This window comes from Streptomyces sp. 7N604 (assembly GCF_052245475.1).
Lineage (GTDB): Bacteria > Actinomycetota > Actinomycetes > Streptomycetales > Streptomycetaceae > Streptomyces.
The window spans coordinates 112,571-211,987 of sequence record NZ_JBQQBX010000013.1 but is presented as its reverse complement, the minus strand read 5'-3'; the positions used below and the strand labels follow the sequence as shown (position 1 = coordinate 211,987).

Genomic DNA, 99,417 nt, shown 5'->3' with positions numbered 1-99,417 from the left:
AGGGCCGATGCCCGGTTTCGGCCCCCCACTGCACCCGGTGGGGTGCCGTTGCTGCCCTCGTCGCGCCGTTCGCCGTCGTCGGCCTCCGGCTCGGCCGGCCCGGCGGCCGATGCCCAGGGGAGACCCGCCGCGTTGGGCGGCCGCGGCGGGTCGCCCCGGTCACGGTCCAGGCCATCGAGCTCCGGCTCGACCAGCCCCGTGGCGGACGCTTCGCCCCCGAACCCCCCGGCAGCGTCCGGGATACGGTCCGCCAAGCCGCCCGTGTCGTCTGTCCCCTCGCCACCGAAACGCCCGCCGCCGACAGGCGCTCCGGGGTGATCCGCCGCGTCGCGCGGCCGCTTGACGCCACCCCCGTCCTGCTCGACGCCGTCGAGCTCCGGCTCGACAAGCCCCGTGGCGGACGCCTCACCACCGAAACCCCCGGCCAGGGCCGGCGCTCCCCGCCCGGCAGCGCCATCGGCACCATCCGCCCCGGCGGCAGCGGCCCCGCCGGCGAGGCGCCCGGCGGCGCCGGCCACGGCGCCCGCCGGATCGCGCTCGACATCCCCCAGCTCGTCCGGGTCCGTCAGCAGTCTGCGGTAGAGCGGACACCGCTTCTGGAGCTCCTCGTGCGTGCCCGCGTCGACGAGCCGTCCGCCGTCCAGGACGGCGATGCGGTCGGCGAGCGTGAGGGTGGAGCGCCGGTGGGCGGTCAGCAGGGTCGTACGGCCCGCCATCACACCCCGCAGCGCCTCGTGGATCTCGTGCTCCACGCGCGCGTCGACCGCCGAGGTGGCGTCGTCCAGGAGCAGCAGCCGCGGGTCGGTGAGGATCGCCCGGGCCAGGGCGATCCGCTGGCGCTGGCCACCGGAGAGCGTGAGGCCCTGCTCGCCGACCGTCGTGTCGTAGCCGTCGGGCAGCTCGGAGACGAAGCCGTCGGCCTGGGCGGCCCGCGCAGCGGCGCGGATCTGCTCGTCCGTGGCATCCGGCTGCCCGTACGCGATGTTGGCGCGGACCGTGTCCGAGAAGAGGAAGCTGTCCTCCGGTACGAGCCCGATGGCGGCGCGCAGCGAGTCGAGCGTGAGATCCCGCACGTCGTGGCCGCCGACGCGTACCGCGCCGCCCGTCACGTCGTAGAACCGCGGCAGCAGCAGCGAGACGGTGGACTTGCCGCTGCCGGAGGTGCCGACGACGGCGACGGTCTCGCCGGGCTCGATCCGCAGCGAGAAGTCCTCGAGGACCGGCCGCTCCGGGTCGTAGCCGAAGGTGACGGAGTCGAACTCGACGGTCGCTGCGGCATCCTCGGGCAGCTCGTGCGCGTCCGCACGCTCCTCGATCAGCGGCTCGGTGTCGATGAGTTCCAGGACCCGCTCGACGCCCGCCCGCGCCTGCTGCCCGACCGTGAGGACCATCGTCAGCAACCGGACCGGGCCGACGAGCTGGGCGAGGTAGGTCGAGAAAGCGACAAAGGTGCCGAGGCTGATCTGCCCGCGGGTGGCCATCCAGCCGCCGAGCGCGAGCATCGCGACCTGGCCGAGCGCGGGCACGGCCTGCAGGGCGGGGGTGTAGCGGGAGTTGAGGCGTACGGTCCGCAGCCGCCCCGCGAAGAGCCGCCTGCCGACCTCGCGCAGCTTGCCGGTCTCCTGCTCCTCCTGCCCGAAGCCCTTGACCACGCGTACGCCGGTGACGGCCCCGTCCACGACGCCCGCCACGGCCGCCGCCTGCCCCTGGGCGTACCAGGTGGCGGGGAACAGCCGCTTGCGGCTGCGCTGCGCGAGGAACCAGAGGGCGGGGGCGATGGCCAGCGCGACGACGGTGAGCAGCGGCGACAGCCAGACCATCACGGCGAGGGAGATGAGGAAGAGCAGCACGTTGCCGATGAGCATCGGCAGCATGAAGAGCAGGCCCTGGATGAGCTGGAGGTCGCTGGTGGCGCGGCCGACGACCTGTCCCGTGCTCAGCTCGTCCTGCCGCTTGCCGTCGAGCCGGGCGATCGACCCGTACATCTCGGTCCGCAGGTCGTGCTGGACGTCGAGGGCGAGCCGGCCGCCGTAGAAGCGGCGGATGTAGGTGAGGACGTAGACGACGGCGGCGGCGAGGACAAGCAGGGCCGCCCAGGGGGCGAGATCGCGGGTGCGGGCGATGACGACGTCGTCGATGATCAGCCGGGTGACCAGCGGGACGACGGCCATGATGGCCATGCCCGCGAGCGAGGCGCCGAGGGCGAGCAGGACGTGGCGGCGGTAGCGCCAGGCATACCCGGTCATCCGCCGCGCCCAGCCCGCCTGCCGCTCGCCGCCGTCGCCGCTGCTTCTGCCGCTCTCGCCTCTCGCACCCACCGGTTTCGCCCCTCCGCCGTCCATGCTCCCGCGGCGCCACGGGTACCGGGGCGCCACGATCGAGAACACCGGTAGTGGCCGGTTTTGTTTCAGCAGTGCGAACGGACGCGGCCCTGCTCAGGCCTTCGCCGCCGCGATCTGCCGCGACATGATCGTCGTCAGCTCGTACGCGGTGTGGGACGCGGCCACCGACGTGATCTCCGCGTGGTCGTACGCCGGGGCGACCTCGACGACGTCGGCCGAGACCAGGTTGCAGGAGGCCAGCCCGCGCAGGATCTCGAGCAGCTCGCGGGAGGTGAGGCCGCCCGCCTCCGGGGTGCCGGTGACGTCCTCGACCCGGCGCGTGCGCCGGGTCGAGGACGTCGATGTCGATCGAGACGTAGAGCGGCCGGTCGCCGATCCGCTGCCGGAGCTGGTCGGCCACCTCGTCGACGCCGCGCCGCATGACGTCGGCGGAGGTGACGATGCCGAAGCCCATCTTCTCGTCGTCGTCGAGGTCCTGCTTGCCGTAGAGCGGACCGCGGGTGCCGACGTGGGAGAGCGCGGAGGTGTCGAGGATGCCCTCCTCCACGGCCCGCCGGAAGGGCGTGCCGTGGGTGTACTCGGCGCCGAAGTAGGTGTCCCAGGTGTCCAGGTGCGCGTCGAAGTGGAGCAGCGCGACCGGCCCGTGCTTGCGGGCGATGGAGCGCAGCAGCGGCAGGGCGATGGTGTGGTCGCCGCCGAGGGTCATCAGCCGGGCGCCGGTGCCGAGCAGCTCGTCCGCGGCGCCCTCGATCGTCTCGACCGCCTCGTTGATGTTGAACGGGTTCGCCGCGATGTCACCGGCGTCGGCGACCTGCGCGAGCGCGAAGGGGGAGGCGTCCTGGGCCGGGTTGTACGGGCGCAGCAGGCGCGAGGCCTCGCGGATCGCGTTGCCGCCGAAGCGGGCGCCCGGACGGTAGGAGACCCCGGTGTCGAAGGGAACGCCGACGACGGCGACGTCCGCGGTGCCGACCTCGTCGAGCCGCGGCAGCCGCGCGAAGGTCGCGGGTCCCGCGTAGCGCGGGGTGCGGGACGAGTCGACGGGGCCACGGGGCTGGGTGCTCATGCGACTGCTGCCTCTCGGCGGTGCGGGGTCATCGGTACGGGTCCGAGGGTAGGAGGGGCGATGGATTCCGCACATGTACGTTCCCGACGGGCGGGCCCCGCTATTTGGACACAGCGTCCATCGCCTACCGGTACACGACACAATGAGTCCATGCCGATACCCAGTCCGGTCCCCAGTCGCACAGAACTGATCAAGCACCTCGTCCGTACGCGCATCGCGGGCGACGTCGCCACGCCCCGTGACAACAACCTCTCCCACTACCGCAAGCTCGCGAACGGCGACCGGCACTACTGGCTCGGCCTGGAGCTGGGCGACCGGTGGACGGACGAGCAGGACGTGCTCGCCGTGATGGCGGAGCGGTGCGGCGTGGTCGACGATCCGGAGCACCGCACGGGGCAGGACACGATCGACCCGGAGCTGACGGCCGACGCCCTGGACCGGATGGCGACGGTGCTGCGCAAGGCGGCCGAGGGCGGTCAGCGGGTGCTGTTCGCGACCGGGCACCCGGGCGGTCTGCTGGACGTCCACCGCTCCGTCGCGGCCGCGCTGCGGGCGGCTGGCTGCGAGATCATGGTGATCCCGCCGGGGCTGCGGGCGGACGAGGGCTACGTCTTCCAGTTCTGCGACGTCGCGGTGCTGGAGCGGGGCGCCACGCTGTGGCACACCCACTCCCCCGAGCCGATGGCCGCGATCCTGGACGGGCTCGAGCGCGAGGGGCGGCCGCGGCCGGACCTGGTGGTCGCCGACCACGGCTGGACGGGGTGCGCGGGGCAGCGCGGCATCGACGCGGTGGGCTTCGCGGACTGCAACGACCCGGCGCTGTTCATCGGCGAGGCCGAGGGCACGGTGGCCGTCACCGTCCCGCTGGACGACCACGTGGTCGACCCGCGCTTCTACGACCCGCTCACCGCGTACCTGATCGACGCGGCGGGCCTCACGGCCCAGCCCTGATACCCGGCTCACGCGCGCGTGCCTTACGGGCGTGCTCACGCACGCGTGCTGCCCCGCGCGTGCTCCCGCGGGCCTGCCCGCGGGGGCTTACGTCCGCGGGACCCGGATCACGCCCTCCTGGATGACGGTGATCGCAAGCCGCCCGTCGCTGGTGTAGATCCGCGCCTGCCCGAGCCCGCGGCCCCCGGAGGCGGAGGGGCTCTCCTGGTCGTAGAGCAGCCATTCATCGGCCCGGAACGGGCGGTGGAACCACATGGCGTGGTCCAGGCTCGCACCCACGACGTCGCCCACCGCCCAGCCGCCGCGCCCGTGGGCCAGCAGCACCGAGTCCAGCAGCGTCATGTCGGACACGTACGTGGCGAGGCAGACGTGCAGCAGCGGGTCGTCCGCGAGCTTGCCGTTGGTCCGGAACCACACCTGGGAGCGGGGCTCGCGCGGCCCCTGCGCGGCGGTGGCGTACGGCGGCTCCTCGACGTACCGCAGATCGACCGCGGCACGCGCCTCCAGCAGGCGCTCGACGACGCCTGGGTCACGGAAGAAGTGCGCGTGCCGCGGCAGCATCTCCGCGGCCGTCGGCAGCGTCTCGGGGTCGGGCGCGTACGGCATGGAGGCCTGGTGCTCGAGCCCCTCCTCGTACGTCTGGAAGGACGCGGAGAGGCCGAAGATCGGCTGACCGTGCTGCACGGCGACGACGCGGCGGGTGGTGAAGGACCGGCCGTCGCGGATCCGGTCGACCGTGTAGACGATCGGCGCGCCGGGGTCGCCGGGCCGCAGGAAGTAGGCGTGCAGGGAGTGCGCCGTACGGTCCTCGGGGACGGTGCGGCCCGCGGCGACCAGGGCCTGGGCGGCGACCTGGCCGCCGAAGACGCGGGGGACGACGGCGGCGCGGGAGTCGCCCCGGAATATGTTCTCCTCGATCCGCTCGAGGTCGAGCAGATCGAGGAGCGATTGCAGTGATTCGTTCATCGGTCAACAGTCTGGCAGGTCCGTGTTACGGGACCGTGGCCAGGTCGCTTTACAGCCCCATCGACTTGGCGATGATGGACCTCATGACCTCGCTGGTGCCGCCGTAGATGCGGTTGACGCGGTTGTCCGCGTACAGGCGGGCGATCGGGTACTCGTTCATGTAGCCGTAGCCGCCGTGCAGCTGGAGGCACCGGTCGATGACGCGGTGGGCGACCTCGGTGCAGAAGAGCTTCGCGGAGGCGGCCTCGGCGGCGGTCAGCTCGCCCGCGTCCAGGGCCTCCAGGGCGCGGTCGGCAACGGCTTCGGCAGCGTCCACCTCGGACTGGCAGGCGGCCAGCTCGAACTTGGTGTTCTGGAAGGACGCGACCGACTTGCCGAAGACCGTGCGCTCCTGCACGTACTCCTGGGCGAACCGGACGGCGGCCTTGGCCTGCGCGTACGCGCCGAACGCGATGCCCCAGCGCTCCGAGGGCAGGTTCTGTCCGAGGTAGTAGAAGCCCTTGTTCTCCTCGCCGAGCAGGTCCTCGAGCGGGACCTTGACGTCGACGAAGGCCAGCTCGGCGGTGTCGGAGGTGCGCAGGCCGAGCTTGTCCAGCTTGCGGCCGATGGAGTAGCCCTCCGACTTGGTGTCCACCGCGAACAGGGAGATGCCGAAGCGGCGGTCGTCCTCGCGGGGAGCCGACGTGCGGGCGCACACGATCACGCGGTCGGCGTGGACGCCGCCGGTGATGAAGGTCTTGGAGCCGTTGAGGACGTAGTGGGTGCCGTCCTCGGAGAGCTTGGCGGTGGTCTTCATGCCCGCGAGGTCCGAGCCGGTGCCGGGCTCGGTCATCGCCAGCGCCCACATCTCCTCGCCGGTGACGAACTTCGGCAGATAGCGCTTCTTCTGCTCGTCGGTGGCCAGCATCTTGATGTACGGCAGGGCGAGCAGCACGTGCACGCCGGAGCCGCCGAAGTTCACACCCGCACGCGAGGTCTCCTCGTAGAGCACGGCCTCGAACTTGTGCGTGTCCAGGCCCGCGCCGCCGAACTCCTCGGCGACGTTGATGCCGAATATGCCCAGCTCGCCGAGCTTGTAATAGAAGTCGCGCGGCGCCTGGCCCGCGGCGAACCACTCGTCGTACACCGGCACGACCTCGGCCTCGATGAAGGCGCGGACGGTCTCCCGGAACGCCTCGTGGTCCTCGTTGAACACCGTGCGCCGCATCCGCACGCCTCCTCGTACTCGCCGGGCTCGGCGAGCGGTGTCGTCGCCGAGCTGCTATCTAAGCGCTTGCTCAGCGAAAGTTACCGGGCGGTCAGCGAATCTGTCCAGCGTCGCCCGCGGCCGCGAAGGCGCCGCGGGCGAGGCGGTGGAGGAGGGAGGCGGTGGCCGCACGGCCGGGGAGGGCGCCGGGACGGCCCAGATGAGGGGTGGAGTTGAGCAGTCCGAAGACGGCGTGGACGGCGGCCCGCGCGTCGGTCTCGGACAGCTCCGGATAGAGCCGGCGCACGATGTCGACCCACAGCTCGACGTACTGCCGCTGGAGCTGGCGCACCAGCTTGCGGTCGCTCTCCCGGAGGCGGTCCAGCTCGCGATCGTGGAGAGTGATCAGTGGGCGGTCGTCGAGGGCGAAGTCGATGTGGCCCTCGATGAGCGAGTCGAGTACGTCCTCGGGCGGGCCGGGGATCTCGGCGACGCGCCGCTTGCCGCCCGCGAGCAGACGGCCGCTGATGCCGACGAGCAGCTCGGCGAGCATCGCGTCCTTGCCCGCGAAGTGCCGGTAGAGGCCGGGGCCGCTGATGCCGACGGCGGCACCTATCTCGTCGACGCCGACGCCGTGGAAGCCACGCTCGGCGAAGAGGCGGGCGGCCTCCCTGAGGATCTGGTCACGGCGGGTCGGGGCCGCGGTCCTGGCGGCAGCGTTCGTGCTCATGGGAATTCATTCTAGACAGCCGCGTTAGCGCTCGTTAACCTGGAGGCAACGCGTTAACGCTCATTAACACAGGGCGGCAGGGCACTTCTGTGGCAGGCACCTCCACCGGAGGCGGCCGCGGACGACACATCCACCGGGCAAGGGGGCTCGAGGAGATGCAGCAGGCACCAGTGCTGGAGAGCGCCGCGGACCCGGCGTCAGGCGCGTGGCGAGCCAACGAGGCGGCGCACCGCGAGCTCGCGGAACGGCTGCGCGAGAAGCTCACGGCGGCGCGGCTCGGCGGCGGCGAGAAGGCGCGGGCGCGGCACACCGCGCGCGGCAAACTGCTGCCCCGGGACCGGGTGGACGCCCTCCTCGACCCCGGTTCGCCGTTCCTGGAGCTGGCACCGCTGGCGGCCGAGGGGATGTACGGCGGGCAGGCCCCGGCGGCCGGCGTGATCGCTGGCATCGGCCGGGTCTCGGGCCGCGAGGTGGTGATCGTGGCCAACGACGCCACGGTCAAGGGCGGCACGTACTACCCGATGACGGTGAAGAAGCACCTCAGGGCCCAGGAGGTGGCGCTGGAGAACCGGCTGCCGTGCCTGTACCTGGTGGACTCCGGCGGCGCCTTCCTGCCCATGCAGGACGAGGTCTTCCCGGATCGCGAGCACTTCGGCCGGATCTTCTACAACCAGGCCCGGATGTCGGGCGCGGGCGTCCCGCAGATCGCGGCGGTCCTCGGCTCCTGCACGGCCGGCGGGGCTTACGTACCGGCGATGAGCGACGAGGCGGTGATCGTGCGCGAGCAGGGCACCATCTTCCTCGGCGGGCCGCCGCTGGTGAAGGCGGCGACGGGCGAGGTGGTGACCGCGGAGGAGCTGGGCGGCGGCGAGGTGCACGCGCGCACCTCAGGGGTCACCGACCACCTCGCGGAGGACGACGGGCACGCGCTGCGGATCGTGCGGACCATCGTGTCGACGCTTCCGGAGCGCGGTCCGCTGCCCTGGTCGGTGCAGCCCGCCGAGGAGCCGAAGCACGATCCTGCGGGGCTCTACGGCGCGGTGCCGGTGGACTCGCGGACGCCGTACGACGTGCGCGAGGTGATCGCGCGGATCGCGGACGGCTCGCGGTTCGCGGAGTTCAAGGCCGAGTTCGGCACGACCCTGGTCACGGGCTTCGCCCGGATTCACGGCCACCCGGTGGGGATCGTGGCCAACAACGGAATCCTGTTCTCCGAATCGGCCCAGAAGGGCGCCCACTTCATCGAGCTGTGCGACCAGCGGGGCATCCCGCTGCTGTTCCTGCAAAACATCTCGGGCTTCATGGTGGGGCGGCAGTACGAGGCGGGCGGCATCGCCAAGCACGGCGCGAAGATGGTCACGGCCGTGGCCTGCACGCGCGTGCCTAAGCTGACAGTGGTCGTCGGGGGTTCGTACGGCGCGGGCAACTACTCGATGTGCGGGCGGGCGTACTCGCCGCGCTTCCTGTGGATGTGGCCGAACGCCAAGATCTCGGTGATGGGCGGCGAGCAGGCCGCGGCGGTGCTGGCGACCGTCAAGCGGGACCAGCTGGAGGCCCGCGGCGAGGAGTGGAGCGCGGAGGACGAGGAGGCCTTCCGGGACCCGATCCGCGAGCAGTACGAGCGCCAGGGCAACGCGTACTACGCGACGGCGCGGCTGTGGGACGACGGGGTCATCGACCCGCTGGAGACCCGGACCGTGCTGGGGCTCGCGCTCACGGCGTGCGCGAACGCGCCGCTGCCGGTCAAGGACCCTGCGACGCCGGGCTACGGCGTCTTCCGGATGTGAGGGGGATGGCTTCGGTGGCTTCGATGACTTCGATGTTCGACGCAGTGCTGGTCGCCAACCGCGGCGAGATCGCGGTCCGGGTCATCCGCACGCTCCGGAGGATGGGCATCCGCTCGATCGCCGTCTTCAGCGACGCCGACGCCGACGCGCGGCATGTACGGGAGGCGGACACCGCGGTCCGGATCGGCCCGGCGTCCGCGGCGCAGAGTTATCTCTCGGCGGAGCGGCTGCTGGAGGCCGCTGCCCGTACCGGCGCCCAGGCGGTGCACCCGGGCTACGGCTTCCTCGCCGAGAACGCCGCGTTCGCGCGGGCCTGCGCGGATGCCGGGCTCACCTTCATCGGGCCGCCGGCCGCGGCGATCGAGCTCATGGGCGACAAGATCCGCGCCAAGGAGACCGTACAGGCGGCCGGGGTGCCGGTCGTGCCGGGCTCCTCGGGCAGCGGGCTGTCCGACGCCGAACTCGCGTCGGCCGCCCGGGAGATCGGGATGCCGGTGCTGCTCAAGCCGTCGGCGGGCGGCGGTGGCAAGGGCATGCGGCTCGTCCGGGCCGAGGCGCTGCTCGCCGACGAGATCGCGGCGGCGCGGCGCGAGGCGCGCGGCTCCTTCGGCGACGACACGCTGCTGGTGGAGCGGTGGGTCGACCGCCCGCGCCATATCGAAATCCAGGTGCTGGCCGACGGGTTCGGCCATGCGATCCACCTCGGCGAGCGCGAGTGCTCCCTCCAGCGCCGCCACCAGAAGATCATCGAGGAGGCGCCCTCACCGCTTCTCGACGAGGCGACGCGCAAGGCCATGGGTGAGGCCGCGGTCCAGGCGGCGCGCTCCTGCGGGTACGCGGGCGCGGGCACGGTGGAGTTCATCGTGCCCGGCAGCACTGTGCCCATCGGAGAGACACCCTCCGAACACCCCGTCTCCGCCTACTACTTCATGGAGATGAACACCCGCCTCCAGGTGGAGCACCCGGTCACCGAGCTCGTCACGGGCCTGGACCTGGTCGAGTGGCAGGTGCGGATCGCGGCGGGCGAGCGGCTGGCGCTCGCGCAGGAGGACATCCGGCTCACCGGCCATGCGGTGGAGGCCCGCATCTGCGCGGAGACCGCGCGCGTGTCCGGCGATCGTGTGGACTTCCTGCCGTCCGCGGGCACGGTCCGGGCGTTGCGCGAACCGGGGGGCGAGGGCGTGCGGGTGGACTCCGGCCTCTCCGCCGGAACCGAGGTCGGCACCTCGTACGACCCGATGCTCGCCAAGGTGATCGCCCACGGGCCCGACCGCGCCACGGCTCTGCGCCGCCTGAGCACGGCCCTGGGCGGCACGGCCGTCCTGGGCGTCGAGACGAACACCGGCTTCCTGCGTCGCCTGCTGGCCCACCCGGCAGTGCAGTCGGGCGACGTGGACACGGGCCTGGTCGACCGCGACGCGGGGACACTGGTACCGCTGGGCATTCCGGACGAGGTGTACGGGGCGGCGGCCCTGCTCCGCCAGGCGGGGCTCGAGCCGGGTGGCCTCCGGCCGGGGCCGGGCGGACTGCGCACGGCTGTGACCGGCGAGGCCGGAGTCGCCGCCGGTTCCGGGGGAACCGCCGGGAGGGCGGCCACCGGACCGGCCTCCACGTCGGTGCCAGGTACTCCAGCCCCTGCAGCCACAGGCCTGGCGCGGCCCGGTGCTGGGGATTTGGCCCCAGCTCGGCACGCGGCATCAGTTGCCGCAGGGTCCGGGAGTAGTCCCGCCGCCTGGGTCGACCCTTTCTCCGTCCCCAGCGGGTGGCGGCTCGGCGGCGAGGCCGCCTGGACCGTGCACCATCTGCGGGTGCCCGGGCAGGAGCCCGTGACCGTGCGGGTGCGCGGCGGTGTCGCGGGCGCCGAGGTGCGGGTGGGTGACGGCGAGCCCGTGGCCGCACGGCTCCTCGCGGCCACGGCGGCGCCGGGCCAGGGCGCAGCGAACGACTCCGTCGCCGCCCCCGCGCGCGTGCTGCTGGAGTGGGGCGGCGTCACCCACGCCTTCGTCGCACCGCCCGGCCCGGAGGGCACCTGGCTCGGCAGGGACGGCGACAGCTGGCACGTCCAGGACCACGACCCGGTCGAAGCGGCGCTGCGCGGCGCGGCAGGACCGCACGGCGTGGACGCGCTGACCGCGCCGATGCCCGGCACCGTCACCGTCGTGAAGGCCGCCGTCGGGGACGAGGTCACCGCCGGTCAGAGCCTGCTCGTCGTCGAGGCGATGAAGATGGAGCACGTCATCTCCGCCCCGCACGCCGGCACGGTCACGGAACTCGATGTGTCCCCCGGCACCACAGTCGCCATGGACCAGGTGCTCGCCGTGGTCGCGCCGTACGAAACCCAGCGCGAGCAGGACTCCCGGCAAGAGCAGGACTCCCAGCGCGAGCAGGAGGGCGAGTCATGACCGAGGGACTGGTCGGCGGACCGGCCGAGGGGCTGCCCATGGAGGTGCCGGCGCCGGGCCTTCCGGCCCGGGTCCGTATCCACGAAGTGGGCCCCAGGGACGGCCTGCAGAACGAGAGGATGGTCGTCCCGGCCGAGGTGAAGGCCGACTTCATCCGGCGGCTGGCCGACGCGGGCCTCTCCACCATCGAGGCGACCAGCTTCGTACGCCCCCAGTGGGTGCCCCAACTCGCCGACGCCGAGCAGCTGATGCCGATGCTCGAGGACGTACCGGCCCGGCTGCCGGTGCTGGTGCCGAACGAGCGCGGGCTGCGTCGTGCCCTCACCTTCGGCGTGCGCGAGATCGCGGTCTTCGCCAGCGCGACGGAGTCGTTCGCCAAGGCCAACCTCAACCGCACCGTGGACGAGTCACTCGCCATGTTCGCCCCGGTGGTCGCCGACGCACGCGGGTCGGGCGTGCGCGTGCGCGGCTATGTGTCGATGTGCTTCGGCGACCCCTGGGAGGGCGCCGTGCCGATCGCCCAGGTCGCACGGGTCTGCCGCAGCCTCATGGACATGGGCTGCGACGAGCTCAGCCTCGGCGACACCATCGGCGTGGCCACGCCCGGTCACGTCCTCGAACTGCTCTCCGTGCTGGGCGAGGCCGGCATCCACTCCGATCGCCTCGCCGTGCACTTCCACGACACCTACGGCCAGGCGCTCGCCAACACCCTCGCCGCCCTCCAGCACGGCGTCACCACCGTCGACGCCTCCGCGGGCGGCCTGGGCGGATGCCCGTACGCGAAGAGCGCCACCGGAAACCTCGCCACAGAAGACCTCGTATGGATGCTGCACGGCCTCGGCATCGAGACCGGGGTCGATCTCGGCCGTCTCACCGCCACCAGCGTGTGGATGGCCGCTCACCTGGGCCGACCCAGCCCGTCCCGCACCGTCCGTGCCCTCTCCGGCACCACCTCCCACCAGGAGCGCTGACCGCCATGTCGATCGACCACCGGCTCTCACCCGAGCATGAGGAACTCCGCCGCACGGTGGAGGAGTTCGCCCACGACGTCGTCGCCCCGAAGATCGGGGAGTTCTACGAGAACCACGAGTTCCCCTACGAGATCGTCCGCGAGATGGGCCGGATGGGCCTGTTCGGCCTGCCCTTCCCCGAGGAGTACGGCGGGATGGGCGGCGACTATCTCGCCCTCGGCCTGGCCCTGGAGGAGCTGGCCCGGGTGGACTCCTCGGTGGCCATCACCCTGGAGGCCGGTGTCTCGCTCGGCGCCATGCCCATCCACCGCTTCGGCACGGAGGAGCAGAAGCGTACGTGGCTGCCGCGGCTGTGCTCGGGCGAGATCCTGGGCGCGTTCGGGCTGACCGAGCCCGAGTGCGGCTCGGACGCGGGCGGCACCCGCACCACCGCGCGGCTCGACGAGTCCACCGGCGAGTGGGTGATCAACGGCACCAAGTCCTTCATCACCAACTCCGGCACGGACATCACCGGGCTGGTCACGGTCACCGCGGTCACCAGCCGGAAGGCCGATGGCAGCCCCGAAATCTCCTCGATCATCGTCCCGTCCGGCACGCCCGGCTTCGGGGTGGCGCCGCCGTACTCGAAGGTCGGCTGGAACGCCTCGGACACCCGCGAACTGTCCTTCTCCGACTGCCGGGTCCCGGCCGCCAACCTGCTCGGCGAGAAGGGCCGGGGCTACGCCCAGTTCCTGCGGATCCTCGACGAGGGCCGGATCGCGATCTCCGCGCTGGCCACGGGACTGGCCCAGGGCTGTGTCGACGAATCGGTGGCCTATGCGAAGACCCGTCAGGCCTTCGGGCGGCCGATCGGCGACAACCAGGCGATCCAGTTCAAGCTGGCCGACATGGAGATGCGCGCCCACACGGCCCGCATCGCATGGCGCGACGCCGCCTCCCGGCTGGTGCACGGCGAGCCGTTCAAGAAGGAGGCGGCGCTCGCCAAGCTCTACTCCTCCGAGATCGCGGTGACCAATGCCCGCGAGGCCACCCAGATCCACGGCGGCTACGGGTTCATGAACGAGTACCCGGTGGCCCGGATGTGGCGGGACTCGAAGATCCTCGAGATCGGCGAGGGCACGAGCGAGGTCCAGCGCATGCTGATCGCCCGCGAGTTGGGCCTGGGAGCCGCCTGACCCCGGGCTCGGCGTGAGGCCGGTACGAGGGCCTCCTGGACAGGTTATTAGGTTAGGTTAACCTAACTTCTGACCCCGCCCAGGAACCACTCGTACCAGGAAAGCGGAACCGTCATGCCTCACGCCCGAGCCCCCCAACTCTCCCGTCGCTCCCTCCTCACCGCGGGCGGTGCGCTTGGCCTCGGCGCCCTGCTCACCGCCTGCGGCAGCGGCGACTCCTCCGGCTCCGGCACCTCGTCCGGCACGTCCGGCCCGTGGACCTTCAAGGACGACCGCGGCACCACGGTCAGGACGGACAGCACCCCGAGGAACATCGTGGCCTTCACCGGCACGGCCGCCGCGCTCCACGACTACGGCATCGAGGTCAAGGGCGTCTTCGGCCCGACCAGGACCAAGGACGGCAAGCCCGACGTCCAGGCGGGCAGCCTCGACATCGGCAAACTCACGAGCCTCGGCAACACCTTCGGTAAGTTCAATGTCGAGAAGTACGCGGCCTTGAGTCCTGAGTTGCTCGTCAGCAGCATGTTCATCAAGGACGCCCTCTGGTACGTCCCGGAGGAGAGCAAGGACAAGATCCTCAAGCTCGCGCCGAGCGTCGGCCTGATGGTCGCCCACGCCTCCCTCCCTGAGCCGCTGCGCCGCCACGCCGAACTCGCCGAGTCCCTGGGCGCCGACCTCAGGGCCAAGAAGGTCACGGACGCCAGGGCCCGTTTCGAGAGGGCCGCGGCCGCGGTCCGCGAGGCCGCCGAATCCAATCCCGGGATCAAGGTCCTCGCGGGCTCCGGCAGCGCCGACCTGTTCTACGTCTCCACCCCCGCCCCCTCGGCCGACCTGCGCTACTTCAAGGAGCTCGGCGTCGACGTCGTCGTCCCCGACAAGCCCGACAAGCAAGGCTTCTTCGAGAGCCTCAGCTGGGAGAACGCCGACAGGTACGAGGCCGACGTGATCCTGCTCGACAACCGGACCTCGGCCCTGCAGCCCGAGGCGCTCACGTCCAAGCCGACCTGGAACAAGCTGCCCGCGGTCAAGGCCGGCCAGGTGGTCCCGCGGGTCACCGAGCCCATCTTCTCGTACGCCGCCTGCGCCCCGATCCTCGAGGACCTCGCCAAGGTCATCCGGGATGCCAAGAAGGTCAGCTGAGCCGGAGCCGGACACGACAGGAACCGCCGCCGCGAAGGGAACCCCCATGCCCACCGCCGCCAACGCCGCCGCCCCCCAGGCCCCGACCCCGTTCCGCTTCTTCGAGCTGGAAGTGGTCAGAACCGAGCGCATCAGCCCCTCAATGGTCCGGGTCACCTTCGGCGGTGAGCAGTTGAAGGACTTCTCCGCGGGCGGCCGCGACCAGAGTCTTTCGCTGTTCCTGCCGCACCCGGGCCAGGACGCTCCCCTTGTGCCCATCGAGGCGGGCGACGCGTGGTTCGCCCGGTGGCGGGCGATGGACCCGGGGGTACGGGGGGTCATGCGCTCGTACACCGTGCGCGAGCAGCGCCGCGAACCGGACGAGATGGACATCGAGTTCGTACTCCACGGAGCCCCCGCTTCGGGCGGCACGGCATCAGGCGCCACATCAGGTGGCGCGGCATCAGATGCCACATCAGGTGGCGCGGCATCAGGCGCCACATCAGGTGGCGCGGCATCAGGCGCCCCAGCATCAGACACCCCCGCATCAGGCAGCGCGGCGGCGGACGGACCGGCCTCGCGGTGGGCCGGCCGGGCCCGGCCCGGCGACCGCGTCATCGTCCTCGGCCCGGCCGTCGAGGACAACACCGCCGTCCGTTTCCGCCCGCCCGAGAACACCGACTGGGTGCTCATCGCCGCCGACGAGACGGCCCTGCCCGCCGCCGCGGCCATCCTCGAGTGGCTGCCACCGGGCACTCCGGCGAAGGTGTGGATCGAGGTCCCGTACGCCGCGGACCGCCGGGAGCTGCCGACCAGAGCCAAGGCCGAAGTCACGTGGCTGGTCCGGGAGAAAACGGCCGGAACAACAGGCACAACGGTGGCGGCCGGTAAGCAGCCCGCCGGGCGCGCCCTCGACGCCGTACGGGCTGCCGAGTTGCCGCCGGGCACCCCGTACGCCTGGATCGCGGGCGAGTCCGGGACCGTACGCGCTCTGCGCCGCCACCTCGTGGGAGAGCGAGGGTTCAACCGCAGGGCCGTCACCTTCGTCGGCTACTGGCGCCGCGGCGCCAGTGAGGAGGACCTCCGCCAGGAGGTCATATCCGGTGCGTCCACTGACGATTGACCCCGGGACGGCCGGGACTCGGGCGACCCGGACGCCGCCCCGTCTAACTTAGGTTAGGCTAACCTAAGTTCCGAAGTCCCCTACCCAGGAGGACAGTTCATGTCTTTCCTCGCGCGCGCCGCCGAGGAGTCGTCGCCGGCCGCCCCCGCACCGGCGGCCCCCGCACCCGCACCGGCACCCACCCCCGCACCCCCCACCTCGTACCTGCTCAACGGCGAGACGGCCGGGCGCTACCGGCGCTCCGTCGCCGAAGGCGTCGAGCGGGTGGCGGCCAGACTCGCCGGAACCACCCGGCCGTTCACCGGAATCGCCCCGCACGAGCTCTCCCCCGTGATCTCCGGCGTCGACCTGGACCGGCCGCTGCACGACCCGGCCGCCGCACTCGACGAACTCGAGCGCGTCTATCTCCGCGACGCCGTCTACTTCCATCACCCCCGCTACCTCGGGCACCTCAACTGCCCGGTGGTGATCCCCGCAGTCCTCGGCGAGGCCGTGCTCTCGGCCGTCAACTCCTCCCTCGACACCTGGGACCAGAGCGTCGGCGGCACCCTGATCGAGCGCCGCCTCATCCGCTGGACCGCCGACCGCATCGGCCTCGGCACGGCCGCCGACGGCGTCTTCACCAGCGGTGGCACCCAGTCCAACTTCCACGCCCTGCTGCTGGCCCGCGACGAGACCTGCCGCATCGTCGGCAAGAACGCGCGGAAGGCGCCGCGCAAGGCCGAGATCCTGCCCCGGCTGCGCATCCTCGCCTCCGAGTGCAGCCACTTCTCCGTCGCCAAGTCGGCGGCGCTGCTCGGACTCGGCTACGAGGCCGTCATCCCGGTGCCCGTCGACCGGCAGCGGCGGATGCGGCCCGCCGCACTGGCCCGGGAACTCGACCGCTGCCGCCGCCAGGACCTGGCTCCGATGGCCGTCGTCGCCACCGCGGGCACCACCGACTTCGGCAGCATCGACCCGTTGCCCGAGATCGCCGCCCTGTGCGAGCGCTACCGCACGTGGATGCACGTCGACGCGGCGTACGGCTGCGGGCTGCTGGTGTCCCGCAGACGGCATCTCCTCGACGGCATCGAGCGGGCCGACTCCGTGACCGTGGACTATCACAAGTCCTTCTTCCAGCCGGTCAGTTCGAGCGCGGTCCTGGTCCGTGACCAGGCCACCCTGCGGCATGCGACCTACCACGCCGACTACCTCAACCCGGCCCGCATGGCCGAGGAGCAGATTCCCAACCAGGTCGACAAGAGCATCCAGACCACCCGCCGCTTCGACGCCCTCAAGCTGTGGATGACGCTGCGCGTCATGGGCGCGGAGGCGGTGGGCGGGCTGTTCGACGCCGTCGTCGACCTCGCAGCGGAAGGCTGGAAGCTGCTGGACGAGGACCCGCGCTTCGAGGTCGTCACCGAGCCCCAGCTGTCCACCCTCGTCTTCCGCTATCTCCCGCCGGGCACGGCAGGCACAGCGGGCACGGCGGGCACGGCAGGCACAGCTGGCACGGCGCTCACCGACGCGGTCAACCTGTACGCGCGCGAGGCGCTGTTCGCCTCCGGCGAGGCGGTCGTCGCCGGTACCACGGTCGACGGCGCCCACTATCTGAAGTTCACCCTGCTCAACCCGCAGACCTCGGTGAGCGATATCGCGTGCGTCCTCGATCTCATCGACCGGCACGCCCGCGCGTACCTCTCACGGCACGCCGCGCCGCAGCTCGCCGCCCAGGCCGGATAACCCAGGCCGGAGGCCCCCGGCTTCCACGACCCCCAACGGACAGGAGATTCGCATGTCCGCCCCCCACGACTTCATCGCCATCGGGCTCGGCCCGTTCAATCTCGGGCTCGCCTGCCTGACCGACCCGATCGACGGGCTCGACGGCCTCTTCCTGGAGAGCAAGCCCGACTTCGACTGGCACTCCGGGATGCTGCTGGAAGGCAGTACGCTCCAGACCCCGTTCATGTCGGACCTGGTCACCCTTGCCGACCCCACCTCCCCGTACTCCTTCCTCAACTACCTGAAGGAATCCGGGCGGCTCTACTCGTTCTACATCCGCGAGAGCTTCTATCCGCTCCGGTCGGAGTTCAACGACTACTGCCGCTGGGCCGCCGCCAGGCTCTCCGGGGCCATCCGCTTCGGCCGGCAGGTCACGGAGGTCACGTACGAGGAGGCCCAGGAGGTCTACGCGGTCCACTCCGTGGAACTCGCGACCGGCGAGCGGCACACCGACCGCGGCCGGCGCCTCGTCCTGGGCACCGGCACCCCGCCGTACATACCCGACGCCTGCCGCGGACTCGGCGGGGACTTCCTCCACAACTCCCGCTATCTGCACAGCAGGGACGCGCTGCAGTCCAAGGACAGCATCACGGTCGTCGGCAGCGGGCAGAGCGCGGCCGAGGTCTACCACGACCTGCTCCAGGACATCGACCGCTTCGGTTACGAGCTCACCTGGGTCACCCGTTCACCCCGCTTCTTCCCGCTCGAGTACACCAAGCTGACACTGGAGATGACCTCACCGGAGTACGTGGACTACTTCCACGCGCTGCCCACGCGCACCCGCGACCGGCTCGTGGCCTCGCAGAAGAACCTCTACAAGGGCATCAACTCCGAGCTAATCGACGAGATCTTCGACCTGCTCTACATGAAGAGCCGCCGCGGCAAAACCGTCCCGACCCGCCTGATGACCAACACCGCGCTGACGGAGGCCGCGTACGAGGAGGGCAGCCGCACGTACACGCTCCGGCTGCGCCAGGAGGAACAAGGCCGGGACTTCGAGCTGCGCACCCAGGGACTGGTGCTGGCCACCGGCTACCGCCACCAGGTCCCGGCCTTCCTCGCCCCGGTCACCGACCGCATCGTCCGGGACGAGTCGGGCCGCTTCGACGTACGCCGCAACTACAGCATCGACGTCACGGGACGCGGCATCTACGTGCAGAACGCCGAGCTGCACACGCACGGCTTCGTGGCCCCCGACCTGGGCATGGCCGCGTACCGCAACTCCAGCATCATCCGCGAGCTGCTGGGCCGCGAGTACTACCCGGTCGAGAAGGCCATCGCCTTCCAGGAGTTCGGGGTCCCCGCGGAGCAGCCGCGGCCCGGGGAAGCACCGGCACGGCCACTGGAGGTCTCCCCCGCATGACCGAGATCGTCTTCAGCCGTAACGACGCCGTACTCGGCCAGCTCGCCCTGCGGCCCGTGGACCCCGCCGCCGACGCCCCACTGCTGCACGGCTGGGTCACCCACCCCAAGGCCGCCTTCTGGCTGATGCAGGACGCCGGGCTCGCCGACGTCGAGCGGGAGTACGCGTCCATCGCCGCCTCCGATTACCACGACGCCTTCGTCGGGCTGCACGAGGGCCGCCCCGCCTTCCTCGTGGAGCGCTACGACCCGGCCCACGTCGAGCTGAAGGGGCTCCACCCCGCCCGGCCCGGCGATATCGGCATGCACTTCCTGACGGCACCGACCGGCACCCCGCTGCCCGGCTTCACCCTCGCCGTGATCACCACCGTGATGGACCTGCTGTTCTCCGACCCGTCGGTCCGGCGCGTCGTCGTCGAGCCCGACGTACGGAACACGGCCATCCACCGGCTCAACGAGGCCATGGGCTTCCGGCCGGTCGGGACGATCGCGAAGCCCGAGAAGGACGCACTGCTCAGCGTCTGCACCCGCGAGCAGTTCCTGGCCGCCCGAGGAGCCATACGATGACCACATCCGCACCGGCCAAAGCCGTCGCCCACCTGACGCCCGAGCTCTGGGCACAGGCCGGCCGCCTCCTCGTACGCAAGGCCCTCGCCGAGTTCTCCCACGAGCGGCTGCTCGCGCCCGTGCCGCTGCCCGGGCCCGGCGACGGCGACGGGGACAGGGACGGGGACTTCAGCCGCTACGCGGTCCGCAGCGACGACGGGAGCGTCGAGTACTGGTTCGCCGCCCGCATCCTGGCCCTCGACCACTGGCAGATCGACCCGGCGAGCATCACCCGCCACCGCGCAGGCCGTGAACTCCCGCTCGACGCCCTCGACTTCTTCACCGAGCTGCGCGGCGCGCTCGGCCTGACCGAGCAGATCCTCCCCGTCTACCTGGAGGAGATCAGCTCGACGCTGGCGGGCACCGCGTTCAAACTCGCCAAGCAGCCGGTCACCGCGGCCGAGCTGACCAAAGCCGGGTTCCAGGCGATCGAGACCGGGATGACGGAGGGCCACCCCTGCTTCGTCGCCAACAACGGGCGGCTCGGCTTCGGCTCCGACGAGTACCGCTCGTACGCCCCCGAGGCCGCCAACCCCGTCCGGCTGATCTGGCTGGCCGCGAGCCGCGCCCGCTCCACCTTCACCTGCGGCGCCGACCTGGACTACGACCTGCTCATCCGCTCCGAGCTGGGCGAGGAGACGCTCCGCCGGTTCTCGGTCGTCCTGCGCGGACTCGGCCTGGATCTCGCCGACTTCCACCTCATCCCCGTCCACCCCTGGCAGTGGTGGAACAAGCTGTCGGTGACCTTTGCCGCCGAGATCGCCCAGCGCCGGCTGATCTGCCTGGGGCACGGCGACGACGCGTATCTGCCGCAGCAGTCGATCCGCACCTTCTTCAACACCAGCGACCCGTCCAAGCACTACGTGAAGACGGCCCTGTCCGTGCTGAACATGGGCTTCATGCGGGGCCTGTCCGCCGCCTACATGGAGGCGACGCCCGCCATCAACGACTGGCTCGCCGGGCTCATCGCGCGCGACGAGGTGCTGTCCCGCACGGGCCTGTCGATCATCCGGGAGCGCGCCGCCGTCGGCTACCACCACGCGCAGTACGAGTCGGCCACCGCCAAGGGCTCCCCGTACCGCAAGATGCTCGCCGCGCTCTGGCGGGAGAGCCCGGTCCCTGCCCTGGAGCCGGGTGAGCGGCCGGCGACCATGGCCTCGCTGCTCCATACCGACCGGGACGGCGGCTCCTTCGCGGCCGCGCTGATCGCCCGGTCGGGCCTGGAACCCGCGGACTGGCTGCGCCGCTACCTCGACGCGTATCTCACGCCGCTGCTGCACTGCTTCTACGCGTACGAGCTGGTGTTCATGCCGCACGGCGAGAACGTCATCCTCGTCCTCGACGAGCAGGGCGTACCGCGCCGGGCCGTCTTCAAGGACATCGCCGAGGAGATCGCGGTCATGGACCCGGACGCGGTCCTGCCCCCGGCGGTCCAGCGGGTCCGCGCGGACGTGCCCGAGGATCTCAAAACGCTGTCGATCTTCACGGATGTCTTCGACTGCTTCTTCCGCTTCCTGAACGGGATCCTCGACTCGGAGGGGATCCTCGGCGAGGACGCCTTCTGGCGGACCGTCGCCGACTGCGTCCACGACTACCAGGAGTCCCGCCCCGAGCTGGCCGAACGCTTCGAGCGGTACGACCTGTTCGCGGAGGAGTTCGGGCTGTCCTGCCTCAACCGGCTGCAGCTGCGCGACAACCAGCAGATGGTCGACCTCGAGGACCCGGCGGGGGCCGTCCAGCTCGTCGGCACCCTGCGGAACCCGATCGCGCGCTTCGCGCGTCACTGAGAGGGGCGGGCGCCCCGGGGTACGGTCCCCCTGGGCGCCCGCCTCCGACTCACAGCCTCGCTGCCTCACTTACCGGGCCAGGGCACCTGCGGTGAGCGGTAGTAGTCGATGCCGAGCGCCTCCCAGCGCGGGCCCTGGGCCGCCAGACGGGTCCGGTACGACTCCCAGTCGTGCGCCGACGGCGGTGCCCAGCCCAGCTCCGCGACACCCGGGAGCCGCGGGAAGGCCATGAACTCGATGTGGTCGCTGGTCGAGAGGGTCTCCGACCACAGCGGCCCCTCGACGCCCAGGATCGCGGAGGACGGCGTGTCCTTGATGTACGCACCCGGGTCCCAGTCGTAGGACTGCCGGACCTCGACATAGCCCGCCCAGCTGAGGCCGAGCGGGGTGTTCTCGTTGTACTTCATGTCGAGGTAGATGCGGTTGGCGGGCGAGAGGACGAGCTTCGTCCCGGCCTTGGCCGCGTCCACGACCTCCTGCTCGGTCCCGGCCGTGCCCCAGTACTGGGCGACCGCGCCCTTCACCGGCTTCGCGCCGGTGAGCTGGTGCCAGCCGACGACGGTCTTGCCGTACTTCCCGACGACGGCCTGCGCCTTGTCCATGAAGGCGACGTAGTCCTCGTGGCTGGTCGAGTGCGCCTCGTCGCCGCCGATGTGGAGGTAGCGCCCCGGCGTCAGCTCGGCCAGCTCGCGCACCACGTCGTCGATGAAGTCGTACGTCACGTCCTTGGGCACGCACAGCGAGCTGAAGCCGACGTCTGTGCCGGTGTAGAGCGGCGGGGCCACGCCGTTGCAGTTCAGCTCGGCGTACGAGGCGAGGGCCGCGTTGGTGTGCCCCGGCATGTCGATCTCGGGCACGACCTCCAACTGCCGGTCCGCGGCGTACCGCAGGATCTCGCGGTAGTCGTCCTTGGTGTAGTAGCCGCCCGGGCCGCCGCCGACCTGGGTGCTGCCGCCGTACGTGGCGAGCCGCGGCCAGGAGTCGACGGCGATCCGCCAGCCCTGGTCGTCCGACAGGTGCAGATGCAGCGTGTTGATCTTGTAGAGCGTCATCTGGTCGATGTAGCGCTTGACTTGCTCGACCGTGAAGAAGTGCCGGGAGACGTCGAGCATCGCGCCGCGGTAGGCGAAGCGGGGCTCGTCGGTGATCGTGCCGCCCGCGACCTTCCACGGACCCGGCTGCCGCTCCGCCTTCTCGACGGATGCGGGCAGCAGCTGCCGCAGCGTCTGGAGGCCGTAGAAGAGCCCCGCGGCCTTGGGGGCGATGATGGTGACCGAGGCGCGGGAGGAGTCGAGGCGGTAGCCCTCGGCGCCGAGTCCGCGGTCGCCGCCGAGCTTCAGGACGATGCCGTCACGACCGCCGCGCGTGGTGACGGGCAGGCGGTAGCCGGTGGACGGCCGCAGCACGCCCGCGAGCTGCTCGGCCGCCGTACGGGCCTTCCGCGCCTCGCGCGACTGGCCCGGCACGCGGATGACGGTCCGCGCGCTGATCACGTAGGGCTCGCCGCCGGGCCGTACGGAGGCGGGGGCGGGCACGATCTGGCCGAGGGGGGTGACGGACCGGGTGTCCGGGGCGCCGGAGGCGACGAGGAGGAGGGAACAGAGCAGCTTGGGCAGTCGTCTCACGAGGTTCCCTTCGACGGGGCGACCCTGCGGTGGGGGCGACGGGGGTACCCCCATGCCGTTCAGGCCGTGGGGGAGGGGTGGAGCGACCGGTCGGTCACATGGGTACCGCGAGCCCCGCACCGGGTCAAGGGTATAGACCACTTGGCTCATGCCCACAACGCGGCGGACTGGTTTGGCCGCCTTCCTGCCCGATTCCGGGCAGGAATCTTGCGAATCTCTCCGCGACACCGCAATATCAACGGGTGCTCGATCGCCCCACGTCCCACGAGGACCTCGTCGACCACCTGGTCCGCTCCACGCCGCTGCAGCGCGGCGAGGCTGCCCGGGTGGTGCTGGACGTGCTGGCGTACTTCGACGAGACGACGGAGGAGTTCGTCCGGCGCCGCCACCGCGAGCTGCAGTCCAGAGGGCTGAGCAACGCGGACGTCTTCGAGCGGATCACGCACGAGCTGCCCCGCCGGGCGGTCGCCCCGCCCGAGCTCTCGCTGCGGCAGCTGCGCCGCATCGTCTACGGCTGACCGCCGGCCGAGCACCGGAACTGCAGACAACACGTAAGGAATTGGACTCTATGTGCGGGATCGTCGGATATATCGGCAAACGAGACGTTGCTCCGCTGCTGCTGGAGGGACTCCAGCGCCTGGAGTACCGCGGCTACGACTCCGCCGGTATCGCGATCCACGGCAAGTCCGGCGGCCTGAAGACCGCCAAGGCCAAGGGCCGCGTCCGCGAGCTGGAGGCCCGCCTCCCCAAGCGCTTCGCGGGCACCACGGGCATCGCCCACACCCGCTGGGCCACCCACGGCGCCCCGACCGACGCCAACGCCCACCCCCACCTGGACGCCGAAGGCAAGGTCGCGGTCGTCCACAACGGCATCATCGACAACGCCGACGAGCTGCGCGCCAAGCTCGCCGCCGACGGCGTCGAGTTCGCCTCCGAGACCGACACCGAGATCCTCGCCCACCTCATCGGCCGCTCCCAGGGCGACAAGCTGGAGGACAAGGTCCGCCAGGCTCTGCGCCTGATCGAGGGCACGTACGGCATCGCCGTACTGCACGCCGACTTCGCCGACCGGATCGTCGTCGCCCGCAACGGCTCGCCCGTGGTGCTGGGCATCGGTGAGCACGAGATGTTCGTCTCCTCCGACGTGGCCGCGCTGGTCAGCCACACCCGCCAGGTCGTCACCCTGGACGACGGCGAGATGGCCACCCTCAAGGCCGACGACTACCGCACGTACACCACCGAGGGCAGCCGCACCTCCGCCTCGCCGACCACCGTGGAGTGGGAGGCCGAGTCGTACGACATGGGCGGCCACGACACGTATATGCACAAGGAGATCAGCGAGCAGGCCGACGCCGTGGACCGGGTGCTGCGTGGCCGGATCGACGACCGCTTCTCCACCGTCCGCCTGGGCGGGCTCAACCTCGACGCCCGCGAGGCGCGCGGCGTGCGCCGGGTGAAGATCCTCGGCTGCGGCTCCGCCTACCACGCGGGCCAGATCGGCGCCCAGATGATCGAGGAGCTGGCCCGTATCCCGGCGGACGCGGAGCCCGCGAGCGAGTTCCGCTACCGCAACGCGGTCGTCGACCCGGACACGCTCTACATCGCGGTCAGCCAGTCCGGTGAGACATACGACACACTCGCCGCCGTTCAGGAGCTGAAACGCAAGGGCGCCCGGGTCCTGGGCGTGGTGAACGTCGTCGGCAGCGCCATCGCGCGCGAGACGGACGGCGGGGTGTACGTGCACGCGGGCCCGGAGGTCTGCGTGGTCTCCACCAAGTGCTTCACCAACACGGCCGTCGCCTTCGCGCTGCTGGCCCTGCACCTCGGGCGGATCCGCGACCTGTCCGTCGCCGACGGCAAGCGGATCATCGCGGGCCTGCGCAGGCTGCCGGAGCAGATCGCCGAGGTCCTGCGCGGCGAGGAGGAGATCAAGAAGCTGGCGGCGGAGTACGCGGACGCCAAGAGCATGATGTTCGTCGGCCGGGTCCGCGGCTACCCGGTCGCCCGGGAGGCCTCCCTGAAGCTCAAGGAAGTGTCGTATGTGCACGCGGAGGCGTACCCCGCCTCGGAGCTGAAGCACGGGCCGCTCGCGCTGATCGAGCCGGCGGTGCCGACCGTCGCGATCGTGCCGGACGACGACCTGCTGGAGAAGAACCGCGCCACGCTGGAGGAGATCAAGGCCCGCAGCGGCCGGATCCTGGCGGTGGCCCACCAGGAGCAGGAGAAGGCCGACGACACGATTGTGGTGCCGAAGAACGAGGTCGAGCTGGACCCGATCCTCATGGGCATCCCGCTTCAACTCCTCGCCTACCACTCGGCGCTGGCCCTCGGCCGCGACATCGACAAGCCGCGCAACCTGGCCAAGTCGGTGACCGTGGAGTGAATCCGGCGGCCGGGATTACGGCAACCTAGCGCGAGGCGAGGCGAGGCGAGCCGGGCCGGCCCGGCTCATCTCCACGGCGCTGGAGGCCGCGACGACCGCGCCGGTCACCGGCTGACGAGCCCCAACCAGGCGTCGTACGACGCCTCGCACGAGCGCAGGCTGCGGCTGATCCGCGCGCTGCTCGATGTCGGAGGGCTGTCGGTGGCGGCCATTCGCAGCGTGCTTGCGGCGCTTGACGACCCGACGATGCCGGTGCACAAGGTGCTCGGCGAGGCGGCCCGGGGCTGCCCGGCCTCCGTCTCCTGTGGTCACACAAGAAAAGGGGCCGACCCCCGGCGCGTGCCACCAACGCGCCGGGGGCCGTCCCTTTGCGGGCCGGTTGTGCCCTCCCCTGCTCTACGGCGGGGAACCCCCACCGGCCCCGCTGCCTAACCTGAGACCGTCACCCCTCGGTTGGCAGCGCGTCCCGGCAGTGCGGTCGGCCAGTTGGCCAGCGCGGCCGTCGCCGAGTACCACGCCGCGGCGCCGGACAGGGCGCCCGCCCAGCCGCCGACCTGCGTCAGGCCGTCGTTCCCTGCGAACTGCCCGATGCCGAGCAGCACGAGCGAGACGAAGAGCAGCCCGTACACGGCCTGGGTGAGGCGCCCGCCGCTCGCTGCCCCGAGCGTCAGGGTCAGCGCGAGCAGGGCGAAGAGAAGCAGGAAGAGGCCTGAGGCTTCGGCCGAAGCCTCCACCCCGGCCGCGCGGCCCCAGGTGAACCAGAAGGCCCCGAGCCCGGCGAAGGCCGTGCCGTTGAAGCCGTTGCCCGCCCGGAACTCCAGGAGCCCGGTGATGAACAGCGCGGCGCCGCCCACCCAGAGCGCGAGGGTGACGGCGTCGGCGGCCGTCACGCCGTCGATCACATCGGCGTGGCCGAGACCGAACGCCAACAGGGTGAGTCCGAGGGCGAGTTGACCCAGAGTCGAGGAGGTGCTGCTTCCCGCAGAGACGTCGTTGTCCACGGCGGGCTCCCTTCATGTGCAGTTGTGGTTCCCCAGCGACCGGTATGTACCCCTCACAAATGCACAATCCACCTCTACGCGCCGGTAGATCTGTCGATATATCGGCCAACGCCCGCCCACCTCACCTGCACGGATGGGGAGTTGTCGGACTCGCGGCGCGGGGGTGGCCGCAGGGACAACGGAACGGCCGCGGGAGGCTTACGGGATGACGACGACCGGGCGCTGGGCGCGGCGCGCGAGCCGGCCCGCCACCGAGCCGAAGATCCGGCCGACCAGACCGTGCGTCGACCCGACCACGATCGCGTCCGCCGAGTACTCCCGGCCGACCTCCTCCAGCTCGTGACAGATGTCACCACCGCGCTCCACGAGGATCCAGGGCACCTCGGACAGATAGTCCGCACAGGCGAGTTCGAGGCCGAGAACCTCGGTGCGGTGGTCCGGCACGTCCACGAAGACCGGTGGCTCACAGCCCGCCCACACGGTCGTCGGCAGCCGGTTGGCCACGTGCACGATGATCAGCCCGGAGCCGGAGCGCCGCGCCATGCCGATGGCGTACGCGAGGGCCCGCTCGCTGGAGGTCGAGCCGTCGAAGCCGACGACCACGCCGTGCTGGAACGCCGGATCGCAGGGGTGGCGTGACTCTTCCGCCGCCTCGAGGGGCGCCTTCGGATCGGCGACCTGCTTGCGCTGCTTGCGGTCCGCGGGATCGGGAATTTCGTGACCGGCCATCGGTGTCTCGGCGAAGGAAGTCCTCTTGGGAGGGAACGACGGTTGGCGGAGCGGGTCGGAGCGGATACTGGTGTTCCGGGGACGAGCCCGGGCCCCCTGGCGGGTGTCCGGGAATCATCTTCCCAAGCCCTTACCCACAAGGTTACGGCGACACTCCCCACCTGCCCAGGGCCCGCCTCGCGGCACGAGGGCGGGCCGATACCGCAGCCGCGGTACGGCTTCCCGGGAGCATGCCGGAGCCGCGCCCGTAGCGCAATGCCCCAGTGCGATGACTCACAGCATGCAGGCCGTCACGAGCTGGTACCAGGGCGGTCGTACGGGACCGGTCAGCCGGTTCCGACCGGCGTGGGACGCGCCCGGCGGCCGCTCGGGAGCGACCGGCCCGGCCGCGTTTCCGTATGCATGGCCCGGCGCACGGAGGCGGTTTGTGCGCTGGGGGCGTACGCCCGGTAGCACCGGGCCTTTCGGCTCTGCCTCCACACTTTTTCGGCCAACTTCGCGCAACCACCGAACCCTTGCCCCCACGGCTCCCGAACCCCTGCTCGAGCTGGGCAGAAAGGGAGACCCCGGGCTCAAGCACCGCGTGGGAACAGGGTGCGGGCGGAAGGCGTACTTCCCAGCAGGGCCGTCGAGTGCAACGCTTCGTGATCGAATGCTTCACGCCAAGTTGTCATGTCGACATAGCGGGCGGTGGTGAACTTGTCACGCCGACCTCATACGACACAGTAGATTCGATCTTGGCCATTCATGGCGGGGGACTCGTGCAGGACCGAGGGGAAACGTGCAGGACCGAGAGGACGCGACCACCGAGGGGGGCTTAGTGCCATGAGCCAGGACGCCACGACCGCACCGGAGGCCGCGCGGAAGCTGTCCGGGCGCCGCCGCCGGGAGATCGTCGCAGTACTGCTCTTCAGCGGCGGGCCCATCTTCGAAAGCTCCATCCCGCTTTCCGTGTTCGGCATCGACCGCCAGGACGCCGGGGTTCCCCGGTACCGGCTGCTCGTGTGCGCCGGCGAGGACGCGCCGCTGCGCACGACGGGGGGACTCGAACTGACCGCGCCATACGGACTGGAGGCGCTGTCCCGGGCCGGCACCATCGTTGTACCGGCGTGGCGGTCGATCACGGCGCCGCCACCGGCCGAGGCCCTCGACGCGCTGCGCCGGGCCCACGAGGAGGGCGCACGGATCGTCGGGCTGTGCACCGGGGCCTTCGTGCTGGCCGCGGCCGGGCTGCTGGACGGCCGGCCCGCCACCACACACTGGATGTACGCGCCGACGCTGGCCAAGCGCTATCCGTCGGTCCATGTGGACCCGCGGGAGCTGTTCGTTGACGACGGCGACGTGCTGACCTCGGCCGGGACCGCGGCGGGCATCGATCTGTGCCTGCACATCGTGCGCACCGACCACGGCGCCGAGGCGGCGGGCGCGCTCGCCCGGCGGCTGGTCGTCCCTGCGCGCCGCAGCGGCGGTCAGGAGCGCTATCTCGACAGGTCTTTACCGGAGGAGATCGGCGCGGATCCGCTCGCCGAGGTCGTCGCGTGGGCGCTCGAGCACCTGCACGAGCAGTTCGACGTGGAGACCCTGGCCGCCCGCGCCTATATGAGCCGGCGCACCTTCGACCGGCGGTTCCGCTCCCTCACTGGGAGCGCTCCCCTGCAGTGGCTGATCACCCAGCGGGTGCTGCAGGCCCAGCGGCTGCTGGAGACCTCGGACTACTCCGTGGACGAGGTCGCCGGGCGCTGCGGCTTCCGATCGCCGGTCGCGCTGCGCGGCCACTTCCGGCGGCAGCTGGGCTCCTCGCCCGCGGCCTATCGGGCGGCGTACCGGGCGCGCAGGCCGCAGAACGGGGCGTCGGAGCGGTCGGAGCGGCTGGAGCGCCCGGAACGTCCGGACCGGTCCGACCGTCCTGACCGTCCTGATCGGCTGGAGATCGGCGAGCAGCGGGGGCCTTCGGATCCGTCGGCGTCGGGCGTGCAGCCGCGCAGGCCTGGGGCGGGCTCCGGGCCTGCGGCGGTGCCCGGCGGCGGGTCCGGGAGCGGGTCCGGCGGCGGGTCGGGGGGCGGGTCCGGGGGCTTCTTCGATCCCGGCAAGCCGGAGTCGGACGCGTACGCTCCGCGACAGCCGGAGCCGGGCGGCCGGGACAGCCAGGGAGGCGGCAACCGGATGCCGGGACGTCCGCAGGTCCCCGGTCAGCGGGACCGCCCCGTAGGGTGAGACACATGAACGATCGCATGGTGTGGATCGACTGCGAGATGACCGGCCTCTCGCTGTCGAGTGACGCGCTCATCGAGGTGGCCGCGCTGGTCACCGACTCGGAGCTGAACGTGCTCGGTGACGGCGTGGACATCGTGATCCGCCCGCCGGCCGAGGCGCTCGTCACCATGCCCGAGGTGGTGCGGCAGATGCACACGGCCTCCGGGCTGCTCGCCGAGCTGGACGGCGGGACGACGCTGGAGGACGCCGAGCGGCAGGTGCTCGCGTACGTACGCGAGCACGTGCCGGAGCGCGGCAAGGCCCCGCTGTGCGGAAACTCCGTCGGCACGGACCGCGGCTTCCTGCTGCGCGACATGCCGGCGCTGGAGGACTACCTGCACTACCGGATCGTCGATGTGTCGTCGGTGAAGGAGCTGGCGCGGCGGTGGTACCCGCGGGCGTACTTCAACAGTCCGCAGAAGAACGGCAACCACCGGGCGCTCGCGGACATCCGCGAAAGCATCGCCGAGCTCCGCTACTACCGGGAGGCGATCTTCGTCCCACAGCCGGGTCCCGACTCGGAGACGGCGAAGGCCATCGCGGCGAAGCACGTCCTGCGGGCGGATGCCCCGGCGACCGCAGAGGCCGTCCGGGGCCCGGTCGCGGCGGAGTAGCGCCCGGCTCCCGACGGGTGCGCAGGCGCCGGAACCGGCCCGGGACAGCCTCCGCACCCGGCCGTGACCACCCCCGCCCCCGGGCCGGGCGACCCGCCGGAAAGCCGGGAGCGAGCACACCTCGGGACCCTGTACACTTTTTCTCGGCCGGGTGCGGAACGCAGCGAAAAGCCCCGGTCGTGGTGGGTATAGCTCAGCTGGTAGAGCACCTGGTTGTGGTCCAGGATGTCGCGGGTTCGAGTCCCGTTACTCACCCTGAATGATCAAGGCCGGACCTGTGACAACAGGTCCGGCCTTCGTCATGCCCGAATCCATGGGGCCCCGTGGGGGTCCGCCGCCCGGTACCAGCGGCGGCACGTCTGACACCTCCCCGGCTCCGCAGGCCCTCGCAACCGACCTGTCCTGACCCTCCGCACCCCCCGCCGCCCGCGCCGCTGGTCCGGGGCATCTCAATGCCCGGTGTCAATGGTCGTGTGGTTGCGTCTGCCCAGCCTCTTGCGGAGTCGGCATCTGGTGGCAGTGCAGCAGCGCCCGGTGCCCCGCTTCCGCAACGGGCACCGAGCGCTTGGTTACAGCCCACAGAAGGCCCTATGGCTCAGACGGGAGACCCGGCCCTCGCTACGGGCAGAGCATCGAGCCGATCATCGGAATGTTCTGGATGAACGGACAGAACTGGTCCATCCCGGGGATGGTGGCGCGTGTGTCGTGGGAGGCCGCGGCGGGTGCCGGGGCACTGGCCGGGGATGCGGGTGCGGCGGAGGCCGCGCCCATGGCCAGGATCGTGGACGAGACCGCCAGGGCTGAAACGGTGAGAATGCGCTTCGTCATATGAGTATCCTGTCGGCGCCGCCGACGCTGCGCAGTCCCCCACAAGTACGGCCCCTGTGATGCCTCGTTGACCCGCTCTCGCCTTTTGCGTGAAACCAGGGCCCAACCACCTGTCCCAACAATCCATACGGACGCCCCCGCCCACCCGGGCCCGGGGCACCTCAACGCCTGATGTCAACGCGGCCATGCCCCGAGAGCCATCAGCGCTGCACTTTCTCATCAGCCACACCCGGCTCCCCCCGGGTCATGCGCGGAGGCTCGTACCTGTGCCACGCCTCGTACTGCAACCGCTACCGGGTGGCGGCCCGCAGCTCCAACACCCCGGACAGCTCGACGGGAAACATCGGCTTCCGGGTGGCGGCGCCGACGGGGCCCCCAACTCCTCGTGAAGGTTCCGGTCCCGGCCTGTGACTCAGCGCTTCCCCCGCTGGGCGTCCACGATCTGGCGGAGCGTGGGCTCGGCGCCCGCGCGGCGCTGCACCCGCTCCGCGAAGCCGGGGAACTGCCCGGCGATGGCGCTGAGCACCCTCATCTCCAGCGGCGCCACATTGACTTCGCACCGGTCGCGCTCGACCGCCCGTATCACCCCGGCCGCCACCTGACCCGGCGAGACCGTACGCATGCCGCCGGGCGGCTTCGCCCCCGTGGCCGCGAACATGCCCGCGTCCCGTACGAAGCCTGGCTGGATGACCGACACCCCGACCCCCGTGCCGTGCAGGTCCTGGCGGAAGCCCAGCGCGAAGCCGCGCAGCCCGAACTTCGTCGCGTTGTAGAGGGAGGAGGACCGGGTCGCGGCCTTGCCGGAGATCGAGCCGACGAGCGCGATGTGGCCGCGGCCCGTGGCCGCCATGCGGGGGGCGAGCAGGCGGGACAGCATGATCGGGGCGCGGAGGTTGACGGCCAGGGCGCGGTCGATCTGCTCGGGCGTGTAGTCGAGGAGGTCGCCGCTGGAAGGGAGGGCGGCGTTGGCGATGAGGATGTCGGTGTCGGCGCACGCGTCGGCGAGGTGGTCGACCTGGTCCGGGTCGGCGAGATCGGCGACGACCGCGCGGGCGTCGAACTCGGCGGCGGTCCGCTCCAGGGCGTCGGCGCGACGCCCCGTCAGCACCAACCTGGCGCCTTTGCGCGCGAGTTCACCGGCAATGGCCCGGCCTATGCCGCCGGTCACTCCGGTGAGCAGAACGGTTGATCCGGTGATGCGCATACGCGTAGCCTCCCGAGAACTGTTCGTTCGAACGAACGATAGGGAGGAGGGGCAGCGCGTGTCCACAGCCGATTGCACCGGGCTCGCCGACCAGGCCCGGGCCCTGACGGAGGGTCGGACCACGTCCGTGGCCCTCGTACGCGAGGCGCTCGAGCGGATCGAAGCAACCCAGGGCACCATCAACGCCTTCCGGTGCGTACGCGCCGAAGCCGCGCTGGAAGAGGCGGAGGAGGCCGACCGCAGGCTCGCCGCCTCGCGGGTGGCCGGGGATCAACTGCCGCTGCTGGGCGTGCCGGTGGCGGTCAAGGACGACACCGACGTGGCCGGGATGCAGACGCTCTTCGGCTGCCGCGGAGAGATCGCCCCCGCCGCGAAGGACAGCGAACCGGTGCGGCGGCTGCGCGCGGCCGGGGCGGTGATCGTCGGCAAGACCAACGCCTGCGAGCTCGGGCAGTGGCCCTTCACCGAGGGGTCGGCCTTCGGTGCCACCCGCAACCCGTGGAACACCGCCCACACCCCGGGCGGTTCCTCCGGCGGCTCGGCAGCCGCCGTCGCCGCCGGACTCGTACCCGCCGCTCTCGGCTCCGACGGCGCGGGCTCGATCCGCATACCCGCCGCCTGGTCGCATCTGGTCGGGATCAAGCCGCAGCGCGGCCGCGTGTCCCTGCACCCGTACGCCGACGCCTTCCAAGGGCTCGCGGTCATCGGCCCGTTGGCGCGTACGGTCGGTGACGCGGCGCTGCTGCTGGACGTGGCCGCGGGCCCGCACCCGGAGGACCTGCACCGGCCCCGGCCCGTCCACGCCCTGGCGGCGACCCGCCACGACCCCGGCCGGCTCCGTATCGCCCTGGCCTGGCGGCCGCCGCTCACCGCCACCCGCGCCGCAGTCCACCCCGAGGTGCGCGCCGCGGTCACCGGGCTCGCCGAGGCCCTCGCGCGCCTGGGCCACCACGTGGAGGAGGCGAGGCCCCGCTACGGCCTGATCGGGCTGAGCTTCGTGCCGCGCGCCACCGCGGGCGTCGCCGAGATCGCCGCGCTGCACCCCGAGCCGGGCCTGCTCGACCCGCGTACGCACGGCGCCGTACGCACCGGCAGGCGGCTCGGCGGCCGCGCGCTGCGCATAGCCCGGGCCCGCGAGGCCCGGCAGCACTGCAGGATCGGCGCGATCTTCGACGCGTACGACATCGTGCTCACCCCCACCACCGCCGCCCCGCCGCCCCGCATCGGCACCTTCGACGACCTGAGCGCCTGGCGGACCGATACGACGATGGCCGCGGCCTGCCCGTACGCCTGGCCCTGGAACGTGCTCGGTTGGCCCGGCGTGAACGTGCCCGCGGGGTTCACGCGCGACGGGCTGCCGGTCGGCGCCCAGCTCCTGGGCCCGGAGAGCAGTGAGGAGCTGCTGATCTCGCTGGCCGCCCAACTCGAGGACGACCAGCGCTGGTACGAGAAGCGGCCCGCCCTCGCTCCTGCCGGGAGTGCACCAGTGGAACAATGATCGGCATGACCGCCGTGCCGAGGTCTGCCGGAACCCGGCAGAGCATCATCGAGGCCGTCCTGCGCATCATCGGCCAGGACGGGGTCGCCGCGGTCACCAACCGGCGGATCGCCAAGGAGGCCGGGGTCTCCCTCGGCTCGGTCACCTACCACTTCGAGACCCAGCACGAGCTGCTGCGCGAGAGCCTGCTGCACTTCGTCGCCGAGGAGACCCGGCGCTTCACCGAGCTCGCCGACCAGTGCCAGGCCAGGGGGATCGACATCGGCGGGGCCGCGGCCATGGTCGGCCAGGTCGCTGGGGGCACGGAGTTCGACAGCAGGCACATCGCGCCCTTCGAGCTATACGTGCAGGCGGGGCGGGACGAGCGGCTGCGGGCCGCGGCGGCGGAGTGCTTCGCCGCGTACGACCGGCTGGCCGCGCAGATCCTCGCCGGGCTCGGGGTGCCCGACGCCGAGCGGCTGGCGGGGACGGCCGTCGCGCTGGTCTTCGGACAGCAGCTGCGCCGGCTGGCGACCGGTTCGCCCGCAGAGGACCTCGTCAACGCGCTGCTGCTGCTCGCGCGGGGGGCGGGGGGCGACTGCCACTGACCCGCCTCGGCCGGACGCCTCACGACGACTCGCGCACCACCAGCTCCGTCGGCAGCACCAGCTGCTCCCGCTCCCGGCTGCGTTCCTCGATCTCCTCCAGCAGCACCCGGACCATCGCCCGGCCCATCTCCTCGATCGGCTGGCGGACGCTGGTCAGCGGCGGGTCCGTGTGGCGGGCGACCGGGGAGTCGTCGAAGCCGACGAGAGCGACGTCGTCGGGGACGCGGCGGCCGGCCTCGCGCAGGACCTGACGGGCGCCCGCCGCCATCACGTCCGAGGCCGCGAAGACCGCGTCGAGGTCGGGGGCCCGGTCCAGCAGCTCGCGCATCGCGCGCCGTCCGCCGTCCTCGGTGAAGTCGGCGCCCGCGATCAGCGCTCCGTCGGCGGGGAGGCCCGCGTCCGTGAGAGCGCATCGGTAGCCGTCGAGGCGGCACTGGGCCACGTACATGTCGAGCGGTCCGGTGATCGTCGTGATCGTCCGGCGACCGCGCGCGAGCAAGTGCTCCATGGCCGCACGGGCGCCGCCGGTGTTGTCCGAGTCGACGTACGGCACGGACTCGCGGGCGGAGCGGCGGCCGCTGAGGACGGCGGGCATCTCGATCCGCTCCAGCAGGTCGGGCAGCGGATCGTCGGCGTGCACGGAGACCAGCAGGACGCCGTCGACGCGGTGCGAGCTCAGGTAGTTGGCGAGACGCTGGCGCTCCTTGGGCGTGCGGATGAGGGTGAGGAGCAACTGCAGGTCGGTATCGGCGAGTTCGGCGCCGACACCGCGGATGATGTCGGAGAAGTAGGGCTCCGCGAAGAGCCGCGTCTCGGGCTCGGGGATGACGAGGGCGATGGCGTCGTTGCGGTTGCCCGCAAGGGCGCGGGCGGCCCGGTTCGGTATGTAGCCCAGCTCGGCGACGGCTTGTTCGACGGCGGCCCGCGTGCGGTCGCTGACCCGGGGCGAGCCGTTGATCACCCGGGAGACCGTGCCGCGGCCGACGCCCGCGCGCGCCGCCACTTCCTCGAGGGTCGGCCCGCCGCCTCTGCGCACGCCGCCCCGCCGTCGGATCCCCGCCATGTCCGCCTCCAGCCATATGCCCCGCATCGGGCGCCGCCGTGTCATTCAACATCACTTCGGGCGCGCCAGGTTGCTCTTGTCCGCGGCCTTGACACCCCAACGGGGAGCCGTAACCCTTCAACACATCACGTCTGGGAGCGCTCCCAAGGTATCGGAGTCATACACATCCCGTACGTTCCCCGCCCGAGCCTCAGCACCACTTCCCCCTGTCGCAATCCCTTGGCCGGGAGCGGTACGTCAGTGCATAGGAGGACACAATGCGCTCTATGTCCCGCACGTCAGGGCGGGCGGTGGTCCTCGCGGCCGTCGCCGCGCTGGGCGCCGGCCTGCTCGCGGGCTGCGCCGAGGACAGCGACGAGCCCGGCTCCGCGAGCCCGGGCGGCAAGGACGGCAACGGGAAGACCACGGTCACGATCGGGGTCTTCGGGGTCTTCGGCTACAAACAGGCAGGACTCTACGACGAATACGAGAAGTTGAACCCGGGCGTCACGATCAAGGAGACCTCGATCGAGCGCGTGGACCAGTACTACCCGCAGTTGCTGACCCACCTCGGGACCGGCAGCGGGCTGCAGGACATCCAGGCGGTCGAGGTCGGCAACATCGCCGAGGTCGCGGCCAGGCACGCGGACAGGTTCGTCGACCTGGGCAAGGCCGAGGGGGTCGACAAGAGCAGTTTCCTGCCGTGGAAGTGGGCGCAGGCGACGGCCGAGGACGGCAGGACCGTGGGACTCGGCACCGACATCGGCCCGATGGCGATCTGCTACCGCAAGGACCTGTTCAAGAAGGCCGGGCTGCCGACGGACCGCAAGGAGGTCGGCAAGCTCTGGGCGGGCGACTGGCAGAAGTACGTCGACGCCGGCAAGGACTACATGGCGAAGGCCCCCAAGGGCACGGTCTTCGTCGACGCGGCGGGCGGGGTCTACAACGCGGCCGTCTCGGGCAACGCGGAGCGCTACTACGACAAGAGCGGCAAGCTCATCTACAAGGACAGCCCGGCCGTCAAAGAGGCCTGGGACCTGGCGATGGAGGTCGTCGACGGGAAGATGACCGCCAAGCTCAAGCAGTTCGACAAGACCTGGGACCAGGCGTACGCCAACGGCCGGTTCGCCACCGTCTCCTGCCCGCCGTGGATGCTCGGCTATATCAAGGAGAAGGCCGGGGACAAGGCGGAGGACCAGTGGGACGTCGCCCCGGCACCCAAGCCCGCGAACTGGGGCGGCTCCTTCCTCTCCGTGCCGGAGGCGGCCAGGAACAAGGACGAGGCGGTCAAGCTCGCCGCCTGGCTGACCGCGCCCGAGCAGCAGGCCAAGCTCTTCGAGAAGCAGGCCAGCTTCCCCAGCTCACAGGCGGCGTACGACCTCCCGGCCGTCGCCGGCGCCAAGCACGAGTACTTCGACGACGCCCCCATCGGCAGGATCTTCGCCGACGCAGCCAAGGGCATCCCGACCCTGGTGGTCGGTGAGAAGGACCTGGCCATCCAGACGGCCATCACCGACGTCGGCGTCCTCCAGGTCGAGCAGCAGGGCAAGACGCCGGACCAGGGCTGGGACGCGGCGCTGAAGAACATCGACAACGCGCTGGACCAGTGACGCGGATGGCTGTCGAGTCCCGTACGGTCGCGCCCCCCGCGAGGGAGGGGGGCGCGGCCCTCCGCGCGCGCCGGCAGGCCGAGCGGCGCAGCCGCCGCTACCGCCGCGACGTGCGGTGGAGCCCGTACGCCTTCGTCGCGCCCTTCTTCCTCTTCTTCACGGCCTTCGGGCTCTTCCCGCTGCTCTATACGGGCTGGTCGTCGCTGCACCGCGTCTCCCTGCACGATCCGACGGTCATGGAGTGGGCCGGACTGCACAACTACACCCGGCTGCTGGAGGACGAGTTCTTCTGGAACGCGCTGCGGAACACCTTCACCATCGGCGTGATCTCGACGGTCCCGCAGCTGCTGATGGCACTGGGGATCGCCCACCTCCTCAACTACCGGCTGCGCGGCTCGACGTTCTTCCGGGTCGCGATGCTCACCCCGTACGCCACGTCGGTGGCCGCGGCCACGCTCGTCTTCGTACTGCTCTTCGGGCGCGACTACGGGATGGTCAACTGGACGCTCGGCCTGGCCGGGATCGACACCATCGACTGGCAGAACGGCGAGTGGAGCTCGCAGATCGCGGTCTCGTCGATCGTGATCTGGCGGTGGACGGGCTACAACGCGCTGATCTACCTGGCCGCGATGCAAGCTGTGCCGAACGATCTGTACGAGTCGGCGGCCCTGGACGGGGCCTCCCGCTGGCAGCAGTTCCGCCATGTGACGATCCCTTCGCTGCGGCCGACGATCCTCTTCACCATCGTCGTCTCGACGATCGGGGCCACCCAGCTCTTCGGCGAACCCTTGCTCTTCGGCGGGGCGGGCGGCGAGAAGGGCGGCGCCTCGCACCAGTTCCAGACCCTGGGCCTCTACATGTACGAACAGGGCTGGTTCCACTTCCACCTCGGCCGGGCAGCCGCCATCGCCTGGACGATGTTCCTGATCCTGCTGCTGATCTTCCCGCTCTACCTCGCCGTGGCCAGGGCGCTGCGCAAGAGCCGTGAGGAGGCTGCCCGATGACGGCCGTCGTCGCCGCTGAGAAACATAAGCCCGGCGGACCCGGCGACCCCGGGAAGCCGGGAGAGCCGGGGAGGCGCGGCAGGGCGGGAAGGGCCGGCAGAGCCGGCGGGCAGCTGCACGGCGGGAGGATCACGTACGCCGTGCTGACCCTCTTCACGGCGGGCTCGCTCTTCCCCCTGGTCTGGACGGCGATCGCGGCATCCCGCACCAACTCCCGGCTGGCCGGGACACCCCCGCCGTTCTGGTTCGGCGGGCGGCTGCTTCAGAATCTGGAAGCGGCCTGGACCGACGCCAACATGGGCCTGGCGCTGCTCAACACGACCGTCGTCGCGGGCACGGTCACCGTGGGCACAGTGCTGTTCTCGACCATCGCCGGCTTCGCCTTCGCCAAGCTCCGCTTCCGGCTCAAGAACCTCCTGCTGATGCTGACCATCGCCACGATGATGGTGCCGCCGCAGCTCAGCGTGGTGCCGCTGTTCATGACGGTCGCCGAGCTGGAGTGGACGAACCAGCTGCAGGCCGTGATCCTGCCGACCCTGGTGAGCGCCTTCGGGGTGTTCTTCATGCGGCAGTACCTGACCGAGGCGCTGCCGACCGAGCTCATCGAGGCCGCGCGCGTGGACGGTGCCGGCAGTCTGCGGATCATCTGGCACGTGGTCTTCCCGGCCGCCCGGCCCGCCATGGCCGTACTGGCCATGCTCACCTTCGTGCAGGCCTGGAACGACTTCTTCTGGCCGATCATCGCGCTGACCCAGGACAATCCGACCGTGCAGGTCGCGCTGACCGGCCTCGGCCGCGGCTATATCCCGGACCAGTCGGTCATCATGGCGGGTGCGCTGCTCGGCACCCTGCCGCTGCTGCTGGCCTTCACCCTCTTCGGCAAGCAGATCGTGGGCGGCATCATGCAGGGCGCGGTCAAAGGTTGACCTCTCCGTCTCCAACACTCCATCACCTCGTCACGACTCTCCTGGGAGCGCTTCCATGACCGCAAGCTTTCCTCCCGGCTTCCTGTGGGGCGCCGCCACCGCCGCGTACCAGATCGAAGGCGCCGCGCAGGAGGACGGTCGCACCCCCTCCATCTGGGACACCTTCAGCCATACGCCCGGCAACGTGGCCGGCGGCGACACCGGTGACATCGCGGCCGATCACTACCACCGCTTCCGCGACGACGTCCGCCTCATGGCCGAACTGGGCCTCGGCGCATACCGCTTCTCCGTGTCCTGGCCGCGCGTACAGCCCACCGGGCGCGGCCCCGCCGTGCGGCGCGGCCTCGACTTCTACCGCGCCCTCGTCGACGAGCTCCTCGCCCACGGCATCCAGCCGCTGCCGACCCTCTACCACTGGGATCTGCCGCAGGAGCTGGAGGCGTCGGGGGGCTGGCCGGAGCGCGACACCGCGCACCGGTTCGCCGAGTACGCCGGGATCGTCGCCGAGGCGCTCGGCGACCGCGTCGAGACCTGGAGCACCCTTAACGAGCCCTGGTGCAGCGCCTTCCTGGGCTACGGCTCAGGCGTGCACGCCCCCGGCCGCACCGACCCGGTCGCCGCCCTGCGCGCGGCGCACCACCTCAACCTCGCCCACGGCCTCGGCGCCCAGGCGTTGCGCTCGGCCCTGCCCGCCCGCGCCCGCGTCGCGGTCAGCCTCAACCCGGGCGCCGTACGCGCCCTGACCCGGTCCCCCGAGGACCTCGACGCTCAGCGGCAGATCGACGCCCTCGCCACCCGTATCTTCACCGACCCCATGCTCCACGGCCGGTACCCCGCCGACCTGCTGGCGGACACCGCGCGGCTGACCGACTGGTCGTACGTACACGACTCGGACCTGGCCGTCATCAAGCACCCCCTGGACGCGCTGGGCATCAACTACTACACGCCTACAGTGGTATCAGCCGCCACTGACAACGAGCCTCCGCGCAGGGACGGCCACGGCGCCAGCGAGCACTCCCCCTGGCCCGCGGCCGACCGGGTCGCCTTCCACCAGCCGCCCGGCGACCTCACCGCCATGGACTGGTCCGTCGACCCGACAGGCCTGTACGACCTGCTGATGCGCTTCACCCGGGAGGCCCCCGGGCTGCCCCTGCTCATCACCGAGAACGGCGCGGCCTACGAGGACAAGCCCGACGCCGAAGGGGCCGTCCACGACCCCGAGCGCATCGCGTACGTCCACGCCCACCTCGCCGCCGCGCACCGCGCGATCACCGACGGTGCCGACGTCCAGGGCTATTTCCTCTGGTCCCTCATGGACAACTTCGAGTGGGCGTACGGCTACGAGAAGCGGTTCGGCGCGGTCCACGTCGACTACGCGACCCAGGCCCGCACCCCCAAGTCCAGCGCCCGCTGGTACGCCGAGGTCGCCCGCTCGGGCGTGCTGCCCACCGAATAGGCCGCTTCAGGCCCGAACAGGCCGCGCATAGGCCGTTTCCGGACCACATAGCGGGGCCAAAAACCGCGAGCCCCGGCCGGATGGGGGGTGACCCGGCCGGGGCGCGCGTGGGGGGGTGGCAGTCGGAAAGAGGGAATCCAGGGTGGAGAGGTTCAGCCGCCGTACGTACCAAAGGCCTTGGTGAACGCCAGCTCGTCCTGAAGGATCGAGCTGCAGGTCGCCTGCGCGGAATTCTGCTCCCCGCCGGGGCACTGCTTGTCGCGGGTCGAGGACCACATCGATAGCCAGCCCAGGCCCTTGGACTCGGCGAACTTCACCAGCTGGGTGGCGTCGTCCACCTTGAAGATCTCGGTCGTGACGTCGTTGACTCCGATCATCGGGGTGACGGCGACGGCCTTCCACGCGGCCGCGTCCGACAGTCCCAGGACGTTCTTGATCTGGCCCTGGGTGGCCGTGGCCGCCTCGATCGCGTACTGGCCCATGTCGCCGCTGAACGCGGGCCCGTAGTCCATGGCCATGATGTTCACGGCCGAGATCTTCACGCCGTTCTTCTTGGCGTCGGCGACCAGGTCGACGCCGTCCTGGGTGAGGCCCGAGGGCATCACCGGCAGGGTGAAGGACACATCGAGGCCCGGGTGCTTCTTCTGCAGCTCGGCGATGGCCTGCGCGCGGCGCGTGTTGGCCGCCTTGTCGGGCAGCGCGCCGCCCTCGACGTCGAAGTCGACCTTGGTGAGCTTGTACGCGTCCACGACCTTGCCGTACGCCGCCGCGAGATCGGAGGCGGAGGAGCAGGCGAGGCCCAGCTCGGACCCGGCGGCACCGCCGAACGACACCCGCACGTCGCCGCCCGCCTTGCGGAGCTCACCGATCTGGTCGGCCACGGGGTTGTTGTTCAGGTCGGCCACGCCGCCCCACTTCGGGACGCAGCCGCCGCCGGAGGTGATGAAGGCGAGGTTGAACTCCTTCACCCCGGTCTTCTTGGCGGTGCCCACCATGTCGTAGGAGGGGTACAGCGAGGTGTCGATGTACGGGGCGAAGCCTTCGCCCTTGGCCGAGCCGTCGCCCGGCTCCGGCTTCCCGGTCGGCGAGGGGGTGGTGGTCTGGGTCGGCTGCGCGGTCGACGTCTTCGTCGGCTCCTTGGTCGGCGAGGGCGCGGCGGTCGGGGAAGAGCTCTGCGTCGGGCGGCCGCTGGGCTCCGGGGTGGCGCCGTCGTCGACCGAGCACTTCACCTCGTTGATCAGACAGCCCTGGGGCTCCGCGGCCTGCGCGCTGTTCCCGGACGACACCGCGACGAAGCCGACCGCCAGCGACTTGCCGGGAGCGATGTCGCCGCTCCAGCTCGCGGGCTTGACGGTGATGTGCTGCCCGTCGGCAGTGTGCCGGGCGTTCCACAGGGAGCTGAGCTTCGTCCCGGCCGGCAGGTCGAACTCGAGCGTCCAGTCGGACAGCGCCTTCCCGGACTCGTTGGTGATGACGTACTGCCCGGTGTAGCCGGTGCTCCAGTCGCTCGTCGTGGTGTACGCCGCGCCGACCGAGGCGGCCTGAGCCGTCCCGGCCAGCATGAACGCGCTTCCGCCCACGGCGACCGCGGCGACGACCGCGCCGATCGCCTTGGCGTTACGGCTCGTTCTGTGCCGGTGCGCACTGCTCATCGCGTTCCTGCCTCTGTTCTACGGGGGGTGGTGCTGCAGCACGCTAGCGAGCCCGAAACGGACAAAAGCCAGGATCGGTGCGAGGCCCGGACTTCTTATGCCGCGCTTAAGGGCACGATCGGCGGTGATTAAACGTTGGACTCAAAGAGCCGCGCCAGCGGCTCGCTTGACGGCCTGAAGGCTCACTTGACGGCCTTCGGCTCACTTGGCGACCTTGCCGCCGCCCCCCGCCCTGCCGCGCTTGCGCCGTACGACCCGGTGCCCCCGCTGCCCCAGGGACGGCCGCCGCCCGTCGAGCGCGAGCCAGACCCTTATTTCCGTACCGCCCAGCACCGAGCGCCCGATCCGTACGTCGCCGCCCGTGGACTCCGCGACCCGGCGGACGATGTCGAGCCCCAGACCCGTCGAGCCGGGGCCGCCGTCGCCGTGGCCGCGCTGCAGTGCCGCGTCCGGGTCCTTGATGCCGGGCCCGGCGTCCGAGACGAGCACGATCACGGCGTCCTCGCCGTTGTGCACGTCCACCGAGAAGGCGGTGCCCTCAGGGGTGTGCCGGAAGACGTTGCCGAGCATCGCGTCGAGGGCAGCGGCGAGTTCGGGGCGCGCCACGGGCACGCGCGCGGGACGGTCGACGCCCGCGAGCCGCACCTTCCGGCCCTCGTCCTCGGCGAGCGCCGACCAGAAGGCCATCCGCTCGCGGATCACCTCGGCCGCGTCACAGCCGGAGACCACGCCCAGTGGGCCCTGGGTCTGCGGCCGCTGGTCGCGCGCGGTGCGGATGATCTGGTCGACCTCGCCCTCGAGCTTGGCGACAGCCGCCCGGGTCTGCTCGGCGGCCGGACCCTCGCCCAGGGAGGCGGCGTTGAGGCGGAGCACGGTGAGCGGAGTGCGCAGCCGGTGGGAGAGGTCGGCGGCCAGCTCGCGCTCGTTGGCGAGCAGCTGCACCACCTGGTCGGCCATGGAGTTGAAGGCGACCGCGGCGGCCCGCAATTCGGCGGGGCCCTCCTCGGGCACGCGCGTGCCGAGCTTGCCCTCACCCAGGTCCTGGGCGGCTCCGGCGAGTTCCTCGGCGGGCCGGACCATACGAGTGCCGAGCCGGTCGGCGATGGCGACCGAGCCGACGACCAGGGCGAGGGCGACCACGGCGAGGACGGCCCAGGCGGTGGTGACGCCGTTGGTGACCTCCTGGTCGGGGACGAACACCTCGACGACGGCGACCTTTCCCGAGCCGATGGCGGTCGGCTGGAGCAGCGCGTAACCGCCGTCCACGGACGAGATGGAGGCGCGCCCGAGCCGGGTCGCGGTGGCCAGGTCCGCGCGGCTGGCCCGCGGTTCGCCGATCTCCACGGCGGCCCCGCCACCTGGGCCCGCGGTGCCCGGGACGTGCACCGCCATCCGGCCCTCAGCCCCCACCTCGGTGCTGGCCACGGCCCGCTTCAGCTGCGCGTCGTCGGTGGTGATGGCGAGGGCCGGGCCGATGGTGGCGGCCTGCCGCTCGGCGTTGGAGAACGCCCGGTCGCGCGCCATCTCCTTGACGACGAGCCCGAGCGGCACGGCGAAGGCCACGACGACCATGGCGGTGACCGCCAGGCTCACCTTGACCAGCGCCCACCTCATCGGGGCGGCTCCAGCTTGACCCCGACACCCCGCAGCGTGTGCAGATAGCGCGGCTTGGCGGCCGTTTCGCCCAATTTCCGCCGCAGCCACGACAGATGGACGTCGATGGTCTGGTCGTCCCCGTACGACTGCTGCCACACCTCGGCCAGCAACTCCTTGCGCGGCACGACGACTCCGGGCCGCCCGGCGAGGAAGGCCAGCAGGTCGAACTCGCGGCGTGTCAGGTCAAGGGCCGCCCCGTCCAGCTCCGCCTGCCGCCGCAGCGGGTCGATCGCCAGGCCGCCGACGCGGATCACCCGGGACGGCGGCTCGGCGCCCGCGGCCGCGCGCGAGCGGCGGAGCACGGCGGCCATCCGGGCGGACAAGTGGTCCACGGAGAACGGCTTGACGAGGTAGTCGTCGGCTCCGTCGTTGAGCAGCCGGACGATTTCCGCCTCGTCGTCCCGGGCGGTCGCGATGATCACGGGGACGTCGGTGATTCCGCGCAGCATCTTCAGGGCCTCCGCCCCGTCGAGGTCGGGCAGTCCGAGGTCGAGGATGACGACGTCGAAACCGACGTGGGCCACCTCACGCAGCGCCTCCAGGGCCGTGCCGACACTCCGAACGGTGTGGGAGGCCTCGGTCAGGTGCCGGATGAGGGCCGAGCGCACGAACTGGTCGTCCTCGACCACGAGCACACTTGCCATGGGCGGCACCGTACGCCATACGCGTGATGACCGTCCCGCGAAGTCCATCGCAAAGAATCGGCCACGTGCGGCAGTATGAGCGTGATGCAACGAGGACTGGTTCACGCCGTAGCGTGGTCGCTCGCCACGGGCGCTGCGGTCACGCTGTCGTGGTGGGGCGTCCACACCGTGCTCGCCGGCACGGCGTACGACCCGCCGCGCGCGCTTCCCATAGCCGGCGACGCAACCGGGCGTGCGGAGGCCGCGGGCGGCGCCGAGCCACAGTCCTCTTCCACCCAGCGCCCCAAGCCGTCGTCGCCCTCCCCCTCCAAGCCCCGCAGACCGTCCGGGACACCCGAGAACCGCGACACCCCGCCGCCGCGCACCACCACCCCGAGTTCCCCTTCCGCCGCGCCGTCCGCGAGCGGCGACGTGAAGAGCTACAACGTGACCGGGGGCCGGGTCGTCTTCGAAATGAACGAAGATTACGCGGAGTTGGTCTCGGCGACGCCCGACTCGAGCTGGCAGATGCAGGTCTGGAAGCAGTCCGAGTGGATCCGGGTGAACTTCACCAGAGGCGCGAACACGACATCGGTCTTCTGTACCTGGAACGGCCACCCGCCGACCGTCCAGGTCGTCGAGGAATGACCCGATGGCCGCCGATCCGGCAGCGGCCAACGCGGGCGCGGATCAATGATCGCAGATCACTGGCGCGGATCACTGGCGCGGATCACTGACACGGACCGCTGGTGCTGATCACTCAAAGGTCTTCTCCGGCGGGGCGGGTGACGGCCGCGCCGCATCATCGCTCACCGGCGCCGCACCGCCCGCGAAGTCCAGCAGCGCCCTGCCGTGCTCCACGCGCGCGGGGTGTGGGTCCCCCGCGGCCCTGCGGGTCAGCTCGGCGACCGGCAGCTCGCGGTCCGAGGCCAGCAGGACGGCGTTGCCGAACCGGCGCCCGCGCAGCACGGCCGGGTCGGCCATCAGGCACATCTCGGGGAAAACTGTTCCTACGGTGGCGATCTGGGCCCGGAGGTGCGCGAGCGGCGGCCCGTCGGCGAGGTTCGCCGCGTAGAAGCCGCCGGGCCGCAGCGCTCTCCGTACCTCGGCCGCGAACTCCGCGCTGGTGAGATGAGCGGGCGTACGGGCCCCGCTGAAGACGTCCAGGATGACGAGATCGGCCCAGCCTTCGGGGACCTTGCCGAGCCCCGCCCGCGCGTCCCCGCCCCGTACCCGTATCCGCCAGCCGCTCTCCAGCGGCAGCTCGCGCCGTACGAACCGGGCCAGCCGGGCGTCGAGTTCGACGACCTGCTGGGTGGAGCGGGGGCGGGTCGCGGCGACGTACCGGGCGAGTGTGAAGGCGCCGCCGCCCAGGTGCAGGGCCTGGACGGGGCGGCCGGGCGGCGCGGTCAGATCGGCGATGTGACCGAGCCTGCGCTGGTACTCGAAGTCGAGGTACGCGGGGTCGTCGAGGTCCACGTGGGACTGGGGGGCGCCGTCGATGAGCAGCGTACGGGCGCGCGGCCGGTCACGGTCGGGGACGAGCTCGGCGACACCGCCGTCCACCTCTTCGGTGACGGCTTCCGCGCGACGCCGCCTGCCCTTCGCCATGCCCCCAGTATCCCCGGGGGCGGGCGGCCAGGTTTCCGAGAGGGGCTCACGAGCGGCCGGGTTCCCCTGCGGCGGGGTTCCGGACGGCCAGATCCCCGGGCAGCCGGGTTCCGGGCGGCGGGGTTCCGGGCGGCGGGGTTCCGGGCGGCGGGGTTCCCGGGCAGCCGGGTTCCGGGCGGCGGGGTTCCGGGCGGCGGGGTTCCCGGGCAGCCGGGTTCCGGGCGGCGGGGTTCCGGGCGGCGGGGTTCCCGGGCAGCCGGGTTCGCAGGAGCCAGGGTTCCCGGGCGGCCGGTGGCGGCTGAGCGGCCGAAGGGTCGCTCACCTGCAGCGGTCGGCGGCCTCGATCAGGCGTGCCGCTTCGCCCAGCGCGGCGCGGAGCACGGCCGGGTCGGTGACGGCGCCGTCTCCGACCGGCGGCACGAGCCAACCGGTGCCCGCGACGGGAGGTTCCGCGGCCGTCGGCAGCCCGCGCCCGAAGGTCTGGGTGCACGCACTGCCGGGCAGGTCCCAGCCGGCCGCGGTGCCGGGCGGTACCAGGAAGCCGAGCGTGTCGCAGTCCCCGGTTGGCTCGTGCAGCACGGCGCCGACGGCGCCCGGCTCCTCGTCCGGGCCGCAGTAAGCGCCGCCGGGGTCGGTGGCCCGGCGCAGGATGTCCACCGCCTCCAGGCCCTGACGGGCCGGAACGGTCACGAGATCGCACCCCAGGGCGGCATCGGGAGCCGGGCTCGGGCTGCGGTCCGGGCTGGGGCCATGCTGGGCAGTCGTCTGCGAACCACTGACGTCCACGTCGGCCTCCGCCAAGAGAAACCCCTCCTCCGGAAGTGAGCAGCGTCGCTCCTTCTTCAAGGGTTCAACGCGGTTGCGGCGTCAACGGCTACGGCGGCACGCCGCCGCAAAGGATGGCAGTTCATGGCGGATCGTGGGTGAGATATCCGGTTTGTAGCCAAACCCTGGGTACTTGCTTCGTCACAACGGGTACGGTCGTGCCTCGCCGGTCCGCGCGGCGGGGCGCGTGCGCGTAAGGGCCGGCAGCAATTGAACCCCGCCCCTTACGGGGGGCGGAGCACCGCCAGGGAGAGGGCTCGGCCATGGCGACGCCGTCAGCGTCTTCGTCATCGTCCTCGCGGGGCTTCGCCGCGCGCCCCGCGCCGCGGCCGAACACGGCCTTCCGGCAGCTGCGCGGCCCGCTGTCACCGGGCGAGTTCGCGGCGGCCGTACGCCGTGCGGCCCGCGACATCGGGGAGCAGGTCGCCTGCGACGCGCGCTACATCGGGCGCGTCGAGTCCGGGGAGATCCGCTGCCCCAACTACGCCTACGAGCGCGTGTTCCGGCACATGTTCCCGGACCACTCGCTCGCGGACATGGGCTTCGCGCCGCGCGAAGAAGTCCGCGGACGGGGGGCGCGCGCGAGCGGCGCCGTGCCCCCGGCCAGGACCGAACCCGATCCACCTGTCACCACTCACGAGGAGAGCGACGTGCTGCGTCGCGCATTCATGACCGGCGGCCCGGCCGCCCTTGCGGCCGGCTCCCTGGGGCTGGGCGCCGATTCCCTGGGGCTGGGCTTCGCCCGCCCGCCGCGCCGCGTCGGAGAGTCCGAGGCGACGGCCGTCGAGGAGGCCGTACGGCGCATCCGGCTGCTCGACGACCGGCACGGCGCCGACGGCCTCTACCGGCGGGCCGCCCAGCCGCTGCGCACCGCCTACGCGCTGCTCGACGCGGGCACCCAGCGCCAGTCGACGGCCGACCGGCTGCAAGCCGGGGCCGGTGAACTCGCCGTCTCCGTGGGCTGGCTGGCCCACGACTCGGGCCGCTTCGCGGATGCCCGCTCGCACTACGGCGAGGCGCTCGCTACGGCGCGCGTCGCGAGCGACCCGGCTCTGGAGGCCCACGCCTTCTGCAACACGGCCTTCCTCGCGCGCGATGCGGGGCGCCCGCGCGAGGCCGTACGTGCCGCCCAGGCCGCGCAGCGCGCCGCCCGGCACCTGTCGTCGCCCCGGCTGCTGTCGCTCCTCGCCCTGCGCGAGGCCGGGGGCAGGGCGGGCCTCGGCGACCGCAAGGAGTGCGAGGAAGCGCTGCTGCGCGCCCATACGCTGTTCGGGCGCGGGCCCTCGGACGCCGATCCGGAGTGGATGTCCTTCTACGGCGAGGCCGAACTGGAGGGGCTCGAAGCGCAGTGCTGGTCGGCACTCGGGCAGTGGGGGCGCGCGGCGGACCACGCGCGCCGCGCGGTGGCGCTGCAGGATCCTCACTTCGCGCGCAACACGGCGCTGTTCACCGCGGAGTTGGCGGGAAACCTCGCGCGGAGCGGGGCTCCGGATGAAGCGGCGCACGCGGGTCAGCGCGTACTGCGGCTGCTGGACGAAGTCCAGTCGTCCCGCATCCGCGCGATGCTGGACAGCACGGCGGCTCTCCTCCGCCGCCACGACGGCTCCCCGCCGGTGGCCGACTTCCTCGACCTCCACGCCGCCCGCGACACCTGACGCACCCAGTCTTGGCGGCGCCGATGCGCCGACCTTTCCCGCATTGCAGCGGGCGGGTGGGGACCGAAGCCGCGCGGGCGCCGGGCCGGGGGGCGTGATGTGAGAGCGCATCAGGGGACCCTTCCCCGCGTGCTCCGGCCGTCCCGCGGGGAGAGGAACCGCCCCTCGCCGACCTGGCGTTGAGCGAAGTCAGGGCCGTGCGGCACGAGGTGTACGGAGCGCGCTGCCCCGCGGCCCATAGCGAGGCTCCGCGCGCGCGTCCCTTCCCCGAACCAGGGCTCTGCCCCCAGGACCATGGGCGAAACCCTGGATTACGGGCGGGGAAGGGGCCCGCCTCAGGGGCCATGATCTGCCGGACACGCCGTGGGGAGGCGGGCTTGGGCACGTCAGCGCGGAGTTGCCGGTCCGGCGAGGTCGATGTGGCCCAGGTCGTTCCAGCACTCCAGCGCCGTCTCCCCGTACGCCCAACCCAGGACCGACAGCGAGGCCGGGTCCAGCTTGATGCGCGCCGCGAACGACGCGTGCCGGCCGAGCCAGCGCGCCGCCAGCACCCGCAGGATGTGCCCGTGCGCGAAGACCAGCACATCGCGGTCCGCCGAGCGCGCCCACTCCACCACCGCGTCCGCACGCCGCGCGAGCTGGTCGAGCGTCTCGCCCTCCGGCACCCCGTCGCGCCAGATGAACCAGCCCGGCCGCTGGGCCTGGATCTGGGCCTGCGTCAGGCCCTCGTACGCGCCGTAGTCCCACTCCATCAGCACGTCCCACGACTCCGCGCGGTCTCCGAATCCGGCCAGACCGCAGGTTTCCGAGGCCCGCGACAGCGGGCTCGTACGGATCTCGGCGTCCGGCAGCCCGCCGAACGGCGCCCGGTGCAGCCGCTCGCCCAGGAGCTTGGCGCCCCGCCTGCCCTCGTCCAGCAGCGGGACGTCGGTACGTCCGGTGTGCCTGCCGGACAGCGACCATTCCGTCTGTCCGTGACGGGCCAGCAGGATGCGCGGTGCCATGGGAGACCTCTCACTGAACGGGGGCTCAGCCGAGCCGAGCTGAGCTGACCTGAGCCGGATGGTGCCGTCGTGTGCTCTGCGATGACGCGTATGCGGCGTTTGTGGCGCCGTATTCCATCATCGCTCACGTACTCGGCGGTCAACCCGGCGGGCGATCTCCGCGTCTTCTTGCTCGGGCATCCGCCAACGGGGGCCGAACGGCAGGCGAACGCGACGCTGCGAAAGCAACCGGGGGCCGGTGTGTGGCGGAATCGACATACACCGTACGGTTGATGCGCGCCATACTGGCCGCCTGAACAATTGGAGAGCGTCCGGATGCCCCAGACCGCGCCCGCGCCACGCACCGGAAGAGCACGCGGCAGCCGTCCCCGCTGGTGGACCGAGCTGCCGCTGATCGTCGTGGTGTACGCCGCGTACTCGGCGGGGCGGCTGATGGCGCGCGGCGACGTCTCGACGGCCGTCGACCACGGACTGGCCATCCTGCGCGTCGAGAAACTGCTGCACATCAACGCGGAGCATCCGCTCAACCGGCTCTTCACCGAGCACGCGGCACTCGGCATACCCGCCGACTTCGCGTACGCCTCGCTGCATTACCTCGTCACCCCGGCGATCCTCGTCTGGCTGTGGAAGCGCCGCCCGTCGCACTACCGAATAGCCCGTACCTGGCTGCTGGTCTCGACCCTCATAGGGCTGGTCGGCTTCACCCTTCTCCCGACCTGCCCGCCCCGGCTGCTCGCCGCCGGCCACGGCTTCGTGGACACGATGTCGCAGTACGGCTCGTACGGCTGGTGGGGCGGTGAGGCGAGCGCGCCGCGCGGGCTCGGCGGGCTGACCAACCAGTACGCGGCGATGCCGAGCCTGCATGTGGGGTGGTCGCTGTGGTGCGGAGTGATGCTCTGGCGGTGCGGGCGGGGGCGGCCCGCCAAGGTGGCCGGTGTCGCGTATCCGCTGGTCACCACCGTGGTGGTGATGGGCACCGCGAACCACTACTTCCTCGACGCGGCCGCCGGTGCGGCGGTCATGGGGCTGGGTCTGGCCCTGGCGCGCCCTGCGCTGCGGCTCGCCGACGGAGTCCGCGACCGCGTGGGCAAACGTTCCTCCGCTCCGACGGGATCCCCGGCCGACTCCATGACGGAATCCCCGGCCGAACCCCTGGCCGAACCCCTGGCCGAATCCTTGGCCGAATTCCCTGTCGGCACCGGAACCGCCCCGATTGTCAGTGACGGATGCGAGACTTCGGCGGGTGAACGGATCCCTCGACAGCCGGGCCGTGGCGGCCACCCCGACGACACCGCCGCCACCGTCGTCGGCAGCGCTGCCACCGCGCGCCCTGCCGCGGCCGACGACGGCGCTCCGGCAGCGGCTCGCTGAGCTGCGCGGGCCCACCGCGCCACCGCACGCGCTGGACGCCCGCGCCCTCGCCGCGCTCGCCGCCAACCCCGGCTGCCGCCGCCGCGCGCTGCTGGACGGCGCCGGGGTGGACAAGGCGGCGCTCGCGCGTGCGCTGGGCACGCCCGCCACTTTCGGCCAGTCGCAGTTCGCCTTCGTGCGCGGCAACGCCTTCGAGGCGCGGATCCAGGCGGACGGCGGCGCGGAGCTGATGCGGCTGCTGCACGAACGCCTCGGCGCGGGCGCGGATCCCGCCGGGGAGGTGTCCGTCCCCGACCTGTCGGCCGCGGGCCCCGAGGGGCGGGCGGCCCGTACGCGCCTCGCCCTGGAGGAGGCGACGGCAGCAGGGCGATGGTCGCTGCTGTTCCACCCCATGGTGGTGCTCGAGGTGGCGGGCTCGCCCGCCTATCTGGAGCCGGACGCGGTGGCGGTGCACCCGGACGGCAGCTGGACGGTCGTGGAGGTCAAGTCCTTCCCGGTGGTGGACGGTTCGGCCGACGCGGCCAAGGTGGGCGCGGCCGCCCGGCAGGCGGCCGTATACGTCCTGGCGCTCGAGCGCCTGGCCTCGGCGGTGGTCGAGTCGGCCGACGACGCTCGCGTATGGCACACCGTGCTGCTGGTCTGCCCCAAGGACTTCTCCAATCTGCCCACGGCGGAGCCGGTGGACGTACGCAAGCAACTGGCCGTCACCAGGCGCCAGCTGGCGCGGCTCACCCGTATCGAGGAGATCGCCGCCGCGCTGCCCGAAGGCACCACGTTCGATCTCCGTCTGTCCGACGACGGCAGAACGCCGACCCGCCCCGCGGAGGAGCTGGCGGCGGCCGTCGAGTCGGTCGCGGCGGCGTACACACCCGACTGCCTGGCCGCCTGCGAACTCGCCTTCCACTGCCGAGCCCAGGCCCGCGCGGCGGGCGCGGTCGAAGCGCTGGGCCGCGGAGCCCGCGGCGAACTCGGCACCCTCACAACGGTGGAATCGGCCCTCACAGCAGCCCTGAGGGAGGGCGACCCGTGCAGCCCGGAGACCCCGGAGGTCCCGGACGCCGCGGCGTCCGGCCCCGCAGTTGTGAACCCCGGCACCACTGCTGCCGCCGCCGAGCCCTTGGACACCGATTCTCCGGACGCCGGGACTTCGACCACCGGCACTCCCGGCACCACGACTGCGGGCCCCGGACCCTCGAACACCGGGGCTCAAGGCGCCGAAACTTCGGGCGCCAGGGTCTCGGGCGTCGTGACGAGCGGCGATCCCGCCGTCGACGCTCTCCGCCGCGCGGCGGCGCTCCGCGCCGAGGCGCTGGCTGCGTCCGGCGCCGACCGGGGAGGCGCGCCGTGGCGCTGACATCCCGGCGCCAGTGCGCCACCGAACGTCGCGGGGTTCCGCCCGTCCAGCCTTCTTCTTCGGGCGCTGCGCGCCCTTTTGAGGGCGGGCGGGTGGGAAGTGCCGCGCCGAAGGCGCCGCGGCTGTGCGAGGCACTCGGCGCCCGCTGCGCCGCAGGCACCGCGCCCAAGGAGCGGCGGCGGTGCGAGGCGCCCTGCGCTCGGTGGTGCGCGAGGCGCGTGCCTTCGTGGTACCGGGCAGGGGGCGGCGCAAGGCGGGGCGGCGGGCACGCCCCGGCCCCGCGCGCCACGTACCGTCCTCCCCGACCGGAGGTCGCATGTCGCTGATCACGACACTGGCCCAGCTCGAGGCCGTGCAGGCCGGGCGGGCGCAGCCGAAGGCGACCGTGCGGCACCGCCATGTGTCCGCCCGGCCCCTCGCGTTCGCGCCGCTGACGACCGCCGGTGAGGCGGGTGCCCCGCTCGGCGCGCTCGTCGGCACCGAGCGGGACGCCCCGCGGCTGCTCGTCGTGCCCCAACCGCGCGACCGCGACCTGCGGTTCGCCTTCCTCGCCGAGCTGGCGGAGGCCGTGCTGCCGTACCTCGAGTCGTACGCGGACGGCGTCGAGACCGCGGAGCGCAAGGAGACCGACCCGGAGACCGGCAAGAAGGTGCCGGTCGAGGTCGAGCTGTGCTCGGACGCGCCGCAGCTGCTGGTCCCGAGCTCCGCAGGCGTGGAGTTCGTACGGCTGCTGGGCCGGTCGATGCGGTTCCGCCGCACCGCCGAGCAGGACCCGGACACCCCGTATCCGGCCCCCGCGCGCGTGCCGCTGCTCGGCCGCTGGCTGACGCACTACGGCGAGCGGTCCCGCGTCCCCGGGTCCTCGCTGCTGCTGTCCATGACCGAGCTGCTGTCCCGCCACTGGGCGACCGGGCAGAGCGATCTGGAGGACCAGCACCTGGGCGCGCTCCTCGCCTGGATCGACCCGCCGGACGGGGAGTCGGGCGCGGACGCGGCCCTGCGCGCCGAGCTGGAGCGCGGCCCCGACGGGCTGCTGCTGTGCCCGCCCGCCGGTCCCGCGACCGACCCGGTCTTCGACAACAAGCGGCTGGCACCGGCCATGGCCCGCTACGACGCGGCACGCGCGGCGGACGAGCAGAGAGCCGACCAACCCAATACGGACCGACCGCACGCGGACCAACCGAACAGCTACCAACCCAACACCGGCCAACCGAACACCGACCAACCGAACACCGAGAGACCCAACGCTGCCCAACCCAGCGCAAACCAACCCAACAGCCGCGCCCGCGCGGAGGCGGAGATCCGGCAGCTCGTCGCCTCCCAGCTGCGCCCCACCTGGGACGCCCTGTGGCGCGGCGTGGACCTGCTGCGCGCGCTCCCGGAAGGCGCCCGCGTGCCCGACCGCTGGAAGCGGGACCGCTGGTCGTACACCGGCCACCGCGATCGCGTACGCGCCGGTGAACCACCGCAGCCGAAGCGGGACGACGCGGTCACCGCCGCGCAGAAGCTGGCGGCGCGGGAGACGGCGCAGGCGCTGCTCGACGCGCAGGAGGCGCTGGACGACCCGCTGATCATGGCGGGGCGGCGGCTGGCGGGCGAGGCGTTCGCGGGCGCGGTGACCGAGGTGGTCATGGCGTACAGCGAGGCCAAGGTGCCGCGCCCCCGCCCCCTCGTCACCGTCCGCACGGACGACCGGCCGCATCTGGCCGAGTCCGCGAAGGTGTACCGCGCGCTGGCGGACGGCAAGACGCAGACGGCGGAGTTCGTGTCGTACGAGCCGGGCGCGCTTGTGGTGCGTCTGACCGGCGGGATGGGGCGGGGCAAGGTCCCGGTGCCGGGCTCGGTGCCGGAGGAGGGCGACCGCGTGTGCTGGACGCTGTTCGAGCACGCCCCCCGCGGCGGCCCCGAGTTGCCGGACCCGGAGGAGACCCCTTGGACACACGGCGGCCCACCAGCCGCCTCCTCCGGCGCGGAAGCCGCCGCCGACCGCCCTGACCCCGTGACCTCGGAGGACTACCTGTGACCGGTACTCGGCCGCCCCTGGGGCCGCGGCCCGCGATCCGGATCGAGCCGGGCCCCGCCGCCCCATACCCATACCCGTCCCCGTCCCCGCGCGCCGTCCGCGGCCCGCGCGCCGTCCGCCGCCCGCGCGCCGTTCACGGCCCGTCCGCCGCCCGCCGCCCGTCCGCCGCCCGCGGCACCTCCCCCGAGCAGAGCCCGTCTGCCGCGCCCCGGCAGGCCCACGCGCGCGTCCGAGCGGCCGCTCCCGCGGAGGGTGCGCGGTGACGGGGGACAGCATCCCGGCGGCGCCCGAATTCGATCCCGGAGCCGCCGCGGCGCGCGCGACGGACGCGATCCTGCACGACACGCTGCACGGCACGCACCGCGGCGTCGTCGTGGACTCGCCGCCCGGTGCGGGCAAGTCGACCCTCGTCGTGCGGGCGGCCCGCGAGCTGGCCGCCGCCGGGCGCCCGCTGATGATCGTGGCGCAGACGAACGCGCAGGTGGACGATCTCGCCGACCGGCTCGCGACGGCCGACCCCGACCTCCCCGTGGGCAGGCTGCACAGCAGCGAGCCGCACCCGTACGACCCGGTTCTCGACCAGCACCCCTCCGTCGTCAAGTCCGCGAAGGCCGCCGACCTGGCGGGGCTCGAGATCGTCATCTCGACCGCCGCCAAGTGGGCCCACACCAAGGCAGTCGAGCCGTGGCGGCACGCGATCGTCGACGAGGCGTACCAGATGCGGTCGGACGCCCTGCTGGCCGTAGCGGGCCTGTTCGAGCGGGCGCTGTTCGTCGGCGACCCGGGCCAGCTGGACCCGTTCAGCGTGGTGGGCGCCGAGCAGTGGGCGGGCCTGTCGTACGACCCGTCGGCGAGCGCCGTGAGCACACTGCTGGCCCACAACCCGGATCTGCCGCAGCACCGCCTGCCCGTGTCGTGGCGGCTGCCCGCCTCGGCCGCGCCGCTCATCTCGGACGCCTTCTATCCCTACACGCCGTTCCGCAGCGGTACGGACCACGGCGACCGGCGGCTGTCGTTCGGCGTGCCGTCGGACGGCTCGGCGGCCGACCGGGTGCTGGACGAGGCGGCCGAGTCGGGCTGGGGCCTTCTGGAGCTGCCCGCGCGGCGCACGCCGCGCACGGACCCGGAGGCGGTACGGGCCGTGGCGCTGGTGGTGCGGCGGCTGCTGGACCGGGGCGGCGCGGCGACCAGCGAGCTCGCCGAGCAGCCCGTACCGCTGACCGCCGACCGGATCGCGGTCGGTACGGCGCACCGCGACCAGGCGGCGGCCGTGCGGGCCGCGCTCGCGGAGCTGGGGGTCTCGGGAGTGGCGGTGGACACGGCGAACCGGCTGCAGGGCCGGGAGTTCGATGTGACAGTGGTGCTGCACCCGCTGTCGGGGCGACCGGATGCGACGGCCTTCCATCTCGAGACGGGCAGGCTGTGCGTACTGGCGTCTCGACACCGGCACGCGTGCGTCGTGGTGTGCCGGGCGGGGGTGGCCGAGCTACTGGACGAGCATCCGTCGACGGAACCGGTGCAGCTGGGGGTGACGGTGAAATTTCCGGATGGCTGGGAGGCGAACCACGCGGTGTTCTCGCACCTCGCGGAACACCGAGTGCCATGGCCCGGCGGGCAGTCCCCGGGGTGAGGGCCGCGGTGCCGAGGACCGCGGTGCTGAGGACCGCGGTGCTGAGGACCGCGGTGCTGAGGACCGCGGTGCTGAGGCCGAAGGGAACCAACCGGTGGCCTTCTTCCGCCCCGCACTTGCCAAGCGCGGGACAATAGAGGGCGGCGGGAGCCTGAGCTCATGGGCACAGGCCATGTGAAGCGATCGATCGATCGAGGAAGAGCGTCGGAGGTAGATCAATGTCGGAGCCGCGGCCGGCTCATCATCGGGCGGACGACGCGCAGCGACGGCTGCGGCCCGCGGCGCTGCTGTTCGAGCCCCCGGAGGCCCTGGAGGACGAGGAGCACTTCTTCGACCTGGAGTCGATGGAGGATCCGGGCGAACTGCTGGCCAGGTCCACGGAGCTGGCGGTGGCGTTCCAGGAGGCCGCCGACCGCGCGACGGAGTTCCAGGCCATCGCCGCCGCCCAGCTCGCCGACCCCAAGCGGTTCGACCGGCTCTCCCCCGCCGTGATCGCGGAGCGCGCGGACTGGAGCGAGGACTACGCCCGGAAGATGATCGAGTTCGGCCGCGATCTGCTGGAGGGCGGCGGCCTGGCCGCCGAGTAGCGGCGACGGCGTCCGCGACGCGGCCACCTACCCCCGCGCTGAGTGCGTGACCCCACACGCCGAGTGCCGGGACACAGTACGCCTCCACGTCCCGCTGTGTCCGGATTTCCAGCAAAGCCGGGAGCGGAACCGTTCCTCCGCGTAGGTGTGTATGCCATGAGCGATTGGCAGCGGGACACCCGGCACCTCGATACCCGGCACCGCCTCGACACCCACCACCGCCTCGACGTCCTCGGCGCCGTAGGCGCCGAGAGCGCCAGATGCGGCCGGAGTGCCGTACGCGCCCAGAGGACCGTAGGCACCGCCCAGCCGCAGGGCACCGCGGACGGGGTCACGCCCGCCGGAGCCGACTGGCTCGCCTCGGCGGGCCCGTTCCCCCGCAGCACGCTCGCCCTCTGGTCCGCTCGCCCCACCGCCCCCGTCGTACTGCCCTGTGGCACCGCATTCGACGTGATCAACGCCCCCGCCGTCTTCGGCCGCCGGATGCTGGACCGCCTGTGGTCCGAGGGCCCCGGGTCGGGACCGGTGGCGGCGCACCGCGGCCGGATGCTGCTCTTCGCCGCGCCCGGCACCGCCCACCGGCTCCCCGCGCAGCTCGACTGGGTGGGGCCCGCGGCGAAGTCAGGGGGAAGGTGGAGCGACGTGGTGCCACCGCTCCTGTGCCATGGCGCAGGGGACGCGGTGACCGTGCCGCCCGTGAGCCCGCCCCCTTCGGGCGGCGAGACGGCGGGGAACGGCTCGCGCTGGCTGGTCGCCCCCGACGTGCGGCACCCGTGGCTGCCGGGCACCGAAGTCATGCTCTGGGCCTGCGTCCAGGCCGTGCGCGGCGACGCCCCGGTGGCCGGCTGAGGCCCCGCTCAGGCCCCTGAGCGGCCTCCGCGGACCCCGGAAATTATCGATTTTCTTTCCGCCGGACCAGGATGCTAATGTCTTCCACGTCGGGCGCCGCTAGCTCAGTTGGTTAGAGCAGCTGACTCTTAATCAGCGGGTCCGGGGTTCGAGTCCCTGGCGGCGCACTTACGGTTCCACCGTTGACCTGGGCTTTCTCGCTCTGCGAGGGAGCCCTTCGTCATGTCCGCGGCCTTCACGTGCCCGGCTCGTACGCGATCAGGCGCGCCCCTCACGGCAGGGTGGCCCGTACCGTCCAGCGCCCGCCCTCGTCTGTGCCCAGCACCTCCACCGCCACCCCGCTGTCCCGGTCGGTCAGCCGCTCCCCCACCCCCAGCGGCGCGTCCGCCAGCGGCGGGAAGACCGAGGCGGCCGGGCAGGCAGCGGACCTCGGGTGCCCGTCGAGGATCTCGACCGGTCCGCCGCCCGAGGCCACCCCGCTGCGCACCCGGTAGACCAGGACACCCTCCGTGCAGGTCTCGCTGTCGTTGCCGTGCGCCTCGCGGACCTCGGCCGCGATCGCCGTCGCCGCGCCCGTGCGGATCACCAGCAGCCGGGTGCCGCCGTCCGAGCCCCGGCGGGGCGGGGCGGCGAGCGCATCCAGGCTGTGCACGCTCGTACCGCTCTTCTCCACGCAGCCGACCTGGCCGCGGTTCAGCCAGCCCAGCTTCCACTTGTGCCAGCCGAGGGGCTCTGGCGCGAGCCCGAACTGGCTGCCCATGAGGTCCCAGTCGCCCACGTACGTGTCCCAGTCACTCTTGCCGTCCCTGGGCCGGTGGTAGAGGTCGGGCAGGTCGAAGACGTGCCCGGTCTCGTGGGCGAGGACATTGCGGTCGGGCGGGTGCTCCTCGAAGACGGTGACGACCCGGCGCAGCTGGGTGCCGTCGGCCCGGAGCGGCTGCTCGAAGTTGACGACCTTCGTCGCGTCGGAGTCGACACCCGGCGCGTCCGGGTCCGCGACCAGATACACGACGTCGTACCGGGCGAAGTTCACCCGGCGGTCGGCCGCCCCGATGGCGTCGCGCAGATAGTCGGAGCGCCGCTTCGGGTCCCAGTCGCGCTGTATCCCGTACGAGGTCGAGGTCTCCGGCATCCGGACCCAGGCGCGCACCGGGTCGGTATCCAGCCTGAACCGCCCGTACGAGGCGCGCGCGAAGAAGCGGGAGGTGTCGGGGAAGTAGTCGGCGGCCAGGTCATCCGGGGCCACCTGCGGCTTCGAGTCGGGGAAGGACAGGAAGACCATGACCGCGTGGAGCCTGTGCAGGGGCCGCGGATAGGCGCTGTTCCAGGTGTCGACGCCCTCGGAGTGGTGATCGTCGGTGCGCGCCAGTGCGCAGGGGCCCGCGGCGCTGACCGCGGTGGCCGGACCCGCGACGAGCGACGTGGCGATCACCGCGGTGAGGGAGGTGAAGGCGGCGGCGAAGGTACGCAGCCGCGACCGGTCCACTCGCCCGGGTGTCTGCGGACGCGGCACGTCGACCTCCCGGCTGGAATCGGGACACCTCATCCACTTTGTGGGTTTTTGTCCACTGGTGCCCTGTTCCGGTGGCCCGGTCGAGTGAGCCGCACGAGCATGTTCATACATAACAGAAAGTCACTGGCGGTCAGCGCTGCATCAGGGTCGCGCAGGAGGAGTGCAGAAACGATCGACCGGTCGTCACGGGTGCCCGGCGTCACGGACGGAGCTACTGGAAGGGCCGTCTCGAAGGCCTCTATGATCGCCACATTTCCAGCGCGGATTCCTCCATGGGCGGTCGTTCGCCGACGGCCGGACCACCTCACGAATCTGTACGTGACGAGTGCACTTGCGGGAGCGACCGGTGAGCGAATCCCCCGACGGACCGGTCCACGGACCTGGCATCACGCCGCCGATGATCACGGAGCGTAGCCAGATGCGCCGCCGTCGGCTCGCGGACCCGGCCGCCGGAGCCCGTGACTCGCCGGCCCACGAGGCCCGGGCTGGTGAGACCGGAACACGTGAGGCCGGAACACGTGAGACCGGGGCACGTGACTCGCCGGCCCGTGAGGCCCGGGCCGTTGAGACCCGGTCCCGTGAGGCTGAGGCCCGTGGAGCCCGGGCTAGCGAAGCCCGGGCCCGTGACATCCAGGCAGCGTTCAACGCCGCGCGGCTCGCCATGGCCGTGGTCGGCCGCGACGGCCGGGTGGTCAGCGCCAACCACGCGCTCGCGGCGCTGCTGGGTACCGATCCGGCCCGGCTCGCCGACGAGGCCGCCGCCGACCTCGTCGACCTCTGTCACGACTCCCGTACCTGGACCGCGTACGGCGAGGTGCTGCGCGGGCGCGCCGAACCCCTCCGCTGCACACGCCGTCTCAAGGGCCCGGACGGCCAGTCTCTGTGGACGGAGGTCACGGTCGCGCCCCTCCCGGACAGCGGCAGTGCGCTGCTGTCGGTCGCGGACATCAGCGACCGGCGCGACCTTCAGGCCAGGCTGCGCCATCTGCAGATGCACGATCCGGTGACGCGGCTGCCCAACCGGGCGCTCTTCTTCGAGCGGCTCGCAGCGGCGCTCGGCCCCGACGCGTACGACCGCGGGGGCACCACCGGCCGGATCGGGCTCTGCTATCTCGACCTCGACGGCTTCAAGGCGGTCAACGACACGCTCGGGCACCGCGTGGGCGACGAGCTGCTGAGCGCCGTAGCCCAGCGCCTGGTCCAGTGCGCGGACCATACGGGGTACGGGGGGCCGGGCGGCCATCTGGTGGCGCGGCTCGGCGGCGACGAGTTCGCCGTGCTGGTGGAGGACTCCACCGGTACGGAGCAGGTGGCGGCGCTGGCCCGTGCCGTACTGGCCTCGCTGCAGCGGCCGTTCGACCTCGCCGGGCAGCGGCTGTCGCTCTCGGCGAGCATCGGCGTGGTGGAACGTGCGGTCGCCGGGACAACGGCGACCGGGCTGATGCAGGCCGCCGACACCACGCTGTACTGGGCGAAGGCCGACGGGAAGGCCCGCTGGACGCTCTTCGACCCCGAGCGCAACGCCCACCGGATGACCCGCCAGGCGCTGTCGAGCACGCTGCGGCCCGCGGTGGAGCGCGGGGAGTTCACGCTGGAGTACCAGCCCCTGGTCGGGCTGGGCGACGGGGCCGTGCGGGGCGTCGAGGCGCTCGTACGGTGGCGGCATCCGCAGTTCGGCACGTTGGCACCGAACCGGTTCATCGGCTTGGCGGAGGAGGACGGCTCGATCGTCGAACTCGGCCGCTGGGTGCTGGCGAACGCCTGCCGCCAGGCGCGGTGCTGGCAGCTCGAGCACCCGGAGGCACCACCGGTCTTCGTCAGCGTCAACGTCGCGGTACGGCAGGTGTGGGACTCGGACCTGGTGGCGGACGTGGCCGGAATCCTGGAGGAGACCGGGCTGCCGCCCGAGCTGCTGCAGCTGGAGCTGACCGAGTCGGCGGTGATGGGGTCCGCGGGCCGCCCGCTGCAGGCCCTCCAGGCCCTCAGCGATATGGGCGTTTCGATCGCGATCGACGACTTCGGGACGGGCTACTCCAACCTCGCCTATCTCAGCCGGCTCCCGGTGTCGGTGCTCAAGCTCGACGGCTCGTTCGTCCGCGGCTTCCAGGACGAGGAGCACCCCAACCCGGCGGACGAGACGATCGTCGAGGCCATGGTGCAGCTCGCACACCGTCTGGACCTGACGGTCACCGCGGAGTGCGTGGAGAGCGCCGGCCAGGCGGAACGGCTGCGGCACATCGGCTGCGACACCGGCCAGGGCTGGTTCTACTCCCGGCCGGTGCCGGCGGACCGGATCTCCGCACTGCTCGGCGGAGGCTGAGCGGGACTCGCCGCGTCAACGGGCTTTCCTTCGCGGGATGAAGCGGCCGAAGAGCTCGAGGGGCAACGGGACCAACGGCCCGGAGCAACGGGCCCCGACCAACGGGCCCCGACCGACAGATCCCGACCCACAGGTCCCGACCCACAGGTCCCGACCGACAGGTCCTGATCAATGGGCCCGTTCAACTGGCCCGGATCAACGGGCCCCGGAGCCCGGCAACCCGTACGCCTCGGCTATCAGCTCGTACGAGCGCAGGCGCGCTGCGGGGGTGTGCGTGTTGGCCGTGATCATCAGCTCGTCGGCGCCGGTGCGCTTGGCCAGGGCGTCGAGACCGTCACGGACCTCCTCCGCTGTGCCGTGCACGACATTCGACAGCCAGCTGTCGACGAACTCCCGCTCCACCGGGCTGAACTCATACGCCTCCGCCTCCTCGGGGGAGGGGATCAGGCCGGGCCGCCCGGTGCGCAGCCGCACCATCGACAGGGCGCCCGTCAGCACCTGGCGGCGGGCCTCCTTCTCGTCCTCCGACGCCAGCGCGGAGACGCCGATCAGCGCGTACGGCTCCTGGAGCACGGCCGAAGCCCGGAAAGACTCTCGGTAGAGGTCGAGCGCGGGGATCGTGTTGGCGGCGGAAAAGTGGTGGGCGAAGGCGAACGGCAGGCCGAGCATCCCGGCGAGCCTGGCGCTGAAGCCGCTGGAGCCGAGCAGCCAGACGGGCGGCCGGGCGGGTGACTGCACCCCGCCGGGGGCGGTGGCCTGGATGGGCCCGGGCACCGCATGGATACGGCGGTACGGGTGGCCGTCCGGGAAGTCGTCGTCCAGGAACCGGATCAACTCGGCCAGCTGCTGCGGAAACTCGTCGGCACCCTCCTCCAGCCTGTCGGTGCGGCGGAGGGCGGCCGCGGTGGCGCCGTCCGTGCCGGGGGCACGGCCGAGGCCGAGGTCGATCCGGCCGGGGGCCATGGCTTCGAGCGTGCCGAACTGCTCGGCGATCACGAGCGGGGCGTGATTGGGAAGCATGACTCCGCCGGAGCCGAGCCGTATGCGGTCGGTGTGCGCGGCGAGGTAGGCGAGGATGACGGCCGGGGAGGAGCTGGCGACACCGGGCATGGAGTGGTGCTCGGCGACCCAGAAGCGGTGAAAGCCCAGCCGCTCGGCGCTCCGGGCCAGCTCGGCGCTGGTGCGGAGCGCGTCGGTGGCGGTCAGGCCGGTGCCGACGGTGGCGAGGTCGAGTACGGACAGCGGAACCGGTGCGGTTCCGGCGGCGGTGCCGCGGATGGTGTCGTGCGTGGTGGCCATGCGGCCCGCCTCCCTGGTCGATCTGCTTGCCGCAGAGGCCCAACCGGAGAGGCACTCCGGTTTATTCCCGCCGCCGGGGCGCCGCGCATCTCCTCCCCCGGCGCCTGCGGCGCGCCTTTCCCACTCACCCGCCCTTCGAACGAAGGGACTCCAACGGGCGCCGCCCGCCACCGACGGCTTGACCCCGGCCCCTTCTCCCCCGCGATACAGGAGAGCGGGCGGGCTCCGGCTGGCCCGATCGTTGGCCATCGCCTGCCCGCGGGCCGGTCGGAGGGCCCGCCTGACGGCGGGCCCGTCGGAGGCCTCCCGCCTGACCGCGGGCGGCCTCCGCTCCGCCCGGGACGCCTGCCGCGGAGACCGGCGGTCAGGCTGTCGTGAAGAGGGTGCCCAGGTTGGGGCGGGCCAGGGGGCGGTCCAGGATGCGGAGGCCCTCCCAGACCGTGACCTGGTTGGCGGTCAGCACTGGTTTGCCCAGCTCCGCCTCGAGGTCGGTGAGATACGCGGCAGTGTGCAGCGCCGTGTCCGGGAGCAGCACCGCCTGGGCATCGGGGTGGTCGCCCGCCCGGGCCAGCCGCAGCACCTCCTCGCGCCCCCAGGTGCCCACCTCCGCCGCGGTGATGATCCCGCTGCCGCGCATGGCGACGACCTCCGCGCCGGCCGCCTTGAGGAAGGCGGTGAAGTGCTCGGCCACGTCCTCGGGGTAGGTCGCGGCGATGGCGACGCGGTCGGCGCCCAAGGCCCGTAGGGCATGGGCGAAGGCGAAGGAGGTGCTGGAGGCGGGGAGCGCCGCCGTCTGCGAGAGCTCCCGCACCTGCTCCTGCGCGCCCTCCCAGCCGAAGACGAAGCTGGCGCTGGTGCAGGCCCAGACCACGGCCTGCGCCCCGCGCACCTTCAGCTCCGCGACACCCGCGGCGAGCCGGGTGGCCGATCCCATCTCCAGCAGGGCGTCCACGCGGTGGGCGTCCTCGCCGATGTCGGTGTGGACCAGGGGCAGCCGGATGTCCGACGACAGCATCGATTCGAGCCGCGGATAGTCGTCCTCCGCTGAATGTCCGGGGTACAGGAATCCCACCGCCGGTCCGGTCGCCGCGTGCGCCATCTCCACCTCCGCGTCTTTCATCGTTCGCCCCCCTCGTCCTAGTCAGCCGAGCCAGTCGCTCGTCCCGCAATCGCTCGTCGCGCGTCGCTTTGCTCAGCTCCGCGCCGCCCAACTGCTTTCAATACACTGGCGAAGGCCGCCAGGTTCCATCCCGCGCCCTCCCCCATCCGAGTGAAAGCCCCGCGCCGCCGCGTCCTGAGTCACGCCACCATCACGTCGGCACCATCACGTCGGCGTCATCCCACCCGGCTCGTCCGGGAACGGCGGAGGGTCCAGACCGTCCACCACCTCCGCGTCCGGCGCCATGCCGGGCGACCCGGCGAAGGCCGCCTCCGGTTCGGGATGCGGCCGCTGCGGTGGCTCCACCGGAGGCAGAGCCGCAGCCGCCGGCGGAGCCGACTCCACCGGAGGTGAAGGGGACGAGGGGGACGAGGAGGAGGACATCGCCGCGGGCCCACGCCGGGCCACCGGATCCAGCAGCGCCTGGTACGGCCCGACCGCCTGCTCGCCGATCCGCCGCAGCGCCGACCACATCGTCACCTGATTGGCCGACAGCACCGGCATCCGCAGCTCCGCCTCGAGCTGCGGAATCACGTCGTACGTCGGCAGGTTGGTGCAGCTGATGAAGAGCGCGTCGGCCGCGCCCACCACCGCCTGCCGCGCCATGTCCACTACGTCCCGGTATGGGACCTTCCAGATGTGCCGGGTCAGCCCGAGGTACGCGCGCCCGGTGACCGAGACGCCGCCCTCGGCGAGGTACTCCTCGAGGGTGGTCGTCACGGACCTGGTGTACGGCGTGACCAGGGCGATCCGCCTCGCGCCGATCTCGTGCAGCGCGTCGAGCAGCGCGCCCGACGTGGTCACCGCCGGCATCTCGCCGGCCTGCTCCATCGCCGCGCACATCCCGCGCTCCCCGGCCACACCGCCGACGAAGCTGCCCGAGGTGCAGGCATACGCGACGACCTCGGGCGCGACCGCGCACAGCGCCTGTACGGCCTCCCGAAGAGTCTCGTGCTCACTGACCAGCCGTGCGAGGTCGAGGCTGACCTCGACCGGCACAAAAGGGGTGCGAGTCAGATGGAGCGACACATCGTCCGGAACCCAGCGCCACAGTTCGCGATCGAGAGCGAAGTCAAACGGTGCTACGACGCCCACACCACGCTGCGGGTGTGGGCCACCCAGAAAGGAGACGTCCATTTCAAGCCCCAATGCGAACGGAGGGCTGGGCCGAGTGGCCGCAGGAAACGGCAGGTCGAGAAAGCCGGTGCACGCCGGGACGTCGGGACAGATGCGGGGCAGAAGCCCGTGTTGACGAAGGTAGTTTCTGCTCCCTAGCGTGGTCAATCCTCACATCTCAGGCCGTTCACCGCCTTCTCCAATCCGAGAGAAGCCGATCAACGTTTCGAAACGGTTTCCCGCCAATGTCCGAGAACACCCTCCTTGTCTTCGGCGCCGACCCTCCGCCGCGGCTCGACCGGATCGCCGGCCGTGCCCGCATCGTCCTCAGCGACGAGCAGTCCCTCGCCGAGCTGCTGCCGACCGCCGACGCCTTGCTGGTCTGGGACTTCACCTCCGACGCGGTACGCGACGCCTGGCCGGGCGGCGGGCCGAGACCGCGCTGGGTGCACACCGCCAGCGCGGGCGTGGACCGGCTCCTCTGCCCGGAGCTGATCGACTCCGACACCGTGGTCACCAATGCGCGCGGGGTCTTCGAGCAGCCGATCGCCGAGTACGTGGCCGGGCTCGTGGTAGCCATGGCCAAGGATTTCCATGGCACTTGGGAGCTGCAGCGGCAGCGCCGCTGGAAACACCGGGAGACGATGCGGCTGGCCGGGACCCTGGCCGTGGTCGTCGGCTCCGGGCCGATCGGCCGCGCCATCGCCCGTACTCTTGCGGGACTGGGCGTCAGGGTGGAGCTGGTCGGCCGTACGGCGCGCGAGGACGATCCGGAGTTCGGCCGGGTGCACGGCAGCGGCGCGCTGTCCGGTCTGCTGCCATCAGCCGACTGGGTGGTTTGCGCGGCTCCCCTCACAGAAGCCACGAGGGGCATGTTCGACGCCTCCGCCTTCGCCCGGATGAAGTCGTCGGCCCGCTTCATCAACGTGGGCCGCGGACCGCTTGTGGTGGAGAACGACCTGGTCGACGCGTTGCTGACGCGGACGATCGGCGGCGCGGCCCTCGACGTCTTCGAGAGCGAGCCGCTGGCCGCCGACAGCCGGATCTGGGACGTGCCGGGGCTGTTCGTCTCGCCCCACATGAGTGGCGACACGCTTGGCTGGCGGGACGCGCTCGCCGAGCAGTTCATGGACAACTTCGACCGCTGGGCGGCGGGCGAGCCGCTGCTGAACGTCGTGGACAAGAAGCTGGGGTATGTACCGGTGACCTGACCCCACCCCTGAGCCGAACCGATCCCCGAACCGAACCGATCCCGGAGCCGACTCGATCCCCCGAGCCGAACCGATCCCTGGGCCGATCCGGTCCCTGAGCCGACCCGATCCCTGAGCTGACCCGACCCGGCTGGAGGGCCGATGACCGACCTCGCCGATCTGACCGCGACCGAGCTGCTGTCCGGCTACTCCACCGGCGCCTTCTCCCCCGTGGAGGCGACCAGGGCCGCACTGGAGCGGATCGAGCGCAAGGACCCGGCCGTCAACGCCTTCGTGCGCGTCGACGCCGAGGACGCGCTCGCACGCGCCGCCGAGTCGCAGGAGCGCTGGCTCAAGCGCGAGCCAGCCGGTCTGCTCGACGGCGTACCGGTGTCGGTGAAGGACATCCTGCTGCAGCGCGGCGCGCCGACGCTCCGCGGCTCGCTGACCGTACGGGCCGAGGCGCAGCCCTGGGACGAGGACGCGCCCTCGGTGGGCCGGCTGCGCGAGCACGGCGCGGTCTTCCTGGGCAAGACGACAACACCGGAGTTCGCGTGGAAGGGCGTGACGGACAGCCCGCGGCACGGGGTGACGGGCAACCCGTACGACCCGCGGCGCACGGCGGGCGGTTCGAGCGGCGGGAGCGCCGCGGCGGTCGCGCTCGGCGCGGGACCGCTGAGCCTGGGCACGGACGGCGGGGGCTCGGTCCGTATCCCCGCGTCCTTTTGCGGGATCTTCGCGCTCAAACCCACCTACGGGAGGGTTCCGCACTACCCGGCGAGCCCCTTCGGCACGCTCGCGCACGTGGGGCCGATGACCCGCGACGCGCTGGACGCAGCGCTGCTGATGGATGTGATCACGGGCCAGGACTGGCGGGACTGGTCCCAGCTGGAGCAGGTGCGGGGGAGTTTCCGCGACGGCATCGACAGTGGCGTCGCCGGGCTGCACATCGCGTACTCGCCGAGCCTCGGCGGCCAGGTGCCGGTGGACCCGCACGTGGCCGAGGCGGTGCGGCACGCGGTGGAGCGGCTGGCCGCGCTCGGCGCGCACATCGAGGAGACCGACCCGGACTTCGCAGAACCGGTGGAGGCCTTCCACACCCTGTGGTTCAGCGGCGCCGCGCGCGTGGTGCAGCACCTGGGCGCGGAGCAGCGGGAGCTGCTCGATCCCGGACTGCGGGAGATCGTCGAGCAGGGGGCGGAGTACAGCGCGTTGGACTACCTCGCCGCGGTGGATGTGCGGATGGCCCTGGGGCAGAAGATGGGCCGGTTCCACAGCCGGTACGACCTGCTGGTGACCCCGACGCTGCCGATCACCGCCTTCGAGGCCGGCGTCGAGGTACCGAAGGGTTCCGGCCACCACCGGTGGACGGGCTGGACGCCCTTCACGTACCCCTTCAACCTGACCCAGCAGCCGGCGGCTAGCGTGCCGTGCGGGCAGGACCCGGACGGGCTGCCGATCGGCGTGCAGCTGGTGGGCGCGCGCCACGCGGACGCGCTGGTCCTGCGCGCGGCGCACGCCCTCTACGCGGACGGGGCGGCGAGCATCACCCCGCCGGGCGGAAACTGACGAGCAGCCCCGCCCGGCGGAAGCCGACGTTCACCCGGTCCGGCGGAAGTTGAGGGTCTCCCCCACCGCTCCGGCCCGCCACAGGTCCTGGCATGCCTCGGCCATCCGGTCGAGGCCGTCGACGACCGTGCCCCAGACGATGCCCGGGACCCAGCCCGCGTCCCCGTTGATCAGCAGATTGTTGCGCTCGTAGAAGAGCGCGAGATCGACGACCTGGGCCTTGCCGCGGTGCGTGGCGTGTGCCTCGTAGCCGTAGGACTTCGTCCCCAACTGCGTCTCGGTGAAGGTGAAATAGCACAGATCACCAGGGATAGGAGTGATGGTGGGGTTCTCCAGTGGCGGCTCCGCAGGGGCGAAAGGCGGCAGCAGCGCATAGATCTCATTCCGGGCGTACTTCGCGTGGTAGACGTCGCCGCCGAGCGGCAGCGCGTTCCACACCGCCTCACAGGTGATCGGGGCGCGGTCGTCCAGCAGTTTCGCCGTACAGGTGACACCGCGCTTGTCGAGCGAGACTTCGATGAAGCGGTCGGCCATCGTGGGTCCTCTCGTCGGATACGGGATCAATTGTGGCTCAAAGGTCAGTAGCGAAGTGCTCACATCAGCAACGCTCGCACCAAACGGCGCTCGCACCAGCGGCGCCCACATCAAGGGGCTGGAAACGGCCCGCATAAATCGCGCGGGTTCGGGTAGCCGCGCGGCCATGGCTCCACCACAGGGGAACGACATGATCGGAAGAAGTGTCGGCCGCCGCTCCGTGCTCGCGGGAATGGCTGCTCTGGGCGCGGCGGCCGCGGCCGGCTGCAGCCGGGTGTCCACCGCGGACGTGAAGGGTGGCGGGAATCTGCTGGAGCGCCTGCGCGCTCAGGGCACGGTGCGATTGGGGATCGCTGGAGAGATCCCGTTCGGCTACATCAGCAAGGAGGCCGAGGTCACCGGGGAGGCTCCGGAGCTGGCGAAGATCATCTTCAAACGGCTGGGGGTGCCGAACGTGCAGCCGGTGCCGACGGAGTTCGGCTCGCTCATTCCCGGTCTCAACTCGCAGCAGTTCGATGTGATCTCCGCGGGCATGTTCGTCAATCCGGACCGTTGCGAGCAGGTCCTCTTCGCGGACCCGGATTACGAGGTGCTGGACGCCTTCATCGTCCGCAAGGGAAACCCGAAGAACCTGCAGAACTACGCCGACGTCAAGAAGACCGGCGCCAAGCTGGCCAGCGGCACGGCGTACGCCGAGATCGACTACGCCGTCGACGCCGGTATTCCGCGGGGCGACATCCAGATCTACCCGGACCAGCTGGCAGGGCTGCTCGCCGTCGCCCAGGGCCGCGCCGACGCGTTCGCGGGCACCAGCCTCACCGTCCGCAATGTCATCAACCAGACGAAGAATCCGCGGGTGGAGTCCACCAAGCCATTCCTGCCGACCCTCGATGGCAAGCCGGCACACGGCGCGGGTGCCTTCGCCTTCCGTCCCGGCGAGACAAAACTGCGGGACGCATTCAATGCGGAACTCCACAAGATGAAGGAAAGTGGCGAAGTTCTGCGCGTGGTCAAGCCCTTCGGCTTCACGGAGACGGAAATGACCGATCTCACCGCAGAGGAGCTGTGCAAGAAATGACGGCCGACCTCTGGGTACTCATCTTCAAAGGCATCTGGGTCACGGTCCAGCTCACCATCTACAGCGCCGCGCTCGGCGCCGTCGTGGCCTTCGGCGTCGGCACCGCGAACACCTCGCGTTTCCGGATCCTCCGGTTCCTCGCCGCCTTCTACGTGGCGGTGTTCCGCGGCACCTCGGCCCTCGTGCTGATGTTCTGGCTGTTCTTCGTGGTGCCACTCGCCTTCGGCTGGCAGTTGGTCCCGATGTGGGCCGCCACGCTCGCCCTCGGCCTGTCCTACGGGGCGTACGGCGCGGAGATCGTACGCGGTGGCATCGCCGCGGTGGCTCCGGCCCAGCGCGAAGCCGGTATCGCACTGAGCTTCACACCCTGGCAGCGGATGCGCCGGATCATCCTGCCGCAGGCCATCCCGGAGATGCTGCCGCCCTTCAACAACCTGCTGATCGAGCTGCTCAAGGGCACCGCGCTGGTCTCGCTGCTGGGCGTCGGCGACATCTCGTTCGCCGCGCAGCTGGCCCGTCTCGCCACCGGTGAGAGCGCCAACATCTACTTCAGCATCCTCGTCATGTACTTCGTGCTCGCCTTCCTCCTCACCCGCGTCATGCGGCTGCTGGAGCGGCGCGCCAAGGCCGGGATCGGGCAGGCCCCGCCGAAGGGCGGCGGCATCGTCCGCAAGCTCAGGATCCGTGAGGAGACCGAGCAGGCGGCCGGCATCAGCGTGGCAGGAGGCGCACAGTGAACTGGAGCTGGTCCGTAGTCGGCGACTTCATGCCGGTGTTCTGGGACGGCGTGAGGGTCACCCTCGAGGCGACCGTGCTGGGCTCGCTGCTGTCCTTCGTGCTCGGCCTCGTCTGGGCGCTGCTGCTGCGCACGCCGACCCGCTTCGTGCGCTGGCCGGTGGGGATCTTCGTTGAGTTCATCCGCAACACCCCGCTGCTCGTGCAGCTGTTCTTCTTCTTCTTCGTGCTGCCGGAGTGGGGCATCCAGACCTCCGCGCTCGCGACCGGTGTGATCGGCCTCGGGCTGCACTACTCGACGTACACCGCCGAGGTCTACCGGGCCGGCATCGAGGGCGTGCCGGCCGGCCAGTGGGAGGCGGCCACGGCGCTGAGCCTGCCGCGCGGCCGCACCTGGAGCGCGGTCATCCTGCCGCAGGCGATCCGCCGCGTCGTCCCGGCGCTCGGCAACTACGTGATCGCGATGCTGAAGGACACCCCGATGCTGCTGGGCATCGGCGTGCTGGAGATGCTGCAGCAGGCCCGCCTGTTCGGGGCCGAGACCTTCCAGTACATCGAGCCGTACACGGTCGTCGGCGTCGCCTTCATCCTCATCGCCTACCCGGCTTCCCTTCTCATGCGATACCTGGAGCGTCGTCTTGTCCACTGACAGCACCCAGACCCCGTCCGTCCCGGGAAGCAAGGACGGCGCCGAACTCATCCGCTTCGACCAGGTGACCAAGCGCTTCGGCGACGCCACCGTCCTGGACCACCTGGACTTCTCCGTGGCTCCGGGCAAGCACGTGACGCTGATCGGACCGTCCGGCTCCGGCAAGACGACGATCCTCCGGCTGCTGATGACCCTGCTGAAGCCCGACGAGGGCACCATCAAGGTGGCCGGCGAGTACCTCACCCACGAGGAGAAGGGTGACAAGCTCGTCCCGGCGGGCGACAAGCACACCCGCGAGATCCGCAAGAAGATCGGCATGGTCTTCCAGCAGTTCAACCTGTTCCCCAACATGAAGGTGCTGCGGAACATCACCGAGGCACCCGTACACGTCCTGGGACTGTCCAAGGACGAGGCGGAGCAGCGGGCACGCGAACTGCTCGAACTGGTCGGCCTGACCGAGCACATGGACAAGTACCCGAGCCAGCTCTCCGGCGGACAGCAGCAGCGGGTGGCGATCGCCCGGGCGCTCGCCATGCGGCCGCAGGTGCTGCTGCTGGACGAGGTGACCTCGGCGCTGGACCCGGAGCTCGTGGCGGGCGTGCTGGACGTGCTCCGCGACATCGCGCACACCACGGACATCACCATGCTGTGCGTGACCCACGAGATGAACTTCGCCCGGGACATCTCCGATGACGTCCTGATGTTCGACGCGGGCCGCGTCATCGAATCGGGTCCGCCGGAGAAGATCTTCAGCGAACCGGAGCACGAGCGCACGCGCGAATTCCTCGGCGCCGTACTGTGAATATCCCAGTTCGGACGCCCACGGAATGACAACGGCATATGCCATGGTGGCGCGCCCCTGTATATAGGCATGAGGCGCGCCACCAAACTCCTCAACAGCTGCTCCATTCGGGGCTCTTGGCGGCTATCGTGGTATCGAGCCCAGCTACCGGGACCGGTGCGAAGCGCCTGACGAACCGTGGCCTGTAGCGACGGCTATGACGCAAGCGGTCACAACCTGGTAGGGGGATACCGTGGCGCTCATGCCCGAGCCGACCGCGCCTTTCCACTCGGTTCAGTACGCACTGCGCGTACTCGAATGCGTTGCCAGGCATTCCGGCGGCGTCACCGACGTTGAGATCGCGCGCGAGGCCGGTCTGCCCACCGGCCACCTTTCCCACCTGCTGCGCATGCTGCGCCGCGAGGGGTATGTGGAGCAGGTCACCGGCGGCGCGTACGTCGTGGGTGAGTCCCTGGTGCTCCTCGGCTCCTCCGGCAACCGCCAGCAGGCGCTCTCCGACAAGCTGCAGCGCACCCTCTCCGAGATCCGCGACTCGGTCGGCGCGGCCGTCTACATCAGCCGCTACATCGACGGCGAGATCAGGATCATGCAGTACGCGGACGGGCCGCGCGCCCCGAAGGTCAACGAGTGGGTCGACTTCCGGTCCGCGGGACACGCGAGCGCGGTAGGCAAGTGCCTGCTCACCCAGCTCGACCACAACGGCCGCCGCGACCACCTCTCCCGCCACAAGACCGCCCGCCTCACCTCGCGGACGATCACCAACGAGAAGCAGCTGTTCTCCAGGCTGGACAACCAGCCGCCCACGGTTCCGGTGCTGGACCTCCAGGAGTACGCGGTGGGCACGGTCTGCGCCGCGGTGCCGATCACCGCGGGCAAGACGGTGGGCTGCCTCGCGCTGTCGATGCCGGTCGAGCACGCGCACCGGCTGCGGCAGGCCGCCGACGCCCTCAACCGCAGTGCCGCCCCGGTCGTGCTGTCCCTGACGATCTAGGTCGGGAGCACCCGTCCGGAGCAGGTACTATTTCCGGCGTCAGCGAGCGCCGCTAGCTCAGTTGGTTAGAGCAGCTGACTCTTAATCAGCGGGTCCGGGGTTCGAGTCCCTGGCGGCGCACCAGAGCACCGACGCTGTCGATCCGGGCGCTCTCGGTTTCCGAGAACGCCCGGTGTCATGTCCGGACAGGGTGGCCACCGCGTATCGGACCGCCCCGCTGGGTGGGGGTGGCGCGGGGCGGTCCGACGAGCGGCCGGGCGGCCGGGGGAAGTACGCCGGAATCAGGCGCCTAGAACGTGACGTCCGAGCAGGCGTAGAAGGCGTTGCCCGTGTCGGCGATCGTCCAGACGGCCAGGATGATGTGCCTGCCCGTCTTTCCGGAGGGGATCGTGCCCGAGTGGGACAGGGTGGACGGCGGGCGCTGGCCGTTGTAGGGCACCGTCAGGAACGGAGTGGTGTCCAGGGCGGCGCGCGTCAGCGGCCGGCCGGAATTCCAGCCGTTCTTGGTGATGTAGTAGCGGAAGTCCGTGGTGGCGTGCGCCGCCGTGAACTGCCAGCGGAAGGTGTAGCTGCCGCTGGAGACCCGGGTCGCCGGCCACTGGCCGCCGCGCGGGTCGTCGAGCTGTGCGAAGCGGCTGTTGCCGCCCGCGCAGATCTTTCCGTCCGCGGGGCCGGAGGCGGGGAAGCCCTTCGGACCCTCGACACTCTGCGGCTCCCACTGGATTTCGCCGCAGTTGGTCACCGTGCCGCTGGCGCACAGCTTCTGGCGGCTGATGGGGGAGTCGGTATAGCCGTGGCTGCTGGCGCTTCCCGTGGCCAGGACCGAGACGCCGAGGACGCCGAGCCCTATCACGGCAGCGCTGATCTTCTTGCGCATGCTTCGCTCCAGGAGAACGTGGGGGAAAGTTCCGCGAGCCGAGCCGAGCCGAATCGGGATGGAGCTGGGGTGTGGAGCTGGGTGTGGAGCCGGAATCAGCCGAGCTTGGGTCGAGCTTCGAGCTGAGCTTCGAGCTGAGTTGATCTGAACACTTCAGGTCTAGACCAAGGCGCAGATTAGCCCCGCCTGACGGACATGTCCAGACCAATAGGAGAGGGAAATTCGGGAGGGCGGGCGGCTGAATATCCCGTGTTCTGAGCATCCCGGCTGATCGGGTAGGATCTCCGATGTCAGCACGCGCCGCTAGCTCAGTTGGTTAGAGCAGCTGACTCTTAATCAGCGGGTCCGGGGTTCGAGTCCCTGGCGGCGCACGTGACACTCTGGGCCTCCTCGCCAGCCGCGAGGGGGCCCGGAGTCGTTCCGGGATCATGCGGCGGTCCCGCGGCTGGTCAAAACGGAGGTTGCGGTGCACAGTCGCGGAATGGCGAGCGACATCCAGGAGCGGATCAAGAAGCTGATCATCGACCGGCGGCTGCCGTCCGGCGCTCCCCTGCCCACCGAGACCGAGCTCATGGAGCTCCTCGGGGTGAGCAGAAACTCCGTCCGCGAGGCCCTCAAGGCGCTCCAGGCCATGGGCATCGTGGAGATCAGGCACGGCTTCGGCACGTACGTGGGGCCGATGTCCATGGCCCCGATGATCGAGGGCCTCACCTTCCGCACCGTCGCGGGGCACTACCGCGGCGAGGAGAGCCTCCTCCAGCTCCTCGAGCTGCGCGAGGCCATAGAGACCGGGCTGATAGCGCGGCTGGCCGGCCGCGTGCCCGCCATGGACCTCGCCGAGCTGGACGCGCTCATGGCCCGCATGGACGAGGAGGCCACCGCGGGCGCGGTCCGCGCGGACACCGACCGGGCCTTCCACGCCACCCTCTACCGCGGACTCGACAATCTGCTGCTGAGCGAGGTGCTGGAGGCGTTCTGGGACGCCTTCCACCGCGTCCGCACCGACCTCGTGGACACCCACCCCAACCCCAAGATCACCTGCCGCCAGCACCGGGAGATCCTCGAGGCGGTCCGCTCAGGCGACGCGGTCCGCGCGGAGGACGCCGTACGCGATCACTTCGAGGACATCCGCAAGCGCCTGCGCCGGTCCAACCGCGCCTGATCCGCCTCCGATCGCAACCCGCCGCCGGTCGCCCCGGGCACGCCAACTAGGCTGTGCCCGGCGGATTTTCCCCTGTGCAAAGGGGAAGACCGTCGCACCAATTCTCAGCAGTGTTCGCCCATTGCACGCGTATGCCCGGTAAACAGCTTGTTCGCTCTTGCGATCAAGCCTCCGGGTCCAGGACGCTTTGCTGGAGTTGGTGGGGAATCAGTCGGTTGCGTTCACCGGCGGGGTGGGGGCCCCGTTCATGTGACGATGCCGGAGTCGGCATCATGCAACCGGAAGGTGTTCGTTCCATGTCTTACGGAACGGCCACCCGACCAGTGCTGAGCCCGGGTCGGTCAAGGGGGACCACTGACCCGGCCAGAAAGGCTTACCGACCACGCAGCCAGCCTGCGTGCGGGGGGATGACTCATGACGTCGACGCCTACCGGCGCCCGGCACTCCTACGACCCTGACCGTACGACCCGGCTCCGCCTGCCCCGGCAGCACAGGCCCGGGTCCGCGCACCGAGGCCCGCGGCGCACCCGTAAGGCGCTGCCGCGCTACGACTACGAGCACTACAGCCGGCTCGCCGGGCCCCTCACGCAGCCCGACCCGGACAAGCCGTACACCGTGCGCTACCGCAGCCTGCTCGCCGACGAGCCGCACCGCATCCGGGCCGCCCTGCTGCTCGGCGCCGCGCCGCTGGTCTCGCTCGGCCTGCTGGCCTGGCTGATGCAGCCCGCACACTGGACGAAGCGGGACAGCGCCTCGGACACCCTCCTCGTCCTCGACGTGGTCATGCTGGTGTCGATCGGCCTGATCGAGCTCTTCCGCACCCTGAACGTCGTCTCCAACGCGCACGCGACGCTGGTGGCCCGCGACCCGGTCCCGGTCGTGCCCGAGAGCGGCACGCGGGTCGCCTTCATCACCACCTACGTACCCGGCAAGGAACCCCTCGAGATGGTCACCAAGACCCTCGAGGCCGCCGTACGAATACGCCACCGCGGGCTCCTCCACGTCTGGCTCCTCGACGAAGGCGACGACCCCGCCGTGAAGGAGGTCTGCCAACGGCTCGGCGTCCACCACTTCACCCGCAAGGGCGTCGCCAGGTGGAACCAGCCCAAGGGCCCGCACCGCGCCAAGACCAAGCACGGCAACTACAACGCCTGGCTGGACGCCCACGGCGACGACTACGACTACTTCGCCTCCGTCGACACCGACCACGTCCCGCTGCCCAACTACCTCGAGCGCATGCTCGGCTTCTTCCGGGACCCGAACGTCGCCTTCGTCATCGGACCGCAGGTCTACGGCAATTACGACACCGCCGTCACCAAAGCCGCGGAAAGCCAGCAGTTCCTCTTCCACGCACTGATCCAGCGAGCGGGAAACCGCTACGGCGCCCCCATGTTCGTCGGCACCAGCAACGCCGTACGCATCAAGGCCATCAAGGGCATCGGCGGCCTGTACGACTCCATCACCGAGGACATGGCCACCGGCTTCGAGCTTCATCGCCACCGCAATCCCGAGACAGGGAGGAAATGGGCTTCCGTCTACACGCCCGACGTGCTGGCCGTCGGTGAAGGCCCCACCGCCTGGACCGACTTCTTCACCCAGCAGCTCCGCTGGTCCCGCGGCACGTACGAGACCATCCTCAAGCAGTTCTGGAAGGCGCCCTTCACGCTGCCGCCCGGCAAGCTCTTCAACTACACGCTGATGGTGATCTTCTATCCCATCTCGGCTATGAACTGGATTCTGGCGGCGCTGAGTTGCGCGCTGTTCCTCGGCTTCGGCGCCTCCGGTCTCCAGATCGACCCGACGGTGTGGATGATGCTGTACGGCAATGCCTCCGCCCTCCAGATCGGCCTCTACGTCTGGAACCGGCGGCACAACGTCTCCCCGCACGAGCCCGAGGGGTCCGGCGGCGTGGCGGGCATGGCGATGTCCGCGCTGTCCGCCCCGATCTACGCGCGCTCCCTCATGGACGCCGTGCTGCGCCGCAAGAGCAAGTTCGTCGTGACCCCGAAGGGCGACTCGTCCAGCCCCGACACCCTCTTCGGGACGTTCCGGATCCACCTGTTCTTCCTGCTGGTCTTCGGCGGATCGCTCGTCTCCTCCTTCTACTTCGGCCACAGCCACCCGGCGATGATCCTCTGGGCCACGCTCGCCCTGATCCTCACGGCCTCCCCGATCCTCGCCTGGCGGTGGACCATCCGCCAGGACAAGCGGAAGAGGGACCGGGGCGGCCCTCCGGCAGGCGGCGGGCCCGCGCCCGCGGCCCCTGAGCCGGAGGGCGGCCGGGTTGCGAACGACCAGACCATGCAGATCGCCCTTGGGGGACGTAACACATGAACTACCGTCCAAGCCGCCGCACCCGCAGGATCGCGATAGGTGCGGCGGCGGTGCTCGTGCTGGCCGGGATGAACGGGCCCGCCCTGTATCGCTTCGGCTCGGAGAAGTACCACACGTACAAGATCAACCAGCCGGAGTACATGGCGCAGAACGGCCACTGGGACCTCCTCGACGTCCCGGAGGAGTTCCAGATCAACACGATTCACGCGGCGCTGCTCCACACCGGCAAGGTGCTGCTCATCGCCGGGTCCGGCAACAACGCGAAGATGTTCAAGGCCAAGACCTTCCGGTCGGTGCTGTGGGACCCGGAGAAGAACACGTATCAGAACATTCCGACGCCCAAGGACATGTTCTGCGCCGGGCACACCCAACTCCCGGACGGCAAGCTGCTGGTGGCGGGCGGCACCCAGCGGTACGAGAAGCTGGAGGGCGACGTCAACAAGGCCGGCGGCCTGATGATCGTCAAGAACGAGAACCCGGACAAGCCCAGGACGCTGCCGGCGGGCACGCTCTTCACCGGCAAGACCAACGGCAAGACCTTCGAGTCCAAGGACAACCTGCTCGTCCCGCGGGCGAAGAAGAAGGCCGACCCGGTCACCGGCGAGGTCACCGTCACCGCCAGCGAGGCCCGCGTCTACGTCGAGGCCCGCAGGAAGGGCAAGCAGTACAGCACCGGCGACACCGACAACTACCGGATCCAGGGCCTGAAGGGCGCCGACGCCAAGAACCTCTACGGCATCGCCAACAAGCTCTCCTTCGACAAGAAGGACTTCCAGGGGATCAAGGACGCCTTCGAGTTCGACCCGGTCGCCGAGCGCTACGTCAGGGTCGACCCGATGCACGAGGCCCGCTGGTACCCCACGCTCACCACCCTGGAGGACGGCCGCGTCCTCTCGGTCTCCGGACTCGACGAGATCGGCCAGGTCGTCCCGGGCAAGAACGAGGTCTACGACCCGGAGACGAAGAAGTGGAGCTACCTGCCGCGGCAGCGCTTCTTCCCGACCTACCCGGCTCTCTTCCTCACCAGCGGCGGCAAGATCTTCTACAGCGGCTCCAACGCCGGTTACGGCCCGGCCGACAAGGGCCGCACGCCGGGCCTGTGGGACGTGGACACCAACGAGTTCGACCCCGTACCCGGCATGAGCGACCCGAAGATCCTCGAGACCTCGATGTCCGTGATGCTGCCGCCCGCCCAGGACCAGAAGTTCATGGTGATCGGCGGCGGGGGCGTCGGCGAGTCCGAGAAGTCCAGCGAGAAGACCCGGGTCGTCGACCTCAAGGACCAGGACCCGCGCTTCAAGGACGGCGCACCCCTCTCCGAAGGCACCCGCTACCCCGGCGGCTCGATCCTCCCCGACGACACGGTCTTCGTCTCCGGCGGCTCGGGCGACTACCGCGGCCGCAGCGGCAGCAACATCCTCAAGGCGCAGATCTACGACGCGAAGGCCGGCACCTTCCGGCGGGTCGCCGACCCGACCGTCGGCCGCAACTACCACTCCGGCAGCCTGCTGCTGCCCGACGGCCGGGTCATGATCTTCGGCTCGGACTCGCTCTTCTCCGACGACGCCAACACCAAGCCCGGGGTCTTCGAGAAGCGCATCGAGATCTACACCCCGCCCTACCTGTACGGTGAGGACGCCCGGCCTCAGGTCGGCTCCGGACCGGACCGGATCGGGCGCGGCGACTCGGCCACGTACGAGACGCGTGACGCGGCGAAGATCAAGAACGTACGGCTGATGCGGCCGAGCGCCGTCACGCACGTCACGGACGTCGACCAGCGGTCGGTCGCGCTGGACTTCGAGCGCACCGGGAACGGCATACGCGTGACGGTGCCGGACGACCGCTCACTGGTCCCGTCCGGCTGGTACATGCTCTTCGTCACGGACGGCAAGGGCACGCCGTCCAAGGCGGTGTGGGTGGAAGTCCCGTAGGGCCTTCGGCCGCGCGCGCCCCGGAAGAGCCGTATCTGCGCGGCAGGCCGGATCTCCTGGTGGGACCGGGCGGGTGATGGCCGCCACGCCATGACACAGCGCCCGGAAGGCTGCTGGGCCTGACCGGGTTCAATAGGCTCACATGGCATCACCCCGGTCTTTTGCACCGGACGTCTGGTGGCACGGCCAGGTCCGGGACCGAGTCACGCCGGTCTCGGTCGCGCACCAGGACGAGCGGGAGAACATCGGTAGCCGAGTAGAGGTGGTGTCCGGCAGTGGATGAGCGGGTGACGGTGCTCAGCGAGAGCCGAGATGATCCGTTCGCTCTGCACCTGGCCGCCTCGGCGGTGCTCGACGACCGGGGCACCGTGGTCGGATGGAGCCGGCGGGCCCAGGAGCTGCTCGGCTATCCGGCGACAGCGGTGATCGGCCGTCCGGCGCTCGACATGCTGACGGATCCCCGCGACCTGCCGGCCGCCAAGGACGCCGCGGCGGCATGCAGGAGAGCCGGAGGCTGGTTCGGGGTGCTGGCGGTGCGGCATCGCAGCGGGGGGCTCGTGGAGATGGGGTTCCGGGCACGTGCGCTCCTGCGTGAGGGCCCCGTCCGCGAGTGGTTCCTTGTGGGGGCACCGGCGGCGGAGGTCCTCGACTGGCAACGGGACCGCGCGGTTCTCGACGGATTGTTCCGCCGCTGCCCGATCGGCCTTGTCGTCCACAGTCCCGAGATGACGATTCTCCGGGTCAACCGGGCGGTCGAACGGTTCACCGGCGTTCCGGCGGCCTCATTTCGGGGCATGCCCACCGGCGCGTTGCTGGTTGCCGAGGACGCACGGAAGTCCGTGGACCGGGTGCGCCAGGTGATGGAGACCGGAAGGTCACTGGTCTCCACCGAGCAGTACGCGCGCCTGGAGCGGGACCCGACACGAGAGCGGGCCGCGTCCGTCTCGGCCTTCCGGTTGGAGGATCCGTCCGGCCGGGTCCTGGGCGTGGCGGAGACCGTCGAGGACGTCACCGAACGCCATCGGGCCCGCCTTCGGCTGGCGCTCCTCGACCAAGCCGGCGCCCGCATCGGAACCACGCTCGATGTGGGAGAGACGGCCCTGGAGCTCGCTGATGTGATGGTCCCTCACCTGGCCGACCACGTATCAGTGGACTTGTCGCAACCGGTGACGCGCGGTGAGGAGCCGGGGCAGGGCTTGACGGAGCCTGTGGTACGGGTGGCGGTCCGCAGCGTGCTGGCCCAGCAGCCCGAACTACCGCAGCCGGGAGGGGAACCCGTCGACTTCGCACCGGACACACCACAAGCCAGGTGTCTGGCCGAAGGGCGGGCCGTCCTGGAATCGGTTCTTCCGCCTGACTGGTTCTCCATGGAACCGCGCCAGGGTGAGCACGTTCCCCACCTGGGTGTCCACTCCCTGATCGTGGTGCCCCTGGCCGCACGGGGCCTGGTGCTGGGCGCGATGAGCCTGTGGCGCTCGCGGCGCCCGGACCCGTTCGAAGCGGACGACCTCACACTGGCCCAAGAGCTCGCCTCGCGCGCAGCCGTCAGCATCGACAACGCCCGGCGCTACACCCAGCAGCAACAGACCGCGCTCACCCTGCAACGCAGCCTGCTGCCGGGGGCGGTTCCGCACCAGGTTGCCGTCGAGGTGGCCCCTCGCTACCTCCCCGCCAGGGCGGCCTCGGGGCTGGGCGGCGACTGGTTCGATGTCATCCCCCTGTCCGGGGCCAGGGTCGCGCTCGTTGTCGGCGACGTGGTCGGCCACGGCCTCCACGCCGCAGCCACCATGGGCCGTCTGCGTACCGCCGTGCACACCCTTGCCACCCTGGACCTGGAACCGGACGAGGTTCTCTCCCGCCTGGACGACCTGGTCAACCTGCTGGCCGCCGAACAAGAAGCAGTCGGTCAACGGCCCGTGGGAGAGCAGGTCATCGGCGCCACCTGCCTGTACGTCCTCTACGACCCGGTCTCCCGGCTGTGCTCCGCGGCCCGCGCCGGCCACCCACCACCGGCGGTGACCACTCCAGACGGACAGGTGAGCCTGCTCGACCTACCCGCCGGCCCACCGCTCGGCCTGGGCGGCCTGCCGTTCGAGGCCCGGGACATCGAACTGGCCGAGGGAAGCCTGCTCACCCTCTACACCAACGGACTCATCGGCGAGCGCCACATCGACCCCGACATCGGCCTGGCCCGGCTGTGCGCGGAGCTCACCCGCCCCGCCGACCCCCTGGAACGAACCTGTCAAGCGGTGGTGGACTCCCTCGTACCCGCTCACCCCGCCGACGACATCGCCCTGCTCATCGCCCGCACCCGCGTGCTCCCCCCGCAGAACGTCGCCTCGTGGCAACTTCCGCTGGACCCCACCTCCGCCGCCCAGGCCAGGACACTGACGACAGCCCAGCTGACCGAATGGGGCCTGGAGCACCTGACCTTCACCACCGAGCTCATCGCCAGCGAACTGGTCACCAACGCCTACCGGTACGCCAGCGGCCCCGTGACCCTGCGACTCATCCGTGAACGATCTCTGATCTGCGAGGTCACCGACACCAGCCACACCTCACCGCACCTGCGCCGGGCACGCACCACTGACGAGGGCGGGCGTGGCCTGTTCCTGGTGGCCCAGCTGACCGAGCGCTGGGGCACGCGCTACACCCGCGAGGGGAAGACCGTCTGGACCGAGCAGCCAATGCTGGGACTGTAAATCGTCCGGCACGACCCCGGTGCGCGCATCCGGTGCGCACCGCGATGCGCGCCCAAGCCTGGATGGTGCGCATCGCACGGAGGTGGTGCGTGCACCGGTGCGCACCTGCCACGCACCCTCGCTAACTGGAGCGATCCGCGTTACGGGCCAGCTCCAGCGCGTACTTGGGCCACCACTGGCCGGCCGCCGGGCCGCCCTTGCAGTCGCCGTCCGACTCGCCGGGGCGCTTGATCCACAGATACGCGTCGACGAGTTCCTCACCGGTCTCCGTCGTCGGCGGCTCGCCGAGTGCCCGGCCCGGCGGGTTGCACCAGCGTTCCTGCGGATCGCCCTTGGTGTACGGGCCGTTGCCGTTCCGGCTGGTGTCGATCACGAAGGGCTTGTCGCCGACCATCGGCGAGAGCTTCTTGCCGTACGCGACATTCGCCTCGACGGTCTGGAAGTTCGAGGTGTTCAGCGCGAAGCCGTCAGCCTCGACGATGCCTGCCCGCTTCAGCGGCTCGACCAGCTGGCCGGGGTCGTCCTTCCAGCCGGGATTTCCGGCGTCCAGGTAGACCTTGACGTTCGGCAGCGACTGCAGCTTCCCGACAGCCTCCTTGAGCAGGGCGAACCGCTCCTCGTGCAACTGCGGCGGGGTGCAGGTGTCCACGACGTGAAGCAGTGCGTCCGGCTCCAGGATGACGGTGGCGCGGCGGTCGCCGATGCCCTTGATGGCCTTGCCGAGCCAGTCGCGGTAGGCATTGCCGTCCGCGGCCCCGCCCTTCGAGTACTGACCGCAGTCACGGTGCGGGATGTTGTAGAGGACCAGCAGCGCGTCGCGGTCGGCCTTGGCCGCGGCCTCGGTGAAGCCGCGGGCCTGGCCCTCCGGGTCCTCGACCCCGATCCACTCCGCGGCCGGCTGCCGCGAGATCTTCTCGATCAGCTTCGCGTCCGCCTCGCGCCCGTCCTTGCGGTAGGCGGCGGCCTGCTTGGCGGCGTTGCCGTCGGGGTTGACCCAGTACGGGGCCCTGGACTTGGGCTGCTGAGCCCCGCCGCCCTGGTCGTCGGTGCCGGACGAGGAGAAGCAGCCGGACAGGAGGAGCAGAGCCCCTGCCGCTGCCGCCCCCGCCGTGAGCCGGGCGCGCGCAGCGACGGGCCCTCGGCCGGTGTAACTGCCGTACATCCACTCCCCCTTGGCTGTACTTCTCCGGTGGCGGTGCCGCGCGGCACGCGCCGCGGGCCCCGGCCCCGGGTGGGACAAGACCGGTCGAATCCATGCTGACACACGGCACATTCGGCCATGCGCCCACCCATGCTTCGTCGACCAGCTGTTACACCCCACGTCCTGGCTGCCCGCCCCGCTGAGGGAACTGCGTCTCCCTCACCTCGTGCGGGCCGCGGTCAGGTAGGCCGAGACCACGACGTTCGCGGTGTACGCGTGGCGCTTGCGGTCGTAGGCGCCGCCGCAGGTGATCAGGCGGAGTTCGGAGCGGTGCGTGTCGCGCGGACCGTACACCCGCTTCGGGTCGAAGCGGTCCTTGGTGAAGACCTCGACCGCCTCCACCGTGAACTCCGCGACCGACCCGTCCTCCCGGTTCACGCTCACCCGCTCGCCCGGCTTGACATGGGCGAGCCGGTAGAAGACCGCGGGCTGGGACTCGGTGTCGACATGGCCGACGAGGAGGGCGGTGCCCGGGGCGCCCGGGGCGGGGCCGCCGCCGTACCAGCCGACCAGGCCGGGTGCGTCGTACGGCGGCGGGTCGACGGCCCCGTCCGCGTCCAGGCCGCGTTCGACGACGGGGGCCCGTATGCCCACCGAGCCGATCTGCAGCCGCTCGGGACGGGCCGGTGCCAGGGGCGCGTACGGCGGGGGCAGCGGGGTGCCGCCGGGTCGGCCGACCGCGGCCACATCGCCGGTCGCGGGCGCTGCGATGCCGTGGCCCTCGGTGATCCCCCGGCCCCACAGCCAGAACCCGAGCAGCACCACCGCCCAGGTCAGGCCGGTGACCAGGCGCCCCGCTCCGCCGCGGTCCCGGCCGGACACGGTGGACCGCCTGCCTCAGTCGCCCGCCGAGTTGGCCCGGCGGCGGCGCAGTGCGATACCGGCGACGGCGAGCCCGGCGCCCCCGGCGAGCCCTGCCGCGACGATGAAGTGGACGACCCCGGGGCCGTTCTGCCTCTCCATGGCATCGGCTCCGAGCGCGGCGGTGCCGCCGCCTCCGGCCCGCACCGGTGCGGTCGGGCTGCCCGTCGGGCTATCGGTCGGGCTGTCGTGCGGCGCGACGACGGTGATCGTGCCCTCGGCCTTGCAGTCGCACGTGATCTTGTACCTGCCGGGGGCCGCGGTGCTGCGGATCTTCGCCTCGGCGAAGAGGGCGCCGCCCGCGTCCGACGCCAGCTCGGCGTCCGCGACGAAGACCTTCGACCGCGCCCGGATCCTGGTGTCCTTGGCCCCCTTGACGCCCTGGACGCGGATCTCGACCTCGGCTCCGGGCGCGGCCGCGGAGGGGGTGACCTTGAGCATGCCGGACGAGGCGGCGACCCGGGTGCGGCCGTCCGCCGCCGCCTCCCAGTCGCCGGCGTACGAGCCGGAGGTGGGATCCGCGAAGGGATCGAAGAGCGTGCTGGAGCGGGGGGCGGAGGACGGTTCGTTCCGGGCGTCGCCGGGGTCGAACTCGGCGGCGTGGGCGGACAGCGCGGCCGCCGAGCACAGGGCGGCGGCCGCGGCGGTCACGGCCGTACACCGGAACAGATAAGACAGACGGGACAGCCGGGGCAGCGCCGGGGTCATCCGGGACCGCCGCGTCGTACGGCGCAGCCGCGACGGCCGGGAGCGCCTGAATGGCGGGTCAGAGCCCATCGTTGAACCTCCTCACACACCTGAAGGTTCACCGGCTCCCCAGCCGGTCGCACCCGCAGCGTGTCCGGATTGCTCCGTTCGGTGACGGGGCGCCACCGGCTGAGTTACGCACGGGGCAACCGGCCCCGTCCGAGCTGCGAGACCGTCAGACCTTCTCCACCAGATCCGCGATCGAGTCCACGACGGTCGAAGGACGGAACGGGAAGCGTTCGACCTCGTCCGGCTTGGTCAGCCCGGTGAGCACCAGGAAGGTCTCCATCCCGGCCTCGAGCCCGGCGAGCACGTCGGTGTCCATCCGGTCGCCGATCATCGCGCTGGTCTCGGAGTGCGCCCCGATGGCGTTGAGCCCGGCCCGCATCATCAGCGGGTTCGGCTTGCCGACGAAGTACGGCTCGCGGCCGGTCGCCTTGGTGATCAGCGCCGCGACGGACCCGGTCGCGGGCAGCGCGCCCTCCGCGGAGGGCCCGGTCTCGTCCGGGTTCGTGGCGATGAACCGGGCTCCGTCGTTGATCAGGCGGATGGCCTTGGTCAGCGACTCGAAGCTGTAGGTACGGGTCTCGCCCAGTACCACGTAGTCCGGCTCGGCGTCCGTGAGGACGTATCCGATGTCGTGCAGCGCGGTGGTCAGCCCGGCCTCGCCGATCACGTACGCCGTGCCGCCCGGCCGCTGGTCGTCCAGGAACTGCGCGGTGGCGAGGGCGGAGGTCCAGATGTGCCCCACGGGCACGTCGAGACCCATGCGCGCCAGCCGGGCGTGCAGGTCGCGCGGTGTGTACATGGAGTTGTTCGTCAGCACCAGAAACGGCTTGCCCGACTCGCGGAGCCGCTTGATGAAGGCGTCGGCGCCGGGGATCGGGATGCCCTCGTGGATCAGGACCCCGTCCATATCGGTGAGCCAGGACTCGATCGGCTTGCGCTCCGCCACTGAACTGATCTCCGCTCTGCGTGGCCGAATGTTCGAAGTCACAGGGTAACGGGGCGGGGCCGTGGACGACCCCGGTCGTCCACGGCCCGGACGATCAGGCGGTCCGGACGATCAAGAGACCCGGTTCAGCCCGTACGGTGCTGCCGGTCGCGGAGGTCGGCGAAGAAGGAGGAGTCCGGGTCGACGTCGGCGCCGAGTCGTGACGCGCGCACCACGGAGACATACGTGCTCTCGAGCCCGGCCCGCTCGCCGTCCGCCGGCGGCACCCGCTCCACGTGCCGTACGGGCCGGCTCGCCGCGCTCGGGGCCGGTCCCGAACCTCGAAGGCGGCGAGCCGGTCGGGCAAGGGAAGCGGTCGAGCTCGTCGAGCAGGCTGAGAGCCGGGGCCTGACGGCGTAGGACCTGGGGCACGCGTCCGCGCTCGGGGATGCCGGAGCGGACGGGTGCGCCGGGCGCCTGCTCGTTGGGGTGGTTCGGGGAGTTCGCTTGCGATGGGCGGCGCCGCCGGACCCGTACGGTACGGGCGGGCGCGGGGCGGTCAGCGGCCGAGAGCGGTCTGCCGCCGGCGCGGGGCGGTCAGCGGGTGCGGCGCCGGGCCAGGGCCACGAGGCCCGCCCCGGCCAGCAGGCAGACGCCCGCCACACCCGAGACCCAGGCCAGCACCTCCCGGCCGGTGCTGGCGAGTGCGCCGGACTCGGCGGTGGGCTGGGGCTCGCTGCCGTGTGCGTCCCGGGCACCCGGGCCGTCGGAACGGCGGTGCTCGTGACCCTGCCCGCCGGCGGTGCCGTCGTGCCTCTCCTCCTTGCCGGCCTCGTGCTCGTGTCCGTGCTCGTGCCCGTGCTCGTGCCCGTGCCGGTCCCCGTCGTCTGCGCGGATGGCGAAGTCGTAGTCGTTCGACTCGCCGACCCAGTCGCCGTCGTCCTCGCGCCGCTGCATGGCAGCGACGTTGAGCCGTACGCGGTCGTCCTCCGTACGGTCGTCGAAACCCATCCGCACCTTGACGGTGAGCGTCTCGTCCGAGGCCACGGTGAAGCCGTCGAAGCCGACGTCCTCGAACACGCCGATGTGCTCGTGCTCGTCGGTGGTCTCGAAGGTGACGGGCCGCCACGTACGGTCCCGGCCGTCGTAGAACTCCATCCCGATCCGGTCCTTGGCGAGCGCCCGCTTGTGGTCGACGAGCACGGCGACCGGGTGGACGGCGCGGCAGTCGGCGTCGGTGGTGTTGCGCAGATCGAGCTTCCAGGTCTTGGGGTCGGCGCCCGGTGCGTACGACGTGGGGCCACTGTGGATGCGCGCCTTGAGGGGAAAGTCGGCGCTGTCCGGGTCACCGCAGGTCGGCTCTGGGGCGCGGGTGCCCACCGCGGGCGGCGGGGTCGGGTCCGCGGCGGCCGTGCCCGCGGGCCCGCACAGGAGGAGCGCCGGGGCCACCGCGGCGGCAAGCGCGGTGGTGACCTTGGTGGCGATCGCGGGCGCCGTGGGCCGGGGGTGGACGGTGGAAGCGGCGGGAGCGGCGGCTGTGCGGAGGCGCATGGGCGGACCTTCGTGGATGCTCGCGGCGTTCAGCGGCGTTCGGCGGCGTTCAGCGGCGTTGGGCCGGCACCGGCGGCGGGTCCGGCCGGTGCCCACAGGACCCTGCCACGCGAGCCCCGATGGCCCTGCGCACCACGGCGGCGGGGCGAGCACCCTTCCCCCGAATCCCCCTCGATCAGCCTATGTTCCGCTGATCCGGCGGAGATCCCACTGCCTCCTCCGGCTCCATTGCATCCGGTGTGCCAGCCGCCTCCGTCGGCTCCGCGCGGCCGAACAGCGGGGCGAGGACGAGCTGCGCCGCCCCGTACGCCACGGCCCGCTCTCCGTCCGGGGCGACCGCGACCGGCACCGTACGCCCGGCGCCCGCACCCTCCCGTTCCGCGCGCTCGGCGAGCACCGCAGCCACGCCCCGTACGAACACCTCCGCGTCGGCGACGGCGGTCCGGCCGCCGAGCAGCACGCGGTCGAAGTCGAGCAGCCCCACGAGGTTGGCCGCCCCGGTCCCGAGGACGCGCGCCGCCTCCGCGGTGTCGCCGCGCGCGACGGCCGCCAGGCACAGCGCCTCGACGCAGCCGCGGCTGCCGCACTCGCAGGGCGGCCCGTCGAGCTGGATCACCTGGTGCCCGAACTCCCCGGCCCCGGTCCTGCTCCCCCGGTAGAGACCGCCCCCGAACACGAGCCCGGCGCCGAGTCCGGTGCCGAGGTGCAGATACGCGAACGACTCGCTCCCGGCCGCGCGCAGCGCCACGCCGAGGGCGGCCGCGTTCGTGTCCTTGTCGAGGACGACCGGGAGGCCGAGCCGCGTGGCGAGTGCGTCCCGCAGCGGGAAGCCGTCCCACCGCGGCAGTCCGGTGACCCGGCCGAGCACCCCGCTCCGGTGATCGAGCGGCCCGGGACACGCGACCCCGACCCCGATGACGGGACCGAGCCCGGAATCCGGCCCGCTGCGCAGCAGGGTCCGGACCTCCGTCACCACGGCGTCGAGTACGGCCTCCGCCCCCGCGCCGAAGTCGAAGGGCGCGGTCCGTACCGCTACCGGCTCGCCCGTCAGGTCGGTGAGTACGGCCGTCAGCTCGTCCCGGTCCAGGTGGAGCCCCACTGCGCTGCGCGCGCCCCGCACCAGGCGCAGCACCGTACGCGGCTTACCGCCGGTCGAGGCGCGGCGGCCCGCCTCTGCCGCCAGGCCCTCCTCGCGCAGGCGCGCCGTGATCTTGCTGACGGCCTGCGGGGTGAGCCGGGTGCGTTCGGCGAGCTCGAGGCGGCTGATGCCGCCCTGCCCCGCCGCGCGCAGCAGGTCGAGCACGAGCGCGGCGTTGTGGCTGCGCAGCGCGGGCAGATTGACCCCGGAGTTGCCCCTGTTCACGTGGCCATTCTCCCTTCCGCTTGCCGTTTGGCAACACCGTTGCTTAAGTGGGCCTCATGACAGGCACAGCCAGCACCGCCAGCACAGGCTCAGGCATGGGCACAGGCTCGGGCACGGGCTCAGGCGCTCCCCTCCGCGTAGGCCTCGTCGGATACGGCCTCGCGGGCTCCGTCTTCCACGCCCCCCTGATCGCCGCGACCGACGGGCTCGTCCTCGACACCGTCGTCACCTCGAACCCGGACCGCCAGGCTCAGGCGCGCGCCGAGCACCCGGACGTACGGTTCGCGGCCTCGCCGGACGAACTGTGGGGCCGCGCCGCCGGCCCCGCCCGTGGCGGCCGGACCAGCGAGGACGCGCTCGACCTGATCGTCATCGCGTCCCCCAACCGCACCCACGTGCCGATCGCCACCGAGGCTCTGAAGGCGGGCCTGCCGGTGGTCGTGGACAAGCCGATCGCCGCCACCGCCGCCGAGGCCCGCGCCCTCGCCGCGCTCGCCGACGAGCGCGGGCTGCTGCTGTCCGTCTTCCAGAACCGCCGCTGGGACGCCGACTTCCTCACCCTCCGCACCCTCGTCGCCGACGGTGACCTCGGCGAGGTCCAGCGCTTCGAGTCCCGCTTCGAGCGGTGGCGGCCGCAGCTCAAGGGCGGCTGGCGCGAGTCCGGCGATCCGGCGGAGGTCGGTGGCCTGCTCTACGACCTGGGCAGCCACCTCGTGGACCAGGCGCTGGTCCTCTTCGGCCCGGCCGTACGGGTCTACGCCGAGTCGGACGTCCGCCGCCCCGGCGCCGAGGCCGACGACGACACCTTCATCGCGATCACGCACGCGAACGGCGTCCGCTCCCACCTCTGGGCCAGCGCCACGGCCGCCCAACTCGGCCCCCGCTTCCGGGTCCTGGGCAGCGCGGCGGGCTATGTGAAGTACGGGCTCGACCCGCAGGAGGCCGCCCTCCGCGAGGGCATGCGGCCCGCGCCCGGCTGGGGCGCGGAGCCGGAGTCGCTGTGGGGGCGGCTGGGCGCGGGTGAGTCGCCGCTGACCGGCGGCGGCACGCCGGTCCGCTCGCTCCCCGGCGACTACCCTGCGTACTACGCGGCGATCGCCGCAGCGCTCAGGGACGGCACCCCGCCGCCGGTGACGGCGCACGAGGCAGCGGCGGCCCTGGACGTACTGGAGGCCGCTCTCGACTCGGCGCGCGAGGGCGGCCGTACGGTCGCGATCGGAACAGACACGACAGGAACAGACACGGTCGGAAGAGGCACGATCGGAACAGGCACGATCGGAGGTGACGCGTGATGGCTCCGGCACCGGTGGAACGAGGAGGACAGGTCGCCCCTGGCGGCTCGGGCGGCCCTGGCGGCTCGGGCGGCCCCGGCGCGGGCGGCCCCGGCGCGGGCGGCCCCGGCGGGGGTGGCCCGAGTGGCGCCGGCTTGAGTGGCGCGGGCCAGGACACCGGCGGCGCCGCCGCGACGGGCGCCCGGACCGGTTCCGCCCCGGAACACGCCCCCGCCCCCGGCGGCCCGACGGCACCGGTGGAGCCCGGTGCCGCCCCCGACCCCCGCGAGGCGGCGAGCGCGCTCATTCCGGAACTGGAGGCCCAGGAGCGCCGTCTCGTGCTCCGCGCCTTCACCCACGACGACGCCTGGCACCTGGGCTCGCTGCTGGTGGAACTCGCCCGGATGCGCCATGCGCCGGTCGCCGTGGACATCCGGCGCGGCCCGCAGCAGCTCTTCCACTTCGCTCTGGACCGCGCAACGGCGGACAACGACGCCTGGATCGACCGCAAGCGGCGCGTGGTCGAGCGCTACGCCGAGAGCTCGTACCTCGTAGGCACCCGCTTCCGGGCCAAGGGCACCACGTTCGAGGAGTCCTCGCGGCTCGATCCGGACCGCTATGCGGCCCACGGCGGTTCGTTCCCGATCACGGTCGAGGGCGCGGGCGTCGTCGGCACGGTCACGGTCTCGGGCCTGCCGCAGGCCGAGGACCACGCCCTGGTGGTGGAGGCCCTGGAACGCTTCATCGCGGCGGGCCGCGCCGGTGCGGCCACCAACGGAGGCGGACTGTAGCCGCCAACGGAGGCGGGCTGCAGAGGAGAGGCGGGGTGTGGAGGACTGCCTTGCCCGGGGCCTACGCCCCCTTGAGGACCTGCCGCTGCCGCCCGAGCCCGTCGATCTCGAGCTCGACCACGTCCCCGGCCCGGAGATACGGCTTCGGGTCGGGGTGTCCGAGCGCCACGCCCGCCGGCGTACCGGTGTTGATGACGTCGCCCGGGTACAGCGTCATGAACTGGCTCACGTAGCGCACCACTTCACCCACGGGGAAGATCTGGTCGGCGGTCGTGCCGTCCTGCTTGACCTCCCCGTTCACGCTCAGCCTGAGCCGCAGGGCCTGCGGGTCGCCGACCTCGTCCGCGGTGACGAGCCACGGGCCCAGCGGGTTGAACGTCTCGCAATTCTTGCCCTTGTCCCACTGGCCGCCACGCTCGATCTGGAATTCGCGCTCGGAGACGTCGTGCGCGATGGCGTAGCCCGCGACGTGCCCGAGTGCGTCCTCGGCCGACTCCAGGTACCTGGCCGTACTCCCGATGACGACGGCCAGCTCGACCTCCCAGTCGGTCTTCACGCTGCCGCGCGGCACGAGCACCGTGTCGTCCGGGCCGACGACGGTGTCCGGGGCCTTCATGAAGAGGATCGGCTCCTTCGGGATCGCGGCGCCCGTCTCGCGGGCGTGGGCGTGGTAGTTCAGCCCGATGCACACGATCTTGCCCATCCGGGCGACCGGTGGCCCGACCCGCAGCCCCGCGCCGTCGAGCGCCGGCAGCTCCCCGCTCGCGGCGGCCGACCGTACGCGGGCGAGCGCGGCCTCCTCGGCGAGCAGCTCCCCGTCGATGTCCCGCACCAGGTCCGACAGGTCGCGCAGGATCCCGTCCTGGTCGAGCAGCGCCGGGCGCTCCGCCCCCGCCGTTCCCACACGCAGCAGCTTCACAGTCACTCTCCCGTGGTCAAGGACCGCCCCGGCCACACACTGCCGGGACCGGCTCAACCGATGGGTGGCGGCCATCGGTCGAGGATCGGTCGATCCTCCAAGGGCTGGGTCCACTCCACAAGACCCCGTTCACGTACTGGACCATCAGTTGGCCCGCTCCGCGCTCCTGAATCCGCCGCGCCCCGGCCACCGCTGGGGATGCCGGATGCCCCTCTATCCCCTCTACCCCCTCTATCCCCTCTATCCCCTCTATCCTGTCTATCTCCTCTATCCCGTCTATCTCCTCTATCCCGTCTATCTCCTCTATCCCGTCTATCTCCTCTATCCCGTCTATCTCCTCTATCCCGTCTATCTCCTCTATCCCGTCTATCTCCTCTATCCCGTCTATCCCGCAACCAGGGCTCCCAGCCCTGGACCAGGGGTCTTGTGTTGCGGAGCAGCCCCCGCGCGGCCGACCGGCAATGGTCGGCCGCTGCGGCGCGCCGCCGAGCGTTCTTCCAGGTCAGCCGCATCACCGCCGCGACGTGAGCGACGGGACGGCCGGAACGGACGCCCGCCGGAGACGGGCGGGGCCTGCGCACTGCATGATGGCCGGATGAGTGATCGTGAGGAACTGCCCCAAGCGGTGGACGCAGAAGCACTTCTCGCCCTGGCCGATGAGCACCACGCGCGCACCACACGGGCCTTGGGTACGCGCGAGGCCGGTGGTCATGTGGTGAAGGTGTACGCCCTTGAGGCGCCGGGCCGTGTGGTGACGGAGCGGGACGAGGCGGCGGCACTGCGGATCGCCGGAGCACATCTGGGGCTTGGGCGCTCCCGCGGGTCACTCGGGCTCGCCGTGCTGATCGTGCATGCGGGCGGCGACGGGGACTACGTCCTCGTCCACAGCTGGATCGAGGGATACATGTCCGACCTGGCGGTCTTCGTCGGCCCGGCCGGGCAGCCCGACCAGCTGCGACCGGGGCGAGTGGGGCTTGCGCCCTGCGTTTGGGAAGCCGCCGTCCTGGCCCATGAGCGCGACGCGTTCACGCGGCATGTCCTCGACGGCAGCGGCCCGCTCGCGAACCGGCTGGCCGCGTGGGGCGCAGACACCACGGCGGGAGGCGTCCGATGACGGGCGCTCCATGCGTGAGGCATGCGCGCCCCGCCGACCTGTCGCGTATCGCCGAACTGGTCGCGGAGCACGCCTCGTACGAAAAGGCCGCACCGCCGGTCCCTGACCTTGCGGAACGGCTCGCGGTCCTCCTCTTCGGCACCCCGATACCGCGGTTGCGCTGCCTCGTGGCGGAGTTGCCCGACGGCGAGGTCGTCGGCCATGCCACCTGCGCGCCCGAACTCTCCACCTGGAAGGGCCGTGAGTACCTCCACATGACTGTCTCTTCCTTCGCGCCGGCAACCGGAGCCTGGGCCTTGGCGCGGCGCTGATGGACGCCGTAATGGCCGAGGCGCGGGGCCTCGGTCTGACCGAGGTGCAGTGGCAGACCCCCGCATGGAACGAGGGCGCGGCCCGCTTCTACGAGCGCCTCGGCGCACGCGCCAAAGAGAAACTCCGCTACTCCCTGCCCGTTCAGAGCTGACCTGCCTGCCGCGCAACGCCGCCCGGACCCGGCTCCGTGCGATGCCGGGGGCGGCGTGCTCACGCAGGGCCGGGGCTTGTCTTCCTGATCTGAGGTATTGATCAACTTGCCCGGGTGGTGCGCCGGCCGGGTTGCCAGAGTTCTTGGGTGCCTTGATCCGCCCCGAGAGGGCGGGGCCCAACTGACCCGTGGCATGGTTACCCACATGGGTGATCATGCACATCGCGACCCCGTACGCCGCAGCTATGACACCGTGGCCGAGGAGTACGCGGCCCGGCTGCACGACGAGCTCGCCGGGAAGCCGCTCGACCGGGCGCTCCTCGCCTGCCTCCTGGAACAGACGGAACGAGGGACCGCGATCGCCGACCTCGGCTGTGGCCCCGGGCACGTCGCGGCCTGGCTTGCCGAGAAGGGCGCGCGTACGGTCGGGATTGATCTGTCCGCGGGCATGATCGAGGCTGGCCGCCGCCGATTTGCACAGGTGGAGTTCCGAGAAGGCGACCTGCTGGAACTCCCCGCCGAAGACGGCGAATTCGGCTCCGCCGTCGCCTTCTACACGATCATTCACCTCAATCCCGGCGACCTGCAGCGCGCCTTCGAGGAGACAGGGCGGGTACTGCGCCCTTCCGGACTTCTCCTCCTCTCCTTCCACATGGGTGAGGAGATCCGGCACCTGGACGAGTTGTGGGGACATGATGTGGACCTCGATTTCCGCTTTCTCGAACCCGGGCACGTTGCCGGACTGCTCGAAGCGGCCGGGTTCACCGTGGAGATGCGCATGGAACGCACTCACTACGCCCACGAAGTCGAGACCCGCCGGGCCTACGTTCTGGCCCGCCGCACCTGACGCTGCCGTCGCAACTTCGCGCCCCTGCAATAACAACGGGACAAGCTTGAGGTTCTGCCGGCGGATCAGCTGCCCCAGGGGCCATGACCGCCCGGACCGTCTACCGGACTTGGTTGCGGGCCGCCGCCTGGACGTGGTCGCCGCGCTGCAGCCAGGCCCGTTCCGCCGCGGTCCAGGCTGTCGTGGTCACCAGGTACAGCCCGGCGGCGAGTGGCACGACGGCCGCGGCGACGAGCGTCCCGAAGGACAGCAGCGGCAGCACCTTGGTCATGCCGCCGGGCAGGGCCCCGATGGCGGGGCCCGCGCCGGCTGCGCCGACCGCCGCGGGCGCGGCCGCCATCGCCTTCCGCGCCCGGACGTACGTCCAGGTGGCGACGGCCGCGATCGCCGCGAACAGTCCCAGATACACCAGCCCCTGCGCCCCGAAGACGCCCCCTTCCGCAAGCGCGTCCGCCCACCGCCCGCCGAGCGGCGCCCCGAGCAGCGCATGGCCGAGCACCTCGCTGCCTTCACCCCCAGTCGCGCCCCTGCCCCCGAAGAGGCGGTACATCACGAAGAACACCGGCAACTGCACAAGCATCGGCAGGCACCCGGCCAGCGGCGAGGCCCCCGCCTCCGCGTACAGCTCGCTCATCGCGCGCCGTAGCCGCTCGGGATCACGGCCGTACTTGCGCTGCAACTCGTCCATCCGCGGCGCGAGCGCGGCCCGCGTCTTCTCACCCCGGACGGCCGCCCGCGCGAGCGGGTGCAGCGCGAGCCGCACGCACAGGGTGAGCAGGACGATCGCGGCGGCCGTCGCCGACGCGCCGAAGAGCGGGTGCAGCTGGTCGGCAAGGTGCACGAGCAGCGCACCAAGGGACGTGAAAACGGACATGGTTGAGCCCTCCCGGGTCTCGTCGTACCGGAAATGTCGGATTTCGGTGCGACGAGCCGCGCGGGCTCCCGTACGAATCTCTCGTACAGATGGATGCGAGGGAACGCCTACGCGGCCGCCGTCGGAAGGCGGCGGCCCGGCGCTCGGGGCCGCGGGCGTCCGGAGGCATCGGGATCGCGCTGCGGCAGAAAGGCCGTACGGCGCTCCCGGTCCCGTATCGCGGTCCGTATTCGCCCCGGCGGCACGGCCGGTGCGAGGCCGGCCGAGAGGACGGCGCCGCAGAGCAGCACAAGGGCGGTGGTCGCGGCGGCAGCCGTGAGGGCGGAGAGCGGGCTGAGCGCGGTCGCGATGCCGCTCTGGCCGAGCAGCAGCCCGAGGAGGAGGAAGAGCAGCCCGCCGACGTACGCGCGCCGACCACTCACGATGCGCACCATCGGGCTCCCCCTCCCTGGTGTTTCCCGCCCGGTTTTTCTGTCCCGCCCGCGAGCTTAACTGCCCCCACCGACAACGGCGATGGCTACCGCTGTCCTGCGCCCCGCGCCTCAATGGCCTGGAGCCGGCCCCAGACGACGAGCCGGTACGTGGAGGTGTACTCGGGGGTGCAGGTGGTGAGCGTGATGTAGTAACCCGGCTCGCCGAACCCGTACTCGGGCCGTACGGAGCTGCGGGGCACCTTGCCGATCACGGTGGAGTCGACGGCTGAGGTCTGAGGCAGCGTCTTCTCGACCCGGTAGGTGAACAGCCCCTCGCGCGTCTCGACGCGCAGCTCGTCGCCTTTGCGGAGGCGGTTGATGTACCGGAAGGGCTCGCCGTGCGTGTTGCGGTGCCCGGCGAGCGCGAAGTTCCCGACCTGGCCGGGCTGGGCGGTCTGCGGGTAGTGCCCGACGTATCCGCGATTCAGGACGCCGCCCTTGCTGATCCCCTGCGCGACGGGGGCCGTGACTCCGATGCGCGGAATGCGCAGAATCGCGTAGGCCTGGTCCCAGCGCGGGGCGGCCGGTTTCGCCTGCCGTTCGCGGGAGTCCCGGCCCCCGCTCGGTGGCCCGGAGGCGTCCCCTGCGGTCTCCGAGGGCAGCGACGGCTCCTGGACCGTTCCGGGCGCCGTCCCCCACTCCTCCTCCAGCGCCTGGACCTTCCGCTCGGCGCCGACACGCGCCTGCCGGTTGGTCCACCAGAGCTGGTGCACGACGAGCAGCAGCACGACGAGGCCGATGGTCACGGCCGCTTCGGCGGCGCCCCACAGCACGCGCGCGAGGAGTACGCGTCGCGGGGCCCGCTGCCGCCGCTCCCCCGGGCTCTGCTCCTGGCCCTGTCCCTGCGCGTGTCCCTGGCCCTGTCCCTGCCCCTGTCCCTGGTCCTCTGCCTGCCCCTGTCCCTGCACGACGACCGGCACTGCCGACCCACGTACGAGCCCCCGCTCCCGCACCCCGCACCACCTCCCGGCCGCCGCCGCACCATAGGCCCTTCCCCGCCAACCCACCAGGGCGCGGACCTCTCCGAGGGCGGCACGCTGCGTGAGGGCGCAGCCGTGCCTTCGCGACGCCGGCCGGGGGCACGACCGGGGCACGGCCGGGTCACGACCGGGCACGACCGGGGCACAACCGAAGGGCAGGACCGGGAGGCGCGACCGCCCGCGTACCGCAGTACGGTGTGCATCATGCCGTCCGAGACCACCTCCGCCCCCCACGCGTCGGAAGCCGAGCGCCTGGAGCGCATCGCGGTGCAGCACCCCGAGGACAGCGAGCTCCTGCTCCTGCAGGCCGCGGCCCACTGGGAACTCGCCGACGAGCGCCCACGGGCCTCCGCCCTCTACGACCGGCTCCTCGCCGGCACTCCCAAGAACCCTCTGCTGATCAAGGCCCTCAACGCGGCGAACCTCTGGGAGTACGGTCACGATGCCGAGGCCCGCGTCCTCATCGACGGCATCCGCGCCGCCGCCCCGCGGGACGCCGCCCCCTGGGAGATCATCGCCGAGGCCCTGGAAGCCCACGACGAACTGCAGGCCGCCCATGACTGCTTCACGGCGGGCGCCGCGCTCCTGATCGACGGCGACGAGGTCCCGTACGAGGCGGGGCTCCTCCTGGCGGGCCGCCACCGCGTACGCCGCCTCCTCGGCAGCCCGCACGACGAGTGGGACGCCCTCGCCGACGCCCACCACCCGGGCGACATCTCCCTGGACGAACTCCACGACCCCAAGCGCCTGTGGTCCCTCGGCTCGGACAACCCGGCCGAGCTCCGCGCCGAGATCGCCCGCCTCCGCGCCGAACTGGTTGAGCGCCGCGCGGCGTTGTCCCGCCCGTATCCGGTGGCGGTCCTGCACTGGCCGGAGGCCGAGCTGACGGAACTCCTCGCGGCGTATCCCGCGCTCGCCTCCGAGTACCCCTCCCACTCCGAGCACCTGGCCCGCATAGAGTCCTCGCTCCGCGACCTGGCCTCCACGGGTGCCCAGGCCTTCGGCATCGTGACGGCCACGGTCCCGTCGTATGAGGCCTTCGCGGCGGCCGAGCAGACGTCCCCCGCCACGGTCACTTTGCTCCCCGAATACGCCACAAACCTGGCGGCCCGCGGCCGAGCCACCCCCTGGCCCCCGCCCCGCAACGCCCCGTGCTGGTGCGGCTCCTCCCGCCCGTACAAGGACTGCCACGGCGTCCCGGACCTGGCCTAGGAAATCACACGGCTCGGTCAAACTGACTCCTCGTTTAGCCAGTCCCTGGGTTCAGCAGGGCAGCCGCGGACTCAAGGTGCCGGTACGACGGTAGATGGACTCTGCCAAACTCAGTAGCAGGACTCAGTTCAATCGACTCGAATTCGAACCGAGGAGTGACATCTGCCAGCAGTTGCTCGGGAGGTGTCTTCCGGCCATCACGCTCTCCCTCACGGAACTTCTTGTTCCCGACTCGCAAGCTAAGCGCTTTGCGCCCCACCCACGCATCCACCCTGAAGAGCGCGTCCGCTAGGGGATGGACACGAAGGTCAACACCTCGGCTGCGTAGATTCACAACTGTGTAGACCTCTCGTAAGAAGCTGTAGTAAGCATTCCCCACCCTCCACCTCATTGCTGCCCTGGCCAAGGTAGCTGGGATCTCCGCTGCGACAACCTCACGCACCTTCTCTCGCGCGGGGATCCCCAACATCTGTTTCCCTAACGAGTCACGGTCCGCGAACTCGCGGAACTCCTGATAGGTGGGCAGGCTGCTCCTCTGTTCCATACAGACATGGAGCATGTGAGTGAAGGCAAAATCGGGATGCCAGTCGACAATTGCCCGCACCGCTTCACCGTCAGCACGTCGCACCTCTCCGAGGGCATGCTCCGTCCGCCTGCAGACCGACTCGACGTCAGTCGGTACAAGCGTGTAGATCAAGCGCGCCCGATGCTCCAGCACGACAGGTGCCACGTTGCGTCGACGGGGGTCCCGTCGCCAGTTCTCAAAGATCTTCTGAGTCCCTGGCGAGATGCAGAACTGTCGGAGCACGTCTTCGGCAGTTGTCACCAGCTCAGTCACGACAGCCTCTCTTGGCGGTGAACTAGACGAAGAACGAGCCTAGTTGGCACCACCGACACCCCCGTGCGTGAGTCGAGCGCTACCCTTCACGAGGCGTGGGCGCCCGACCAGGAGAAGCAGTGCTGATGACCAGCGGCTCCAAGACGGTGATGCTCCCGCCTCTGGTGAGGCTCAGACCTGCGAGGTGACACGACGTGGAGCTCTTCGACCTGGATAGACCTGCTCCGAGCCTCGACGAAGATCCGGAACTTGCGCAGGTTCAGAAGCACATCCTCAGTCTCGATCCGGACGGGCGCAGGTTCGCCACCGTCCTACGGGACACGATCGACCAGCTCCTGGACGGCGAGCACACTGGGCGCTACGACTGGCAGCAGCTCTTCAAGACTGAGAAGACCCATGCCGGGACGCTCGTCGAGATTAACTTGCAGCGCGAGTTCGAGTTCGACGACGGCGACAAGATGGACTACTCGATCCAGGACATCGACGTCGACTGCAAATACTCGCAGAGATTCGGAGGCTGGATGCTGCCTCCGGAGAGCATCGGCCACCTCTGCCTCCTCGTGTCAGCAGACGACTCCAAGAGTGTGTGGAGTGCCGGGCTGTTGCGCGTAGATCGCAAGCTGCTCACACAGGGCAGCAACCGAGACGCAAAGCTGCAGCTCAAGGCCCAACACCGCGTTGACATAACCTGGCTATGGCATGAGGCCCCACTACCAGAAAACGTGCTATTGCACATGGGCCAGCAGGACCGTATGGCTATCTTCACCCCGAAGGGCGGCCAGGCACGGCTCAACGAGCTATTCAAACGCGCGCAACGACGTCGCATCCGCCGCAACGTCGTACGCACCGTCGCTCAGCAGAAGGACTACATGAAGCGCGTACGCGGCAATGGCGGCTCCCGCTCAGCTTTGCGCCCGAACGGAATTCTTATCATGGGCGACTACCGGAGCCACCAGGAGATAGCTGCACAGTTGGGCCTCCCGGTGCCTCAGGAGGGAGAGTTCGTCAGTGCTCGGGTCATCGAAGCCAAACCACACCACTGCGGCCACCACCGAACCGTGCTGGATGGGCGACGGTGGGTGCTCGCCGATCCCAGCGATCCAGAAGAGACTGCACCACTGCTCCCCGAGCACACAGCAGCGCGCAGCGTTTGAGTAGTCAGAAGCGCCACTCAGTGTTGCTACCCGATTCAGTCAGCCACCTGAGATCCACAGCACAAGGCGACAGATCAATGTCAGAAATCGTCAACGCCCCGCTGCCAGATCCGGACTCACCGGAACTCATTCAGCTCCTCCCCAGAGAGTCTCTTCGCGCCCTATATAGATTCCTTCACCAGCACCGTGATGACCCGCCGACGACTCACGACATCCATGCATTCATGGCTCATGACTTGGGAGCGTCTCAGTCTGAAGCTATTCGCCGTGTCCGCGAGCTTCGCGGACATTTCCAAGTCAAGACGCTCCGTGAAGGCAATAAGCATCGATATCTACTCATCGGCCGGAATCAGACAGACAAGGGTGGGGTGAGAAAATCCCTAAGTGCCAAAATTAAGGCTCAAGTGCTAGCCCCTCAGCGTTGCGCACAGTGCGGCAGGACGCCGCTAGATCATCAAATTGTGCTGGTTGTCGACCATAAAATTCCGAGAGACTGGGGCGGCACCGACAATGTCGAAAACCTGCAGCCGCTCTGCGAAGAATGCAATTCAGGGAAGAAAGCCTTCTACGCCACATACAATGAGTACGCGAGCGAGATCCACACTGCAGCCAACTACGACGAACCGCACCGGCGAATCGGCGAACTACTCAAGGCATTCAATGGCAACTGGGTCCCATCCGAACTCATCAGCATCGTTGCGTCCATGCGGCAATATCAAGAAGACTGGCAGAAACGCCTCCGGGAACTCCGTGTACTCGGATGGGTAATCAAGAATCGAGTAACGAAGGACCCCGCCACAGGCCGGTCAGCATCTTGGTACCGAGTGGTGGACTGGGAACCCTGGCCTGACGGCTCGATCCGCAGCGAGATCAGCCGACGTGAGGGCCGTAGGAAGGGAGGCCACTAAGCTGCACTTGCACCCGACCCCTTC

The 99,417-nt window shown here is 71.2% G+C and carries 83 protein-coding genes, 4 tRNA genes and 4 pseudogenes; 56 read left to right on the top strand and 35 right to left on the bottom strand.

The features are described 5' to 3' along the window. Positions 1-2,246 (bottom strand): ABC transporter transmembrane domain-containing protein (locus ACTWP8_RS16640; RefSeq protein WP_443322943.1); only part of this gene is annotated, 2,246 nt, incomplete at its 3' end. 189 nt (positions 2,247-2,435) lie between these two features. Beyond that, a pseudogene (gene speB / locus ACTWP8_RS16635) lies at positions 2,436-3,405 on the bottom strand (agmatinase). Between the two features lie 150 nt (positions 3,406-3,555). Between speB and ACTWP8_RS16630 the strand changes: the two are divergent. After that, positions 3,556-4,356, top strand: a complete 801-nt coding sequence (locus ACTWP8_RS16630) for a phosphatase (RefSeq protein ID WP_443322932.1) — start codon at positions 3,556-3,558, stop codon at positions 4,354-4,356. A gap of 87 nt (positions 4,357-4,443) precedes the next feature. On the opposite strand, the gene tesB is transcribed toward ACTWP8_RS16630, so the two are convergent. The 3 genes from tesB to ACTWP8_RS16615 form a co-directional block, all read right to left on the bottom strand. Beyond that, entirely contained in the window at positions 4,444-5,322 is an 879-nt protein-coding gene (tesB, locus tag ACTWP8_RS16625; protein WP_443319401.1) for an acyl-CoA thioesterase II, read from the bottom strand. Positions 5,323-5,371: 49 nt separating this feature from the next. Next, positions 5,372-6,529, bottom strand: coding sequence for an acyl-CoA dehydrogenase family protein (locus tag ACTWP8_RS16620; RefSeq protein WP_443319400.1), 1,158 nt, complete (start codon positions 6,527-6,529; stop codon positions 5,372-5,374). A gap of 91 nt (positions 6,530-6,620) precedes the next feature. After that, positions 6,621-7,238, bottom strand: coding sequence for an SACE_7040 family transcriptional regulator (locus tag ACTWP8_RS16615; protein ID WP_443322931.1), 618 nt, complete (start codon positions 7,236-7,238; stop codon positions 6,621-6,623). Positions 7,239-7,393: 155 nt separating this feature from the next. Here ACTWP8_RS16615 and ACTWP8_RS16610 point away from each other — a divergent pair, with 155 nt between their 5' ends. From ACTWP8_RS16610 to ACTWP8_RS16565, 10 genes are all read left to right on the top strand, one after another. Further along, the gene (locus ACTWP8_RS16610; protein WP_443322930.1) at positions 7,394-9,025 is read left to right on the top strand and encodes a carboxyl transferase domain-containing protein; all 1,632 of its coding nucleotides are present in this window, start codon (positions 7,394-7,396) and stop codon (positions 9,023-9,025) included. Between the two features lie 32 nt (positions 9,026-9,057). Next, a complete protein-coding gene (locus ACTWP8_RS16605; RefSeq protein ID WP_443322929.1) occupies positions 9,058-11,427 on the top strand; it encodes an acetyl/propionyl/methylcrotonyl-CoA carboxylase subunit alpha in 2,370 nt (789 codons plus the stop codon). Beyond that, positions 11,424-12,398 carry a hydroxymethylglutaryl-CoA lyase gene (locus tag ACTWP8_RS16600; RefSeq protein ID WP_443322928.1) on the top strand — a complete coding sequence of 325 codons (975 nt, stop codon included), beginning with the start codon at positions 11,424-11,426 and terminating at the stop codon, positions 12,396-12,398. Before ACTWP8_RS16605 ends, ACTWP8_RS16600 begins: the two co-directional genes overlap by 4 nt. A gap of 5 nt (positions 12,399-12,403) precedes the next feature. Then, positions 12,404-13,573 carry an acyl-CoA dehydrogenase family protein gene (locus ACTWP8_RS16595; protein ID WP_443322927.1) on the top strand — a complete coding sequence of 390 codons (1,170 nt, stop codon included), beginning with the start codon at positions 12,404-12,406 and terminating at the stop codon, positions 13,571-13,573. A 114-nt stretch (positions 13,574-13,687) separates the two neighbouring features. Then, on the top strand, positions 13,688-14,713 hold the full coding sequence (locus ACTWP8_RS16590; protein ID WP_443322926.1) for an ABC transporter substrate-binding protein: 1,026 nt from the start codon (positions 13,688-13,690) through the stop codon (positions 14,711-14,713). 46 nt (positions 14,714-14,759) lie between these two features. After that, positions 14,760-15,815: an SIP domain-containing protein gene (locus ACTWP8_RS16585; protein ID WP_443322925.1), complete on the top strand. Its 1,056-nt coding sequence runs from the start codon at positions 14,760-14,762 to the stop codon at positions 15,813-15,815. A 99-nt stretch (positions 15,816-15,914) separates the two neighbouring features. Beyond that, positions 15,915-17,537: a pyridoxal phosphate-dependent decarboxylase family protein gene (locus ACTWP8_RS16580; RefSeq protein ID WP_443322924.1), complete on the top strand. Its 1,623-nt coding sequence runs from the start codon at positions 15,915-15,917 to the stop codon at positions 17,535-17,537. Between the two features lie 52 nt (positions 17,538-17,589). After that, complete coding sequence (locus tag ACTWP8_RS16575) at positions 17,590-18,939, top strand: lysine N(6)-hydroxylase/L-ornithine N(5)-oxygenase family protein (RefSeq protein ID WP_443322923.1); 1,350 nt, start codon at positions 17,590-17,592, stop codon at positions 18,937-18,939. After that, positions 18,936-19,505 carry a GNAT family N-acetyltransferase gene (locus ACTWP8_RS16570; protein ID WP_443322922.1) on the top strand — a complete coding sequence of 190 codons (570 nt, stop codon included), beginning with the start codon at positions 18,936-18,938 and terminating at the stop codon, positions 19,503-19,505. Before ACTWP8_RS16575 ends, ACTWP8_RS16570 begins: the two co-directional genes overlap by 4 nt. Further along, positions 19,502-21,331: an IucA/IucC family protein gene (locus tag ACTWP8_RS16565; RefSeq protein ID WP_443322921.1), complete on the top strand. Its 1,830-nt coding sequence runs from the start codon at positions 19,502-19,504 to the stop codon at positions 21,329-21,331. Before ACTWP8_RS16570 ends, ACTWP8_RS16565 begins: the two co-directional genes overlap by 4 nt. A gap of 65 nt (positions 21,332-21,396) precedes the next feature. Here the strand turns inward: ACTWP8_RS16565 and ACTWP8_RS16560 are convergent, their stop codons facing one another. Beyond that, on the bottom strand, positions 21,397-23,010 hold the full coding sequence (locus ACTWP8_RS16560; protein ID WP_443322920.1) for a beta-N-acetylhexosaminidase: 1,614 nt from the start codon (positions 23,008-23,010) through the stop codon (positions 21,397-21,399). A 188-nt stretch (positions 23,011-23,198) separates the two neighbouring features. Between ACTWP8_RS16560 and ACTWP8_RS16555 the strand changes: the two genes are divergently transcribed. The 3 genes and pseudogenes from ACTWP8_RS16555 to ACTWP8_RS16545 all read left to right on the top strand — a co-directional run. Further along, a complete protein-coding gene (locus tag ACTWP8_RS16555; RefSeq protein ID WP_443322919.1) occupies positions 23,199-23,474 on the top strand; it encodes a hypothetical protein in 276 nt (91 codons plus the stop codon). 50 nt (positions 23,475-23,524) lie between these two features. Next, positions 23,525-25,339 carry a glutamine--fructose-6-phosphate transaminase (isomerizing) gene (glmS, locus tag ACTWP8_RS16550; protein ID WP_443322918.1) on the top strand — a complete coding sequence of 605 codons (1,815 nt, stop codon included), beginning with the start codon at positions 23,525-23,527 and terminating at the stop codon, positions 25,337-25,339. 111 nt (positions 25,340-25,450) lie between these two features. Then, positions 25,451-25,624 (top strand): annotated as a pseudogene (locus ACTWP8_RS16545) (MerR family transcriptional regulator); the annotation flags it as partial. Positions 25,625-25,767: 143 nt separating this feature from the next. Here the strand turns inward: ACTWP8_RS16545 and ACTWP8_RS16540 are convergent. Together ACTWP8_RS16540 and ACTWP8_RS16535 are read right to left on the bottom strand one after the other, a co-directional pair. Continuing rightward, positions 25,768-26,340, bottom strand: a complete 573-nt coding sequence (locus ACTWP8_RS16540; protein ID WP_443322917.1) for an acetate uptake transporter — start codon at positions 26,338-26,340, stop codon at positions 25,768-25,770. A 198-nt stretch (positions 26,341-26,538) separates the two neighbouring features. Continuing rightward, positions 26,539-27,069: a universal stress protein gene (locus ACTWP8_RS16535; protein ID WP_443319384.1), complete on the bottom strand. Its 531-nt coding sequence runs from the start codon at positions 27,067-27,069 to the stop codon at positions 26,539-26,541. An 825-nt stretch (positions 27,070-27,894) separates the two neighbouring features. Between ACTWP8_RS16535 and ACTWP8_RS16530 the strand changes: the two genes are divergently transcribed. The 3 genes from ACTWP8_RS16530 to ACTWP8_RS16520 all read left to right on the top strand — a co-directional run bounded on the left by ACTWP8_RS16530 (position 27,895) and on the right by ACTWP8_RS16520 (position 30,191). Continuing rightward, positions 27,895-29,283, top strand: coding sequence for a helix-turn-helix domain-containing protein (locus ACTWP8_RS16530; RefSeq protein WP_443322916.1), 1,389 nt, complete (start codon positions 27,895-27,897; stop codon positions 29,281-29,283). 5 nt (positions 29,284-29,288) lie between these two features. Further along, entirely contained in the window at positions 29,289-29,936 is a 648-nt protein-coding gene (gene orn, locus ACTWP8_RS16525; RefSeq protein WP_443322915.1) for an oligoribonuclease, read from the top strand. Positions 29,937-30,118: 182 nt separating this feature from the next. Beyond that, positions 30,119-30,191, top strand: a tRNA-His gene (locus ACTWP8_RS16520). Positions 30,192-30,554: 363 nt separating this feature from the next. Here ACTWP8_RS16520 and ACTWP8_RS16515 read toward each other — a convergent pair. Next, positions 30,555-30,764 (bottom strand): hypothetical protein, encoded by a 210-nt coding sequence (locus ACTWP8_RS16515; RefSeq protein WP_443322914.1) that lies wholly within the window; start codon positions 30,762-30,764, stop codon positions 30,555-30,557. A gap of 231 nt (positions 30,765-30,995) precedes the next feature. On the opposite strand from ACTWP8_RS16515, the pseudogene ACTWP8_RS16510 reads away from it, so the two are divergent. Continuing rightward, positions 30,996-31,175, top strand: a pseudogene (locus ACTWP8_RS16510) (SUMF1/EgtB/PvdO family nonheme iron enzyme); the annotation flags it as partial. A 1-nt stretch (position 31,176) separates the two neighbouring features. Here ACTWP8_RS16510 and ACTWP8_RS16505 read toward each other — a convergent pair. Next, positions 31,177-31,968: an SDR family NAD(P)-dependent oxidoreductase gene (locus ACTWP8_RS16505; protein ID WP_443322913.1), complete on the bottom strand. Its 792-nt coding sequence runs from the start codon at positions 31,966-31,968 to the stop codon at positions 31,177-31,179. Between the two features lie 58 nt (positions 31,969-32,026). On the opposite strand from ACTWP8_RS16505, the gene ACTWP8_RS16500 reads away from it, so the two are divergent. Then, a complete protein-coding gene (locus ACTWP8_RS16500; protein ID WP_443322912.1) occupies positions 32,027-33,466 on the top strand; it encodes an amidase in 1,440 nt (479 codons plus the stop codon). A gap of 5 nt (positions 33,467-33,471) precedes the next feature. Beyond that, positions 33,472-34,053, top strand: coding sequence for a TetR/AcrR family transcriptional regulator (locus ACTWP8_RS16495; protein WP_443322911.1), 582 nt, complete (start codon positions 33,472-33,474; stop codon positions 34,051-34,053). 19 nt (positions 34,054-34,072) lie between these two features. Here the strand turns inward: ACTWP8_RS16495 and ACTWP8_RS16490 are convergent, their stop codons facing one another. Further along, positions 34,073-35,116, bottom strand: a complete 1,044-nt coding sequence (locus ACTWP8_RS16490) for a LacI family DNA-binding transcriptional regulator (protein WP_443322910.1) — start codon at positions 35,114-35,116, stop codon at positions 34,073-34,075. A gap of 266 nt (positions 35,117-35,382) precedes the next feature. On the opposite strand from ACTWP8_RS16490, the gene ACTWP8_RS16485 reads away from it, so the two are divergent. The 4 genes from ACTWP8_RS16485 to ACTWP8_RS16470 are packed head-to-tail and all read left to right on the top strand — an operon-like array spanning position 35,383 to position 40,091. Next, on the top strand, positions 35,383-36,705 hold the full coding sequence (locus tag ACTWP8_RS16485; RefSeq protein ID WP_443322909.1) for an ABC transporter substrate-binding protein: 1,323 nt from the start codon (positions 35,383-35,385) through the stop codon (positions 36,703-36,705). A 5-nt stretch (positions 36,706-36,710) separates the two neighbouring features. Continuing rightward, positions 36,711-37,709 carry a carbohydrate ABC transporter permease gene (locus tag ACTWP8_RS16480; RefSeq protein ID WP_443322908.1) on the top strand — a complete coding sequence of 333 codons (999 nt, stop codon included), beginning with the start codon at positions 36,711-36,713 and terminating at the stop codon, positions 37,707-37,709. Further along, entirely contained in the window at positions 37,706-38,635 is a 930-nt protein-coding gene (locus ACTWP8_RS16475) for a carbohydrate ABC transporter permease (protein ID WP_443322907.1), read from the top strand. The genes ACTWP8_RS16480 and ACTWP8_RS16475 overlap by 4 nt, the downstream gene beginning before the upstream one ends. A gap of 55 nt (positions 38,636-38,690) precedes the next feature. Next, the gene (locus ACTWP8_RS16470; RefSeq protein WP_443322906.1) at positions 38,691-40,091 is read left to right on the top strand and encodes a GH1 family beta-glucosidase; all 1,401 of its coding nucleotides are present in this window, start codon (positions 38,691-38,693) and stop codon (positions 40,089-40,091) included. Between the two features lie 152 nt (positions 40,092-40,243). On the opposite strand, the gene ACTWP8_RS16465 is transcribed toward ACTWP8_RS16470, so the two are convergent. The 3 genes from ACTWP8_RS16465 to ACTWP8_RS16455 form a co-directional block, all read right to left on the bottom strand. Then, positions 40,244-41,743, bottom strand: coding sequence for a glycoside hydrolase family 18 protein (locus ACTWP8_RS16465; protein ID WP_443322905.1), 1,500 nt, complete (start codon positions 41,741-41,743; stop codon positions 40,244-40,246). A gap of 201 nt (positions 41,744-41,944) precedes the next feature. Continuing rightward, complete coding sequence (locus tag ACTWP8_RS16460) at positions 41,945-43,357, bottom strand: sensor histidine kinase (RefSeq protein ID WP_443322904.1); 1,413 nt, start codon at positions 43,355-43,357, stop codon at positions 41,945-41,947. After that, on the bottom strand, positions 43,354-44,043 hold the full coding sequence (locus ACTWP8_RS16455) for a response regulator transcription factor (RefSeq protein WP_443319370.1): 690 nt from the start codon (positions 44,041-44,043) through the stop codon (positions 43,354-43,356). Before ACTWP8_RS16455 ends, ACTWP8_RS16460 begins: the two co-directional genes overlap by 4 nt. 84 nt (positions 44,044-44,127) lie before the next feature. On the opposite strand from ACTWP8_RS16455, the gene ACTWP8_RS16450 reads away from it, so the two are divergent. Beyond that, the gene (locus tag ACTWP8_RS16450) at positions 44,128-44,670 is read left to right on the top strand and encodes a hypothetical protein (RefSeq protein WP_443322903.1); all 543 of its coding nucleotides are present in this window, start codon (positions 44,128-44,130) and stop codon (positions 44,668-44,670) included. A 108-nt stretch (positions 44,671-44,778) separates the two neighbouring features. Here the strand turns inward: ACTWP8_RS16450 and ACTWP8_RS16445 are convergent, their stop codons facing one another. Both ACTWP8_RS16445 and ACTWP8_RS16440 read right to left on the bottom strand, forming a co-directional pair. Next, on the bottom strand, positions 44,779-45,633 hold the full coding sequence (locus ACTWP8_RS16445; RefSeq protein ID WP_443322902.1) for a spermidine synthase: 855 nt from the start codon (positions 45,631-45,633) through the stop codon (positions 44,779-44,781). A 318-nt stretch (positions 45,634-45,951) separates the two neighbouring features. After that, positions 45,952-46,434, bottom strand: a complete 483-nt coding sequence (locus tag ACTWP8_RS16440; protein WP_443322901.1) for a hypothetical protein — start codon at positions 46,432-46,434, stop codon at positions 45,952-45,954. Positions 46,435-46,721: 287 nt separating this feature from the next. Between ACTWP8_RS16440 and ACTWP8_RS16435 the strand changes: the two genes are divergently transcribed. Next, on the top strand, positions 46,722-48,113 hold the full coding sequence (locus ACTWP8_RS16435; RefSeq protein WP_443322900.1) for a tetratricopeptide repeat protein: 1,392 nt from the start codon (positions 46,722-46,724) through the stop codon (positions 48,111-48,113). Between the two features lie 386 nt (positions 48,114-48,499). On the opposite strand, the gene ACTWP8_RS16430 is transcribed toward ACTWP8_RS16435, so the two are convergent. Further along, positions 48,500-49,117, bottom strand: coding sequence for a histidine phosphatase family protein (locus tag ACTWP8_RS16430; RefSeq protein WP_443319365.1), 618 nt, complete (start codon positions 49,115-49,117; stop codon positions 48,500-48,502). A gap of 315 nt (positions 49,118-49,432) precedes the next feature. Here ACTWP8_RS16430 and ACTWP8_RS16425 point away from each other — a divergent pair, with 315 nt between their 5' ends. The 7 genes from ACTWP8_RS16425 to ACTWP8_RS16395 all read left to right on the top strand — a co-directional run bounded on the left by ACTWP8_RS16425 (position 49,433) and on the right by ACTWP8_RS16395 (position 57,098). Further along, positions 49,433-50,488 (top strand): phosphatase PAP2 family protein, encoded by a 1,056-nt coding sequence (locus ACTWP8_RS16425; protein WP_443322899.1) that lies wholly within the window; start codon positions 49,433-49,435, stop codon positions 50,486-50,488. Next, positions 50,388-51,842 (top strand): hypothetical protein, encoded by a 1,455-nt coding sequence (locus ACTWP8_RS16420; RefSeq protein ID WP_443322942.1) that lies wholly within the window; start codon positions 50,388-50,390, stop codon positions 51,840-51,842. Before ACTWP8_RS16425 ends, ACTWP8_RS16420 begins: the two co-directional genes overlap by 101 nt. A gap of 316 nt (positions 51,843-52,158) precedes the next feature. Next, on the top strand, positions 52,159-53,865 hold the full coding sequence (locus ACTWP8_RS16415; protein WP_443322941.1) for a hypothetical protein: 1,707 nt from the start codon (positions 52,159-52,161) through the stop codon (positions 53,863-53,865). Between the two features lie 259 nt (positions 53,866-54,124). After that, entirely contained in the window at positions 54,125-55,495 is a 1,371-nt protein-coding gene (locus ACTWP8_RS16410; RefSeq protein ID WP_443322898.1) for an AAA family ATPase, read from the top strand. Between the two features lie 218 nt (positions 55,496-55,713). After that, entirely contained in the window at positions 55,714-56,082 is a 369-nt protein-coding gene (locus ACTWP8_RS16405; protein ID WP_443322897.1) for a hypothetical protein, read from the top strand. Between the two features lie 156 nt (positions 56,083-56,238). Next, entirely contained in the window at positions 56,239-56,931 is a 693-nt protein-coding gene (locus tag ACTWP8_RS16400) for a bifunctional DNA primase/polymerase (RefSeq protein ID WP_443322896.1), read from the top strand. A gap of 93 nt (positions 56,932-57,024) precedes the next feature. After that, positions 57,025-57,098, top strand: a tRNA-Lys gene (locus ACTWP8_RS16395). A gap of 104 nt (positions 57,099-57,202) precedes the next feature. Here ACTWP8_RS16395 and ACTWP8_RS16390 read toward each other — a convergent pair. Continuing rightward, a complete protein-coding gene (locus ACTWP8_RS16390; RefSeq protein WP_443315294.1) occupies positions 57,203-58,444 on the bottom strand; it encodes a M6 family metalloprotease domain-containing protein in 1,242 nt (413 codons plus the stop codon). Positions 58,445-59,105: 661 nt separating this feature from the next. Between ACTWP8_RS16390 and ACTWP8_RS16385 the strand changes: the two genes are divergently transcribed. Continuing rightward, positions 59,106-60,764, top strand: coding sequence for a putative bifunctional diguanylate cyclase/phosphodiesterase (locus tag ACTWP8_RS16385; protein ID WP_443322940.1), 1,659 nt, complete (start codon positions 59,106-59,108; stop codon positions 60,762-60,764). Between the two features lie 195 nt (positions 60,765-60,959). Here ACTWP8_RS16385 and ACTWP8_RS16380 read toward each other — a convergent pair whose 3' ends face one another. The 3 genes from ACTWP8_RS16380 to ACTWP8_RS16370 all read right to left on the bottom strand — a co-directional run bounded on the left by ACTWP8_RS16380 (position 60,960) and on the right by ACTWP8_RS16370 (position 64,359). Next, positions 60,960-62,063: an LLM class flavin-dependent oxidoreductase gene (locus ACTWP8_RS16380; protein WP_443322895.1), complete on the bottom strand. Its 1,104-nt coding sequence runs from the start codon at positions 62,061-62,063 to the stop codon at positions 60,960-60,962. A 364-nt stretch (positions 62,064-62,427) separates the two neighbouring features. Further along, entirely contained in the window at positions 62,428-63,183 is a 756-nt protein-coding gene (locus ACTWP8_RS16375) for a maleate cis-trans isomerase family protein (protein WP_443322894.1), read from the bottom strand. A 204-nt stretch (positions 63,184-63,387) separates the two neighbouring features. Continuing rightward, positions 63,388-64,359: a maleate cis-trans isomerase family protein gene (locus ACTWP8_RS16370; protein ID WP_443322893.1), complete on the bottom strand. Its 972-nt coding sequence runs from the start codon at positions 64,357-64,359 to the stop codon at positions 63,388-63,390. Between the two features lie 224 nt (positions 64,360-64,583). On the opposite strand from ACTWP8_RS16370, the gene ACTWP8_RS16365 reads away from it, so the two are divergent. Both ACTWP8_RS16365 and ACTWP8_RS16360 read left to right on the top strand, forming a co-directional pair. Further along, positions 64,584-65,549 carry a D-2-hydroxyacid dehydrogenase gene (locus ACTWP8_RS16365; protein ID WP_443322892.1) on the top strand — a complete coding sequence of 322 codons (966 nt, stop codon included), beginning with the start codon at positions 64,584-64,586 and terminating at the stop codon, positions 65,547-65,549. 141 nt (positions 65,550-65,690) lie between these two features. Next, entirely contained in the window at positions 65,691-67,097 is a 1,407-nt protein-coding gene (locus ACTWP8_RS16360; RefSeq protein WP_443322891.1) for an amidase, read from the top strand. 30 nt (positions 67,098-67,127) lie between these two features. Here ACTWP8_RS16360 and ACTWP8_RS16355 read toward each other — a convergent pair whose 3' ends face one another. Continuing rightward, positions 67,128-67,631: a DUF3830 family protein gene (locus tag ACTWP8_RS16355; RefSeq protein ID WP_443315300.1), complete on the bottom strand. Its 504-nt coding sequence runs from the start codon at positions 67,629-67,631 to the stop codon at positions 67,128-67,130. Positions 67,632-67,797: 166 nt separating this feature from the next. Here ACTWP8_RS16355 and ehuB point away from each other — a divergent pair, with 166 nt between their 5' ends. The 6 genes from ehuB (at position 67,798) to ACTWP8_RS16325 (ending at position 72,009) form a co-directional block, all read left to right on the top strand. Continuing rightward, a complete protein-coding gene (gene ehuB / locus ACTWP8_RS16350) occupies positions 67,798-68,709 on the top strand; it encodes an ectoine/hydroxyectoine ABC transporter substrate-binding protein EhuB (protein ID WP_443315448.1) in 912 nt (303 codons plus the stop codon). Continuing rightward, positions 68,706-69,446 carry an ectoine/hydroxyectoine ABC transporter permease subunit EhuC gene (gene ehuC, locus ACTWP8_RS16345; RefSeq protein WP_443322890.1) on the top strand — a complete coding sequence of 247 codons (741 nt, stop codon included), beginning with the start codon at positions 68,706-68,708 and terminating at the stop codon, positions 69,444-69,446. Before ehuB ends, ehuC begins: the two co-directional genes overlap by 4 nt. Continuing rightward, complete coding sequence (ehuD, locus tag ACTWP8_RS16340; RefSeq protein WP_443322889.1) at positions 69,443-70,093, top strand: ectoine/hydroxyectoine ABC transporter permease subunit EhuD; 651 nt, start codon at positions 69,443-69,445, stop codon at positions 70,091-70,093. Before ehuC ends, ehuD begins: the two co-directional genes overlap by 4 nt. Further along, the gene (gene ehuA / locus ACTWP8_RS16335) at positions 70,083-70,895 is read left to right on the top strand and encodes an ectoine/hydroxyectoine ABC transporter ATP-binding protein EhuA (protein ID WP_443322888.1); all 813 of its coding nucleotides are present in this window, start codon (positions 70,083-70,085) and stop codon (positions 70,893-70,895) included. Before ehuD ends, ehuA begins: the two co-directional genes overlap by 11 nt. 232 nt (positions 70,896-71,127) lie before the next feature. Continuing rightward, positions 71,128-71,886, top strand: coding sequence for an IclR family transcriptional regulator (locus ACTWP8_RS16330; RefSeq protein ID WP_443322887.1), 759 nt, complete (start codon positions 71,128-71,130; stop codon positions 71,884-71,886). 46 nt (positions 71,887-71,932) lie between these two features. Then, positions 71,933-72,009: transfer RNA gene (locus ACTWP8_RS16325), tRNA-Lys, on the top strand. 166 nt (positions 72,010-72,175) lie between these two features. Here the strand turns inward: ACTWP8_RS16325 and ACTWP8_RS16320 are convergent. Then, positions 72,176-72,763, bottom strand: coding sequence for a lytic polysaccharide monooxygenase auxiliary activity family 9 protein (locus ACTWP8_RS16320; RefSeq protein WP_443322886.1), 588 nt, complete (start codon positions 72,761-72,763; stop codon positions 72,176-72,178). A 297-nt stretch (positions 72,764-73,060) separates the two neighbouring features. On the opposite strand from ACTWP8_RS16320, the gene ACTWP8_RS16315 reads away from it, so the two are divergent. The 5 genes from ACTWP8_RS16315 (at position 73,061) to ACTWP8_RS16295 (ending at position 80,892) form a co-directional block, all read left to right on the top strand. Beyond that, positions 73,061-73,134, top strand: a tRNA-Lys gene (locus ACTWP8_RS16315). 110 nt (positions 73,135-73,244) lie between these two features. Continuing rightward, on the top strand, positions 73,245-73,925 hold the full coding sequence (locus ACTWP8_RS16310) for a FadR/GntR family transcriptional regulator (RefSeq protein ID WP_443322885.1): 681 nt from the start codon (positions 73,245-73,247) through the stop codon (positions 73,923-73,925). A 414-nt stretch (positions 73,926-74,339) separates the two neighbouring features. Further along, complete coding sequence (locus tag ACTWP8_RS16305) at positions 74,340-76,259, top strand: glycosyltransferase family 2 protein (protein WP_443322884.1); 1,920 nt, start codon at positions 74,340-74,342, stop codon at positions 76,257-76,259. Next, positions 76,256-78,190, top strand: a complete 1,935-nt coding sequence (locus ACTWP8_RS16300) for a galactose oxidase-like domain-containing protein (protein WP_443322883.1) — start codon at positions 76,256-76,258, stop codon at positions 78,188-78,190. The genes ACTWP8_RS16305 and ACTWP8_RS16300 overlap by 4 nt, the downstream gene beginning before the upstream one ends. A gap of 275 nt (positions 78,191-78,465) precedes the next feature. Further along, the gene (locus ACTWP8_RS16295) at positions 78,466-80,892 is read left to right on the top strand and encodes a SpoIIE family protein phosphatase (RefSeq protein WP_443322882.1); all 2,427 of its coding nucleotides are present in this window, start codon (positions 78,466-78,468) and stop codon (positions 80,890-80,892) included. Positions 80,893-81,013: 121 nt separating this feature from the next. On the opposite strand, the gene ACTWP8_RS16290 is transcribed toward ACTWP8_RS16295, so the two are convergent. The 7 genes and pseudogenes from ACTWP8_RS16290 to ACTWP8_RS16260 all read right to left on the bottom strand — a co-directional run bounded on the left by ACTWP8_RS16290 (position 81,014) and on the right by ACTWP8_RS16260 (position 87,549). Next, a complete protein-coding gene (locus ACTWP8_RS16290; protein ID WP_443322881.1) occupies positions 81,014-82,054 on the bottom strand; it encodes a glycoside hydrolase family 6 protein in 1,041 nt (346 codons plus the stop codon). Between the two features lie 198 nt (positions 82,055-82,252). Beyond that, positions 82,253-82,915: a class F sortase gene (locus tag ACTWP8_RS16285; protein WP_443322880.1), complete on the bottom strand. Its 663-nt coding sequence runs from the start codon at positions 82,913-82,915 to the stop codon at positions 82,253-82,255. A gap of 15 nt (positions 82,916-82,930) precedes the next feature. Then, a complete protein-coding gene (locus tag ACTWP8_RS16280; RefSeq protein WP_443322879.1) occupies positions 82,931-83,731 on the bottom strand; it encodes a hypothetical protein in 801 nt (266 codons plus the stop codon). A 145-nt stretch (positions 83,732-83,876) separates the two neighbouring features. After that, entirely contained in the window at positions 83,877-84,656 is a 780-nt protein-coding gene (locus ACTWP8_RS16275) for an HAD-IIA family hydrolase (RefSeq protein ID WP_443322878.1), read from the bottom strand. Between the two features lie 143 nt (positions 84,657-84,799). Next, positions 84,800-85,085, bottom strand: a pseudogene (locus ACTWP8_RS16270) (hypothetical protein); the annotation flags it as partial. A gap of 147 nt (positions 85,086-85,232) precedes the next feature. Continuing rightward, positions 85,233-86,186, bottom strand: a complete 954-nt coding sequence (locus ACTWP8_RS16265; RefSeq protein WP_443322877.1) for a hypothetical protein — start codon at positions 86,184-86,186, stop codon at positions 85,233-85,235. A gap of 175 nt (positions 86,187-86,361) precedes the next feature. Then, positions 86,362-87,549 (bottom strand): ROK family transcriptional regulator, encoded by a 1,188-nt coding sequence (locus tag ACTWP8_RS16260; RefSeq protein ID WP_443322876.1) that lies wholly within the window; start codon positions 87,547-87,549, stop codon positions 86,362-86,364. Between the two features lie 95 nt (positions 87,550-87,644). Between ACTWP8_RS16260 and ACTWP8_RS16255 the strand changes: the two genes are divergently transcribed. Both ACTWP8_RS16255 and ACTWP8_RS16250 read left to right on the top strand, forming a co-directional pair. Beyond that, the gene (locus tag ACTWP8_RS16255) at positions 87,645-88,841 is read left to right on the top strand and encodes a Gfo/Idh/MocA family oxidoreductase (RefSeq protein ID WP_443322939.1); all 1,197 of its coding nucleotides are present in this window, start codon (positions 87,645-87,647) and stop codon (positions 88,839-88,841) included. A 236-nt stretch (positions 88,842-89,077) separates the two neighbouring features. After that, the gene (locus ACTWP8_RS16250) at positions 89,078-89,611 is read left to right on the top strand and encodes a heme-degrading domain-containing protein (protein ID WP_443322938.1); all 534 of its coding nucleotides are present in this window, start codon (positions 89,078-89,080) and stop codon (positions 89,609-89,611) included. A gap of 61 nt (positions 89,612-89,672) precedes the next feature. On the opposite strand, the gene ACTWP8_RS16245 is transcribed toward ACTWP8_RS16250, so the two are convergent. Further along, positions 89,673-90,530 carry a fumarylacetoacetate hydrolase family protein gene (locus ACTWP8_RS16245; RefSeq protein ID WP_443322875.1) on the bottom strand — a complete coding sequence of 286 codons (858 nt, stop codon included), beginning with the start codon at positions 90,528-90,530 and terminating at the stop codon, positions 89,673-89,675. Positions 90,531-90,735: 205 nt separating this feature from the next. On the opposite strand from ACTWP8_RS16245, the gene ACTWP8_RS16240 reads away from it, so the two are divergent. The 4 genes from ACTWP8_RS16240 (at position 90,736) to ACTWP8_RS16225 (ending at position 92,954) form a co-directional block, all read left to right on the top strand. Next, positions 90,736-91,644 carry a hypothetical protein gene (locus tag ACTWP8_RS16240; protein ID WP_443322874.1) on the top strand — a complete coding sequence of 303 codons (909 nt, stop codon included), beginning with the start codon at positions 90,736-90,738 and terminating at the stop codon, positions 91,642-91,644. Positions 91,645-91,658: 14 nt separating this feature from the next. Further along, positions 91,659-91,955, top strand: a complete 297-nt coding sequence (locus ACTWP8_RS16235) for a GNAT family N-acetyltransferase (protein ID WP_443322873.1) — start codon at positions 91,659-91,661, stop codon at positions 91,953-91,955. An 11-nt stretch (positions 91,956-91,966) separates the two neighbouring features. Beyond that, positions 91,967-92,107 carry a hypothetical protein gene (locus ACTWP8_RS16230; RefSeq protein ID WP_443322872.1) on the top strand — a complete coding sequence of 47 codons (141 nt, stop codon included), beginning with the start codon at positions 91,967-91,969 and terminating at the stop codon, positions 92,105-92,107. Between the two features lie 205 nt (positions 92,108-92,312). Continuing rightward, on the top strand, positions 92,313-92,954 hold the full coding sequence (locus ACTWP8_RS16225; RefSeq protein ID WP_443322871.1) for a class I SAM-dependent DNA methyltransferase: 642 nt from the start codon (positions 92,313-92,315) through the stop codon (positions 92,952-92,954). 100 nt (positions 92,955-93,054) lie between these two features. Here ACTWP8_RS16225 and ACTWP8_RS16220 read toward each other — a convergent pair whose 3' ends face one another. From ACTWP8_RS16220 to ACTWP8_RS16210, 3 genes are all read right to left on the bottom strand, one after another. Continuing rightward, positions 93,055-93,828, bottom strand: coding sequence for a YidC/Oxa1 family membrane protein insertase (locus tag ACTWP8_RS16220; protein WP_443322870.1), 774 nt, complete (start codon positions 93,826-93,828; stop codon positions 93,055-93,057). Between the two features lie 107 nt (positions 93,829-93,935). Beyond that, positions 93,936-94,262 carry a DUF6412 domain-containing protein gene (locus ACTWP8_RS16215; protein ID WP_443322869.1) on the bottom strand — a complete coding sequence of 109 codons (327 nt, stop codon included), beginning with the start codon at positions 94,260-94,262 and terminating at the stop codon, positions 93,936-93,938. Between the two features lie 83 nt (positions 94,263-94,345). Then, positions 94,346-95,047 carry a class E sortase gene (locus ACTWP8_RS16210; RefSeq protein WP_443322868.1) on the bottom strand — a complete coding sequence of 234 codons (702 nt, stop codon included), beginning with the start codon at positions 95,045-95,047 and terminating at the stop codon, positions 94,346-94,348. A 438-nt stretch (positions 95,048-95,485) separates the two neighbouring features. Here ACTWP8_RS16210 and ACTWP8_RS16205 point away from each other — a divergent pair, with 438 nt between their 5' ends. Then, positions 95,486-96,493, top strand: a complete 1,008-nt coding sequence (locus tag ACTWP8_RS16205; protein WP_443322937.1) for an SEC-C domain-containing protein — start codon at positions 95,486-95,488, stop codon at positions 96,491-96,493. Positions 96,494-96,527: 34 nt separating this feature from the next. Here the strand turns inward: ACTWP8_RS16205 and ACTWP8_RS16200 are convergent, their stop codons facing one another. Next, a complete protein-coding gene (locus ACTWP8_RS16200; protein WP_443322867.1) occupies positions 96,528-97,331 on the bottom strand; it encodes a hypothetical protein in 804 nt (267 codons plus the stop codon). Between the two features lie 194 nt (positions 97,332-97,525). Between ACTWP8_RS16200 and ACTWP8_RS16195 the strand changes: the two genes are divergently transcribed. Beyond that, a complete protein-coding gene (locus ACTWP8_RS16195) occupies positions 97,526-98,485 on the top strand; it encodes a NaeI family type II restriction endonuclease (RefSeq protein WP_443322866.1) in 960 nt (319 codons plus the stop codon). 77 nt (positions 98,486-98,562) lie between these two features. Beyond that, the gene (locus ACTWP8_RS16190) at positions 98,563-99,393 is read left to right on the top strand and encodes an HNH endonuclease (RefSeq protein WP_443322865.1); all 831 of its coding nucleotides are present in this window, start codon (positions 98,563-98,565) and stop codon (positions 99,391-99,393) included. The last annotated feature ends 24 nt before the right edge of the window (positions 99,394-99,417 follow it).

Excerpts from the sequence above, each read along its gene's own strand:
- ACTWP8_RS16630 (WP_443322932.1), top strand. The coding sequence starts at position 3,556 with ATGCCGATACCCAGTCCGGTCCCCAGTCGCACAGAACTGATCAAGCAC.
- tesB (WP_443319401.1), bottom strand. The coding sequence starts at position 5,322 with ATGAACGAATCACTGCAATCGCTCCTCGATCTGCTCGACCTCGAGCGG.
- ACTWP8_RS16620 (WP_443319400.1), bottom strand. The coding sequence starts at position 6,529 with ATGCGGCGCACGGTGTTCAACGAGGACCACGAGGCGTTCCGGGAGACC.
- ACTWP8_RS16615 (WP_443322931.1), bottom strand. The coding sequence starts at position 7,238 with ATGAGCACGAACGCTGCCGCCAGGACCGCGGCCCCGACCCGCCGTGAC.
- ACTWP8_RS16610 (WP_443322930.1), top strand. The coding sequence starts at position 7,394 with ATGCAGCAGGCACCAGTGCTGGAGAGCGCCGCGGACCCGGCGTCAGGC.
- ACTWP8_RS16605 (WP_443322929.1), top strand. The coding sequence starts at position 9,058 with ATGTTCGACGCAGTGCTGGTCGCCAACCGCGGCGAGATCGCGGTCCGG.
- ACTWP8_RS16600 (WP_443322928.1), top strand. The coding sequence starts at position 11,424 with ATGACCGAGGGACTGGTCGGCGGACCGGCCGAGGGGCTGCCCATGGAG.
- ACTWP8_RS16595 (WP_443322927.1), top strand. The coding sequence starts at position 12,404 with ATGTCGATCGACCACCGGCTCTCACCCGAGCATGAGGAACTCCGCCGC.
- ACTWP8_RS16590 (WP_443322926.1), top strand. The coding sequence starts at position 13,688 with ATGCCTCACGCCCGAGCCCCCCAACTCTCCCGTCGCTCCCTCCTCACC.
- ACTWP8_RS16585 (WP_443322925.1), top strand. The coding sequence starts at position 14,760 with ATGCCCACCGCCGCCAACGCCGCCGCCCCCCAGGCCCCGACCCCGTTC.
- ACTWP8_RS16580 (WP_443322924.1), top strand. The coding sequence starts at position 15,915 with ATGTCTTTCCTCGCGCGCGCCGCCGAGGAGTCGTCGCCGGCCGCCCCC.
- ACTWP8_RS16575 (WP_443322923.1), top strand. The coding sequence starts at position 17,590 with ATGTCCGCCCCCCACGACTTCATCGCCATCGGGCTCGGCCCGTTCAAT.
- ACTWP8_RS16570 (WP_443322922.1), top strand. The coding sequence starts at position 18,936 with ATGACCGAGATCGTCTTCAGCCGTAACGACGCCGTACTCGGCCAGCTC.
- ACTWP8_RS16565 (WP_443322921.1), top strand. The coding sequence starts at position 19,502 with ATGACCACATCCGCACCGGCCAAAGCCGTCGCCCACCTGACGCCCGAG.
- ACTWP8_RS16560 (WP_443322920.1), bottom strand. The coding sequence starts at position 23,010 with ATGGGGGTACCCCCGTCGCCCCCACCGCAGGGTCGCCCCGTCGAAGGG.
- glmS (WP_443322918.1), top strand. The coding sequence starts at position 23,525 with ATGTGCGGGATCGTCGGATATATCGGCAAACGAGACGTTGCTCCGCTG.
- ACTWP8_RS16535 (WP_443319384.1), bottom strand. The coding sequence starts at position 27,069 with ATGGCCGGTCACGAAATTCCCGATCCCGCGGACCGCAAGCAGCGCAAG.
- ACTWP8_RS16530 (WP_443322916.1), top strand. The coding sequence starts at position 27,895 with ATGAGCCAGGACGCCACGACCGCACCGGAGGCCGCGCGGAAGCTGTCC.
- orn (WP_443322915.1), top strand. The coding sequence starts at position 29,289 with ATGAACGATCGCATGGTGTGGATCGACTGCGAGATGACCGGCCTCTCG.
- ACTWP8_RS16515 (WP_443322914.1), bottom strand. The coding sequence starts at position 30,764 with ATGACGAAGCGCATTCTCACCGTTTCAGCCCTGGCGGTCTCGTCCACG.
- ACTWP8_RS16505 (WP_443322913.1), bottom strand. The coding sequence starts at position 31,968 with ATGCGCATCACCGGATCAACCGTTCTGCTCACCGGAGTGACCGGCGGC.
- ACTWP8_RS16495 (WP_443322911.1), top strand. The coding sequence starts at position 33,472 with ATGACCGCCGTGCCGAGGTCTGCCGGAACCCGGCAGAGCATCATCGAG.
- ACTWP8_RS16490 (WP_443322910.1), bottom strand. The coding sequence starts at position 35,116 with ATGGCGGGGATCCGACGGCGGGGCGGCGTGCGCAGAGGCGGCGGGCCG.
- ACTWP8_RS16485 (WP_443322909.1), top strand. The coding sequence starts at position 35,383 with ATGTCCCGCACGTCAGGGCGGGCGGTGGTCCTCGCGGCCGTCGCCGCG.
- ACTWP8_RS16480 (WP_443322908.1), top strand. The coding sequence starts at position 36,711 with ATGGCTGTCGAGTCCCGTACGGTCGCGCCCCCCGCGAGGGAGGGGGGC.
- ACTWP8_RS16475 (WP_443322907.1), top strand. The coding sequence starts at position 37,706 with ATGACGGCCGTCGTCGCCGCTGAGAAACATAAGCCCGGCGGACCCGGC.
- ACTWP8_RS16470 (WP_443322906.1), top strand. The coding sequence starts at position 38,691 with ATGACCGCAAGCTTTCCTCCCGGCTTCCTGTGGGGCGCCGCCACCGCC.
- ACTWP8_RS16465 (WP_443322905.1), bottom strand. The coding sequence starts at position 41,743 with ATGAGCAGTGCGCACCGGCACAGAACGAGCCGTAACGCCAAGGCGATC.
- ACTWP8_RS16460 (WP_443322904.1), bottom strand. The coding sequence starts at position 43,357 with ATGAGGTGGGCGCTGGTCAAGGTGAGCCTGGCGGTCACCGCCATGGTC.
- ACTWP8_RS16455 (WP_443319370.1), bottom strand. The coding sequence starts at position 44,043 with ATGGCAAGTGTGCTCGTGGTCGAGGACGACCAGTTCGTGCGCTCGGCC.
- ACTWP8_RS16450 (WP_443322903.1), top strand. The coding sequence starts at position 44,128 with ATGCAACGAGGACTGGTTCACGCCGTAGCGTGGTCGCTCGCCACGGGC.
- ACTWP8_RS16445 (WP_443322902.1), bottom strand. The coding sequence starts at position 45,633 with ATGGCGAAGGGCAGGCGGCGTCGCGCGGAAGCCGTCACCGAAGAGGTG.
- ACTWP8_RS16435 (WP_443322900.1), top strand. The coding sequence starts at position 46,722 with ATGGCGACGCCGTCAGCGTCTTCGTCATCGTCCTCGCGGGGCTTCGCC.
- ACTWP8_RS16430 (WP_443319365.1), bottom strand. The coding sequence starts at position 49,117 with ATGGCACCGCGCATCCTGCTGGCCCGTCACGGACAGACGGAATGGTCG.
- ACTWP8_RS16425 (WP_443322899.1), top strand. The coding sequence starts at position 49,433 with ATGCCCCAGACCGCGCCCGCGCCACGCACCGGAAGAGCACGCGGCAGC.
- ACTWP8_RS16415 (WP_443322941.1), top strand. The coding sequence starts at position 52,159 with ATGTCGCTGATCACGACACTGGCCCAGCTCGAGGCCGTGCAGGCCGGG.
- ACTWP8_RS16405 (WP_443322897.1), top strand. The coding sequence starts at position 55,714 with ATGTCGGAGCCGCGGCCGGCTCATCATCGGGCGGACGACGCGCAGCGA.
- ACTWP8_RS16400 (WP_443322896.1), top strand. The coding sequence starts at position 56,239 with ATGAGCGATTGGCAGCGGGACACCCGGCACCTCGATACCCGGCACCGC.
- ACTWP8_RS16385 (WP_443322940.1), top strand. The coding sequence starts at position 59,106 with ATGGCCGTGGTCGGCCGCGACGGCCGGGTGGTCAGCGCCAACCACGCG.
- ACTWP8_RS16380 (WP_443322895.1), bottom strand. The coding sequence starts at position 62,063 with ATGGCCACCACGCACGACACCATCCGCGGCACCGCCGCCGGAACCGCA.
- ACTWP8_RS16375 (WP_443322894.1), bottom strand. The coding sequence starts at position 63,183 with ATGAAAGACGCGGAGGTGGAGATGGCGCACGCGGCGACCGGACCGGCG.
- ACTWP8_RS16370 (WP_443322893.1), bottom strand. The coding sequence starts at position 64,359 with ATGGACGTCTCCTTTCTGGGTGGCCCACACCCGCAGCGTGGTGTGGGC.
- ACTWP8_RS16365 (WP_443322892.1), top strand. The coding sequence starts at position 64,584 with ATGTCCGAGAACACCCTCCTTGTCTTCGGCGCCGACCCTCCGCCGCGG.
- ACTWP8_RS16360 (WP_443322891.1), top strand. The coding sequence starts at position 65,691 with ATGACCGACCTCGCCGATCTGACCGCGACCGAGCTGCTGTCCGGCTAC.
- ACTWP8_RS16355 (WP_443315300.1), bottom strand. The coding sequence starts at position 67,631 with ATGGCCGACCGCTTCATCGAAGTCTCGCTCGACAAGCGCGGTGTCACC.
- ehuB (WP_443315448.1), top strand. The coding sequence starts at position 67,798 with ATGGCTCCACCACAGGGGAACGACATGATCGGAAGAAGTGTCGGCCGC.
- ehuC (WP_443322890.1), top strand. The coding sequence starts at position 68,706 with ATGACGGCCGACCTCTGGGTACTCATCTTCAAAGGCATCTGGGTCACG.
- ACTWP8_RS16320 (WP_443322886.1), bottom strand. The coding sequence starts at position 72,763 with ATGCGCAAGAAGATCAGCGCTGCCGTGATAGGGCTCGGCGTCCTCGGC.
- ACTWP8_RS16310 (WP_443322885.1), top strand. The coding sequence starts at position 73,245 with ATGGCGAGCGACATCCAGGAGCGGATCAAGAAGCTGATCATCGACCGG.
- ACTWP8_RS16305 (WP_443322884.1), top strand. The coding sequence starts at position 74,340 with ATGACGTCGACGCCTACCGGCGCCCGGCACTCCTACGACCCTGACCGT.
- ACTWP8_RS16300 (WP_443322883.1), top strand. The coding sequence starts at position 76,256 with ATGAACTACCGTCCAAGCCGCCGCACCCGCAGGATCGCGATAGGTGCG.
- ACTWP8_RS16290 (WP_443322881.1), bottom strand. The coding sequence starts at position 82,054 with ATGTACGGCAGTTACACCGGCCGAGGGCCCGTCGCTGCGCGCGCCCGG.
- ACTWP8_RS16280 (WP_443322879.1), bottom strand. The coding sequence starts at position 83,731 with ATGGGCTCTGACCCGCCATTCAGGCGCTCCCGGCCGTCGCGGCTGCGC.
- ACTWP8_RS16265 (WP_443322877.1), bottom strand. The coding sequence starts at position 86,186 with ATGCGCCTCCGCACAGCCGCCGCTCCCGCCGCTTCCACCGTCCACCCC.
- ACTWP8_RS16255 (WP_443322939.1), top strand. The coding sequence starts at position 87,645 with ATGGGCACAGGCTCGGGCACGGGCTCAGGCGCTCCCCTCCGCGTAGGC.
- ACTWP8_RS16240 (WP_443322874.1), top strand. The coding sequence starts at position 90,736 with ATGCCCCTCTATCCCCTCTACCCCCTCTATCCCCTCTATCCCCTCTAT.
- ACTWP8_RS16230 (WP_443322872.1), top strand. The coding sequence starts at position 91,967 with ATGGCCGAGGCGCGGGGCCTCGGTCTGACCGAGGTGCAGTGGCAGACC.
- ACTWP8_RS16225 (WP_443322871.1), top strand. The coding sequence starts at position 92,313 with ATGGGTGATCATGCACATCGCGACCCCGTACGCCGCAGCTATGACACC.
- ACTWP8_RS16220 (WP_443322870.1), bottom strand. The coding sequence starts at position 93,828 with ATGTCCGTTTTCACGTCCCTTGGTGCGCTGCTCGTGCACCTTGCCGAC.
- ACTWP8_RS16215 (WP_443322869.1), bottom strand. The coding sequence starts at position 94,262 with ATGGTGCGCATCGTGAGTGGTCGGCGCGCGTACGTCGGCGGGCTGCTC.
- ACTWP8_RS16205 (WP_443322937.1), top strand. The coding sequence starts at position 95,486 with ATGCCGTCCGAGACCACCTCCGCCCCCCACGCGTCGGAAGCCGAGCGC.
- ACTWP8_RS16190 (WP_443322865.1), top strand. The coding sequence starts at position 98,563 with ATGTCAGAAATCGTCAACGCCCCGCTGCCAGATCCGGACTCACCGGAA.